At 70.6% G+C, this 111951-nt stretch carries 107 protein-coding genes and 8 pseudogenes (1 of these 115 only partly in view); 49 read left to right on the top strand and 66 right to left on the bottom strand.

Translation table 11 applies throughout. From position 1 onward, the window contains the following. Positions 1-716 carry the 5' portion of an EamA family transporter gene (locus tag NQU54_RS03385; protein WP_257629678.1) on the bottom strand. It extends 250 nt beyond the left edge of the window, so only the first 716 of its 966 coding nucleotides appear in the window; the start codon lies at positions 714-716; its stop codon lies off the left edge, out of view. An 83-nt stretch (positions 717-799) separates the two neighbouring features. Between NQU54_RS03385 and NQU54_RS03380 the strand changes: the two genes are divergently transcribed. After that, a complete protein-coding gene (locus NQU54_RS03380) occupies positions 800-1726 on the top strand; it encodes a LysR family transcriptional regulator (protein ID WP_257629677.1) in 927 nt (308 codons plus the stop codon). Between the two features lie 177 nt (positions 1727-1903). Further along, the gene (locus NQU54_RS03375; RefSeq protein ID WP_257629676.1) at positions 1904-2686 is read left to right on the top strand and encodes a DUF899 family protein; all 783 of its coding nucleotides are present in this window, start codon (positions 1904-1906) and stop codon (positions 2684-2686) included. Between the two features lie 199 nt (positions 2687-2885). Here the strand turns inward: NQU54_RS03375 and NQU54_RS03370 are convergent, their stop codons facing one another. Beyond that, complete coding sequence (locus NQU54_RS03370; RefSeq protein WP_257629675.1) at positions 2886-4148, bottom strand: outer membrane protein assembly factor BamB family protein; 1263 nt, start codon at positions 4146-4148, stop codon at positions 2886-2888. A gap of 251 nt (positions 4149-4399) precedes the next feature. Here NQU54_RS03370 and NQU54_RS03365 point away from each other — a divergent pair, with 251 nt between their 5' ends. Next, complete coding sequence (locus NQU54_RS03365) at positions 4400-5026, top strand: TetR/AcrR family transcriptional regulator (RefSeq protein ID WP_257629674.1); 627 nt, start codon at positions 4400-4402, stop codon at positions 5024-5026. Positions 5027-5137: 111 nt separating this feature from the next. Further along, a complete protein-coding gene (locus NQU54_RS03360) occupies positions 5138-5923 on the top strand; it encodes a VOC family protein (RefSeq protein WP_257629673.1) in 786 nt (261 codons plus the stop codon). Positions 5924-6078: 155 nt separating this feature from the next. Here the strand turns inward: NQU54_RS03360 and NQU54_RS03355 are convergent, their stop codons facing one another. From NQU54_RS03355 to NQU54_RS03345, 3 genes are read right to left on the bottom strand one after another with little or no spacing between them, the layout of a single operon-like run. After that, positions 6079-6597, bottom strand: a complete 519-nt coding sequence (locus tag NQU54_RS03355; RefSeq protein WP_079152933.1) for a copper chaperone PCu(A)C — start codon at positions 6595-6597, stop codon at positions 6079-6081. Then, positions 6578-8980 carry a heavy metal translocating P-type ATPase gene (locus tag NQU54_RS03350; protein ID WP_257629672.1) on the bottom strand — a complete coding sequence of 801 codons (2403 nt, stop codon included), beginning with the start codon at positions 8978-8980 and terminating at the stop codon, positions 6578-6580. Before NQU54_RS03350 ends, NQU54_RS03355 begins: the two co-directional genes overlap by 20 nt. Next, positions 8977-9267, bottom strand: a complete 291-nt coding sequence (locus NQU54_RS03345) for a hypothetical protein (protein WP_257629671.1) — start codon at positions 9265-9267, stop codon at positions 8977-8979. The genes NQU54_RS03350 and NQU54_RS03345 overlap by 4 nt, the downstream gene beginning before the upstream one ends. 429 nt (positions 9268-9696) lie before the next feature. Between NQU54_RS03345 and NQU54_RS03340 the strand changes: the two genes are divergently transcribed. Both NQU54_RS03340 and NQU54_RS03335 read left to right on the top strand, forming a co-directional pair. Beyond that, on the top strand, positions 9697-11187 hold the full coding sequence (locus tag NQU54_RS03340; RefSeq protein WP_257629670.1) for a PepSY-associated TM helix domain-containing protein: 1491 nt from the start codon (positions 9697-9699) through the stop codon (positions 11185-11187). A 93-nt stretch (positions 11188-11280) separates the two neighbouring features. After that, positions 11281-11952 carry a DUF5134 domain-containing protein gene (locus tag NQU54_RS03335; protein WP_257629669.1) on the top strand — a complete coding sequence of 224 codons (672 nt, stop codon included), beginning with the start codon at positions 11281-11283 and terminating at the stop codon, positions 11950-11952. A gap of 19 nt (positions 11953-11971) precedes the next feature. Here the strand turns inward: NQU54_RS03335 and NQU54_RS03330 are convergent, their stop codons facing one another. Further along, a complete protein-coding gene (locus NQU54_RS03330) occupies positions 11972-12388 on the bottom strand; it encodes an alpha/beta hydrolase fold domain-containing protein (protein WP_257629847.1) in 417 nt (138 codons plus the stop codon). 172 nt (positions 12389-12560) lie between these two features. Here NQU54_RS03330 and NQU54_RS03325 point away from each other — a divergent pair, with 172 nt between their 5' ends. From NQU54_RS03325 to NQU54_RS03315, 3 genes are read left to right on the top strand one after another with little or no spacing between them, the layout of a single operon-like run. Further along, complete coding sequence (locus NQU54_RS03325; RefSeq protein ID WP_257629668.1) at positions 12561-13001, top strand: alpha/beta hydrolase; 441 nt, start codon at positions 12561-12563, stop codon at positions 12999-13001. Between the two features lie 9 nt (positions 13002-13010). Continuing rightward, on the top strand, positions 13011-13217 hold the full coding sequence (locus tag NQU54_RS03320; protein WP_257629667.1) for an alpha/beta hydrolase fold domain-containing protein: 207 nt from the start codon (positions 13011-13013) through the stop codon (positions 13215-13217). A 4-nt stretch (positions 13218-13221) separates the two neighbouring features. Further along, on the top strand, positions 13222-13737 hold the full coding sequence (locus tag NQU54_RS03315; protein WP_257629666.1) for a type 1 glutamine amidotransferase family protein: 516 nt from the start codon (positions 13222-13224) through the stop codon (positions 13735-13737). Here NQU54_RS03315 and NQU54_RS03310 read toward each other — a convergent pair. The 4 genes from NQU54_RS03310 to NQU54_RS49065 all read right to left on the bottom strand — a co-directional run bounded on the left by NQU54_RS03310 (position 13649) and on the right by NQU54_RS49065 (position 16828). Then, a complete protein-coding gene (locus NQU54_RS03310; RefSeq protein WP_257629665.1) occupies positions 13649-15166 on the bottom strand; it encodes an alpha/beta hydrolase in 1518 nt (505 codons plus the stop codon). The genes NQU54_RS03315 and NQU54_RS03310 overlap by 89 nt on opposite strands. A 180-nt stretch (positions 15167-15346) precedes the next feature. Beyond that, entirely contained in the window at positions 15347-15574 is a 228-nt protein-coding gene (locus NQU54_RS03305) for a helix-turn-helix domain-containing protein (RefSeq protein ID WP_257629664.1), read from the bottom strand. Continuing rightward, positions 15571-15882, bottom strand: coding sequence for a hypothetical protein (locus NQU54_RS03300; protein ID WP_257629663.1), 312 nt, complete (start codon positions 15880-15882; stop codon positions 15571-15573). The genes NQU54_RS03305 and NQU54_RS03300 overlap by 4 nt, the downstream gene beginning before the upstream one ends. A 79-nt stretch (positions 15883-15961) precedes the next feature. After that, positions 15962-16828 (bottom strand): SDR family NAD(P)-dependent oxidoreductase, encoded by an 867-nt coding sequence (locus NQU54_RS49065; RefSeq protein ID WP_306278317.1) that lies wholly within the window; start codon positions 16826-16828, stop codon positions 15962-15964. On the opposite strand from NQU54_RS49065, the gene NQU54_RS03290 reads away from it, so the two are divergent. The 3 genes and pseudogenes from NQU54_RS03290 (at position 16715) to NQU54_RS03280 (ending at position 18274) form a co-directional block, all read left to right on the top strand. Continuing rightward, positions 16715-17155: a MarR family winged helix-turn-helix transcriptional regulator gene (locus NQU54_RS03290; protein WP_257629662.1), complete on the top strand. Its 441-nt coding sequence runs from the start codon at positions 16715-16717 to the stop codon at positions 17153-17155. The two genes, NQU54_RS49065 and NQU54_RS03290, sit on opposite strands and share 114 nt — an antisense overlap. An 87-nt stretch (positions 17156-17242) precedes the next feature. Then, positions 17243-17329 (top strand): annotated as a pseudogene (locus NQU54_RS03285) (integrase); the annotation flags it as partial. Positions 17330-17446: 117 nt separating this feature from the next. Continuing rightward, entirely contained in the window at positions 17447-18274 is an 828-nt protein-coding gene (locus tag NQU54_RS03280) for an alpha/beta hydrolase (RefSeq protein WP_257629846.1), read from the top strand. Positions 18275-18335: 61 nt separating this feature from the next. Here NQU54_RS03280 and NQU54_RS03275 read toward each other — a convergent pair whose 3' ends face one another. From NQU54_RS03275 to NQU54_RS03265, 3 genes are read right to left on the bottom strand one after another with little or no spacing between them, the layout of a single operon-like run. After that, positions 18336-19103 (bottom strand): SDR family oxidoreductase, encoded by a 768-nt coding sequence (locus NQU54_RS03275; protein WP_257629661.1) that lies wholly within the window; start codon positions 19101-19103, stop codon positions 18336-18338. Continuing rightward, positions 19019-19501, bottom strand: a complete 483-nt coding sequence (locus NQU54_RS03270; protein WP_257629660.1) for a hypothetical protein — start codon at positions 19499-19501, stop codon at positions 19019-19021. The genes NQU54_RS03275 and NQU54_RS03270 overlap by 85 nt, the downstream gene beginning before the upstream one ends. A gap of 10 nt (positions 19502-19511) precedes the next feature. Next, positions 19512-20063 (bottom strand): winged helix-turn-helix transcriptional regulator, encoded by a 552-nt coding sequence (locus tag NQU54_RS03265; protein WP_257629659.1) that lies wholly within the window; start codon positions 20061-20063, stop codon positions 19512-19514. Between the two features lie 44 nt (positions 20064-20107). Between NQU54_RS03265 and NQU54_RS03260 the strand changes: the two genes are divergently transcribed. Then, entirely contained in the window at positions 20108-20500 is a 393-nt protein-coding gene (locus NQU54_RS03260) for a Rossmann-fold NAD(P)-binding domain-containing protein (protein ID WP_257629658.1), read from the top strand. A gap of 74 nt (positions 20501-20574) precedes the next feature. On the opposite strand, the gene NQU54_RS03255 is transcribed toward NQU54_RS03260, so the two are convergent. Next, complete coding sequence (locus NQU54_RS03255) at positions 20575-21294, bottom strand: TetR/AcrR family transcriptional regulator (protein WP_257629657.1); 720 nt, start codon at positions 21292-21294, stop codon at positions 20575-20577. A 142-nt stretch (positions 21295-21436) separates the two neighbouring features. On the opposite strand from NQU54_RS03255, the gene NQU54_RS03250 reads away from it, so the two are divergent. Beyond that, positions 21437-22561, top strand: a complete 1125-nt coding sequence (locus tag NQU54_RS03250; protein WP_257629656.1) for an FAD-dependent oxidoreductase — start codon at positions 21437-21439, stop codon at positions 22559-22561. 31 nt (positions 22562-22592) lie between these two features. Here NQU54_RS03250 and NQU54_RS03245 read toward each other — a convergent pair whose 3' ends face one another. The 3 genes and pseudogenes from NQU54_RS03245 to NQU54_RS03235 form a co-directional block, all read right to left on the bottom strand. Then, a complete protein-coding gene (locus NQU54_RS03245) occupies positions 22593-23207 on the bottom strand; it encodes an MMPL family transporter (protein WP_257629655.1) in 615 nt (204 codons plus the stop codon). A gap of 248 nt (positions 23208-23455) precedes the next feature. Then, positions 23456-23863: pseudogene (locus tag NQU54_RS03240) on the bottom strand (MMPL family transporter); the annotation flags it as partial. A gap of 104 nt (positions 23864-23967) precedes the next feature. Further along, positions 23968-24243 (bottom strand): hypothetical protein, encoded by a 276-nt coding sequence (locus NQU54_RS03235; protein ID WP_257629654.1) that lies wholly within the window; start codon positions 24241-24243, stop codon positions 23968-23970. Positions 24244-24477: 234 nt separating this feature from the next. On the opposite strand from NQU54_RS03235, the gene NQU54_RS03230 reads away from it, so the two are divergent. Further along, positions 24478-25317: a class I SAM-dependent methyltransferase gene (locus tag NQU54_RS03230; protein ID WP_257629845.1), complete on the top strand. Its 840-nt coding sequence runs from the start codon at positions 24478-24480 to the stop codon at positions 25315-25317. Between the two features lie 124 nt (positions 25318-25441). On the opposite strand, the pseudogene NQU54_RS03225 reads toward NQU54_RS03230, so the two are convergent. Beyond that, a pseudogene (locus NQU54_RS03225) lies at positions 25442-26330 on the bottom strand (SDR family oxidoreductase). An 86-nt stretch (positions 26331-26416) separates the two neighbouring features. Then, entirely contained in the window at positions 26417-27154 is a 738-nt protein-coding gene (locus NQU54_RS03220) for an SDR family oxidoreductase (RefSeq protein ID WP_257629844.1), read from the bottom strand. A 537-nt stretch (positions 27155-27691) separates the two neighbouring features. Between NQU54_RS03220 and NQU54_RS03215 the strand changes: the two genes are divergently transcribed. Further along, positions 27692-28441: a TetR/AcrR family transcriptional regulator gene (locus NQU54_RS03215; protein WP_257629653.1), complete on the top strand. Its 750-nt coding sequence runs from the start codon at positions 27692-27694 to the stop codon at positions 28439-28441. A 137-nt stretch (positions 28442-28578) separates the two neighbouring features. On the opposite strand, the gene NQU54_RS03210 is transcribed toward NQU54_RS03215, so the two are convergent. Next, positions 28579-29028 carry a hypothetical protein gene (locus tag NQU54_RS03210; protein WP_257629652.1) on the bottom strand — a complete coding sequence of 150 codons (450 nt, stop codon included), beginning with the start codon at positions 29026-29028 and terminating at the stop codon, positions 28579-28581. A gap of 104 nt (positions 29029-29132) precedes the next feature. On the opposite strand from NQU54_RS03210, the gene NQU54_RS03205 reads away from it, so the two are divergent. Continuing rightward, on the top strand, positions 29133-29792 hold the full coding sequence (locus NQU54_RS03205) for a CGNR zinc finger domain-containing protein (RefSeq protein WP_257629651.1): 660 nt from the start codon (positions 29133-29135) through the stop codon (positions 29790-29792). A gap of 101 nt (positions 29793-29893) precedes the next feature. On the opposite strand, the gene NQU54_RS03200 is transcribed toward NQU54_RS03205, so the two are convergent. From NQU54_RS03200 to NQU54_RS03180, 5 genes and pseudogenes are all read right to left on the bottom strand, one after another. Further along, entirely contained in the window at positions 29894-30757 is an 864-nt protein-coding gene (locus tag NQU54_RS03200) for an aldo/keto reductase (RefSeq protein ID WP_257629650.1), read from the bottom strand. Positions 30758-30943: 186 nt separating this feature from the next. After that, complete coding sequence (locus NQU54_RS03195) at positions 30944-31360, bottom strand: LuxR C-terminal-related transcriptional regulator (RefSeq protein ID WP_257629649.1); 417 nt, start codon at positions 31358-31360, stop codon at positions 30944-30946. A 128-nt stretch (positions 31361-31488) separates the two neighbouring features. Beyond that, entirely contained in the window at positions 31489-31728 is a 240-nt protein-coding gene (locus NQU54_RS03190; RefSeq protein WP_069862846.1) for a twin-arginine translocase TatA/TatE family subunit, read from the bottom strand. Between the two features lie 135 nt (positions 31729-31863). After that, positions 31864-32193 (bottom strand): ArsR/SmtB family transcription factor, encoded by a 330-nt coding sequence (locus NQU54_RS03185; RefSeq protein WP_257629843.1) that lies wholly within the window; start codon positions 32191-32193, stop codon positions 31864-31866. Positions 32194-32307: 114 nt separating this feature from the next. Beyond that, positions 32308-32760, bottom strand: a pseudogene (locus tag NQU54_RS03180) (tellurite resistance TerB family protein); the annotation flags it as partial. Between the two features lie 567 nt (positions 32761-33327). Between NQU54_RS03180 and NQU54_RS03170 the strand changes: the two are divergent. The 3 genes from NQU54_RS03170 to NQU54_RS03160 all read left to right on the top strand — a co-directional run bounded on the left by NQU54_RS03170 (position 33328) and on the right by NQU54_RS03160 (position 35242). After that, positions 33328-33834, top strand: a complete 507-nt coding sequence (locus tag NQU54_RS03170) for an ATP/GTP-binding protein (RefSeq protein WP_308408465.1) — start codon at positions 33328-33330, stop codon at positions 33832-33834. 159 nt (positions 33835-33993) lie between these two features. After that, on the top strand, positions 33994-34920 hold the full coding sequence (locus tag NQU54_RS03165; protein WP_257629646.1) for an ion transporter: 927 nt from the start codon (positions 33994-33996) through the stop codon (positions 34918-34920). Further along, complete coding sequence (locus NQU54_RS03160) at positions 34874-35242, top strand: VOC family protein (RefSeq protein WP_257629645.1); 369 nt, start codon at positions 34874-34876, stop codon at positions 35240-35242. The genes NQU54_RS03165 and NQU54_RS03160 overlap by 47 nt, the downstream gene beginning before the upstream one ends. A gap of 18 nt (positions 35243-35260) precedes the next feature. On the opposite strand, the gene NQU54_RS03155 is transcribed toward NQU54_RS03160, so the two are convergent. From NQU54_RS03155 to NQU54_RS03140, 4 genes are all read right to left on the bottom strand, one after another. Next, positions 35261-35881, bottom strand: coding sequence for a nucleotidyltransferase domain-containing protein (locus NQU54_RS03155; RefSeq protein WP_257629644.1), 621 nt, complete (start codon positions 35879-35881; stop codon positions 35261-35263). A gap of 421 nt (positions 35882-36302) precedes the next feature. Then, entirely contained in the window at positions 36303-37730 is a 1428-nt protein-coding gene (locus tag NQU54_RS03150) for a purine-cytosine permease family protein (RefSeq protein ID WP_257629643.1), read from the bottom strand. 45 nt (positions 37731-37775) lie between these two features. After that, the gene (locus NQU54_RS03145) at positions 37776-39179 is read right to left on the bottom strand and encodes a C69 family dipeptidase (protein WP_257629642.1); all 1404 of its coding nucleotides are present in this window, start codon (positions 39177-39179) and stop codon (positions 37776-37778) included. Continuing rightward, positions 39176-40345 carry a glycerate kinase gene (locus tag NQU54_RS03140; protein WP_257629641.1) on the bottom strand — a complete coding sequence of 390 codons (1170 nt, stop codon included), beginning with the start codon at positions 40343-40345 and terminating at the stop codon, positions 39176-39178. Before NQU54_RS03140 ends, NQU54_RS03145 begins: the two co-directional genes overlap by 4 nt. A gap of 117 nt (positions 40346-40462) precedes the next feature. Here NQU54_RS03140 and NQU54_RS03135 point away from each other — a divergent pair, with 117 nt between their 5' ends. After that, the gene (locus NQU54_RS03135; RefSeq protein WP_257629640.1) at positions 40463-41113 is read left to right on the top strand and encodes a GntR family transcriptional regulator; all 651 of its coding nucleotides are present in this window, start codon (positions 40463-40465) and stop codon (positions 41111-41113) included. Between the two features lie 105 nt (positions 41114-41218). Here NQU54_RS03135 and NQU54_RS03130 read toward each other — a convergent pair whose 3' ends face one another. From NQU54_RS03130 to NQU54_RS03060, 15 genes are all read right to left on the bottom strand, one after another. Then, positions 41219-42295: an MSMEG_0565 family glycosyltransferase gene (locus NQU54_RS03130; RefSeq protein WP_257629639.1), complete on the bottom strand. Its 1077-nt coding sequence runs from the start codon at positions 42293-42295 to the stop codon at positions 41219-41221. Continuing rightward, positions 42292-43128 (bottom strand): carbon-nitrogen hydrolase family protein, encoded by an 837-nt coding sequence (locus tag NQU54_RS03125; RefSeq protein ID WP_069862864.1) that lies wholly within the window; start codon positions 43126-43128, stop codon positions 42292-42294. Before NQU54_RS03125 ends, NQU54_RS03130 begins: the two co-directional genes overlap by 4 nt. Next, positions 43125-43973, bottom strand: coding sequence for a carbon-nitrogen hydrolase family protein (locus NQU54_RS03120; RefSeq protein ID WP_257629638.1), 849 nt, complete (start codon positions 43971-43973; stop codon positions 43125-43127). The genes NQU54_RS03125 and NQU54_RS03120 overlap by 4 nt, the downstream gene beginning before the upstream one ends. After that, the gene (locus NQU54_RS03115; protein ID WP_257629637.1) at positions 43970-45403 is read right to left on the bottom strand and encodes an MSMEG_0567/sll0787 family protein; all 1434 of its coding nucleotides are present in this window, start codon (positions 45401-45403) and stop codon (positions 43970-43972) included. Before NQU54_RS03115 ends, NQU54_RS03120 begins: the two co-directional genes overlap by 4 nt. Position 45404: 1 nt before the next feature. Then, positions 45405-46496, bottom strand: a complete 1092-nt coding sequence (locus tag NQU54_RS03110; RefSeq protein ID WP_257629636.1) for an MSMEG_0568 family radical SAM protein — start codon at positions 46494-46496, stop codon at positions 45405-45407. An 11-nt stretch (positions 46497-46507) separates the two neighbouring features. After that, entirely contained in the window at positions 46508-47038 is a 531-nt protein-coding gene (locus tag NQU54_RS03105; RefSeq protein WP_167499651.1) for an MSMEG_0572/Sll0783 family nitrogen starvation response protein, read from the bottom strand. 41 nt (positions 47039-47079) lie between these two features. Beyond that, a complete protein-coding gene (locus tag NQU54_RS03100; RefSeq protein WP_257629635.1) occupies positions 47080-47895 on the bottom strand; it encodes an amidohydrolase family protein in 816 nt (271 codons plus the stop codon). Between the two features lie 10 nt (positions 47896-47905). After that, the gene (locus NQU54_RS03095) at positions 47906-49240 is read right to left on the bottom strand and encodes an MSMEG_0569 family flavin-dependent oxidoreductase (protein ID WP_257629634.1); all 1335 of its coding nucleotides are present in this window, start codon (positions 49238-49240) and stop codon (positions 47906-47908) included. Between the two features lie 218 nt (positions 49241-49458). Next, the gene (locus tag NQU54_RS03090) at positions 49459-50409 is read right to left on the bottom strand and encodes a hydroxymethylglutaryl-CoA lyase (protein WP_257629633.1); all 951 of its coding nucleotides are present in this window, start codon (positions 50407-50409) and stop codon (positions 49459-49461) included. Between the two features lie 115 nt (positions 50410-50524). Beyond that, a complete protein-coding gene (locus NQU54_RS03085) occupies positions 50525-51322 on the bottom strand; it encodes an enoyl-CoA hydratase/isomerase family protein (protein WP_093705102.1) in 798 nt (265 codons plus the stop codon). Position 51323: 1 nt separating this feature from the next. After that, complete coding sequence (locus NQU54_RS03080) at positions 51324-52586, bottom strand: CaiB/BaiF CoA transferase family protein (protein ID WP_197710473.1); 1263 nt, start codon at positions 52584-52586, stop codon at positions 51324-51326. A 36-nt stretch (positions 52587-52622) separates the two neighbouring features. After that, a complete protein-coding gene (locus NQU54_RS03075) occupies positions 52623-54779 on the bottom strand; it encodes a hydantoinase B/oxoprolinase family protein (protein WP_257629632.1) in 2157 nt (718 codons plus the stop codon). 28 nt (positions 54780-54807) lie between these two features. Beyond that, positions 54808-56868 carry a hydantoinase/oxoprolinase family protein gene (locus NQU54_RS03070; protein WP_257629631.1) on the bottom strand — a complete coding sequence of 687 codons (2061 nt, stop codon included), beginning with the start codon at positions 56866-56868 and terminating at the stop codon, positions 54808-54810. A 50-nt stretch (positions 56869-56918) separates the two neighbouring features. After that, positions 56919-58193, bottom strand: a complete 1275-nt coding sequence (locus NQU54_RS03065; protein WP_257629630.1) for a hydroxymethylglutaryl-CoA reductase, degradative — start codon at positions 58191-58193, stop codon at positions 56919-56921. A 121-nt stretch (positions 58194-58314) separates the two neighbouring features. Further along, positions 58315-58812, bottom strand: coding sequence for an ATP-binding protein (locus NQU54_RS03060; RefSeq protein ID WP_167499643.1), 498 nt, complete (start codon positions 58810-58812; stop codon positions 58315-58317). 248 nt (positions 58813-59060) lie between these two features. Here NQU54_RS03060 and NQU54_RS03055 point away from each other — a divergent pair, with 248 nt between their 5' ends. Further along, the gene (locus tag NQU54_RS03055) at positions 59061-61037 is read left to right on the top strand and encodes a helix-turn-helix domain-containing protein (RefSeq protein ID WP_257629629.1); all 1977 of its coding nucleotides are present in this window, start codon (positions 59061-59063) and stop codon (positions 61035-61037) included. Positions 61038-61072: 35 nt separating this feature from the next. On the opposite strand, the gene NQU54_RS03050 is transcribed toward NQU54_RS03055, so the two are convergent. The 10 genes from NQU54_RS03050 to NQU54_RS03005 all read right to left on the bottom strand — a co-directional run bounded on the left by NQU54_RS03050 (position 61073) and on the right by NQU54_RS03005 (position 75643). Further along, positions 61073-63349, bottom strand: a complete 2277-nt coding sequence (locus NQU54_RS03050; protein ID WP_257629628.1) for a glycoside hydrolase family 43 protein — start codon at positions 63347-63349, stop codon at positions 61073-61075. Between the two features lie 107 nt (positions 63350-63456). Continuing rightward, positions 63457-67113 carry an alpha-glucuronidase family glycosyl hydrolase gene (locus NQU54_RS03045; RefSeq protein ID WP_257629627.1) on the bottom strand — a complete coding sequence of 1219 codons (3657 nt, stop codon included), beginning with the start codon at positions 67111-67113 and terminating at the stop codon, positions 63457-63459. 63 nt (positions 67114-67176) lie between these two features. Further along, positions 67177-68973 (bottom strand): glycoside hydrolase family 2 TIM barrel-domain containing protein, encoded by a 1797-nt coding sequence (locus tag NQU54_RS03040; RefSeq protein WP_257629626.1) that lies wholly within the window; start codon positions 68971-68973, stop codon positions 67177-67179. A 58-nt stretch (positions 68974-69031) separates the two neighbouring features. Next, complete coding sequence (locus NQU54_RS03035; RefSeq protein ID WP_257629625.1) at positions 69032-69646, bottom strand: hypothetical protein; 615 nt, start codon at positions 69644-69646, stop codon at positions 69032-69034. An 8-nt stretch (positions 69647-69654) separates the two neighbouring features. Further along, positions 69655-70491, bottom strand: coding sequence for a carbohydrate ABC transporter permease (locus NQU54_RS03030; protein ID WP_257629624.1), 837 nt, complete (start codon positions 70489-70491; stop codon positions 69655-69657). Further along, positions 70488-71459 carry a carbohydrate ABC transporter permease gene (locus tag NQU54_RS03025; protein ID WP_257629623.1) on the bottom strand — a complete coding sequence of 324 codons (972 nt, stop codon included), beginning with the start codon at positions 71457-71459 and terminating at the stop codon, positions 70488-70490. The genes NQU54_RS03030 and NQU54_RS03025 overlap by 4 nt, the downstream gene beginning before the upstream one ends. After that, entirely contained in the window at positions 71456-72790 is a 1335-nt protein-coding gene (locus NQU54_RS03020) for an ABC transporter substrate-binding protein (protein ID WP_257629622.1), read from the bottom strand. Before NQU54_RS03020 ends, NQU54_RS03025 begins: the two co-directional genes overlap by 4 nt. Before the next feature lie 62 nt (positions 72791-72852). Further along, positions 72853-73581 (bottom strand): cupin domain-containing protein, encoded by a 729-nt coding sequence (locus tag NQU54_RS03015; RefSeq protein ID WP_257629621.1) that lies wholly within the window; start codon positions 73579-73581, stop codon positions 72853-72855. Beyond that, positions 73575-74498, bottom strand: coding sequence for a DUF6807 domain-containing protein (locus NQU54_RS03010; protein ID WP_257629620.1), 924 nt, complete (start codon positions 74496-74498; stop codon positions 73575-73577). The genes NQU54_RS03015 and NQU54_RS03010 overlap by 7 nt, the downstream gene beginning before the upstream one ends. Continuing rightward, on the bottom strand, positions 74495-75643 hold the full coding sequence (locus tag NQU54_RS03005; protein ID WP_257629619.1) for a Gfo/Idh/MocA family protein: 1149 nt from the start codon (positions 75641-75643) through the stop codon (positions 74495-74497). The genes NQU54_RS03010 and NQU54_RS03005 overlap by 4 nt, the downstream gene beginning before the upstream one ends. A 264-nt stretch (positions 75644-75907) precedes the next feature. Between NQU54_RS03005 and NQU54_RS03000 the strand changes: the two genes are divergently transcribed. Beyond that, positions 75908-76951 carry a LacI family DNA-binding transcriptional regulator gene (locus NQU54_RS03000; protein ID WP_257629618.1) on the top strand — a complete coding sequence of 348 codons (1044 nt, stop codon included), beginning with the start codon at positions 75908-75910 and terminating at the stop codon, positions 76949-76951. 51 nt (positions 76952-77002) lie between these two features. Here NQU54_RS03000 and NQU54_RS02995 read toward each other — a convergent pair whose 3' ends face one another. After that, positions 77003-77344: a hypothetical protein gene (locus NQU54_RS02995; RefSeq protein WP_257629617.1), complete on the bottom strand. Its 342-nt coding sequence runs from the start codon at positions 77342-77344 to the stop codon at positions 77003-77005. A 262-nt stretch (positions 77345-77606) separates the two neighbouring features. Then, a pseudogene (locus tag NQU54_RS02990) lies at positions 77607-78822 on the bottom strand (RNA-guided endonuclease InsQ/TnpB family protein). Here NQU54_RS02990 and NQU54_RS49935 point away from each other — a divergent pair. Further along, positions 78727-79155 carry a transposase gene (locus NQU54_RS49935; RefSeq protein ID WP_306278316.1) on the top strand — a complete coding sequence of 143 codons (429 nt, stop codon included), beginning with the start codon at positions 78727-78729 and terminating at the stop codon, positions 79153-79155. The pseudogene NQU54_RS02990 and the gene NQU54_RS49935 sit on opposite strands and share 96 nt — an antisense overlap. On the opposite strand, the gene NQU54_RS02980 is transcribed toward NQU54_RS49935, so the two are convergent. From NQU54_RS02980 to NQU54_RS02965, 4 genes and pseudogenes are all read right to left on the bottom strand, one after another. Beyond that, on the bottom strand, positions 79088-79489 hold the full coding sequence (locus NQU54_RS02980) for an alkaline phosphatase family protein (RefSeq protein WP_257629615.1): 402 nt from the start codon (positions 79487-79489) through the stop codon (positions 79088-79090). The genes NQU54_RS49935 and NQU54_RS02980 overlap by 68 nt on opposite strands. A 50-nt stretch (positions 79490-79539) precedes the next feature. After that, positions 79540-80019, bottom strand: a pseudogene (locus NQU54_RS49930) (MFS transporter); the annotation flags it as partial. Between the two features lie 86 nt (positions 80020-80105). Then, positions 80106-81116, bottom strand: coding sequence for a LacI family DNA-binding transcriptional regulator (locus NQU54_RS02970; RefSeq protein ID WP_257629613.1), 1011 nt, complete (start codon positions 81114-81116; stop codon positions 80106-80108). Between the two features lie 37 nt (positions 81117-81153). Next, positions 81154-82224 (bottom strand): LacI family DNA-binding transcriptional regulator, encoded by a 1071-nt coding sequence (locus NQU54_RS02965; RefSeq protein ID WP_257629612.1) that lies wholly within the window; start codon positions 82222-82224, stop codon positions 81154-81156. Positions 82225-82393: 169 nt separating this feature from the next. On the opposite strand from NQU54_RS02965, the gene NQU54_RS02960 reads away from it, so the two are divergent. Next, a complete protein-coding gene (locus tag NQU54_RS02960) occupies positions 82394-82837 on the top strand; it encodes a hypothetical protein (protein WP_257629611.1) in 444 nt (147 codons plus the stop codon). 101 nt (positions 82838-82938) lie between these two features. Then, entirely contained in the window at positions 82939-83871 is a 933-nt protein-coding gene (locus NQU54_RS02955; protein ID WP_257629610.1) for a DUF8832 domain-containing protein, read from the top strand. A gap of 48 nt (positions 83872-83919) precedes the next feature. Here the strand turns inward: NQU54_RS02955 and NQU54_RS02950 are convergent, their stop codons facing one another. Next, the gene (locus NQU54_RS02950; RefSeq protein WP_257629609.1) at positions 83920-84564 is read right to left on the bottom strand and encodes a DUF305 domain-containing protein; all 645 of its coding nucleotides are present in this window, start codon (positions 84562-84564) and stop codon (positions 83920-83922) included. A 166-nt stretch (positions 84565-84730) separates the two neighbouring features. Here NQU54_RS02950 and NQU54_RS02945 point away from each other — a divergent pair, with 166 nt between their 5' ends. From NQU54_RS02945 to NQU54_RS02900, 10 genes and pseudogenes are all read left to right on the top strand, one after another. Continuing rightward, positions 84731-85138, top strand: coding sequence for a hypothetical protein (locus NQU54_RS02945; protein ID WP_257629608.1), 408 nt, complete (start codon positions 84731-84733; stop codon positions 85136-85138). After that, on the top strand, positions 85135-85455 hold the full coding sequence (gene merT, locus NQU54_RS02940; RefSeq protein ID WP_257629607.1) for a mercuric ion transporter MerT: 321 nt from the start codon (positions 85135-85137) through the stop codon (positions 85453-85455). Before NQU54_RS02945 ends, merT begins: the two co-directional genes overlap by 4 nt. 139 nt (positions 85456-85594) lie before the next feature. Continuing rightward, positions 85595-86554 (top strand): arsenic resistance protein, encoded by a 960-nt coding sequence (locus NQU54_RS02935; RefSeq protein ID WP_257629842.1) that lies wholly within the window; start codon positions 85595-85597, stop codon positions 86552-86554. Between the two features lie 179 nt (positions 86555-86733). After that, positions 86734-87051, top strand: a pseudogene (locus NQU54_RS49925) (sugar ABC transporter ATP-binding protein); the annotation flags it as partial. 91 nt (positions 87052-87142) lie between these two features. Continuing rightward, positions 87143-87697, top strand: coding sequence for an ATP-binding cassette domain-containing protein (locus NQU54_RS02925; protein ID WP_257629605.1), 555 nt, complete (start codon positions 87143-87145; stop codon positions 87695-87697). Beyond that, positions 87694-88713, top strand: coding sequence for an ABC transporter permease (locus NQU54_RS02920; RefSeq protein WP_257629604.1), 1020 nt, complete (start codon positions 87694-87696; stop codon positions 88711-88713). Before NQU54_RS02925 ends, NQU54_RS02920 begins: the two co-directional genes overlap by 4 nt. A gap of 30 nt (positions 88714-88743) precedes the next feature. Beyond that, entirely contained in the window at positions 88744-89511 is a 768-nt protein-coding gene (locus tag NQU54_RS02915; RefSeq protein WP_306278315.1) for a substrate-binding domain-containing protein, read from the top strand. Between the two features lie 93 nt (positions 89512-89604). After that, complete coding sequence (tal, locus tag NQU54_RS02910) at positions 89605-90723, top strand: transaldolase (protein ID WP_257629603.1); 1119 nt, start codon at positions 89605-89607, stop codon at positions 90721-90723. Then, complete coding sequence (locus NQU54_RS02905) at positions 90716-92329, top strand: transketolase family protein (RefSeq protein WP_257629602.1); 1614 nt, start codon at positions 90716-90718, stop codon at positions 92327-92329. Before tal ends, NQU54_RS02905 begins: the two co-directional genes overlap by 8 nt. A gap of 273 nt (positions 92330-92602) precedes the next feature. Further along, positions 92603-93721, top strand: coding sequence for a M20/M25/M40 family metallo-hydrolase (locus NQU54_RS02900; RefSeq protein ID WP_257629601.1), 1119 nt, complete (start codon positions 92603-92605; stop codon positions 93719-93721). Between the two features lie 24 nt (positions 93722-93745). On the opposite strand, the gene NQU54_RS02895 is transcribed toward NQU54_RS02900, so the two are convergent. Beyond that, positions 93746-94474 (bottom strand): TetR/AcrR family transcriptional regulator, encoded by a 729-nt coding sequence (locus NQU54_RS02895; protein ID WP_257629600.1) that lies wholly within the window; start codon positions 94472-94474, stop codon positions 93746-93748. 173 nt (positions 94475-94647) lie between these two features. On the opposite strand from NQU54_RS02895, the gene NQU54_RS02890 reads away from it, so the two are divergent. Genes NQU54_RS02890 through NQU54_RS02865 form a run of 6 tightly spaced genes read left to right on the top strand, consistent with a single transcriptional unit; the run spans position 94648 to position 102141 of the window. After that, the gene (locus NQU54_RS02890) at positions 94648-96360 is read left to right on the top strand and encodes an ABC transporter substrate-binding protein (protein WP_257629599.1); all 1713 of its coding nucleotides are present in this window, start codon (positions 94648-94650) and stop codon (positions 96358-96360) included. A gap of 31 nt (positions 96361-96391) precedes the next feature. Further along, positions 96392-97360 carry an ABC transporter permease gene (locus NQU54_RS02885; protein ID WP_257629598.1) on the top strand — a complete coding sequence of 323 codons (969 nt, stop codon included), beginning with the start codon at positions 96392-96394 and terminating at the stop codon, positions 97358-97360. Then, entirely contained in the window at positions 97357-98268 is a 912-nt protein-coding gene (locus NQU54_RS02880) for an ABC transporter permease (RefSeq protein WP_232635993.1), read from the top strand. The genes NQU54_RS02885 and NQU54_RS02880 overlap by 4 nt, the downstream gene beginning before the upstream one ends. Next, positions 98268-99281: an ABC transporter ATP-binding protein gene (locus tag NQU54_RS02875; protein WP_257629597.1), complete on the top strand. Its 1014-nt coding sequence runs from the start codon at positions 98268-98270 to the stop codon at positions 99279-99281. Before NQU54_RS02880 ends, NQU54_RS02875 begins: the two co-directional genes overlap by 1 nt. Then, positions 99278-100291 carry an ABC transporter ATP-binding protein gene (locus tag NQU54_RS02870; RefSeq protein ID WP_257629596.1) on the top strand — a complete coding sequence of 338 codons (1014 nt, stop codon included), beginning with the start codon at positions 99278-99280 and terminating at the stop codon, positions 100289-100291. Before NQU54_RS02875 ends, NQU54_RS02870 begins: the two co-directional genes overlap by 4 nt. Further along, positions 100288-102141 (top strand): prolyl oligopeptidase family serine peptidase, encoded by a 1854-nt coding sequence (locus NQU54_RS02865; protein WP_257629595.1) that lies wholly within the window; start codon positions 100288-100290, stop codon positions 102139-102141. The genes NQU54_RS02870 and NQU54_RS02865 overlap by 4 nt, the downstream gene beginning before the upstream one ends. Before the next feature lie 12 nt (positions 102142-102153). On the opposite strand, the gene NQU54_RS02860 is transcribed toward NQU54_RS02865, so the two are convergent. Next, positions 102154-102516 (bottom strand): FCD domain-containing protein, encoded by a 363-nt coding sequence (locus NQU54_RS02860; RefSeq protein ID WP_257629594.1) that lies wholly within the window; start codon positions 102514-102516, stop codon positions 102154-102156. Here NQU54_RS02860 and NQU54_RS02855 point away from each other — a divergent pair. From NQU54_RS02855 to NQU54_RS02845, 3 genes are all read left to right on the top strand, one after another. Further along, complete coding sequence (locus NQU54_RS02855; RefSeq protein WP_308408462.1) at positions 102476-102868, top strand: enolase-like domain-containing protein; 393 nt, start codon at positions 102476-102478, stop codon at positions 102866-102868. The genes NQU54_RS02860 and NQU54_RS02855 overlap by 41 nt on opposite strands. Positions 102869-103031: 163 nt before the next feature. Next, positions 103032-103226 (top strand): hypothetical protein, encoded by a 195-nt coding sequence (locus NQU54_RS02850; protein WP_257629593.1) that lies wholly within the window; start codon positions 103032-103034, stop codon positions 103224-103226. Continuing rightward, positions 103208-103792: a cation:dicarboxylate symporter family transporter gene (locus tag NQU54_RS02845; protein WP_257629592.1), complete on the top strand. Its 585-nt coding sequence runs from the start codon at positions 103208-103210 to the stop codon at positions 103790-103792. The genes NQU54_RS02850 and NQU54_RS02845 overlap by 19 nt, the downstream gene beginning before the upstream one ends. A 112-nt stretch (positions 103793-103904) precedes the next feature. Here the strand turns inward: NQU54_RS02845 and NQU54_RS02840 are convergent. Next, a pseudogene (locus tag NQU54_RS02840) lies at positions 103905-105107 on the bottom strand (MMPL family transporter); the annotation flags it as partial. Between NQU54_RS02840 and NQU54_RS02835 the strand changes: the two are divergent. Further along, on the top strand, positions 105034-105366 hold the full coding sequence (locus NQU54_RS02835) for a hypothetical protein (RefSeq protein ID WP_257629591.1): 333 nt from the start codon (positions 105034-105036) through the stop codon (positions 105364-105366). The pseudogene NQU54_RS02840 and the gene NQU54_RS02835 overlap by 74 nt on opposite strands. 59 nt (positions 105367-105425) lie before the next feature. On the opposite strand, the gene NQU54_RS02830 is transcribed toward NQU54_RS02835, so the two are convergent. Together NQU54_RS02830 and NQU54_RS02825 are read right to left on the bottom strand one after the other, a co-directional pair. Then, positions 105426-106319 (bottom strand): NAD-dependent protein deacetylase, encoded by an 894-nt coding sequence (locus NQU54_RS02830; protein ID WP_079255887.1) that lies wholly within the window; start codon positions 106317-106319, stop codon positions 105426-105428. A 106-nt stretch (positions 106320-106425) separates the two neighbouring features. Beyond that, positions 106426-107133, bottom strand: coding sequence for a GntR family transcriptional regulator (locus tag NQU54_RS02825; RefSeq protein ID WP_079255886.1), 708 nt, complete (start codon positions 107131-107133; stop codon positions 106426-106428). 95 nt (positions 107134-107228) lie between these two features. Here NQU54_RS02825 and NQU54_RS02820 point away from each other — a divergent pair, with 95 nt between their 5' ends. The 3 genes from NQU54_RS02820 to NQU54_RS02810 form a co-directional block, all read left to right on the top strand. Beyond that, on the top strand, positions 107229-110615 hold the full coding sequence (locus tag NQU54_RS02820) for a molybdopterin-dependent oxidoreductase (RefSeq protein WP_257629590.1): 3387 nt from the start codon (positions 107229-107231) through the stop codon (positions 110613-110615). A 29-nt stretch (positions 110616-110644) separates the two neighbouring features. Beyond that, positions 110645-111610 carry a bifunctional Delta(1)-pyrroline-2-carboxylate/Delta(1)-piperideine-2-carboxylate reductase gene (gene lhpI, locus NQU54_RS02815; protein WP_257629589.1) on the top strand — a complete coding sequence of 322 codons (966 nt, stop codon included), beginning with the start codon at positions 110645-110647 and terminating at the stop codon, positions 111608-111610. Beyond that, a partial coding sequence (locus NQU54_RS02810) for a TIGR00366 family protein (RefSeq protein WP_257629588.1) occupies positions 111607-111951 on the top strand: 345 nt, incomplete at its 3' end. The genes lhpI and NQU54_RS02810, both read left to right, overlap by 4 nt.

The raw sequence follows: 111951 nt of genomic DNA, 5'->3' as shown, positions 1-111951 counted from the left end.
AACTCCAGCGCGAAGGGGATGACCGGATTGAGCACGGCGAGGCCGAGCACGATCAGGGCCGGCCGCCAGTGGACTTCCCCGAGCGTCGGGGCGGCCACCAGCATGGCGGCCACCGCCGCGACGGGTAGCGACACCGCCAGGCCGCTCAGGCCGGTGACCCGGTCGCCGACACGCTGCGTGAGCAGTATGTACGTCCCCCAGCAGCCGGCCGCGCCGAGGGCGTAGGCGACGCCGAGGAGATCGACGCCGCCGTGCCAGGGCTCGGTGAGCAGGACGACACCGGCCGCCGCGGCGGCGGTCCAGCGCAGGCGGCCCCGGCCCGGGCCGAAGAGGGACACCGCGAGCGGCCCGAGGAATTCCAGGGCACTGGCCGTGCCCAGCGGGATGCGGGAGATCGCGAGCGCGAAGAAGACCATCATCCCGGCCGTCGCCACGCCGAGGACGGCACAGGCGGCCAGATCGCGGCCGGCGAAGTCGCGACGGCGGGGCCGGACGAGGATGAGCAGCAACAGCCCCGCCCAGGTCACGCGCAGTCCCGCCGTGCCGAGGACACCGAGGTGGGCGAACATCGGGACGGCGAGAGCCGAACCGAGCTGCACGGTGGCCATGCCGGCGACCCCCATCGCCGTCCCGGTCCGGGCGGCATCGGACGTCGGGGCGGGGCCGGGGCCGGGGCCGGGCTCGGGGCTGAGGCCAGGGGCGGTGGTGCTGGTCATGGGGTGAGTAGATCGCGCGGCCAACGTTCGCGTCCACGTGCGGATCATGGACGTACCGTTCGGGATCGCTGAACAATGGCCTTATGGAGACACGGCGCCTGCGATTCCTGGTCGAGCTGGCCCGGCTCGGCTCGATGCGGGCGGTGGCCGACGCCCTGCACACGACCACGTCCACGGTCTCGCAGCAGATCGCGGTACTGGCCAAAGAGACGGGCGTCGCGTTGATCGAGCCGCACGGGCGGCTGGTCCGGCTCACGCCCGCCGGCCGACGGCTGGTCGAGCACGCGACCGGCATCCTGGCCGCGGTCGAGACCGCACAGCGCGACCTCGCACCCGGAGCCGAACCGAGCGGCACGCTACGCGTGGCCGGTTTCGCGACCGCGATCCGGGCCCATCTGCTCCCGATCATCACCCAGCTGGCCACCGAGCACCCGCGCCTGCATGTGCTGGTGCGCGAGCATGAGCCCGCCGAGGCCCTGGCGCAGCTGGCGGCCGACGAGGTGGACCTGGCCCTCGTCTACGACTACAACCTGGCCCCGGCGGGACCCGATGACTCCTTGACGGACCTGCCACTGTGGACGGAGACGTGGAGCCTGGGCGTCCCCGCCGACCATCCCGCCGCCCAGGCCGACACACGGACCGCCGATACGGTACCTGCCACGGCGGCGCGGACCGTCGCGCGGTTCCGGTCGGCGGACTGGATCGGCAACTCCCGCAACACCGCGGACGAGACGGTGATCCGCACGCTCGCCTCGATGGCCGGCTTCACACCGCGCATGACCCACCGCTCGGACAGCCTGGATCTCGTAGAGGACATGATCACGGCAGGGCTCGGCGTCGGACTGCTGCCGACCGCCCGGCCCACCGCGCCCGGGGTACAGCTGCTGCCGCTGATCGCCCCGGAGGTCTCGATGCGGGTCTTCGCGGTCGCCCGCCGGGGCCGCTCGGACTGGCCCCCACTCGCCGTCGTCACCGGCCTTCTCCAGCGGCGGGTGGAACAGGCGGTGTGAAGCGGCCCGCCGCCAGGGCGGCGGTGATGGCCGCGGCGGTGTACATCGGAGTGAGCAGGCGGGGATGGACTCCGCCCTCGAGCCGCGATGAGTTCCGGCCGGGTCGCGAGTCTGTAGGTGGTGACCGTCTTAGGACGTCGTACGACGCTGCCCGCACGAGACACCACGGAGGACACCATGACAACCACGCCGAACGACCCGACCACCGCGCTGCCCGGCCGCCCGCCCGTGGTCGACATGGCCACCTGGCAGGCCGCCCGTGACGAGCTGCTGGTCCGCGAGAAGGCCCACACCCGCGAGGGCGACGCCCTCGCCGCGGCCCGCCGCCGGCTGCCGATGGTGGAGTTCGACGGGACGGTCGAGGTCGTCGGGCCCGACGGCCCGGTCCCGTTCCTGGACCTGTTCCAGGGCCGCCACGAGCTCGTGGTCTACAAGCACATGTGGTACGACGGCGCGCCGCACCAGGGGCAGTGCGAGGGCTGCACCACCACGGCCTGGCACCTGGAGGACGCCTCCTACCTCAACGCCCGCGGCGTCTCGTACGCCGTCCTGACCACGGGCCGCTGGGACGAGGTGGCCTCCTACGTCGAGTTCATGGGCTACACCCAGCCCTGGTACTCGGTGCGCGACGTGGCCGGGCCGGTCGGCGCCCCCATGGGTTACCTCACCTGTTTCCTGCGCGACGGCGACCGTGTGTTCCTCACCTACTCCACGACGGGCCGTGGCAATGAGCGGGTCAACGGGTCCATGGGCCTGCTCGACATGACGCCCTACGGCCGTGGCGAGACGTGGGAGGACAACCCCGAGGGCTGGCCCGAGGGGCGCCACGCGTGCTGGTCCTGGCGCTCGGACGCGGACGGGAACGCCACCTGGGGGCCGACCAGCCGGCCCGTGCCGCAGTGGACCCGCCCCGGCGCGACCCCCGTGGAGACCCTCGGCCGGAACGGCCACCACCACTGACGCGCCTTCGTCGGCAGCGCCGGCAAAGGGTCTGGGCGCGCTGACGGCAGGCCGATCGTGGCGGCGCTCTGATCGTGGCGGCGCTCTGATCGTGACGGCATTCCGATCGTGGCGCGGAGGCATGACGCAGCGGGGGCCGAACGCACATCAGCCCCCGCCACGTCACAGATGCGCCGCGCCGCGACGCTCCGACGAACCGCTACGAGGCCGACGGTCCGGTCCAGTCGGCTGCCACATGGCCGATGCGCACTCGCTGCGGGTGGTCGCCGACCGACACGGACGCGGTCTTCTCGCCCGTCGCGAAGTCGATCGCGGTGACCCGGTCGGCACCGCTCTCGGAGACGACGCAGGAGGTGCCGTCGCCGCTCACCGTCGCCCAGTACGGTTTCGAAGTCGGCACCAGGGGGCCTTCCTGGAGCGATTCCCGGTCGACGACGGTCGCGTAGTCGTCCATCGTCCCGGCCACGCACAGCTTCCTGCCGTCGGGGCTCATCGACAGGCCGTGGTGGCGGGAGTCGTTGACCCAGGTGGTGCGGTCCTCGCTGGTGGCCGGGTTCTTCGGGAGGGTCTTCGCCCGGGTGATCTTGTCGTTGGCCACGTCGTACTCCAGGAACCCGTTGAAGAAGGAGACCTGGAAATAGAGCTTGGACTCGTCGGGGGTGAACGCGACGGGCCGGACGGCGTCGGACAGGTCCTTGCGGCCGAAGGCGTCCAGCCGTTCGCGCATGTCGATAACCTTGACCTGCCGATATGTACTCGTGTCGACCACGGTGATGTGCCGGTCGCCCTTCGTCCAGTCCATCGACGGATCGTCCAGGTCGGTGTTGACCTCGCCGATCGACATGTTCCAGAGGTACTTGCCGCCGTCGGTGAAGACGTTCTCATGGGGCTTGTCGCCGGCGGAGAACGAACCGAGCTGCTTTCCCGTCTCGATGTCGAGGATATGCACCGTGTTCGAGGTCGAAGCCGACACCGCGACGCGTTTGCCGTCGGGCGACACGGCCATGTGGTCAGCGCGGAAACCCGACACGGGGAAGCGCCAGTTGATTTTGCCCGTCGCGACGTCGATCGAGACCACGTCGGCGAAACTGGGCCGGGAGACGACGATGGCGGACCCGTCCGGGGTCGAGTACATGTCGTCCACGAACTGGTCGTGCCCTTCACCCGGCCCCAGCCGGATCCCCAGGAAGAAGGCGAGCTTGATGGGGTTGAGGTAGATCTCGGTGAGCCGCTGGTCCTTGTCCGGTATGACGTTGATCCGGCCGATCTTGGCCAAGTCACCACTGGACTTGATGACATCGGCGGTGCCGTCCCAGTTGTTGCCCACGAACATCACCTCCCGCAGACCGGCTGTCTTTGACTCCGCGGAGGCGCTCACCGCCGTGGAACCGGTGACGGCCAGTGCCACGGCGGCGGCGAGGGAGAGAACCATTCGGGTGGAGCCACGGTGCTCGGGCGGCATGGCCACTCCATTCGAGGTGGGGGTCTGTCATCGTCGGGGCGCCACCTACTGGAAAGTAATGAAGGCGGATACCGCTCACAAGAGTTGTGACGGCAAAAAATGACAGGCCCTCAACTTCGCTGACGCGGCGGGCTCCGCTCCGGCCTGTGGGCGACACCTTTGCCTCGGGCGGGGCCTCCGGGCTGGCACGCTCCAAGGGTGGAAGCCCGGGCCGGGCCGCGGTCGGGCGGCTGAGTGGTAAGAATAGGTACGTGTCGAAAGAGGTCCAGGTCAGCGCCCCGCGCACGCGCAACCGCTGGGGGGAGGGCGAGCGGCTGCGCGGGGAGATCCTCGCCGCGGCCAGCCGGTTGCTGTCCGAGCTCGACGGGGAGGACGGGCTGACCATCCGCGGTGTCGCCCGCGTCGCCGGTATCGCGCCGGCCAGCATCTACCAGCACTTCACCGATCGGGCCGCGCTCGTAGCGGGCCTCACCGAGCACGAGTTCGTCCGGCTGCGCGTCGCGATGGAGGCGGCCGGTGATCGCGTGGACTCCGGGGACGTGGTGGGCCGTGTACGGGCGATGCTCCACGCCTCCTGCCGGTTCGCGATGGACAACCCGGGGCACTACCGGCTGATGACGGCCAACGGGCCACCCGGAACCGCGCCCGGCGTCCGTCCGGCCGGGCCGCTGGTCGACGTGATCGACCTGCTCGTCGCCGGCTTCGCGCGCTGCGCCGCGGCGGGGGTCGCGCTCCGGGTGTCCCCTGAGCGGGCTGCCGTGATCGCGTTCGTCGGTGCGCACGGTCGCGTCGCCCTCTTCCAGGACTCCGCCAAGCACAACGATGCGGACTCCGTGATGTCGTTCGTCGACGAGTTCGTTTCGCTTGTTTTCGCCTGAAACGCGGCGTTTTCTCCTGCTTCATCACGGCTGTTCTCCTCTGCGATGGCGATTTTGATCAAGAGGGTGGACAAGTGTCCTCAAGATTCCTAACGTTTGTTCAGTAAGTTGGTGAACAATCGTTTGGTAACTTTCGGCTACGGCGTGCGCCAGTGTCTCGGCCAGGCGCTCGCGCGGGTCGAGCTGCGGGTGCCCCGTGACGTGGTGAACCCGGAAAGGATCGACATGTTTCATCTAGATCACCTCTGCCTGGGCGTGCGCGAGTTGGGCGACGGCGTCCGCCGGGTGCACGAGGAGACAGGACTCGCCCACTACGACGGTGGCGTCATCGCCGACGCCATCGCGAACACGATCTTCCCGCTCGGCGAGGACGCCTACCTGGAGGTCGAGGCGGTGACGGCCCCCGCAGCCGTGCGGGATGCGGGGGCCGCCTGGTTCGACCGGGCCGTCGCGGACGGCGACCGGTGGATGTTCTGGAGCCTGCGCGCCGACACCCTCGAGGAGCTGGCCGCGGTCGCGCAGCGCCTCGGTGGCGAAGTGGCGCGGCTTCCGGGGCGCGTCCAGCCCGATGGCACCCAGCGCATCATCACCACCGCGCCCGGCCCCGGCCGCGCGCTTGACACGTGCTGGCGCCGGGGGCTGCCGAACTGGTTCTACCGGGAGGACCCGGCCACCAACCCGGATCGTGGGGAGGTGGGGCGCGGTGAGCGCGGGACGGCCGTGACCCGGCTGGAGATCGGCGCTGACGCCGGGGAGCTGCGGGAGCACATCGGTGCCGAGACCTTCGGGCGGCTGCCGCTGGTGGTCGTGCCCGGCCGGCCGGGCGTGCGCGCGGTCACGGTGCGCACCGCGTCGGGGCGCGAGGTGACGCTGCGCAGGGACCCGGCCGACCTGTAGAGCCGTCGGGGACCAGGGCCGGCCGAACCAGGTCCTGATCCGGTCCAGGTGCCCGACGTCCCCGCGGATCGCGCCATCCGCCCAACCCTGCCCTCCAGTCGCCGTCCGGCAGCGTATGGCCCCCTTGGAGGGGCCTTCGCGGGCAGGCCGCGCTCTCAACGATCGGTGAGATGTGATCGCATCGCCTCGGCCCCGACCCGGCCGCGTACGGAGAACCACAGGTTGAAGGAGACTCTCTGTCCCGGCCGCAGCGTCGGGGGGTCGAGGAGGGCGACGTGGATGCCTTCCCGGGACATTCGCAGTGTGCTGTGTGCGCGCACGGTCACTGCTTTCGGCCGCCGGACGGTGCCCGGCCGTTTCCGGTCGGGCTCGCGCAGCATGGATACTCCCAACTCCGGGGAATCGGCGAAGATCAGGGTGTCGTCGGTGTCCCCGACGTTGCGGATCTCGAAGTAGGCTGCGGCCGTCTGCCCGGTGGACTGGACGATACGGCCGCCACTGACCCGGATCCTCGGTGTGGGCTCTCCCGCCGCTCCGGTCGCCGTGTAGCCCGTGAGCAGGGCCAACGCCAGTGCGCAGCCACCCACCGGTACCAGCGCCGCCCGTACTCCCCGGGCCGTCGTCCTCCTCAGGCGGCGTCGCGGTGTGGTGCGGTCATCGGTCGCTGAGGACATCGGACTTCCTTCCCGGGTGGCTGTGCTCGGTGGCCGCGGGGCGGTATGAGGAGAGGGGAGCGGGCGGGGTGGCGGTCCGCCGCCCGCCGGAGGTGTAGTACCGCAGCCGCAGGCTGTTGGTGACGACCAGGACCGAACTCGCGGACATGGCCGCGGCCGCGACCATGGGGTTGAGCCAGCCGGTCGCGGCCAGCGGAACGGTGACCACGTTGTAGCCGAAGGCCCAGACGAGATTGGCGCGGATGGTGCTCAGCGTGCGCCGGGTGAGCCGGATGGCGTCGACGACGGCCAGCATGTCGTTGCGCACGAGGGTGATGTCGGCCGCGCCGATCGCGGCGTCGGTGCCACCGCCCATCGCCATGCCCAGGTCGGCGGAGGCCAGCGCGGCGGCGTCGTTGACCCCGTCCCCGATGACCGTGACGCATCGGCCCTGCTCGCGCAGTGCGGTGACGATCCGTTCCTTGTCCTCCGGGGTCACTCCGGCGTGGACCGTGTCGATGCCCGCCCGTTCCGCCATCGCATGGGCGGGGGCGGCGCCGTCACCGGTCACCAGCACCGGCTCGATGCCCAGCGCGCGCACTTCGCGGACGGCCTCGCGACTGGTGGGCCGCAGGGTGTCGCCGACGGCGAGCAGTCCCGTGGGGCGGTCGTCGATCTCCACGATCACGGCGGTGTGCGCGGCGCGGTCGGCGGCCGCGCCCGCCCGGCGCAACGGCTCCGGCAAGGGCTCCGACGGCCGGGGGCGGCGTACCCGCACCTCACGGCCGTCCACGCGCCCGGACACGCCCTCACCGGCAACGGCCCGGAAGTCCGTCACCTCCGGCAGCCGCGCGACGCCGTCCTCCTCGTGGCGGGCAGCCGCGACCACCGCCCGGCCGATGGGGTGCTCGGAGCCCTGCTCCACGGCTGCGGCCAGCCGGAGCACCTCGCTCGCCTCCGGACCGCCCTCCGCCACGGTCGTGTCGGTCAGCGTCATGTGCCCCGTGGTGAGTGTGCCGGTCTTGTCGAAGACCACGGTGTCCACGCGGCGCAGCCGCTCCAGCGCCTCCGGGCCGCGGACGAGGACGCCGAGTTGCGCCCCTCGTCCGCTCGCCACCAGGAACGCGGTCGGTGTGGCGAGCCCCAGCGCACACGGGCAGGCCACCACGAGCACGGCCACGGCCGTGGTGACGGCGGTCTCACCCGCTGCGCCCGCGCCGAGCCAGAAGCTCAGCACCGTGCCGGCGATCGCCACGATCACCGGCACGAACACTCCCGCCACCGCGTCGGCCAGCCGCTGGATCCTGGCCTTGCCCGCCTGCGCCTCGGTCACCAGGCGGGTGATGCGGGCCAGTTGCGTATCGGCGCCGACCGCTGTGGCGCGCACGACGAGCAGCCCGCCGGAGTTGACGGCGCCGCCGACCACGGCGGTGCCGGGTGTCACCTCCACCGGCACGCTCTCGCCGGTGACCAGGGAGAGATCCAGCGCCGAGCCGCCCTCGACCACCACCCCGTCCGTGGCGACCTTCTCACCGGGGCGCACCATGAACTCCTGTCCCGTGGTGAGTTCGGCCACCGGGACGCGGCGGTTGCCGTCCTTCTCCCTCAACTCCACGTCATCCGCGCCGAGTTCGGCGAGTGCCCGCAGCGCCGAGCCGCTGCGGTGCCGGGCCCGCGCCTCCAAGTGGCGCCCGAGCAGGACGAACAGCGGTACGGCGACCGCCGCCTCCAGATAGATATGGGGCACACCGTCGTCGGCCGAGGGCAGCAGGCTGAACGGCATGCGCATCCCGGTCACGCCCGCGCCGCCCCAGAGCAGGGCGTACGCGGACCAGGCGAACGACGCGAGGACGCCGAGGGAGACCAGGGTGTCCATGGTGGCCGTGGCATGCCGCAGACCGCGCAACGCCCGTCGGTGGAAGGGCCAAGCGCCCCAGGTCGCGACCGGCGTGGCGAGGGAGAAGCAGGCGTGCTGCCACCGGTCGAACTGCCAGGCGGGGACCATCGAGATGACGATCACGGGCAGCGCCAGCACGGCTGTGACGACGAGCCGCTCGATGTCGACGACCTCATCGCGGCCGGGCCCGTCGTCAGCCCCGTCCCGGGGCGATCGGCTGTCGTCTTCTCCGGTGGCGGCGGGAGGCGCGGGGCGATCGGCGGTGTAGCCGGCTCGTTCGACGGTGGCGATCAGTTCGTCCACGTCCACGGTGACCGGGTGGGAGACCCGCGCCGTGCCGGTGGCGAGGTTCACGGTGGCGCTCACGCCCTCGACCCGGGCCAGTTTCTTCTCCACCCGCGCCACGCAGGCCGCACACGTCATCCCGCCGATCAGCAGGTCGGTGGTGCGGGCGGACACGCCGGACGAGGTTGTCGGATCGGACGTGGTGTCCGGACGTTTGCTCATCGCGCCCCTTCCCAGGCGCTGGGACCCTGCGGCCCCATGCCGTGCGGCCCCATGCCGTGCGTATCCATGCCTCCGGCCCCGCCGTCCTGCGGCACACTCCGATGGATACCGGGCGCCACCGGACCGGCCGCCCGCCCCACCGCGTAGGAGGCGGCCATCAACACCGCCAGGAGGACGAGAAACCCGGCCAGGGCGGGAGGCGGCAGCGCGCGCCGCGTCCGGGCGACGCGCGGCTCCGCTCCGTCGGGCGCCGGTCGCGGCGGCGAGGTGGTATCGGTCAATGGCATCTTCGGCACTCCCCTGTGCGGGCTTGGCGGAAACGGCCGGGGTTCGCTCACCTCTACGGGCCCGGGACGCCGGCCGCTCACCGTGCGGAGGCTCTGTCACACAAGGAGAAAAACGGCCCCGGCCGGGAACCGTCCGGGTGAGTCGGCCGACCTCTGAGCTGTGGGGGGTCTCTGTCCCGGCCCGGCGGAGAGCGGAAGGCCCGACTTGGCAGCGGCCGGGGCACACCTGTCCACCCGGCCAGGCGGAGCGGCCGGGTGCGGCGGAGGGCGAGCGGTCGCGTCTCCACCGCACCCGGGGAGCCTGTTGCCGGACGGGATGCTCTGTGGCGCACATCACACCACACATCTGAAACTTCTTCCCCCGGAGGCCCGACTACCGGACCGGTACGGCTCCGGCCGACCGGCATCGTCCCCGAGCCAGGAGTTCCCATGTCCGCCGAACCCGTCGCCGCCGACACCGAAGACGGACCACAGCGGCCTGGCGCGCCGCAGCCCGACGGCGCGCCCCGGACATCGGACTCGGCCGCGGGTCCTCGTGGCTGGTCGGTCCTGCGCCCGTTGGTCCTGCGACTGCATTTCTACGCGGGAGTCCTCGTAGCGCCGTTCCTGCTCGTCGCCGCCGTGACCGGACTCCTCTACGCGGGCTCCATCCAGGCCGAGAAGATCGTCTACGACCATGAGTTGCGGGTCCCGGTCGGCAAGGGCGAACTGCCCCTCTCTCAGCAGATCGCCGCCGCTCGCAAGGCCCACCCCGAGGGGGAGATCGGCGCGATCCGCCCCTCATCGGAGGCGGGCGCCACGACGCGCGTGCTGCTCTCCGGCGTCAAGGGTGTCGACCCCGAGCACAAGTTGGCCGTCTTCGTCGACCCGTACACGGGGAAGGTGCGCGGCGCGTTGGAGCAGTACGGCACCAGCGGCGCGCTGCCGCTGCGCACCTGGATCGACGACCTGCACCGCAATCTGCATCTCGGCGACAGCGGCCGCCTCTACAGCGAGCTCGCCGCCAGTTGGCTGTGGGTGATCACCGGTGGGGGTCTGGTGCTGTGGATCGCTCGCCGCCGCAAGGGCTCGGTGAGGCGGAGGCTCCGTGCGACGGCGTTGCCGGACCGGTCCGCCACGGGCCGCCGGCGGATGATGTCCTTTCACGGCTCGGTCGGGGTCTGGGCGGCGCTGGGGCTGTTCTTCCTGTCCGCGACCGGTCTGACCTGGTCCACGTACGCGGGTGCGAACGTCACCGACCTCCGCGCCTCCCTCGGCCAGGCCACTCCGGCCGTCAGCTCCGCCGTCGGCGGCGAACACGCCGGACACGGCTCCATGCGGGGCATGGACATGGGCGGGTCGAGCGGAAAGGGCGGCGAGTCCGCCGATGTCGGTGTCGACGCCGTGCTGAAGGCCGCGCGCGCCGAGGGACTGGGCAACCCGGTCGAGATCGTCCCGCCCACCGGGCCGGGCACCGCGTACACCGTCAGCCAGATCCAGCGCAGCTGGCCCGAAAAGCAGGACGCCGCCGCCGTTGACCCGGCGACCGGTCAGGTCACCGACGTGGTGCGGTTCGCCGATCATCCGCTGCTGGCCAAGCTCTCCCGCTGGGGCATCGACGCCCATATGGGGAGCCTGTTCGGGCTGCCCAACCAGATCGCCCTGGCCGCCCTCGCGCTCGCCCTGATCTTCCTGATCGTGTGGGGCTACCGGATGTGGTGGCGGCGCGGCCGGGCCGGTGCCTTCGGCCGCCCCATCCCGCGCGGCGCCTGGCGGCAGGTGCCGTCGTACGTTCTCGCGGTGTTGACCGTCGTCGTCGCGGTCCTCGGCTACTACCTGCCGCTCCTCGGCCTTCCCCTGATCGGCTTCCTGCTCATCGACCTCGCACTCGGCCGCCTGGCCGACCGGCGTGGGAAACGGTCTGAAACGGCTGGTGCGTGAGGTGAACACCGCTGTCCATACATGCATAACCACGCCCGAGGAACGGGCGACATCGCCGGATGTTCCTGAGTGCCGTTGCGCGGCGGTGGTCCGATGATTGCCGCGACGGGGCTGCGCTGGGTCCTGACCGTACTGTTCCTCGTGCCCGCCCTCTCCGCGGTGTGGCGCGCCGTCATACCCGAACGCGCCGGTGGCGGACCGGGCGCCGCAGGGAGAGTCGCACATCTGCTGCACGCGGTGATGGCCTTCGCCATGGTGGCGATGGTCTGGCCGTGGGGCATGGACCTTCCCGCACGGCCGCAGATCATCCTGTTCACGCTGGGCGGGGTGTGGTTCACCCTGGTGGCCCTGGCCCGCCCCGCTCCTCTCTCCCGGACGCGCGCGTTGTCGGATGCCCTCCCGCATGTGGCGATGATGGGCGCGATGGCCTGGATGGCCGCCGCGATGGTCTCTTCCTCCTCGATGCAGGGACACGGCGGCTCCGACGGCATGGACGACATGCCCGGGATGGACATGTCCGGCGGCTCCGGCACCGTGACCATGACCCTCACCGGAACCGGCACCAGGCTGACCGCAGGACTGCTGGCCGGGCTGCTCCTCCTGCTCGCGCTGAGGTGGCTGGCGCGGGGATTCGACGTCGCCCGGCTCGATGGCACCACCGGGTCGCGGCACCCCTCGGCAACGGCCGAGCGCGACGCGTTCGATCTCGGCTGCCACGGCGCGATGGCACTGGGGATGGCGGTGACGTTCGCACTGCTCCTGTGAACGACGGTCACGTCGAAGCTCACAGGGCGCCCAGTGCCCGTACGCGATTGTCGATCGCGCGGCGGCTGACGGCTGCTGCGGGATCGAAGGTGTCGAAGGCATGGGGTACGGCGGGGTACTGGATGAGCTCGACCGGTACCCCGGCGCGGCCGAGCCGTTGTGCGTAGGCGATGTTCTCATCGCGGAAAATGTCGAGCCGGCCTGTTTCGATGTAAGCGGGCGGAAGCGCGCCCAGGTTGTCGGCGCGGGCGGGGGCGGCATAGGCGGGGGTGTCAGGGCCGCCTGCCGCATCACCCAACAGACAGCGCCAGCCGGTGAGGTTGTCCTCCGCGCTCCAGGTTGCCGTGTCGGCGAGGTCGGGCCGGGCGACGACGGTCCGGTCGTCTGGTACAGGCGCAAGGGGATCGTGGCCCCGTCGCCGACCGTGGCCGAGCAGGGTATCACCGTGACGCCGGGAGGGGCGTCAAGCTCTGCGGCCTGAGCGGCTATTGCCGCGTCGCTTTGGCACTGGCTGGCGTGCCCCCTCCGCTAAGTTACAGCTTGACTGAAACGTCCTTTCAGTCAAGCTGCAACTCGATAAGAGGGGCCGCGTGGCCAGGGATATCTCAGTGCCGATAGGGGTGCGGGCACAGGAGGTGATGGTCCGGCTGCTGGGCCGTCTGCCGGATCGGGTGCGGTCGGCGCTGGCGGGACCGGAGATCATCGTGGATGGTGAAGCACTGGCCGTCGACGCCCGCTTGCTGATCCGCTCCCTCGGTGACAAGCAGTCGGCTCTGGTGGTCGAGGGCTCACCGGAGCTGTCCCGCGCGGCGCTGGAGCGCAACGCACCGATGCTCCGTGCCGGGCGGCGGCCGACGCAGGCGGTGACGGTGTCCGAGGTATGCCTGAAGGGCGGGCAGAACGCCCTGGGAGCAACCCTGTACGAACCCGCTTCCTGCCCCGGAACGTCGGGCGCGCTGGTGTTCTTCCACGGCGGAGGCTGGGTGATCGGCAGCCGCGCCGGATATGACCACGTGGGACGCTTTCTCGCCGAACACTCAGGCCGCTGAGTGCTGTCGGTGGACTACCGGCTCGCACCCGAGGACCCGTTTCCCGCCGCGGTGGACGATGCCCTGGCGGCATTCGACGACACCGTTTCGCGGGCTGAGGAATTCAGCATCGACCCGAACCGGATCGTGGTCGGTGCGCTCACGCGCTGCGCCGGATGCTGGGCTGACCGGTTTCCCGTTTACCTCCGGCGCCGTTTCACCGACCGCTCTTCCTGACCAGATGAGGACTTGTGTCCTGCATGTACAGATCGCGCTCTACGACGGCTTCGACCCCCTCGATGTCCTTGGCCCCTTCGAAGTCCTCCACTCCGCGGACGAGTTCTCCGGCGGAGGTGTGTCCACCGAGTTCGTCAGTGCCGAAGGCGCACGGGAAGTGGGCAGTGGATTCCCTTCGACCAAGCTCACCGCGACCTCCGCCGTGGACGTGAACAAGAAGAGCGTGATCGTCGTCCCCGGCGCCGCGGGAAGCCTCTCGCTGGATCCCGGCGTCGCCGGCGGCATCGGCTGGATTCTCGGCCAGGCCGGGTCCACGGATCTGCCGGGCCTGCTGCGCGAGGCACTGGCCCGCCCCGAGGTGACCGTTGCCACCGTCTGCGGGGGTTCCATCCTCCTCGCCCACGCCGGCCTGGCGGACGACCGACCGCTGGTCACCCACGAGCGAGGCCAGGACCTCGCCGGAACGAAGGCGGCACGGCGGGGCAACTGGTGCCCCGTGGTGGGACTGCCAGGTCGGTGAGGTAGCTGTCCACGACGCCCTCCATACATGGGCCGCTGGTGACGCTGCCGTGGCCGTGGCCCTCGTAGGTGAGGAGCACGCCGCTGCGGCCGAGCTGCCGGGCCACCGAGACCGCCCACGGGTAGCCGGTGGCGGGGTCGTGCAGCGCGTTGGACACCAGGATCGGCGGGGCACCGTGTGAGTCCAGGCGGTGCTGCGGGTTGCCGGTCGGCGCGCCCAGACACGCCGCTGCCATGTGGATCGGCAGCAGGTAAGGCAGGTCAGGCGCGGTCATGTTCATCATGGCGACGAGCGAGGCGTACTCCTGGTAGTCGCGCACTGGCAGGTGCCAGTCCGAGCAGAAGACCGGGGTGGCCGGAGGCAGCGGCGCTACCGAGGTGGGCGACGCGGGCAGCGGCTGGCTCGCGTCCATCCCCGCGATCGCCGTGGCCAGGCCCGCGTAGTCGGCCTCGTAGAACTTCCGGAACGCCATCTTGTTGACCAGGTCCGAAGACGACAGCGAGGTACCCGGCTTCGCCGGGTCCTCCAGCTCGCCGCGCCCGGCCCGGGCCAACAGGCCCTGCCAGACCGCGCGGACGTCGCGGCCGTGCAGCGCGCAGTCCGCGGCACCGTCGCACCACTTCACGAACTCATGGAATGAATCCTCTGCCGTGGCCGCTTCGGCCTTCAGGAAGTCACGGGTGGTCGGGACGCTGTGGTCCATGACGCTCTCCAGCACCATCGCGCGCACGCGGCGCGGGTAGGTCTCGGCGTACTGTGCCCCGAGCAGCGTGCCGTACGAGCTGCCGTGGAAGGTCAGTTTCCGCTCGCCGAGGGCGGCCCGGAGAGCGTCCAGGTCCCGGACCGTCTGGGCGGTGTCAAGGTGGTCGAACACCGGGCCGGTACGGGCCCGGCAGTCGGCACGGAGCCGCCTGTTGTACTCCTGGGTGGCGTCGAAGTCCGCCTGGCTCCTCAGCTCGGGTGACGGCCGCTCGGCAAGCAGATCGCCGGAGCAGGTCACCGGGTTGCTGCCGCCCACGCCGCGCGGGTCGAAGCTGACGATGTCGAACCTGCGGCGGACCTCGGGGCTGAACCGGCTGATACGGTCCACCACCATCCCCACACCCGAGTCACCCGGCCCGCCGGGGCCGAACACCATCGAGCCGACACGTGCGTTGGGATCGGTGGCCTTGCGGCGGGCCACAGCCAGGTCGAGTCTCGGCCCGTCCGGATGGGCCCAGTCGACCGGCACCGAAAGTATGGCGCACTCGGCTCCCGGCTTCTCCGGGTCGTCACACGGTGCCCACCTCAGGGCCCCGGTGGCAGACGGCGACGCGTGGACCGCAGGAGCGGCGGCGAGGCCGGTGATGACGGCCATGGCGGCTCCAACGGCTGTGGCCGTGCCCCGCGCGGCGATGCGCCGCAGTGCGGATCTGCCCCTTAACGGCATGGATCCTCCTCGTGAAACAACGGTTGTGTCAGGCATGCGGACCCGGCCGGGGCACCGTCGTCACGTTAGGCGCACTGCCGCTCAGGTGGGGCCCCTGTCAGGGGCTTTTCCGGGTCGGGTCGGGGACCGATCAGGGGCGATCGGGGCGCAGGGCGAAAACGGTCAGGGTCGGGCCAAACGTCAACGACCATGAGACGTCGGCTGCTCCGGCGGCGCCGGTCCGTCACCGCCGCGGGAGTACATGCCGCGGTATGCCGAAGGGGGCAGTCCGCACCTCTGGGTGAAGAGCGTGCGGAAGTTGGCCGCCGTGCCGAGACCGCTGAGACGGGCGATCGTCTCCATCGTCGCGTCGCTGCGTTCGAGCAACTGCTTGGCGTGGTCGAGCCGCGCCAGTTGGAGCCATTTCATCGGGGGAGCCCGGTCTCGGCGATGAAGCGGCGGATGAAGGTGCGCCCGGACAGGTACGCGTGGGCGGCGAGATCGCGGAGCAGGAGAGGTTCGGCCAGGTTCTTCAGCGCCCAGGTGCGGGTGTCGGCAAGGGATGTGCCGACGGCGGCGGGGAGATGATGCTCGATGAACTGTGCCTGTCCGCCGTCGCGGTGGGGTGCGGCAACCGTGTTGCGTGCGGCCTGGTTGGCGGTAGCCGCTCCGAAGTCCTCGCGGACCAGATGCAGACAGAGGTCGATTCCGGCGGAAGTGCCGGCGGAGGTGAGCACGGTGTCACCACGGACAGCGAGTAGAGGTCACCCAGGGACTGAAGGTCGCCGACTTCCGCCAACTGCGCCGGGACGTCGATTACGACGACGACGCGCTGTTCTTCGCGGCGGTGCTGCATGACCTCGGCCTGTCGGACCAGGGCGAGGCCCGGCCGGACCGTTTCGAGGTCGCCGGCGCCGACATGAGTTTCGTGTCCCGGTGGGGCGCGGCCTGAGGCTGAGTGATCGGCATGGAGGCCCCCGGTCGAGGGAATTCCTCGGCCGGGGGCCTCCGCGAGGTGGTGTGGCGGATGTGGGGCTCAGTTCCACGACGAGACGGGGACTCGTGGTGCCCGGTGACGGGTGCCAGGCACGGCCACATGTCAGGGGTGTAGGCGAGGTTGGCGAGCTTCGCGCGGCCGTACGCGTGCAGGCCGTAGTACCCGCCCTTCTGCTCGGCGGTGTCGATGCGGCCAGTGGGGATGCGGACCGAGCCGGAGGTGACGTTCACGACGCGGCTGGGAGCGCCGGCGCGCAGGGCGGGGAGCAGCAACTCCGTCAGCAGGTAGCGGCTGAGGTGGTTGAGGGCGAAGCTCGCCTCGATGCCGTCGGGCGTCACGCGCCGGTCGTCGAACATCGCTCCGACATTGTTGACCAGCACGCTCAGGGCACCGTCCGCGACCACGCGGTCGGCAAGATCCCGTACCTCCGACAGGGATGCGAGATCGGCGCTGATGAACCGGGCCGCCGTGGCGGGGCCGACGGCGTTGATGCGCGCGCCCGCTGGAACTGGAGATTGCCTGGATCTCCAGTTAAATTCAAACTGAAACCATCCGAGGAGGAACGAGGAGTCGTGACCGCCCAGCCCCCGCCCACCAGCACCGCCTTCCTGCTCGCCGCCCTGGGTCGGCGAGCACGCGAGGACGTCGAACGGGCGCTCAAGCCGACCGGTTACACGCTGCGCCATCTCTCGGCCCTCGGCCACCTGATGGGGGAACCGGGAATGTCCTACAGCGAACTGGGCCGCAGGGCAGGGATCACCGCACAGAGCGCCCAAGCCACCGTCCGACAACTGGAAGAGCGCGGCGCCGTCGAGCGCCGCACCGACCCCGGACGAGGCCGCACCGCGGAACTCCACGTCACGGCAACCGGCCAGGAACTCCTCCGGGCGGGGCGCGATGCCTACGCCGAAGTGGACGCCGCCCTGGAGCGCGCACTCGGGAAGCAACGGCGCCACGATCTCACCGGGCTTCTCCTGTCGGCGTTGTCCGGAGGGTCTTCAGGGAGGGACTGAGCCGGGCAATCACCCACGGAAACCGGGGCGGTCGGTGCTCGCGGCCATGCCGAAGTCGACACCGCCGATCCGCCCGGTCCGGTCCATGACGTCCTGGCCGCCGAACGCGGAGAACGCGCTCGCATCCGAAGCGAGAAAAGCATCCGCTGGGGTGGGCGCCAGCGGGCAAGGTAGTCGCCGGGAAGGCCAACCGCTCGTCATCGTGGCCTCATTGTGGCGACTTGAGCATCTCCACCGATCGATCTCTCGGCCGACCTCTACCTACCCGACGGCATCGGCGACGCGGCGCCGCTGCGCGCCGTGGTGCTCTCCACGCCCGGCAGCAGCGTGAAGGAGCAGATCGGCGCGAACTACGCATCCCGTCTCGCTGCGCGCGGCATCGCGGCGCTCGTCTTCGACCCCGCCCATCAAGGCCAGAGCGGTGGAGAGCCCCGCGATCTCGAGGACCCCTACCGCCGCGGCGAGGACATCTCCTACGCGATCGACGCGCTCAGCGCGATCCCCGGCATCGCCCCGGAACGCATCGGCGTCCTCGGCATCTGCGCCGGCGGAGGCTATGCGGTGCACACCGCCCGCACGGACCATCGCATCAAGGCGGTCGGCACGGTCGTCCCAGGCAACATGGGCACGTCGTTCCGCAGCTTCCAGCCGGATGGCGCGGTGGCCGCACTCGACACCATGGCCGACGCGCGCACCGAAGAGACCCGCTCCGGCGAGCTGACCCGCGTGAACTGGCTGCCCGACACCTTGGAGGAAGCCACAGCGGTCGGGCTGACCGATATCGACACGACCCAGGCGGTCACCTACTACCGCACCGAGCGGGGCAGGAACGAACACTCCACGAACCGCCGCCTCTCGCGCGGCGACTCACTGCTGCTGGGCTACGACGCGTATCACCTGGTGGACCAGCTCATGACCCAACCGCTACAGGTCATCCTCGCCGGACGCATCGGCAACACCGGCTCTTACGAGTCCGGCATGCAGCTGTGGAAGCTGGCGCCCAACCCGGTCGACCTCATGGTGATCGACGGCGCCGGGCACTACGAGATGTACGACGAGCCCGAGTATGTCGACGCGGCCGTCGACCGGCTCGTCAACTTTTACTTGAACAACCTGTAGATCATCCAGCCGATGAACCTATGCGGTCACGGCACTGGCGTGGCGGCAGCGTGCGGATCCCCTACCAGTCGAGCCTGACCGGCATGAACGGCTCGCTCTCGGGGGCCTCCTTGCGCGCCTTCAGGATGCGTTCGGCGGGGGCGCCCGCGGGCACCCGCAGTGGCGGCTCGGGCTGCTCGACCGTGTCGGTGACGGTGGCGGCCACCTCCTCGACGGTGACGACTTCGTCACGCAGCGTGCCGAGCTGCTGGTGGAGCGGGGTGTACGGATCGTTGTCCGTGAAGAACGCCGTGGCCTTCCCGGCACCGCTCGTGGACACGGCACCCGGCTGCACGATGCTCACCTTGATGCCGAAGTGGCCCGTCTCGATGGCCAGGGTCTCCGCGATCGCCTCCAGCGCCCATTTGCTGGCGCTGTACGGGCCGATGATCGGCAACACCAGCCGCCCTTGGATGCTGGAGACGAAGACCAGGCGGCCCGATCCTCGTTTCCGCATCGCGGGCAGCACTGCCTGCGTCACTCGCAGCGCGCCCAGGGTGTTGAGCTGGTAGAGGCGCTCGACCTCCGCCAGCGGGACGCTCTCCAGCGGTGCGCGCACTGTCGCGCCCGCGTTGCTGACCAGCACGTCGATGTCACCGGCGTCCTCGATGGCCTGGTCGACGCTGTCCTGGTCGGTGACGTCCAGGCGCAGGCGCTGGTCCACGGGGAGGTCGGCCAGGGTTTCCGGCCGGCGGGCCGTGGCGATCACCCGGTGGCCGCGGCGTGCCAGTTCGAGGGCGATGGCCCGGCCGATTCCTTGGGACGCGCCGGTGATGAGCACGGACGACATGGCGGTTCCTCCTCGATCGTGCGCTTCAGAAACGGTCCCGGCTGGGTCAGTTCCGCCAGGGTGAGCATCTCCGGAACGTCTGCCTCATGGAGACGGACGGCCTCCTCGTCCGGCGCGGTGGCGATCCCGCCGCCGGTGAACTGCAACAGCGGGATGCGCGCCTCGACCTGCCAGCCGTCCGGCGGCTCGGGCACGGGCCCGCTCAGTGTGACCCGCGCACCGGGGCCGGCCAGTGCCGCGAGGTTCGCCCAGTCGGCCGCGCCGGGGGAGTCCGGCAGTGCCATGAACGGTGACATGTCGGCGGTGTAGCGCAGTGCGTTGCCACGCCGCCGTGCGAGGTGGGCGTGCGGCCCGGAGAGCGCCGAGTGGATCGCGTTGTCCAACGGATGTGACGGCAAGGCGGTGTCCTCACTTGCTTTCGTCGGCGTGGGACGCACGCGCGGGCGTGAGTGGTTGGAGCAGCCGCCGCGGCCTGTTGAGCATCGCGGAGACGGCATCGGAATCGGCGTTCACCGGCTCGAACCCGGGGCCCGGCTCGATGCGGGTGTCCTCGACCGGAACGACCGAACCGCACTCCTGACAGCGCGCCTCGGAGTCGAGCAGGCCACCGTCAAGGTCATGGCGCAGCGTGCGCTTCACCCCGCCCGGTGAGTAGAACGCGTCGCCCCAGGCCATCAGAGCGCGCACGATCGGCCACAGCTCGACGCCCTTGTCGGTCAGCCGGTATGCGACCGTGCCGGCGCCGTCGTCGTCCCGGGCGAGCACACCCTCCCGTACGAGCAGCTTCAGCCGGTTGGTCAGCACGGCGCGGGGCAGCCCGAGCTGGGTGGCGAAGTCGCCGAACCGGCGGACCCCGAAGAACGCGTCCCGGACGATCAGCAGCGTCCACCGCTCTCCGACGGTCTCCAATGCTCGCGCCAGCGAGCAGTTGCGGTCCGTGTAGGTGCTGGGAAGGGTCATACGAAGGCCGGCACGCCCCGATCGCCTCGGCCGACCAGTCCCGCGTGATCGCCGCCCTGCTGCTCGACCCGGAGCCGCACGACCGCGCCGCCTACTCCCTGCACGGCCCGGCCGAGCTGAACCACCATGACATCGCCGACGTCATGGCCACGACGCTCGGCATCCCGGTGCACTACGAGCCGATCAGCGTCGAGGAGTTCGCCTCGGCCATGACCGAACGCGGGCTCCCCGCACATCTCATCCAGCACCTGAGCAATGTCGCGGTGGACTACCGGAACGGCGTCTTCGCGGGCACGAACGACAACGTCAAGAAGATCGGTCATCGCGCACCGATGTCCGTCGAACAGTTCGTCAGCGAGAACAGGGCCGAGTTCGACACCAGCGGCCCGAATTTCGTCCCCGCGGCAAACGCAACGGCCAGGAATCCGCGGGAATGACCACCTCGGTCACCGGCGCCAGAGGCGGGCACGGCTGACGCGAGGCGTACCCAGCGGCCTTCCATGGCCGGGAGTTACCGCTGGGTGAGGTTGTCCATGATCAGTCCGAGGGTGAACTCGAACCGGTCGTGTCCGGTGCCGGAGGTCAGCTCAGCGGCATAGCGGCGGGTCTGCGGAAACGTGTCGGCCGGCAGTGCGGTGAACCGGCGGATCAGCTCCTCGCTGCCAAGGATCCATTCCTGGTCCGGGTGTCTGCGCCGCTGCTGGACCAGTGACTGTTCCAAGGCGTAGGCGCTGACGTAGAGGGACAGGGCATCGAGCACCCAGGCGGCGCTCCGCGGTTCGATTCCGCCGGCGAGCACGATCGCCAAAAGCCCTTCCCTGACCCGCAGCGTGGCGAGATTGGTCGGGACCACGCCCAGCGCGGCACGGGAGACTCCGGGGTATTTCAGGTACTGGTCGCGGATCTGCGCGTACACGTGGAGGATCTGCTCGCGCCACGCGGCCGGGTCCGGTTCGGGCAGTACGACCTCGGAGCAGAGCCGGCCGACGAGCAGATCGTCGATGTCCTCTTTGCTGACGATGTGTGCGTACAGCGACGACGGCCCGGTGCCGAGTACCGCGGCGACTCGACGGATGGTCAGCGCGTCATAGCCCTCGGTGGCCACGACCTGAAGGGCGGCGTCGGTGATCCGGTCGACCGTGATGGGCTTCTTGCGTGGTGACGCCGCTGAGCGCTCCCCAGGGGGCTGGGCGTGACGAGCTGCTCGGCGTTGCCGGGGATCGGAGGGCATACCGATCACTATAGCTTGACACGATCTAAGTTCGCCAAGTAGAGCTTAGATCGTACAAGCAGAACTAAGTTCGTCCGCGCGGTTCGCGTACCCCTGCTCAGGCTTTGAGCAGGGTTCGGAAAATCAGTTCAGGAGGTGTGTGATGCGGGTTGCCATTGCCGGGGCCGGCCTGGGGGGTCTGTGCTTGGCACAGGCCCTGCGTGGCGCCGGGATCGAGGCCGACGTGTACGAGCGGGACCCGGCGATCACCGCACGATTCCAGGGGTACCGGCTCGTACTGGATCCGGTCGGATTCGAGGCGCTGCGTCGCTGTCTGCCACAGCGGTGGCACCCGCTGCTGGACGCGGTCGTCAGTGACGCCTACGTCGAGCGACTGGTCCTGGACGCCCAGCTGAACAAGATCGGCGAACTCGGCCCTGCCAGGAGCGGGATCGTGGTCGACCGGCATGTACTCCGGCACCTGCTGCTCACCGGACTCACCGTGCACACCGGGGCCGCGCTGACCGGTTACGACGTGTTGGACAACGGCAGGGTCGAGGCCCGGTTCGCGCACCGCGATCCGGCAACCGCCGATCTGCTCGTCGGGGCGGACGGGGTCGGCTCCGCGGTTCGCCAGGTGCTGACGCCGCGGACCACCCCGACTGACACCGGCGTTCGGTTCGTCATCGGCCGCACGCCGCTGACGGACCAGTTCGCCGGTCTGTCCCGGGCCTACGGAGGGAAGATCGTCGGGGACGGAGTGAGTCTGCTGCTCGGGGCGATGCGGTTCCCCATTCCGCCAAAGGAAGCGGCGGAGAAACTGGCGCCCGAAGTGACGCTCCCCGACATCCATGACTACGTGCGCTGGGCCATGGTCCTCCCGCCGAACGGCTCTCCCGGCACCTTGACGGCACAGGAGGCCGCGCTGTCCAGGATGAACGGTTGGCACCCGGACCTGCGGGCGCTCATCGAGCGGGCCGACCCGGACAACAGCACCCTGCTGTCCATCCGGGTGGTCGAGCCGGGTGAGCGCTGGGCGCCCGGTCCGGTCACACTGCTCGGTGACGCTGTCCACGCCACCTCTCCGACCGGCGGCAACGGTGCGAACACCGCCCTGCGCGATGCCGGCCTGCTGGGCCGCTGCCTCATGGAGGCCGCCCAGGGCCGTCAAGATCTTCTCGCCGCGGTCGACAGCTACGAGCGGCAGATGTTCCGGTACGGGGGCGAGGCCGTGCGCCACAGCCTCGCCGCGCTACCCGCCTTGACGGCAACAACAGGTATGACGTGACGTGAGATACCTCCCTGTTACGGGTTACGGGTTACGGCACGGGCACGCGCACGCTCTCGTCCGCCGACGCCGACGCCGACGCCGACGCCGACGCCGACGCCGACGCCGACGCCGGTGCCGACGCCGGTGCCGACGCCGCGGCCGGTGTGAGGCTGCCGTCGGCGAGTCGGCTCTCCAGGTGCTGACCCTCGATATCGGGGTCGGGGACGTGGCGGGCGAACCACCGGGGGTGGTACCAGATGCGGGATCCCACGATCGCCATCACCGCGTGTACCAGCGTGAGCCGTACGACGAAGGCGTCGAGGAAGACGCTCACCGCGAAGCTGAAGCCGATGGCCTTGATCGTCGGGTCCTTGGTGAACATGAAGGCCACGAAGATGAAGAACATGATCAGCGCGGCCGCGGTGACCACGCGGGCCGACAGGCCGGTGCCGCGCCGTACCGAACGGCGCGCGTCGCCGTTCTTGGTGTACTCCTCCTTGATCCGGGAGACCACGAACACCTCGTAGTCGCTGGACAGTCCGAAGATGATCGCGAGCATGATGATCGGCAGGAAGCTGATCGTCTCGGTCGGGGTGATGCCGAGGATGTGCCGGCCCCAGCCCCATTGGAAGATCGCGACCTGCGCGCCGAGCGCCGCGGCCATCGACAGCAGGAACCCCAGGATCGACTGGACAGTCCGAGCCGGATGTCCGCGGCCGGGATCGCGAGCACGCCGAGCAGCGCGACGCCGCCGATCAGCGCCAGGATCCGGTGGCGTACGACGAAGCGGGCCCAGCCGGCGCCCGCGGTGCTGTCGGGGTCGGCGGCCGAGCGGCGGGCGACTTTCGCCGAGCGTGCGCCGAGCAGCGGCAGCCGGGTGAACTTCGCGACCCGCGTCCCGGCGAAGCCCGGCACCGCGGGCAGCAGCGTCAGCGCGATCAGCAGCGAGACGGTGACGGACACGGCCGCGGCCAGGCCCATCACGGTCAGGAACGGAATGCCGACGACGGTCAGCCCGCACAGTGCGATGACCACGGTGAGCGCGGCGAAGACCACCGAACTGCCCGCGGTGCCGACGGCCAGCGGAACCGATTCCTCGGGCGTCAGCCCGTTGAGGAGGTTGGTGCGGTGCCGGGAGAGGATGAACAGGCCGTAGTCGATGCCGCAGGACAGGCCGAGCATCAGTGCCACGGTGGTCGGGGCCGAGGCGATGGTGAACACCGCGGCCACCGCGGTGATGCCCATCATGGTGGTGACCACGCCGATGATCGCGCTCAGGATGGGCATGCCCGCGGTGGCGAACGCGCCGAAGGTGATCATCAGGATGACGAACGCGATGACGAGGCCGACGAGTTCGGGCGTCTCGGAGATCGGTGACTGCCAGCCCGGGTAGACGCTGCCGTTGTACTCGACCTGTACGCAGGTCAGTCAAGAGCCCTGTACTCGGCTGATGGTTCGATCAGCTCGGGGTGCTCCACGGTGTATCGAGCGCCGTAGAGCGCCAGCATCGCCCAGTGCCAGGCTTCGTCGTGAAAGAGGAGGCCGCGATAGGGCTCATCGCTTGGCTCGTAGGGGTAACGCTCCACAGCGGCCTGCCAGGCTTGGTCCGGTGCCAGGCCGCCGTGCCGCCGCATCACCCACGCGTAGCAACGCCGCTCGCCTTGCAGATAGCCGACGTACTCCTCCTCGCTCCAGGTCATGTGGCCAATCTAGCCGCCGGCTTCATGCCGTTCGCTTCATGGGCCCCTCCAACAGATGAGTCCGCGGACGAGGGTTGCTCTTCACCTCATGGTGGTTTTAGTGGTCGTTGGCGGTCAGTTCGCGCATGACCGGCTGGCCGCGCCTGAAGCTGGCTCCATTCATCAGGCCCTTTGGACTCGATCATCTAGGCTGGCGCGGTGACTGATGAGCAGGAGCGGGTGCGGCCGTCGGGAGTGTGGGCCACGGCGGTGGGGGTGGCCAGAGTGCGGGCGCTGGAGACTGAGCGGGATGACGCGCTGTTCCGCGACCCACTGGCACAGGCATTCGCCGCCGCCGGCGGCCTGTGGCCCTCCTCGCCGCCGCTGCCCGACGACGAGGCCGCGCGACGCCGCCGGCTGGCCGTGTCGTTCTCCATCGTCATCAGGACGAAGTTCCTGGACGACCTGTTGCGGCGGGCCTCCGCGTCCGGGGTCCGGCAGGTCGTGCTGCTCGGCGCCGGCATGGACAGCCGGGCCTTCCGGATGGACTGGCCCGAGGGCACCCGGCTGTTCGAGGTCGACACCGCCGCCCCACTGGACTTCAAGGCTTCGGTGCTGCGCCGGGAGCGGGCCGTCGCGCGCTGCGAGCGGATCACCGTCGCGGTGGATCTGCGCGAGGACTGGCCAGGCGCGCTGGCCGCCGCGGGGCACGACCCGGCCGTGCCGACCGCGTGGATCGCCGAAGGACTGCTGATCTATCTGCCCGAGGACGCGGTGGAGTTACTGCTGGCCCGGCTCAGCTCGCAGTCGGCGGCAGGGAGTCGGCTGGGGCTGACGTTGGGCTCGCGCGGCGTGATCGAGCGCTTCGGCGTGGACGCCACGCCGGGATCGGCGGCGTCCATGTGGATCTCGGAGATGCCCGACGACCCGGTGGGCTGGCTGGCCGGGCACGGCTGGGAGGCCGACAGCCACACCCTGCGCGAGCGCGCCGCCGCCTACGGCCGCCCGATCAGCACCCCGCCGCAGCGCGAGGAGCGGCCCGGCGGACTGATCTCGGCGGTCCGCCGGCAGAGCGCCTCCCGGTTCCCCAGATGATCGATTCCCAGGGGGCCTGATGAGTGGAACGAGCTGCGGTTTTCCTCGGTCCGGACGGGCCGCCCGCCCTGCGGTCGTACGGGCTCCTGCGAGCGCATGACCTTCGCCGAGCGAGTACCCGGTCTCAGACCGTGAGGAGGTCGGCGAGACCGACGCGGGTGAGGAATTCGCTGCGGACGCGGTCCGCGACGTCGGAGACCTCCTCGGAGCCGTCGTCGGCCGGGTCGATGTGGACGCGGTAGGGGCGCCGGCCTGCGGGCAAGGCCACGATGCGGGCGATCTCGTCGGAGACCATCGAGGCGTCGGCATCGGCCGGGGCGAGGTCGGCGAGCTTCTTGGCGACCTGGTCGACCAGACCGGGGTACTTGGTCTCGTACGCGGCATCGACGTCCGTGTCCTCCGGCCTGCCGGAGTGGGCGAAGTGGTTGGTGCCGCTGGTGAACGACCCGGGCACCACGATCGAGGTCTCCACACCCCAACGGGCCAGCTCCGCGGCGTAGCTGACGGCGAGGGAGTCCATGCCCGCCTTCGCGGCGAAGTAGGGGCCCAGGTACGGCGGGGTCCCGCCCTTGACGCTGGAACTGGACACCCAGACGACCAGTTCCAGCGTCAAGGGCGGCGCGCAGATGGGGCAGGGCGGCGCGGTTGACGCGCTGGGTGGAGAGCACGTTCACGTTGTAGAGCTCGGCGAGTTGCTCGGGTGTGAACGCCTCGACGGGGCCGGTGACCATATGGCCCGCGTTGTGGATCAGGACATCGATCCGGCCGTGCTCGGCGATGACCTGGGCGACGGCGGTGTCGACGGACTGCTGGGAGTTCACGTCGAGCTCGATGGAGCGCAGATCGACGTCGTGCGCACGGCCGTAGTCGGCGGTGGCCCGGACCTGGCCGGCGTTGCGGGTCGTGGTCTGGCGCATACCTGCGTAGACGGTGTGACCCTGGTCGGCCAGGGCACGAGCGGTGAGGGCGCCGAAGCCGCTGGAGGCGCCGGTGATCAGGACGATGTTGCTCATGAGGGTCTCCTCAGGGTGATGGGGGCGCGGTTGCCGGGGGCGCGAGCGGAAGCCGTGGTCCGGGCCGGGCGGTGTCGCGCGGTGGCTCAGGCGATGCCGCCGTTGGCGAACAGGACCTGACCGTTGAGCCAGCGGGCGGGGCCGGCCAGGAACGCGACGGTCTCGGCGATGTCCTCGGGGGTGCCCAGGCGCTCCAGCGGGGCGGCCTTGGCCAGGTTGTCGATCGCCGCCTGGTCCTTGCCGTCCAGGAACAGCGGGGTGGCCGTCGGGCCGGGGGCGACCGCGTTGACGGTGATGTCCCTGCCCCGCAGCTCCCGGGCGAGGATCATCGTCATGCCCGCGACCGCGGCCTTGCTGGCCACGTAGGCGCCGTAGGCAGGGAACTGGAAGCGGGTGACGGAGGTGGTGAAGTTGATCAGCGCGCCACCGCCGCGGAGCCGACGCGCTGCCTGCTGGGACACGACGAAGGCGCCTCGGATGTTGGTGCGGTGCATCCGGTCCAGGTCGTCGAGGTCGAGGGTGGCGATGGGGGAGAGCAGCATGATGCCGGCGGTGTTGACGACCACGTCGATGCCGCCGAATTCGCTCTCGACGGCGTCGAAGGCGGTGGTCATCTGGGTCTCGTCGGCGATGTCGCCGACGACGAGCATGGACTTGGCGCCCAGCGCGGCGACGGCGTTGGCGGTTTCCTGGGCCCGGGTCCGGTTGCCTGCGTAGTGGACGGCGACCGCGTAGCCCTCGCGGGCAAGGCGCTCGCAGACGGCGCGGCCGATGCCGCCGGAGCCGCCGGTGACCAGTGCGACGCGGTTCTTGGTGTCAGTCATGACAGATGCTCTTTTCGAAGTGGAGGGGAAAGTGGAGGGGAGGGATGGGGTGCAGGTTTCGCGTTTGGGGTGGTCGGCGGTCAGGCACGCTGGAACATCGGCGTTCAGGCGGCGCGGTGACGCGCGGATGATGTCACCGGCCACGATCTGAGGATCGGCGGAGACGCCGTTCACCATGAGGCGCTCGGTGTTCTCGCCCATGGGGACGAGGTACGGGGCGATCTTGTCGTGGGCGGCGGCGGTGCGCGCGGTGTCGCCGGTGAAGGCGCCGTCGCCGCTCCGGACGGGTTCTTCGGACGGTACGTCCAGCTCGCCGAGGCTCAGGGATCCGGCGGCGGTCTTGGTGGCGTCCCGCGGAGCGTGGACCTGTGCCGCGTTACGGCTCTCGGGGCCGCGCGTCGAGGTCATGGCACGCCTCCAGGAGTGGACGGGGTTCTGTGGGGACGTGTATGCCGAGGTGAATCACATCGATGCTCACCGGCTTGATGCATCGACGCTAACACATCGATGCTCACTGTCAACTGTTATCGTTGATGCATGACAGAGGCTGAAGTGATCGCCCAGCCGCGTGAGCGGATCCTGCGAGCGGCCGCCGAGTTGCTCACCCAAGGAGGCAGAGAGGCGGTGTCCACGCGCGCTGTGAGCGCCGCCGCCGGGGTGCAGGCGCAGACGATCTACCGCCACTTCGGTGATATGCGAGGGCTCCTCGACGCCGTCGCGAGGCGCGGCTACGCCGACTACCTCGCGGCCAAGCAGGCTCACATCGGTGCGGGCGACCCGGTGGAACAGGTGCGGGACGGCTGGGATCTCCACATCGCCTTCGCCCTCGCGAACCCCGCCGTCTATCGCCTTCTGTACGCCGACCCCCGGCCCGATGCGGAGTCCCCTCTGGCCGGGGAGGCGCACAAGGTACTGCTGGGGCTGGTGGAGGGCATCGCGAAGGCCGGCCGGCTGCGTACGAGCGTCGAGTCCGCGGCGGCGATGGTCCACTCATCCGGTGTCGGTGTGGCGCTCACCCTCATCGCCGCACAGGCCGCGGGGCAGCTGTCCCACTACGAGGGCTTGGCCGACAGCGTCCGCGACGCCGTGCTCGGCTCCGTCCTGGTGCGGCCGCAGAAGAGTCAGGAGGCCGACGACCTGGCGAACAAGGCGGCTGTCCACGCCATCGCGCTCAAAGCCCTGCTCGGCGACGGCGTGCGGCACCTCACCCCCGGTGAACGCGCTCTGCTGGGCGAATTGCTGGATCGGATCGCCGACGATGGCGCCGCGGCTGAGGCGACGGACTGACCATCCCCCCGGTTGGGCCGTGGAGCGGAGGGTGCGAGAGCGGCGACCGGTGCGGGGGTTGTCCGTCCGGCGGTGCGGTGTCGTGCACGGGGCCGGATCCGACACCAGAACCTAGTAACCGGGCGCGCCGCCGGTGGTCATGAGGACGTGTCCGGGCCGAGCAGGTCCCGGGTCAGCTCCGGGCTGATGAAGTACTTGGCGTAGGGCGTGTTCGCGAAGTGGTCGGCCATCAGCCTCGACCACGGCAGGACCGACCGCAGCGGCCGGTGGTTGATGACGACGTGCTGGGCCCGGCCCGCGTCGTTGTAGCGCACCACCGCGATGCTGCCGATCGGCTCGCCGTGTACCCGCGAGGTGTAGTCCTCGACGAAGCCGTGCTCGCCGTATTCGCCGACGTAGTTGAACTCCTGGTAGTCGTACAGGGTGCGGGCGTAGCCGAGTATCGCGCGCACGGCCTCCGCACCCTCGACGATCCCGTTCAGGACCGAGGCTTCCATGGTGGCGTCCTCCGCCAGATCGTCCAGCCATGCCGGACGGTAGTCCCGCCTGTGCAGATCCGCGTTCCCGCTGCCGAGGTATGGGCTCATGGTCCGTCCTTCAGGGTCCGCTCCAGGGTTGTGACAGAAGTGTAAGCCGTTTGCCTATGTCGATCCAGGGCTCGGTCGGGCTGCCCGCGAGGTAGTGTCCAGGCATGGAGGAACTCGCGACAGACCGGCTGCGCCTACCTGCCGGCCGTGCGCCGGGCGGGCTGTGCCTCGTCCAGGAGCTGGTCAACACCTCGACCCGGCTGGAGGCGGAGTCGGACCGGGTGGCGGATCTGCTCACCAACGGGCAGGACGCGAACCGCTGGCTGGCCGCGGCCCTGGGGCAATGGGCGGACGCCGCCGGGCAGCGGGCTCCCGCACTCCAGCTCACCGAGGCGGATCTCGGGCCCCTGCGCCGGCTGCGCGAAGCGATGCGCGATCTCGTCGGAGCGCGGAGCGGTCCCCGCCCGTCGCAGCTCAGCGGTACGAGCGTCGCCCTTCGCATCGACGCGGAAGGTCACGTCGTCTACGGCACCACGGCCGGCGGCTGGCGCGCCGTCGCCGCCCTCGTCACCGCCGAGATCCTGCTCGCCCAGCACGCCGGAACCTGGCAGCGCTTCAAGACCTGCCCGTACCCCGTGTGCGGGATCGCCTTCTACGACGAGTCGCGCAACAACAGCCGTGTCTGGCACGACGTCCGCACCTGCGGCAATCGCACCAACCTCGCCGCCGCGCGGGGCCGCCGCCGTATGTCCGAAGCCGGGGATGCGGTGGACCGGTCCCAGCCGGCCGCGGACCGGTCCCGGTCGGCCACCTCACCGGCCTGAACGAGCGGCCTTGTGGTGCGGTGGCCGGCCGGTCCGGTCCGCTTCCCCTGACCGGCCGCCGCGCGCGGGGCGCCCGGGACGGCGTCCCTCGGTCGCGGGCGTCAGCGCTGGGGCGGGGTCACGCCGTAGGACCAGTTGTGGCCCAGTTCGCTCTCGCGCTCTCCGCTGACGGGGAGGGCGTCGAGGCGGGCGATCTCCTCCTCGGTGAGGGCCACCTCCGCCGCGCCGCTGTTCTCCTCCAGGCGCGAGAGGTGCAGTGTGCCGGGGATCGGCACGACATCGTCGGCCTTGGCCAGCAGCCAGGCGAGGGCGACCTGTCCGGCCGCGGCGTCATGTGCCCGGGCGATCTCCCGCACCGTGTCGACGGCGGCCAGGTTGGCGTCGAAGGCTTCCTGGGAGAAGCGGGGCATGTTCCGGCGATAGTCGTCGGCCGGCAGATCGTCCAGCGAAGTGATCGTGCCGGTGAGCATGCCCCGGCCGAGCGGGCTGTACGGAACGACCCCGATCCCCGGTTCGCGGCAGAGCGGGAAGACCTCCCGCTCGATGTCGCGGGACCACAGCGACCACTCGGTCTGCACCGCGCTGATGGGGTGGACGGCGTGGGCACGGCGGATGGTGTCGGGGGCCGCCTCGCTGAGGCCGAGGTGGCGCACCTTGCCCTCCTTGACCAGTTCGGCCATGGCGCCGACCGTCTCCTCGATGGGTACGTCGGGATCGACCCGGTGCTGGTAGTACAGGTCGACGTGGTCGGTGCCCAGCCTGGTGAGGGAGCGCTCGATGCGCTCGCGGATGTACTCCGGACGTCCATTGATGACCGGCGGGCCGTCGGCGGTCAGCGGGCGCACGACGCCGAACTTGGTGGCGACGACCACCTTGTCGCGGCGTCCGGTGAGGGCCTTGCCGATGGCGTCTTCGCTGTCGCCGTAGATGTTGGCGGCCTGCTCAACCGCCTGCTGCTCGGTCACACCGCGCTCAACAGCCCCGACACCGAGCGCCTGATCCCCTATCTGCACGCCGCCCTCGACGCCGTGGCGAAGGCGCCGGAGGAGGAGCCCGGCGGGGCCGACGGGGCGTGACGGCGACAGTCGGACGGGCGGCCCGCTCGCCGGTTCCAGGGGGTTGCCCAGGGTGAGGGATTCCGCTCGGCAGGCTCAGGGGTAGAGACCGGCCCGGAAGGTGAACGAGACGAGCTGCGCTCGATCACGTGCGCCGACCTTCGTCATGGCCCGCACCGCATGCGTCTTCACGGTGAACGGCGATACGGACATCTGGGCCGCGATCTCGTCGTTGCCGAGACCGCTCGCAACGAGAACGACCACGTCCCGTTCCCTGGGGGTCAGAGCGTCGAAGCGCCGCAGCAGTTCCTGGTCGATCACCGGGGGCGGACTGTCGGTCATGTGGCCGATGAGCGCGGCCGTCGCGGCGGCCGACAGCGCACCGCCACCGCCGACGACCTCATTGATTCCGGCGACCAGTTCAGCGGGGCTCACGGTCTTGCTCAGGAAACCGTTGGCGCCCGCGCGAAGGGCGGCGAGAACGATGTCGTCCTGGTCGAAAGTGGTCAGCACGATCACCCGCATCTTTTCGGGTGGGTGCCAAAGCCTCTCCGCGTGAAGACCGGGTTCCCCGCGCCGGTGGCGGCTCCTCGTGGGAGCTGCCACCGGTCCGTGTCCGCCGAGAGGCGACGGGTGGGGCGTCAGCCCTGATTGCCTTCCGCTCCCGGAGCCTTGTGCGTGACATCGCCCGGAGCGGCCTTGATGACGCGCGGAGCGCTCGTGCCGTCCGCCGGGGGGCTGTCGGCCTTCATGGCCTTGGCCTCGCTCTTGAAGATGCGGGCCGCCTTGCCCGCGGAGCGGGTGAGGTCGGGGAGCTTCTTGGCGCCGATCAGGACGATGACGACGATGAGGAGGAGGGCAAGCTCGCTGAGGCCCAACATCGGTGAGTGTCTCCTCCAGTAGATTGTGGGCGCGGAGAGGGCGCCTCGAATGACGAGAGCAATCTACATAAGTGTAGAAGCGCGGGCCAGGGGGCCATGGGCCGTCGGCCGAGGAAGGCGTGAACTCGGCGGGTTCTAGCCGTGGGTTGGGCGGGTGTCCTGCGGTTCGGGGGAGGCGAGGAGGTAGGAATGGAGCTGCCCGAGCAGTTCGGTGATGCCCTCCCTGTCGGCGTGGTAGCGGACCAGCTTGCCGGTGCGCGTCGACTGGAGCAACCCGCCGCGTCGGAGAACCGCGAGGTGCTCGGAGGTGGTTGACAGGCCCAGCCCGGCCCGCTCGGCGACCTCTCCCACCGTCAGCCGCTCCCCGTCGGTGAAGTGCGAGAAGAGCCTCTGACGAGTCCCGCTTGCCAGCGCCTTGAGGAAGACCTGAAGATCGTCGCCGGGTATGGCCGCCTCGGGCTGCACGCCTTGTTCCGCTTGTTCCGCGCCCGAGTCCGCTCGCGGGGACGCCCGGTCGTCGGTCACCCGTGGGACTTCGTCCAGAGCCCGGTGGTGGCGTGGGGCGCGGAGATCCCGGTGGAGGTCGAACTCGCCCGGAGGGATCTCCAGGGCCGAGCAGGCTTCGCGGACGACGGTCCGCTCGCTCTCGTCGAAATGGCCGTCGGCACAGCCGATGACGATGCCGATCTGGATCACGGCCCGGGCCTCGGCGGGTTTCCTCCTGGCCTTGCCGATCTCCCGCAGGGCGCCGGCCTTGCCGATGGTGAAGTCCGCGGTCAGGGTGTCGAGGTGCTCCTCGAAGCGGCGGTGCAGATCGTCCGGGGGGAAGTTCTGGAGTACGTCGTTGGTGGTGATGAGCCGTGTGACGCGTTGGCGCTCGGATGGGTCGATCATCCCGTCCGCCGCCGCCACCAGGGCGCACATCGCCATGCTGGCGTCCCGGAACGCTCCGCTTCGCAACTCGTGTTTTTTCGCTGTGAGCTGGGCCTGCATTGTCTGGACCGAGTCCTTGAGGCGGTCCCACAGCGCCATCTGCATCTCCTTGTCGCCACTACCCATCACACGTCGTGAGAACGAAATCTACATGTTTGTAGATGGGTGTCGCGAATGACGCCCTGCCGTCATGTCCTTGAGCGGAAGGCCGCGCTGTCGCGATCCGGCCGGACGGCCCGGTGAAGGCTGATGGCTTCAATTGATCGGTTGCCATCTCCTCGCATTTCTACAGTGTTGTAGATTCGATCTGTCCGACACTCGACGAACGCGCGATCCGCCAAGGTTACGTGTCGGAACCGGAGGGGATCGCCGAGGAGCACGGCGTCAACGAGTAAATCCCTCCGGCCGTTGATGTGATGGTGGCGGTGTTGGCCGCTGACCGCGGGATCAGAGGAAGCCGTGAGCACGATCGACGAGGCGGGCGCGGCGGACACGTTCTTACGACCACACCACGGGCGATGCCGATGCCGATGCCGATGCCGATGCCTTCGGCCGAAGGGCCTGGTCGACCTGCGTGGGCACACCGACCCTCCCGCGGTCCTGGTCTACCCGGCCGACGCCGTGGTGGTCGTCTCCGGCCTGCCCGGAAGCGGGAAGAGCACCTTGATGGAGCGCTGGTCGAGGGCCGCGCCCGCCATCGATCCGAGGGCGGTCCACCTCGCGTGTGAGGCGCTCATGCCCGATTGGCTGCCGTACGGGGTGTACCGGCCCTGGGCTCGGCTCAGACACTTCCAATGGCTGCGGCGGCAGATGCGCCGTATGTCCCCGCTGCTGGTGCACGACTGTGGCAGCCGCCCCTGGCTGCGCTGGTGGCTGGCCCGGGCCGCCGGACGGCAACGGCGTGAGGTGCATGTGGTGCTCCTGGACGTGGGGGCGGACGAGGCGCTGGCGGGGCAAAGGGCGCGGGGCCGGTGCGCCCGGCCACGTGTTTTCGCCCGGCATCAGCGGGGCCTCGACCGCCTGTTGGCCGCGGTGCCCGCGCCCGACGCGGCATGTCCGGGCACCGCGGTGCGGCCGGTCCCCACACCCCTGGCGGAGGCGGCTTCGATCGTGCTGCTCGACCGGGTGTCGCGGCAGCATGTGGCAGCGGCGAGGTTCGACCGGTGGTCATAGGCGTGGCACTCGTGCAAGCGGGTTCGAGCCGGGTTTCTGCTCGATGCTGTGCTGCGCATGGCGGCAACGGTGCCTCGCGGCAGTGAACGGGGCCGTCGCCCACCTCGGCGGATTAAGATCAACATCGAGCAGTGGCAGCACAGAGTTGAGGACAGTGAGATGGCGGACCGGACCGTCGCACCCAAGGTGCACGCCCTCGTGGAGGGCTCCCGCCGTGTCGTCGACTCGGACTGGTTCGGCATGGCGGTCTTCGGCGTCATCATGGCCAACGCCGCCGTTCTCGGAGTCGAGACGTACAGCGGTGCGGTGGACCGCTGGCACACCGAGCTGAAGATGCTGGAACACGCTTTCCTGGCGGTCTTCACCGCCGAAATCCTGTTACGGGCCGCGGCTCACGCCGACCGGCCCCGGGACTTCCTCCGCGACCCCTGGAACCTTTTCGACATCGCCGTAGTGGCACTCGCGTTCCTCCCCATCGCGCGCGAGAACGCGACCGTGCTGCGGCTGCTGAGGCTGGCCCGGGTGCTGCGTGCCGCGCGGTTCCTGCCACAGGTGCGGATCGTGATCTCGGCGATCGGCAAGAGCCTTCCGGGGATGCTGAGCTTCGTCCTGGTGGGCACGCTGCTGCTCTACGTCTACGCCATGGTCGGCTGGGTGTTCTTCGCCGACGACGACCCCGAGCACTACGGCTCGATCGGCCGGGCCGTTCTCACCCTCTTCCTCCTCATCACCCTGGACGGACTCGGCGACGCGGTGCGCGCGGGGCTGGAGATCTCCCGCTGGACCATCGTCTACTTCGGTTCGTTCGTGCTCTTCGGCTCGTTCGTGCTGGTCAATCTGCTCATCGGAGTCGTCATCAACTCCCTTGAGGAAGCACGCCAGATGGAGACCGCCACGGATCATCGTCCTTCGTCCCTGGAGCCCACGGGCCCCGGCGAGGAGATACTGCGCGACCGCATCGAGACTGCCCGCCGGGCCCTCCAAGAGCTCGAGACCGCTCTCGATGCGCAGACAGTCCACCGTTCGGCCCGGAGGCGCTATGCACCCGCACATGAAGTTGACCGCGATCACGCTGGACTGCCCTGACCCCCTCGTTCTGGCGGCGTTCTACCAGCAGGCCACCGGCCTGGAGCCGCACCCGGAATCAGATGCCGACTTCGCCGGTCTCAGCCGTGACGGTGGAATCGTCATCGGCTTTCAACGGGTCGACGACTACCGGCCTCCGCGGTGGCCCGAGCGGACCGTGCCCCAGCAGTTCCACCTCGACTTCGCGGTCGAAGACCTGGACGCGGCCGAGACCCGCCTGCTGGAGCTGGGCGCGGGCAAGCCGGAGCACCAGCCGGGCGGGGACGGATGGCGGGTCCTCACGGATCCGGCCGGGCATCCCTTCTGCCTGGTCAGAAGCTGATCGCTGCCGCTCAGTCCGCTAGTCGGCGGATGCTCGCAATCGCATGGTCCAGGGGTGCGATCCATACGTCTTGGTGACCGCGTCCATGAGCCACCGCCGCTGCCGATCCGTGAGCGACGGCAGCACCGCGTCGAAGTCCTCCTCATCCTTGGCGCGGGGTGACTCGGCCTTGTAGTAGAGCTGTATTTCCGGGACGAGAAAGGGAATACCGTCAGCGGAAATCATCCCGAGCGTGCTGAGCGGCCTGCGCACTCGGGAATCGCGCCGTGACACCCACGCCTGACCGCGGGACTCATCGAGCATGACCTGGATGCGCCAGGGGTCATCGGGGCCCGGTCGGCACCAGATGTCGTGAACTCCGGCAGGCAGGACCTCTTCCGGCGCCCACGGACGCAAGCTCCCCGGCGGATCAGCACACCACCACTGCCAGCCTGCCAGAACCTGCTGGACCATGAGCTGGTCGCGGCGCAGCAGGAGGACGTCAACGTCACCATGGCTTCGGATCCGACGGCCCACCGCGAGTTCGATCGCCAGCCCGCCGGCCACCCACCAAGGTGCTTCCACACCGGAGAACCTCGCGGCGACTTCGGTCACGGAGGAGGGATCCCACCTGCCGAAGGGAGCTCGGGCGTGTGTCATGCCGCTTATTCTCCCCGCCCGAGCATTACCGGTCGGACGCGCTGTGGTTCACAGGGAAGTCAGGACGAAACGGGGGACGCTGCCGCTGCTGGTGGAGCCGCGGCGAGGGTGAGCCCTGCCACCGTGCCGACAGCGCTCATCAAGGCCGCCATACGCTTGCGTCTTTGCATCGAAGCCCCCAAAGCTGTTGAACCGAGCATGACGTCGCCATGAATATCGGATCTCGTGGGCTTCCTCCGCGACTTTTGCCTGTTTGGTGCATTCTCTGCACATGTGGACGCATGGCGTCCCAAACCCTCATATCGATGCCTACGATCCGGCGCGGATGTTCCTCAACCGCCGCATACGCGAGCGAGCCCCGGACCGGTGGTCCGGGGCTCGCGGTTGGCGCACCCATCTCCTACAGGTCGAGCTCCGGGTGTCAGTTCCCCGAAGTCGCTGTGGACGGAACGCGGTCGGTGGTGGCGTGGGCCGGTGTGTAGAAGCGTCCATTCGTCACCTTGGTGAGGATGACGTGGATGATGGGCCCGAGGAACATCGAGATGAAGGACGCGTACGCCACCGGGTAGACCTCGAGGATGCCGAGGGCGCCGACGAACACCGCGAGGCCGAGGGAGAGCAGGCCGCAGGGGTTCCACTCCCGCACTTCGTGCTCGTGGAATTCGATGTCCTCGGCTCGGCCCAGCTTGAGCCAGCGTCGGCAGATGAAGTAGTCGGCGAGGATGATGAGCACCCAGGTGTTGGTGAGGACACCGGTGACGGCCAGGAATGTGCCGAGGTGGTTGATGACGTTCGTGGCGTAGAAGATGACGCCGAACAGCCACACTCCGAACATCCACCAGGGGCGTCCGGGACGGAACCCCGCGACGACGTCGAAGCCGCTGGACAAGGTGATGGAACCGCCGTACAGGTTCATGACGTTGATGCGGATCTGGGTGATGACGACGAAGACGACGCCGAGCAGCCCCATGAGGTGGACGAAGACGAATCCGGGGTCCTGTGCCTTCTCCTCGCCGAAGGAGCCGACGAGGGACGCGCCCAGCATGGCGCCGAGGAAGATGATGACGAACATGGGGATGAGCTCGAGCAGCATGATGGTCGCCGTGCCGCGGTAGCGGATCTTGGTGCTGGCGAAGCGCCCGTAGTCGGTGGCCATCAGACCCTGGAAGATCATCTGCCCGTTGGCGAAGCTCATCGCGGTCCACAGGGCGGCTCCGCCGCCGGTCGCGGTGGAGTTCCACTGGCTGAGGCCGGCGACATCGTGGTGGGAGCCGAGGGAGATCAGCGCCCAGGCAAGCAGCCCCACGAAGATCGGGAAGCCCCACTTCTGGAGCGTCGACATGGCGTACATGCCGCGCCAGACGAAGCCGATCGTGACCAGACCGATGAGGGCGAAGATCCCGATACCGGCGAGGGAGTCGATGGGGATGTGGAAGTAGTAGGCGATCGCGTGGGAGACGATCGTTCCCTCGAAGAGGAAGTAGTAGACGAAGTTGACCGCGTAGATGAACGAGGTCAGCGCGGCTCCGCGGCTTCCGAAGCCGAGCCCGCGGGATATCAGGCTCTGGGAGAGGCCCTCGCGGCTGGCCATCCGCATGGTCAGGGAGCCGATGAGGATGGCGCCGATGAAGAAGTAGCCGATGGGCAGCAGCATCGTCGGCCAGCCCACGAGGAAGGTCTGCTGGGCGCCGAAGGAGAAGAAGAACATGGCGGTGGCGTTGCCCAGCAGCACGAGGCTGATGGCGGGGATCGGCCAGCGCTTGTTGTCGGGCACGCGCTCGACGGCGAAGCTCTCGATCTGATCGTCGATGGAGGCTTCGGGGCCGCGGAAGGACTCTCTGATGGACATGGGTGGTTCTCCAAGTGGTGCGGGCGGTGTTTCCACGGAACCTGGTCAGACGGTCGGTGCGGCCCAGCGGCTGTCGAGGGCGATGGCGGGATCGGCGCCGAACTCATGGGCGAGCCCGGTGGCTGTGGCGCGGGCTTCATCCAGACACGTACGGACGAACGCGGTCCGGGCGCCCGGGCCGTCGGCGGGGGAGGGGAGCGTCCGTTCCCACCGTGCTTCGAGGTCGTCGAAGGAGGTGCGCAGACGTGCGGCACGGGCGGTGAAGTTCCGTGCCCGGGGATCCTTCGCGGCGTCGAGCAGGTGTTGCCACTGCCACCAGACCGCGAGCGGGTCGTGCGCGGGCCGGCGGTGGTCGCGGGGATCCCAGGAGGACTCGGGGGCGGGCCGGGTGAGCCCGTCGGGCAGGCTCTCGATGTCCAGCGGGACGGGAAGGTAGACACCCGTGCAGGGGGTGACGGGGCACCACCAGAGGATGAGCGGACCGGGGTCGTCGTGCAGTTCGACGATCAGTGAGGCCGCGGTGTTGCCCCAGGTGAAGCCGGACGGGTGCTCATGCATGCAGAGCGTGTGGAAGTCCGGGCGCGCGGCGTCGAAGGACGGGCCGCCGAGGAAGGTGTCCTCCAGATGGTCGCGCAGGACGCGCTTCATGGTGTGCAGGCCGATGCCCGCGGCCGCCTCGTCGGTGAGGAGCTGATGGGAGCGGCGGCGTCGGATGTGTGACACCTGGAGCGGCGTGCCCGGGTCGGTGAAGGCGTCCGCCACGTCCAGCGGCCGCCCGGAGGGCCAGCCCGTCCGTGTCGCCGCGTCACACAGGCCGGAACTGGTGAGATCGGCGTCCGCACGGATGGACAGCTCGTTACTGAGCGACGCGACACCGCTGGTGATGCGGCGGGCCGCCCAGTCGCGTCCGATCGTCTCCAGCACCCAGGCTTCCCGCGGATCGGCGATGACGAAGGCGTTGTCGTAGGAGCCTTCGGCGTGGGGCGTGCCGACCATGGCCGAACCCCACTGGCCGTGGCGCTCCAGCAGATCCGTGATCACGTCCAGCGCCTCACGCGCGGTGCTGCCGCGTTCCAGCCCGAGGCGGACGAGTTCCATGCCGAGGATGCCCGGCTGCTGCGAGTCGCCTGTCTTCTCCCTCGCCACGGCGTCCGCCCAGACACGGCTGAAGACGGCCTCGTTGCCGATGGCGACGCGGTGCTCGTTCACGCCCATCTCGTATCCCCAGCACCAGAACGGGCTGGAACCGATGTGTGCGTAGGCGGGCGCGTCCTCGATGGTGAGGTAGGCGAGGCGCAGGGGACCGCCCGCGGGCCGGGCCGGGCGCCGGCGCAGCGGCTGGGCCTCACCGGCGGGGCGGTCGCTGTTCTTGCCGAAGAGAACCGCTCGGCCGCGGGTGGAGTCGGGGAGCGCGACGATGGTGTCGCAGCTCCAGGGGCGAGTCGTCACGTGCGGGCTCCGTTCCGGTGGGCGGTCCTTGCACCCAGGTGGGTTTGGACGAGGGCGCGAGTGGCCTGCCCCACGAGGCGGCAGGTCAGCTCGGGGTCGTTGGCGCAGGCGGGATCGATGCGGTCGAGCGCGACGGTGTCCACGAACAGCGCCCGGTCCTCCGCCGTGGCGGGCAGGCGGTCGCTTCCCACGATCGCGACGGTCTTCACCCCGAACGTCCGGGCGAGCCGGGCGATGCTCACGGGAGCCTTGCCCCGCAGACTCTGCACATCGAGGCGGCCCTCGCCGGTGATGACGAGGTCCGCTCCGCGGATCTCCTCCGCCGCCCCCAGCAGATCGAGGAACACATCCGAGCCGGAACGCAGCTGTCCGCCGAGCAGGAGACCGGCCCATGCGAGGCCGCCCGCGGCCCCGGAGCCCGGCCGCCGGGCCGCCCCCCGGCTGGTGAAGGCGTTCTCCAGAATGCCCGCCGCATGCGCCAGTCCGGCGGAGAGCCGGCGGATCATGTCGTCATCCGCGCCCTTCTGGCGCGCGAACATCTCGGCCGAGCCGTCGGACCCCACCATGGGCGTGTCGACATCACACGCCAGCACCAGCCGGGCGTTCCGCAGGCCGGGATGGAGACCCGCGGTACGGACGGTCGCGAGCTCGATCAGCGCGGCACCGCCCGGGGCCAGCCGGTTGTCCTGTGCGTCACACAGCTCGGCGCCGAGCGCGCACAGCAGACCGGTGCCACCGTCGGTGGCGGCACTGCCACCGAGCGCGAGGGTGATCTCCTCGACCCCGTCGTCCAGGAGGGCGGCGACGATCCGGCCGACGCCGTACGTCGTGGCCGTGGCCGCCTCGGAGGGGCTGGGGCGCCGTGCGCCGAGGCCGCAGACGGACGCCACCTCGACGATTGCCCGGCCGCCGAGCCTGGCGACGGGCGCCTCCACGGGCGCGCCCCAGGCGTCGGACGCCGGCACGGTGACGGTGCTCCAGCCCGCGGACACCGCGGCGGCCACGCTGCCGTCGCCGCCGTCGGCGACGGGCAGCCGCGACACGGCCGCGGCGGGGGTCTGCTCCGCGATCGCTGCCGCCATGACATCGACGAGACGCTGCGCCGACACGGTTCCTTTGAACTTATCCGGGGCGAGGACGACGCGCCGGACGGCGTCTACCTGCATAGAGACGCTCCTCCCGAAAATTGTTCGTCAAGTTATCTCACCCGTTTGTCGGATTGTCTAGCACCCAGCGGATACTCTGTGCACCCCCGGACTTCACCCACGACGCGAAGGACCCACATGTCGATCCAGCTCGTAACCCAGTCCGTCGGCGACGCCCTCGTGACGTCGCTGCGGGAACGGATCCTCGCGGACGAGATCACCGCCGGCACGGCGGTGACGGAGGCATCGGTCGCCACGGAGTACAAGGTCGCGCGGCAGACCGCGAAGGCCGCCATCGAACGGCTGGTCGGCGAGGGCCTGCTGGAACGCACCGCGCACCGCAGCGCCCGCGTCCCGATGCTCGATGAGGCGCGCGTGCGGGACCTGTACTTCGCCCGTGGCGTGATAGAAGTGCGGGCCTACGAACTGCTGGCCGGCAGGCGGCTGCTGACGCCCGAAGCCCTGACGGCCCATGAGGCGTTCCGGGAGTGCTCGACGAACTCGGACGTGGCGGCCCTGGTGCAGGCGGATGTCGCGTTTCACCGTGCGCTGATCGACAGTCTGGAGAGCGACCGCCTCTCCCGCGCACACAGCGTGATCATCAATGAAATACGGCTCTGCCTGGCCCAAGTGCAGAACGCGCACCTCCTCGCCCCCGCGGAGATCGCCGAAGAGCACCAGACGATCATCGCGGCCATCCGAGACGGCGACGTTCCCGGAGCCGGCCAAGTGGGTCTGGAACACCTCGAGCACGCTGAGCGGAACTTGCTGGCACACCTGCGCGGGTGACCTCCTCCTCCGGAGGGGCCCCTGGCCGGGCCACGAGACGGCAGCGGACTCGCGCACCGCGCCCGGACCCGTGGTTTCGGACTGCCGCCGATGTCCCCGTCCCGCTCAGCCGAGCGTGCGATAGAAGGCCAGGTGCCGCTCGGCGGCCGCCTGCCAGGTGTGACGGGCGGCGAGCTCGCGGCCCCTTGCCCTGCGGGCCGGATCGTCGGCCGTGAGCGCCGCGCCGAGTTCGGTGGCCAGACCGTCGGGGGTGTGCGCGAATCGGGCGGTGTCGCCGTACACCTCGCGCAGGACGGGCAGATCGCGCACGACCAGCGGGACGCCCGCGGCGAGCGCCTCCATGGCGGCGAGCCCGAAGCCCTCCTTGACGGAGGGGAAGGCGAACGCGCCGGCGGCGGCGACCAGCGACGGCAGTTCCTCCTCCGCCACCTGCCCCAGCACGACCGGCTCGACGCCGAGCTCGGCGGCCCGGGTCTCCCAACGGGCCCGGTAGTCGCGGTAGTCGAACAGTGTCTCGCCGCCCGCGACCACCAGTCGCACCTCGGGACGGGCGGCGCGCAGCGCGGCGTACGCCTCCAGCAGGTCCAGCGACCCCTTGCGGGGTTCGATGCCGCCAACGGTGAGGACATAGCGGCCGAGCCGGGAGCGCCAGGCGGCGCGGGCATCCGGGTCGGTGGTGGCGAAACGCTCGTTCGCCACCCCGTTGGGGATCACAGCCGGGGACAGTCCCCAGCCCCGCGCCAGTTCCCCGGCCACCGACCGCGAGACGCAGATGTGCGCGTACGGTTCCACGATGGCCCGCTCGTGGCAGGCGGCCAGTTCGGGCGTGGTGAAGTGGTCGATGTGGTGGACGGTGCGCACGCAGTGCCCGACGGCGTTGGCGCTGATGCAGTCCTGGGCGTGGACGATGTCGTACGGCGCCGGGTCGAAGGCGTCGCGGAGGGTGGCGATGGAGCGCAGGACGCGCTCGCCGACGGTCTCGCTCCGCGGGCCGTCCGGGAACGGCACGATCCGCAGCCGTACCGCCGGGTCCACGGGCCGGAAGAAGCCCGCGTCGCCGCCCCGGCCCAGCGTCCACACCGTGACGTCCTGGTCCGCGGCCGCGAGGGCCTCGGCGAGCGCGAGGGTGTGGACCACCCCGCCGCGCGGCTTGGTGGAGTAACTCAGCAGGGCGATCTTCACGACGAGGTCTCCCGGTAGGCGGAGGGGCGCAGTTCGCCGAGGTGGTGCAGAGTGCGGCGGGCCCGGTCGACTTCGGCGGAGACGTCGACCTCGGCGACCGCGAGTCCGGCCTTGGCCCAGGTGCGGGCGAGGATGTCGCCGCCGGGGCCGACCACCTTGGCCTGGCCGAGGAAGCGCATGCCGCCCAGGGCACCGGTCTGGTTGGAGGAGGCGAGGACCACCTGGTTCTCCGCGGCGCGGGCCTGGTCGTACAGGTCGAAGAGCCTGGCCTGGCGGTCCTGGGCCATGCGCGGGGCACGGTTGGTGATGCTGGTGGGCCAGGCGGACAGGCAGGCGAGGATCTCGGCGCCGTCCAGGGCCAGGGAGCGGGCCGACTCCGGGAACGTCTTGTCGTAGTCGATGAGCATGCCGATCCGGCCGACCGGGGTGTCGAAGGCGTCGAAACGGTCGCCGGGGGCGTAGGCGGCGGCCTCGCCGGCCGGCAGGTGGACCTTGCGGTGGCGGCCGAGGACACCGTCGCCGCTGACACAGACGGCCGCGTTGTAGCGCTCGGTGCCGCCGTCCTCGCGGTAGCCGACGCACACCACCATCTCGGCGGCCAGCCGGGCCACTTCGAGGATGAGCGGGTCGTCGGGCTCGAGCGCCGGGGGCAGCACGTCGGGGTCGGGATGGCGCAGGTCGGCGAGGTAGCCGCCGAGCGCCGCGTCGGGCAGCACGAGCAGTCCCGCACCGGACCCGCGGGCGTCGTCGATGACCTTGGCGATACGGGCCAGGTCGAACTCCAGGTCGCGGCCGAAGTGGGCGGCCGCGGCCGCGATCCTGACGGTGCTCATACGGTCGCCGCCGCCGCGGGTGTGTAGGCGTCCTGGCGCCGGTCGCGCAGATGCCCCATGGACCTGCGGGCGGTCCGCAGGGCCTGTGCGACATCGAGTTCGGCGACGGCCATCCCGGCCGGGACTCCCGTGTCCGCGAGGATCTCGCCGCCGGGGTCGACGACCTTGGCGCTGCCGACGAAGCGCAGCGACCCGAAGGTGCCCGTCTGGTTGGCGGAGAGCCATACGATCTGGTTCTCCAGGGCGCGGGCCCGGTCGAACAGGTCGAAGCGGCGCTTCCAGCGGTCTTTCGCCAGATCGGCGGCGGCCTGGGTGCGGGCGCCTGGCCAGGCGGACACACACACCCCGATCTCGGCGCCGTCCAGCGCCAGCGCGCGGGCGGACTCGGGGAACGCCTTGTCGTAACAGATCATCATGCCGATCCGGCCGACGGGGGTGTCGAAGGCGTGGAAGCGGTCCCCGGAGGCGTAGCTGGCGTCCTCGCCGAGCGGCTGGTGGACCTTGCGGTGGTTGCCCAGGATGTCGCCGCCGGTGACGCAGACCGCGCTGTTGTAGCGCCGTCCGTCCGTGCCCGCCTCGCAGTAGCCCGCCACGACCGTCATCTCCCCCGCCAGGGCGGCCAGCCGGCGGATCTCGGGGCCGTCGGGGGCGAGGGCGGGCGGGCCCTCGTCGGGTTCGGCGCCGTCGAGGCTGAGCAGATAGCCGCCCAGGCAGGCTTCCGGCAGGGCGAGCAGCCGTACGCCGTCGGCGCGCGCCTCCTCGATCAGCCGTTCCACGGTGGCGAAGGCGCCCTCCAGGTCGCGGCCGAACTCGGCGGCGACGGCGGCCATGCGCAAGGCGGTCATGCGGGTCCCATCCCGGTCACCGTGGATGTGACCGCTTCGGTGATGTCTCCGTCGGGCCAGCGCAGCCCGACGCCTTCTCCTGCGCTCAGCTCCCCGCACACGGCCCCCTCGGCGGGCCCGGCCGCGAGCGGTGGCGCGCCGGGCGCGTCGGCGGTGAGCATCGCGAAGCCGGGGAAGCAGGTGAGCCAGTCGCCCATGGCCGCCTCCCGCGGCCGGGGGACGGCTGCCACGTCCAGCACGGCCCGGCAGCCGCTCGCCTCCGCGAGCATGCCGAGGGTGCCCGCGACGCCGGCCATCGACACGTCCTTGGCCGCGGCGGGCCGGGCGGCCGCCACCGCGCCGGTCATCGTGCGCAGTTCGTCCGCACGGCGGTGACTGGTGGAGTCCCACTGGCGGCCCCGGTACCCCGGGCGCCAGGTGCCGCCGAGGTCCGCGGTCAGCCGTACGGCGTGACCGGGGCGCCCGCCACCGCCCGGCACCGGATGCCGGGTTCGGCCCAGCGCGGTGACGGACAGGGCCGCCGGAACGCCGAGCTGGGTGTGCCCGCCCAGGACGGGGACGCCGTACGCCTGCGCGGCCCGGCTCAGCCCGGTCAGGACGCGGGCCGCGTGCGCGGCGTCCGGGGCGCCGAGCGCGTCGAGCAGCCCGACGGGTGCGGCTCCCATGGCGGCCAGGTCGTTGACGTTGACCAGGACGGCGCACCAGCCCGCCCAGTCCGGGGCGCGTTCGACCATGGACGGCACGATCGCGTCGCATGCGGCGACCACGTCGGTGCCCGGGACGGGCGCGCCGTCGTCGCCGATGAAACCGGGCGAGGCGGTGGCGAGCGGGTCGAGCAGCGGGCCGAGGGCCGCCTTGGCGGCGGACGCCTGCGCCGCGATCCGTCCGATCGGCCACCGCATCAGCACATGCGGCGAGCCCGCGGCGGTGACGTCGCGCACGCGCCGCCAGCCGAGCCGCCGGAACAGCACCTCGTTGCGCGTCTGGACGGTGGCGTCGAACCGGAGCGCGCCTTCCGCCTCGGCGCGGGCGCAGGCCGCCCGGACCAGCGCCGCGCCGACGCCGGCCGAGCCGCGGACGGCCGGGGCGACGACCAGGCGACCGCCCTGCCACCAGCCGATGTCGGGGCCGTCGGTGGCCGGGCCGAGCCGCACTCCGCCGACGACCGTGCCGTCCCGGCCGCGGGCGATGAGCACGAGCGTGCGCGGGTCGGTGTCACGGTCGTCGAGGTCATGCCCGCGGAACAGCCCCTGCTCGTACACGAAGGCGTCCCGGCGCAGGCGCCGGTAGGCGCTCAGATCGGCCGGCCCATCGGCCTCCGCGATACGGAACGCGGGCTGCCGGGCGAGGGTGCTGCGGTCGCCGAGCAGGGCCAGGATGTCGGGGGCCCGGCCGGAGACGGGTGCGGTGTCGGATCCGTCGAGGTACATCTCAGCCGCCCGCCGACTCGAGCACGCCGCACGCCCCGCAGGCCGCGCAGCCGGCCCTCTGGTCGGCGCCCTTCATCCCGGCCGCGCGCAGCTTGGCCGCGACACCCTCGGTGACGTAGGCCAGTTGCTCCGCGCTCGGCGCGGGGACGCCGTCGCGGGCCGCGAGGGTGCCGCGCATGGGCCGGAAGGGCACGACGAAGGGGTATACGCCCCTCTCGATCAGCCTCCCGGCGCCCTCGATGAGTTCGTCGGGGTCCTCACCCAGCCCGACCAGCAGATAGGTGGAGACGCGGTTCGGGCCGAAGACGCGTACGGCCTCGTCCCACGCCCGCTCGTAGTCGGCCGTCGGGACGGTGGACTTGCCGGGCATCCAGCGCCGGCGCACCTCGTCGTCGAGCGACTCGATGTGGATGCCGATCGCGGTGGCTCCCGCGTCGCGCAGGGCACGGATCCAGGCGAGGTCACCGGGCGGCTCGCACTGCACCTGGACGGGCAGGCCGGGGACGGCGTCCAGCACCGCCCGCACCGAGCGTACGAGGGTGCGGGCGCCGCGGTCCTGGCCGGTGGTGGTACCGGTGGTCATGACCATCTGCTTGATGCCGTCCAGCCGCACGGCGGCCTCGGCGACCTCGGCGAGCTGGGCCGGGGTCTTGGCGGCCACCGTGGCGCCGGAGCGGAGGGACTCCTCGATGGTGCAGAAGCGGCAGCGGTCGGCCTCGGCGTAGCGTACGCAGGTCTGCACCACGGTGGTGGCGAGGACATCGGCGCCGTGCAGACGGGCGATGTGCTCGTAGGGGACGCCGTCGGCGGTGCTCAGGTCGTAGAACCGCGGCCGTCGTACGGCGGTCAGGGTCAGGCCGGTGTCCTCGTCGCCGAGCCACACCCTGCCGTCGCGGACCCGGTAGGGGCTGTCCGGGTTGGTGGGGAGCGCGGCGTTGGCACCGTCGACGAGGACGTGTCCGTCGTCGCTCGGGCCCGCGCCGTCCGGCCGCCGCACGGGGGCGTCCAACGCGACTCCTCGCAGGGCGAGTTCGGCGCGGGTCATGATCCGCACGTCCACCGCCGTACCTGTCGTTCCGGTGCCAACGCTCACGTCGTGCCCCCTTACAGCTGGTAGGTGGAGTTGATGATGGCGCCCTTGCGCGCGTAGTGGATCAGTGCGTCCTGGACGTCGAGCGGATGGGTGGGGATGACACCCTCGATCAGGTCCTCCTCGCGGGCGCCGTGCAGCGACAGGCCGAAGCGGCAGCAGTACGCCTTGCCGCCCTCGGCGATGAACGTCTTGAGCTGGTTGTTGATGTTGTGCTCACCGGGGAAGGCGGAGTTGCCGGTGGTCGGGAAGCCGCGCGTGGCCAGGCAGTTGAGGGATCCGGGACCGTAGAAGTAGATGGCGGTCTCGAAGCCCTTGCGCAGGGCGCGGGTGGCCTGGAGGACGGCGACGAAGGACACCGACGACTCATGCGCGATGCCATGGACGAGGGTGAAGTAGCTCTCGCCGTTCTCGGCCCGGTAGTCGGGGAAGACCTTGGTGGAACCGTAGATGCTGGAGCCCTCGGGCAGCGAGGGGTGCGGGATCTCGTGGAGTGACTTCTGCTCGACGTCGGTGAGTTCGGCGGTCGCCGGGGTCTCGGACACGCGTGTCTCCTTGGTGTGACGCATCAGATGGGTCGGGTCGGTCAGTCGTAGAGCGCGGCGAACGTGTCGCGGAAGACGAGTTCGCCGAGGGCGCCGCCGCCGGTCGCCGCGGCCATACGGGCGTACTCGCCCGCGAAGTCGCCCCACGGCTGGTCGCTGGCGAAGAGCACCCGGTCGTGGCCGATGCCGCGGCGCTCGATCTCCTGGGCGAGCCAGCGGGGCGTGAAGCCGATGGCCCAGGAGAGGTCGGTGTAGACGCGCTTGCCGACGGTGATCCAGTCGAAGAACCGGGAGCCGGCGAGCTTGATGTGGCCGCTCATCCCGCCGCCGAAGTGGACGAGGTGGACGGGCACGTGGTCGGCGTACCGGTCGACGAGATGGCCGACCTCGTCGATGTCGGAGGCGGCGCCCGGGGAGGTGTGCACATGGACCACCAGTGAGTGCCGGGCGGCCTCGGCGAAGATGCGGTCCAGCAGCGGCCGGCAGGCCGGGTCGGTGGGGCGGCCGCCCAGCAGGAAGCTCAGCTTCAGGGCCTTCACGCCCCTCTCCCTCGCCAGTTTCAGCGCCCGGGTGGTCCTGGCCTCGTCCTCGGGGCGGGGCGAGACCCACAATCCGGCTCTGATCCGGTCGTCGCTCTGCGCGGCCTCGACGGCCAGTTCGTTGAAGGAGAACGCGACGGCGGGATCGGGGACCCCGTAGTTGGGGATGACCAGGGCGCGCTCGGTGCCTTCCGCGTCCAGGTCGGCGATCAGCTGACCGACCGTGGCGCGGGCGGTGGTGTCGGGGCTGACGGGCGGGCCGCCGTAGAAGGGGTGGGCGGGCAGGACACCGATGTGGCGGTGCGCGTCGAAGACCATGGCGGTGCTTTCAGCCGACGGGGAGTGCGGAGGCGAGTTCGAGCGGCGCGCCGGTGAGGGTGGAGCAGACGTCGGCCGTGCGGCGGGCGGCGTCGATATGGCCGGCCAGGAACTCGGCGTCCCGGCCCACCGCCTCGAAGCGCCCCGAACCCCATGAGTGCTGCCAGGGCAGGCCCAGGAAGTGCAGGCCGGGAGCGCTGGTGGCGCCGCGCCAGTGCATCGGATAGCCGCGCCCGTCGAAGACGGGTGCCTCGATCCACCGGTGATCGCGACGGAAGCCGGTCGACCAGACGACGGAGGTGATACCGGCCGCCGCCAGGTCCAGGCGGCCCGGCTGCCCGGAGGGTTCCCACACCGGTACGTACCGGGGCTCGACGGGAGCCGGGACGCCCCTCGCCTCGATGTACGCGTCGATGGCGTCCTTGATGCCCTCGGCCACCGCGTCCGCGTGGTCCAGGTTCACCTTCAGGTCGTCGGCGAACTCCAGGGTGGTGCCGCGGATCGTGGTGAGCCGCCCGTACAGCCGCATGCCGTCGCGGGCGAAGGCCCGCAGATCGATGTCGCGGCCCCCGTCGCGGCCGGTGACGTAGTGGTTGACGCGCATACGGACCGCGTCGGCTTCGTCGAATTCGTCGATGGTCCTGGTGTAGTGGCCCATGTCGTCCAGCCAGGCCACACAGTCGCGGCCCCGGTAGAACCGGGCCACGCGCGGTGCGCTGCCCACCGCGAGATGGACCTGCCGGCCGGCGAGGTGCAGGTCCTCGGCGATCTGGCAACCGGACTGGCCGGTGCCGACCACCAGAACGCCGCCTTCGGGGAGCTGGGCCGGATCGCGGTAGTGCGAGGAGTGGATCTGGTGGATGCCGTCGGGCAGTCGCTCGGCCATCCGGGGCACGGATGGCGCGTGGTACGGGCCGGTGGCGACCACCACCTGGTCCGCGGTGCAGTCCCCGTCGGACGTGGTCAGCTCGAACACCCCGCTCGCGGCCCGGCGCAGCCGGGTGACGGTCACCCCCTCCACCAGCGGTGGCCGGAAGAAGGCCACGTAGTCCTCCAGGTACCGCACGATCTCGTCGCGGACCATGAAGCCGTCGGGGTCGTCCCCCCGGTAGGGGAAACCGGGCAGTTTGCACTGCCAGTTGGGGGTGACCAGGCAGAAGCTGTCCCAGCGGCGCTCGCGCCACTCGTGTCCCACCCGGTTCGCCTCGATCACGATGTGCTCGACACCGCGCCGGCGCAGGCAGTAGCTCATCGACAGGCCGGCCTGTCCGCCGCCGACCACCGCGACCGGGAAGTGGGCTCCACGGACGTGGGTTCCACGAACGTGGAAATAGCTCTCAGGCATGAAGTCCTCCAGGCGAGGCGCCGAGGTGCTGACACCTCACCGCTGCTTGTGGGGACCACTTCAGCCAGGGGCCATTGCCGAACCGAGTCATCCGGAATAAAGCGGAGTTACAGACTCCTCACCACCTGCGACAGCGTGCGTACGCTGTGTTGCCTCATAGGCAAAGCGAAACCCATCGGGCCGCCCGGCCGGAAGTCGGCGTGAGCGCCGGGTGGGTGTCAGGCGAGGGCGGTGACGACGCGGGAGGGGCTCGGGCGGCCGAGGTGATGGGCCATCCACCGGCTGGTGGCCGCCAGCGCGTTCAGATCGACCCCGGTGTGGATGCCGAGTCCGCGCAACATCCACACCAGGTCCTCCGTGGCGAGGTTGCCGGTGGCGCTGCGGGCGTAGGGGCAGCCTCCGATGCCACCGGCCGAGCTGTCGAACTCGGTGACGCCCGCCGTCAGCGCGGCATGCACATTGGCGAGGGCCTGGCCGTAGGTGTCGTGGAAGTGGAGGGCGGTCCGCTCCAGGGGGATGCCCGCTCCCCGTACGGTGTCGAGGAGTTCCAGGACATGGCCGGGGGTGCCGGTACCGATGGTGTCTCCCAGCGACAGGGACGTGCAGCCCATATCGAGGAGCCCGCGGGCGACCGAGGCGACCTTGCGGGGCTCCACATCGCCCTCCCAGGGGTCGCCGAAGCACATCGACACATAGCCGCGTACCGGAAGGCCCGCGGCGCGGGCCCGGCGTACGACGGGTTCGAACATCGCCAGCACCCCAGCCATGTCCCGGGCCAGGTTGTTCTTCGCGAAGGACTCCGTGGCGCTGGCGAAGACGGCGATCTCCCGGGCACCGGCGGCCAGGGCCCGCTCCAGACCCCGTTCGTTGGGCACGAGCACCGGGAGGCGGATGCCATCGAGGGGTCCCACGGCGGTGAGTACCTCGTGCGCGTCGTCGAGTTGGGGTATCCACCGGGGGGAGACGAAGCTGGTGACCTCGATGGTGGTCAGACCCGCCTCGACGAGCCGCCGGACGAACTCGGCCTTGACGGCGGTGGGGACGCGTACGGCTTCGGCCTGGAGGCCGTCGCGGGGGCCGACCTCGTAGATGCGGACCTGTTCGGGCATGCCCCGCTGGGGAACGATGCGGGGCAGTGCGTCGGTGGACGAGGTGGTCTCGGATGTCATGGCGTCCCCGTCAGGCGGTGGGAAGGGCGAAGGGGGGCGGCCACGCGGAACGTCGCGGGCGGCGACGAGCGACGGCGGACCGGCGGTCGGCCTGCGACGTTCCTGCGTGGAGCCATCATGCGGGGGGCTTGTTCACGTTCCGGCGGGAGGGGAAGTCGGGCGGACGGCGTTCGGCGAACGCGGCCAGTCCCTCATGCGCGTCCGGGGAGGTGAACGCCCGCTGCCCGTACAGCGCCTCACTGTGGAACGCCTGGTCCTGCGGGAGGTCCCCGAGACGCAGCACCGACTCCTTGATCGTCTCCAGGGCGGTGCCGCTGCGGGCGGTGAGCCGGTGAGCCCGGTCCATCGCCGCCTCGAGCAACCGGTCGGCCGGCACCACGGCGTTGAGCAGGCCGTACCGCAGTGCGGTGGCCGCGGTGATCCGGTCGCCGAGCAGCATCAGCTCCATGGCCCAGACGTAGGGGATCTGCCGGGTCAGCCGGGTCAGGGTGCCGCCGGCCGGGACGACTCCGACACCGCTTTCGGGGAGCCCGAACTCGGCCGTGTCGGCGGCGATCCGCAGGTCCGTGGAGAGCATGATCTCGAACCCGCCGCCGAGACAGAGCCCGTTGACCGCCGCGATGACCGGCTTGAACAAGGTGGTGTGCTTCTGGTGGGCACCGTCCCACCAGGAGATGTCGAACCGCCCCTCGGCGAGCGCGGGGATCGATTCGGTGAGATCGGCGCCGACGCAGAAGGCACGGTGCCCCGCGCCCGTGAGGACCGCGACGCCGATCGACTCATCGTCGCGGACCTCGTCGAAGGCCGCTCCCAGCTCCTCGTACATCGCCAGGGTCAGTGAGTTCAGCTTCTCCGGCCGGTCGAACCGGATGAGCGCGACCGGTCCGTCACGGTCGAGGGTGATACCGCTCATCTCAGACCACCCCCGCCTCGCGCAGGGCGCGGATGCGTTCCTCGGAGAGGTCCGCGAAGGCGCGCAGCAACTGGTCGGTGTGCTCGCCGACCTGGGGAGCGAGCCCCCGGGGCCGGGCCGGGGTGACATCGAGTTTGACCGGTGAGCCGACCATGCGCAGTGGACCGAATTCCGGGTACTCGACGTCGACGACCATGTCCCGGGCCTGGATCTGGGGATCCGCGATGACCTCCCCGATGTCCTTGATCGCGCTCAGCGGCACGAGGTCACCGGCGAGTTCCTCCAGTTCGAGCTTGGCGCGATCGGCGAACCACCTGTGCAGCAGCGGCCGCACCCGGCGCTCGTAGACCTCCGGGGTGAACCGCTTGGCCATCGTGTCGATCTCCGGGTCGGCCGCCAGCTCGGGTTCGCCGAACATCTCGCACGTCAACCGCCAGAACTTGTCGGTGTAGCCGCCGAAGAAGACGAAGCCGTCCTTGCACGGGTAGAGCTCATAGGGTTTGACGAACGGATGCTCATTGCCGAGGGGAGCCGGCACCTTGCCCTCGACGGTGTGCGAGACGACCGCGTTCTCGGTCAGGCTGAGCACCGAGTCCTGCTGGGAGATGTCCACCAGCTGCCCCTCACCGGTGCGCTCGGCATGCCGCAGCGCGGCGAGTGTGCCGATCACGGCGTAGAGCGTGGCCGACAGGTCGCCGATGATGGTGCCGACCCGGACCGGCGGGCGGTCCGGGAAGCCGTTCATCGACCACAGACCGCCCGTGGCCTGCGCGCTGTTGTCGTACGCGGGCTTGCGCCGGTACGGGCCGGTCTGGCCGTAGCCGGAGATCGCGGTGTAGACCAGCCGCGGATTGACCTTCCGCAGCTCGTCGTAGCCGACGCCCAGCTTGTCCATGGTCCCGCCACGGAAGTTCTCGACCAGGACGTCCGCGCGACCGGCGAGCGTGCGCAGCAGTTCCTTGCCCTCGGGCCGGGACAGGTCCAGGGTCATGCCGAGCTTGTTCCGGTTGTACTGGGCGAAGAACGCGCTGAACGCCTCGCCCCCGGGCGACGTCAGCAGCGGGGGGAACTCGCGCGCATAGTCCGGGTCCTTCGGATTCTCGATCTTGATGACCGTCGCTCCGAGGTCCGCGAGCATCATCGAGCAGAACGGCCCGGCGACCACCCGTGTGATGTCGAGGACCACGACCCCGCGCAGCGCCCCGCGTGCGGGACCGCCCGGCAGGACGGCACCGAGGTCGAACCCGGCGTTGAACTCCGTCACGCGACCACACCTCCTTTTTCGAATACCGCTGTGGAATCAGCCGGCCGTGGCGGCTTCGACCCGGATGCGCGCGTCGAGCAGGGTGCCGCAGCGCGGGCTGTAGAACTCCTCGAGGAGCACCCGCTGTCCGTGGCCCCGGGGGCGTACCCGGACGCCGTACTCGCCCAGCCGGTCGGCGGCCACCCGCGTGGTGACGATGGCGTCCTGCCGCCAGTCGTCCTCGGTGCTGATCAGGGCACCGCTGGCCGGGCAGTACCAGCCGTCCGCGGCACGGCGGGGCGCGGACGCCCCGGCGGCGGCGTCGGCGGTGACCGCCGCGGTCGGCTCCCCGCCGATCCGGGCGGCGCGCATCGCCTCGCGTGTGCGCGCCGTCGCGGCGGCGTCCACGGCACCGTCGGCGAGCACCACCCCGTAGACGGCGGACGCCGTGTGGTCGGTGATGTACGCGTCCCGGACGTCCTCGGCGACGCGCCGCGGGTCACGCAGGAGGGGGTCTCCGTACCCGCCGCCACCGGCGATCCACTGCACGAAGACATCGCCGGCCGAGACCTGAACCGAGGACTGGTTGATGGCCAGCGGGTCCCGTGTGTCGCAGGCGAGGCTGTCGTCGGTGGGCACGGTGCCCGCGGCGAGCAGCCCCGCGATATTGGACCGGCGCAGGATCTCGTGTCCGCTGCCCCCGCCGGGAAGCCCGCCGCCGTATCCGTCGGCGACCACCTGGGCGCTGGGGGCGAACACGGTCTGCATGGCGGAGGGCGCACCGTGCAGGGTCCAGGCGAACTCCAGCCCCAGACCGCCGCGGTGGGCCCCGTGCCCGGCGCTGGCGATGTTGAGCCGCTTCCACAGGTAGAGGACGGGATAGAGCATCTCGTTCATCTCGACGTCCGGGAGCATGTTGTTGACCTGCGTCATCATCCCGGCGCAGTCCAGACCGTCGGTGTCCGGCTGGGCTCCGGCCCCCATGCCGCCGCCGTCCATGTTGAACAGCACGAAGTACTCGCCGTCGTCCGAGGTGCCGGCCGAGATGCCGCCGGTCCAGGAGTCGGCCCACACACCCTGGGTGCGGCCGCGGACGGTCTCGTCCGCGCTGCCCCGGCAGGCGTCGTTCATCAGCTTGGTGACCAGCCGGCTGACGCGGGCGCCGGTCGTCAGGTGTCCGTTGCTGATCGGCGCCGGGGGAGTGGGGTTGACGATGGAGCCCGGCTCGGCGATGACCTCGAAGGCGGTCATGACGCCCTCGTTGAACGGCACGTCCCAGGCGAGGATGGGCACGACGGCCGTGGCGACGCTGCCGACGAGGGCTCCATAGCTACAGTTGACGAAGCCGTCGGTCTGCTCGCTGGATCCGGTGAAGTCGAACGTGATCTGCTCACCCCGCTTGGTCATGGCGCAGGCGACGCGGTACAGCTCATCGGCATGGCCGTTGTGCTCGGTCCACTCCTCGGCCGTGTACGTTCCGTCGGGGATCTTCGCGACACGGTCGCGGACCACCTGCTCGGCCAGCTCGAAGCTGAGCCGGGTGTACTCGCGGAAGTCGTCGAGCCCGAACTCCCCGATCGTGGCGAGAAGCCGCTGGATCCCGGTGTTGTTGCTGGCCACCAGGGAGCGCACATCGTTCCAGAACAGCGCGGGCACCCGGACGTTGTTCAGCAGGATGCGCCGCACCCATTCGACGGGCTCGCCCTTTTCGAAGATCTTCACTCCCGGCGGGAGCCGGAGCGCCTCGCTGTAGCAGTCATAGGCCCCGGGGGCGAAGCCGCCCGGTGTCATACCGCCGACGTCGACGAGATGGGCCTGGGACTGCGCCCACCCGATCAGCTCGTCACCGTGGAAGATCGGCGAGATCACATTGGTGTCCGGCGGGTGGCTCGCACCGGCGGTGTGCGGATCGTTGCAGATGAAGGCGTCGCCGGGGGCGAGCGGCTCACCGGCGATCTCCCGGACCAGATTCTGCACGGCGACGCTGCCGGAGCCGATGTGGAACTGGACGTAGTCGGAGTAGGCGTAGATGCGGCCGGTGGGGTCGAACAGCGCGGTGTTGAAGTCGCCGGCCTCGGTGATCACCGGCGAGCCGGACGAGCGGATCATCGCGATGCCCATCTCCTCGACGATGGAGTCCAGACGCATGCGGATGACCTCGAGCGTGACGGGGTCGAACCCGGCGGGAAGCCGGCCGGTGGCGGATTCGGTCATGTGGGTCTCCTGGATCGGGCCGTGGCGTTCAGACGGACGGCTGGAGCCGGATGAGGAAGTGGCCGGCGCCGGTCAGCTCCACCGTGGCTCCGGTGGGCACATAGACGGTGGTGTCGGGCTCCTCCAGCAGGCACGGGCCCTTCGCCCGCGCCAGCGCGGCGAAGCCCCGGTGCACCTCCACCTCGGTCCGGGCCCCGGTCGCCGGTTCGAGGATGGTGCGGCGCAGCAGTGTGTGGCTCTCCCCGTCGGCTTCCACGATCTGCCGGACCTGCTGCACATCGCTGCGGCCGACCGCGCGCACCCGGGAGTTGACCAGCAGGATGTCGGTCTCGGTCCAGGCCGTCCCGGCCCCGAACTCGGTCTCGTAGTCGGCGATGAACCGTGCGCGCAGTTCGTCCTTGTCCGCCTCGGTGAAGGTCCCGCCCTTCAGCCGCGTGGTGACCTCGAAGATCTGGCCGACGAACTTCATGTCGGCCTCGCGGTACAGCTCCCGCCGGTCCTCGGGGATGCCCTCGGCGTCGAACCACGCCCGCGCGCGCCGCTCCAGGGCCTGGAACTCGCGGTCCAGGTCGGCGGCCGGCTGCCGCATCGTCCAGGGGCTGGTCCGCACGGCGGAGAAGACGGAATCGGCGTGCATGAGCCCGTAGGCCGAGAACACCGCGGCGTTGCGGGGGATGACGAGTTCGCTCACCCCGATCTCGGCGGCGATGCTCGCGGCGAACAGGCCGCAGGCGCCGCCGAAACCGACGAGGGTGAACTCCCGCGGGTCATGGCCGCGGTTGACGGTGATCTTGCGCAGCGCGTTCGCCATCTGGGAGGTGGCCAGCCGGTACACCCCCTCGGCCGCGGCGTCCTCGGTCAGTCCGAGGGGCTCCGCGACATGGGCGCGCAGCGCCTCGCGCGCCAGGTTCTCGTACAGCTCGACGGTCCCGCCGAGGTAGTAGCCGGGGTTGATCAGGCCGAGCACGAGCGCGGCGTCGGTGACCGCGGGGCGGGTTCCGCCCTTGCCGTAGCAGGCGGGCCCGGGGGTGGAGCCCGTGCTGTGCGGGCCGACCCGGAGCAGCCCACGGCCGTCCACCCAGGCGGCGCTGCCGCCGCCGGCGCCGATCGTCTCGATGTCGACGACGGTCAGACTCGTCGGCAGACCGCCGATCTCGGCGCGTGGGAGCAGCCGGAACTCATCATCCATGATCGCGGCGGCATCCAGGCTGGTGCCGCCCATGTCGGCGGTCAGCACCCGGCGCCTGCCCAGCTGCTGCCCGAGCAGACGGGCACCGGTGACGCCGCCGACCGGCCCGGAGTTGAACATGGAGATCGGCGCCTTGCTGGTCTCCTCGACCGACAGGAACCCGCCGTGGACCTGCATGATCTGCACACGAGCACGCAGGCCGCGGGCGCGCAGCTCCTCGGCGAGGTGGTCGAAGTGCGAGGCGACGAGCGGTTTGACCGCGGCGTCGAGCGCTGTGGTGACCATGCGCTCGTACTCACGGTAGACCGGTGTCAGGCTGCTGGAGAGGGTGAACGGGACGTCCGGGTGGTGCTCCCGCAGATACCGGCCGATGGCCTGCTCATGGGCGGGGTTGCGGAAGGACCACAGCAGACATACGGCGATGGCCTCCGCGCCCGTGGCGAGCGCGGTGTCCACCGCGGCGGCGATGGTCTCCTGCCGCAGCGGCACCAGGACCTCGCCGTGGGCGTCGACGCGTTCGGCGACCTCGATGACGCGGCCGCGTTCGACGATGCCGGGCGGTGGCAGCATCTTGTGCGGGTCGCGCTCATCGGTCCGCGCCGACCGGGCGATCCGCATCGTGTCGCGGAACCCCTGCGTCGTGAGGAGCGCCACCGTGGCGTACTTCTGCTCGTCGACCGCGTTGGTGACAATCGTGTTGCCGAGCACGAACCGGTCGACGGCCGGGTAGAACTCCTCCTCGGACATGCCCGCGCGCTCCTGGAGCACGGCCAGCGCCCCCAGGATGCCGGTGGTGACGTCCTTCGTGGAGAACGCCTTCCCGCGGACCGCGCGGCCGTCGAGGACCGCGACCGCGTCGGTGAATGTGCCACCGACGTCGATACCAACCTGTAGTGCCATGTCTCAGCGTCTCCCTTGGCTCGGATGCGTGCAGGCGGTGAGGCGAGGCATCAGCCCTCGCCGCGCAGCTCGGCGAGGACCTTCTCGGCATGGTCGGCGCGCACGGCCCGGTCGGTGACCAGCCGGGCGACCACGAGCGGCAGTTCGTCGGGGGTGGCGCCGGCGGTGACGGCGACGTTGCGGGCGTGCAGCGACATATGGCCGCGCTGGATGCCCTCGGTCGCCAGGGCCCGGACCGCGGCGAGATTCTGCGCCAGGCCGACGGCGGTGATGACTTCGCCCAGCTCGCGGGCCGTGGTGACGCCGAGCAGGGCCACGGCGGCCTGTGCGACCGGGTGCACCTTGGTGGCCCCGCCGACCAGGCCGACCGCCATCGGCAGCTCCAGCGCGCCGACCAGGTTGCCGTCGGAGTCCTTCTCGAAGTGCGACAGGGACGTGTACCCACGGTACCGGCCGATCGCATGCGAGTGGGCGCCGGCTTCGACGGCGCGGGTGTCATTGCCGGTGGCCAGCACGACCGCGATGACGCCGTTCATGATCCCCTTGTTGTGGGTGGCGGCGCGGTACGGGTCCGCCTCGGCCAGGGCGGCGGCGTGCACGATGTCGTCGACCACCTCAGGCCCTCCGAGCGCCTCGGCGTCGAACACGGCACGCGCCCGGCACAGCCGCAGGTCCGCCTTGTTGCTGAGGATCCGCAGCAGCGTGCGTCCCCGGGCGATCTCCCCGACCCGTCCGGCGATCGCCTCGGCCATGGTGTTGACGGCGTTGGCGCCCATCGCGTCGCGTACGTCCACGATCAGGTGCAGCACCACATAGGTGCCTGCGGGGGCGTCGACCAGATGCACATCCACGTCCCGGACGCCGCCGCCGAACCGGAGGAGCTGTGGGTCCTGTGCGTCGGCCAGCGCGATGAGCTCCTCGCGCGCCTCGAGCAGCCGTAGCCGGGCGGTGTGCGGATCGGCGACATCGAGGACCTGGATCTGCGCCCGCATGAGCGGTTCCGTGGTCGAGGTGGTGAATCCGCCGGTGACGCGGGCGATACGGGCGGCGTTGCTGGCCGCGGCGATCACCGATGGCTCCTCGGTGGCCATGGGGATCAGATAGTCGCGGCCGTTGACGGTGAAATTGGTGGCCACGCCCAGCGGGACACCGAGGACACCTATGGCGTTCTCGACCATGTGGTCGGCCTGCTCGAGGGTGAGGCCGCGCTCGGGGTCGAGCACCTCCAGACTCTCCGGCTCGACCGCGGCACCGCGCGCGATCCGGGCGCGGCGCTCACTGATCGACAGGTCCTTCACGCCGGAAAGCCTGCTGTTGACTGCCATGGATCCTCCTGCTTTCGGTGACGAGCTCAAGGGGAGAGGGGCCCGGCGGCGCGGGCGGGCGGCGGCATGGCTGCCGGGGGCTTGACGGTCAGGGCGCCGCCGGGCGCCGCGACCGCCCGTTTCACCCGATCGGCGCCCGGCGACCGGGCAGGTCCCACGGATGTCGGGCGGGAAGCGGAATCAGCAGCTCGGCGCGGACGGCGGTGCCCTGCGGGTCCCGCTGAATCCGGCATGTCGTGGCGTAGGCGTGGACCAGGCCAAGACCCCGCCCGTCCACCATCTGGTCGGGGGGTCCGGTGCCGGGGCACCGTTCCCGCCATGTGCCGGCGTCCCTGACTTCGACGGAGGCCATCGAGCCGTCGACCGTCAGCAACAGGCTCACCTCGGCGCTTCCGCTGTGCAGCACGCTGTTGGTGACCAACTCCGTGGCGATCACGCGCAGTGCGTCGATGGTCTCCTCGGGTGCCCCCCACCGTGTCGCCACATCGCGGGTGAAGGCCCGCAGGGCGGGAACCGCCCGGGGCTCCACGCCCATGGAGCACATGGCGGACCGCTGCCGGGGCGCGGCCGCGCCGTTCCGGCGGCGGTGGGTGGGCTGGAGCAGCTGTTCATCGATCATGGTCATGTCCTGCGGTGAAGAGTCCGTCGTCACGCCGGAGAGTCGCACTGCGGTCGAGGGGGAGCCGGGCCCTGCGGTACGGCCCTGTGAACAGCAGATGTTCATTGGATGACGCCGCTGTCACACCTCAGACTGTAGATACGCCCGGTCAGAGCGACCATGTAACATGACTACACGGTGCGAAGTTTTTAATGGGTGATTCACACAGGGCTGGACCAGGGTGGACAGGGCTGGACAGGGTGGTGGACATGGGAGCACCCCGGGACACCGAACGGGCGGCACCACACACCGACGTCCCGGTGACCGCTGTCCTGGCCCTTCTCGATCTCGCCGCGAAGGGCGCCCGGGACGAGCCCGACGCCGTGACCGACCTGTTGGTCACCGAGCATCTCGACACCGCCACGGCCACCCAGGTGGGCCGCCGGGTTCGCGAGCTCCAGGGCGCGATGGCCCGGTCGCACCGGCGCGGACAGGAACTGGCCGCGCTGTTCTCCAGCGCACGGGAGCTCGCCGAACTGCACGACGTGGATCTGCTGATCACCCGGCTGGTGCAGCGGGCCCACGACCTGGCCGGCACCGATATCACCTATCTGTCCGAGTTCGACGAGACCACCCGTGAGCTGAGGGTCCGCTCCACCGCGGGGGCGGTCGCCCCGTCCTTCCAGAGGCTGCGGGTGCCGCCGCACATCGGTCTGGCCAGCAAGATCGTCGAGACCCGCGCTCCGCAGTGGACCTCACGCTACGAACAGCTGCGCGACGTGCCCCATGACGACAGCATCGACAACGCCGTCCGTGCCGAGGGCCTCGTGTCCATCGTGGGCGTTCCGCTGATCGCCGGCGGCCGGGTCCTGGGAGTGCTGTTCGCCGCCAATCGCACCGAGCACGCCTTCTCCCCGGAAGAGGTCTCGCTGTTGTCGGCCTTCGCCGACAATGTCGCCGTCGTATTGCAATCGGCCCGTCTGCTCACCCAGGCCCGGGACGCGGCGGCCGAGACACAGCGTGCCTATGACGCGCTGGCCGACCACGTCGAGGCGATGGAACGCGCCGGCCGGGTGCACGAGGAGCTGACCGCCGCGGTGCTGCGCGGAGGCGGCGCCGCGGATGTCGCGCGCACTCTGGGAGCGGCACTGGAGCGGCCCGTGGTCATCCTCGACGAGACCTACGCCGTGCTCGCCGCGTCCGACGACCGGAGCACCCCCTCGGTGATCGACCCGCCCGCCGTCCGGTTGGCGATCACCGACAGCCTGCGCTCCGGACGCTGCACTCCGCTGAGCCCGCCGACCGGGGAGTTCCACACGGCCGTCGCCGTGCTCGCCGGGGAGATGATGCTCGGCGGCCTGCTCATCGGTGACGGCGCGGTCGAACTCGGCGCGGTGGAGCAGCGGACCATCGAACGCGCCGCACAGATCACCGCGCTCCTCACCCTCAAACAGGACGCGGTCCTCCACGCCGAGGACCATGTGCGCGGTGAGCTTCTCGGCGACCTCGTCAGTCTCGACGCCCGGCGCCGCGCGAGCCTCCCCGCCCGGCTGCGCGCCCGCAGACTGCGCCCGGACGACCTGCGCACCGTCGTCATCGCCGTGGTGGCGCCCGAACAGCGCCGTGCCGCGCTGCGGGCCACCCAGACAGTGGCCGCGCCGTCCGGCCTGGCGGGCGAGGTGGACGGTGTCGTCACGCTCGTCGTACCGGAGAGCGATCCGCAACGCGCGGCGACCACCGTCCGTGACCGCCTGTGTGCCGCGATGGGGGCCGGTGAGGTGCTGACCGTGGCCGCGCCCCCCGCGGAGAGCCTGGACGAACTGAGCGCCCGTTTCACCACGGCCCGGGATTGCGGCCGGGTGCTGACCGCCCTCGGCATCGAGGCGGCCGCGGTCGCGGCCGACGCCTACCTGCCGTACACCACGCTGTTCGCCCACGACCCCACCAGCGTGCGGCAGTTCATCGACCGCACCATCGGCCCCGTCCGGCGCTGGGACGCCGAACGGGGGACCGAGCTGCTCGCCACCCTCCACCGCTTCGTGGACTGCAATGCCAGCCCCGCCCGCACCGCGCGGCTGATGGGCGTGCACAGCAACACCGTGCTCCAGCGGCTCGACAGGATCACCCAACTGCTCGGCAGCACCTGGCGGGACTCGGAGTCGTTCTTCCGCATCTCGGTGGCGGTGCGCCTGCACACCCTGTCGGAAACCCTTCAGGGCTCCTCACATCCGCTCCGGCGCGCCTGACAGGGGCCCGTCCCGGCGAGTGGAGCGGAGCGGCGTCAGGAGTAGAAGCGCACGTAGTCGAAGCGTGCGGTCACGCCCTCACCGGCCAGGGAGACGAGGCCGATGCGCGGGTCGGAGCCGGCGGGCAGATGCCAGACCCCACCCCAGATGTAGTGCTTCCCGTCCCGGCTCGTGGCCGGCTGGAATGTGTGCTCGCCGGTCTTCGGATCGACGGTGTGGCGCAGCCGCAGCCACATGGTGTCGGCCGACGGGCCCAGCTGCATCTCCGGCCAGCTGTCACGGTCCCGGCCGATCCACAGGAAAGCCTGCCGTGACGGGCCGGTCCGGGTCGGGGCCAGATGGATCGAGTCCCCCGGGCTCTGGAAGGCGATCAGCCCGGCCTGGCTGCGCCCGTCGGGGGCGTCGGTGATCGGGAAGCGCAGCTTGGTCTCGACCGTGTAGGTGCCGGCCGGAGCGTCACGAAGCAGCGCCGATGCCATGGTGCCCTTGCCGGAGAAGTCGGCATCCTGTGTGGGCCACACATACTGGCCCTCGGCGACCTTCCCGTCGGCGGGGCCGAACCACGTCCAGCCGTCCAGCCGGTCGTCGTCGAAGTCCTCGTCGTACTCCGGCAGCCGGGTTCCGATGTGGGGGTCCGGCTGTTTGACGGTCACCGGCGTGTAGAGCCGGGTCACGCCGACGTTGTCCACCTCGCCGGCGCCGCGGGTCGAGGCGACACCGCCACGGCGCCAGTCCTCGGGCACGTCCACCTTCAGCTCGGCGAGCGGCATGTCGAGCATGGCCGAGCTGACCTGTACGCGCGCCGCGCCGTCGCGGATCTCGGCCGTGAGCGAGTGCCAGGTCCGCGGATCGGCGTCGGTGTGCAGACGGGCGGTCCGCTTCCGCACCACCTTCCGGTCCCGGGTGACCTCGACGGAGAGTGTGCCATTGGAATCCAGCCAGGCCACGGCGTGGTCGGACGGACCCGAGGACGCCAGTACCAGGCCGACCCTGCCGTCGTCGTCGCGCAGCCGGATGTCGGCCTCGATCCTCACATCGCCGTCCGGGGCCCGCCGCGGCAGCAGCAGCTGCGGGACCGCGGTCCGGGACCGGCCACGGGCATAGCGTCCCGAGTCGGGATCCGAACCCGTGGCCCAGGCCCCGCGCCCGGCGGTGTCGAAGCGGCCGAGACCGTCGTCGAAGGTGCTGCCCGCGTCCCAGGTGCCCGTCTGTGCGGTCTGCCGGTCCTCGCTGGTCCAGGCGCCCGCGCGCACCGTCGGCCAGCCGTCGATCCAGTCGAGCCGGTCCATCATGGTCGGCCGTCCGCCCCAGTTGGGATCGCTCTCGTGGCGGTCGAATCCGTTGGTGAGGATCCAGTCCTGGCCCGACTTGTCGACCACGTTCGCCGAATGGCCGGTCGCGACCCACTTGTTGCCGTTCGGGGCGTTGACGATCGTGCCGCCCGGGTGCAGATCGGCCAGGCCGACGCCCTCGGCGTCCTTGAACGGGCCCATCGGGTTCCTGGCCCGCCCGACGAACACCGGATAGGCGCCCTCGTCCCGGGCGCAGCAGCCCAGGCCGGAGTAGAAGAGGTAGTACCAGCCGTCACGCTTCACCGCGTACGCGGCCTCGCCGCGCCGGGCGCCGACCACCTGCGCCGGATCGCCGACCGGCGCGGTGCCCTCCTCGTTCAGGCGCACCGCCTGGATTCCGCCGTCGCGGAACGAGCCGTAGTAGAGGTACTTCCGGCCGTCGGAGTCGACGAACACCGACGGATCGATCTGATTGACCGTCGTCCCGTACGGCAGCACGGGGCGGCCGATGTCCTTCCAGGGACCCGCCGGATGGTCCGACGTGGCCAGCGCGATGGTGTTCTTGTCGCCGCCGGCGACCGAGTAGTAGAGGTAGTACTTGCCGTTGATGTAGCGGATGTCGGGCGCCCAGTAGTAGGTGCTCGCGAAGTCGCGCCACTCCGGGTGGTTGTCGGGCCCGAAGACATCACCCACGTAGGTCCAGTTGACGAGGTCGGCCGAGCGGGTGATCGGCATGAAGTGCTGCGATTCCCAGGGACCTCCCTGGTTGTCCCGGCGCATGCTGGTCTGGGTCGCATAGGCGTACCAGTAGCCGTCCTTGGCGCGGATGATCGACGGGTCGGAGAAGGCGTCCGCCACGTTGTCCATCACGGGGTTCTGGAACGTCCCGGGCGGATCGGCGGGATCGGCCGCGGCCGGTCCCGGATGCGCACTGCCGAGGCCGAGGACCATGAGCAGGGCGAGGAGGACGGCGCCGGGTCTGCCCCGGACCGCGGGGAATCGTGCTGATGTCGAAGCCATGTCGGGAGCTCTCCTTTGTGGATACCGGATATGCCGGAGCTGTCGGAGATGCCGGGTCGCGGACCGCGCCCGGAGGAACGGACGGGTGTACGGCGCGGGGGGTGGGCTCAGACGACGACGAGGGCCGCGATGCGCCAGAGGCCGTTCAGCTTCGAGCCGGTGATCTCCAGGTCGGCGGTGCGTCCGCCGGCTCCACCGTCGAGGTCGAAGGAGAACCAGACGAAGGCGCGGCTCGGCAGGCTGTCGTCGCCGGAGCGGCCGAGGACCGTGCCGTCCTCGGAGATGGTGGTGATGCCCGAATCGGTGAGGGAGTCGCCGGTCAGCACCCACACCGTGTGCCTGCCGGCCGGCACCGGGACGCGCAGGACGATGGGCTCGCCCCGCTGCATCACGATGTCACGGCGCAGATCGTCGGCGTTGCCCCGGTCACGGGTGTTCGGCCGGTCGCCGACCCAGCCGAAGCCGCGGTCGGCGGTGTAGACGTCCTCGGGCGACAGCCTGGTGTACCCGGTCAGCAGCGGGCTGGACGGCGGGCCGGCGTCGAACGCCGCGGCCGCGTCATCGGGGTGCGGCGTGGTGACCACGGACACCGACCGGCCGCGCTCGATCTCCTCGCCGCCGCTGGTGAGCCGGATCCCGACGGTGGCGAACCCCGGAGTGGACACCGGGGTCGCGGTGACGGTCAGCTCTCGCTCGGCTCCGGCGCGGACCGTCACGGTCCGTTCGGTGCCGGACCAGCCGTCGGGGGTGACGAGGCGGGCGGTGACATCGCGGTCCTCGGTGCCGGTGTTGCGCACCAGCACCGTGACCGGGTTGGCCCGGCCCGCCCACCACACCGGATCCGCCACCGCCCGCATGACGACCAGGGACGGCACCGGGGCGCCGGGGTCCGTGACGGCGAACGCGGACAGCCGCCAGGGGCCGCCCACCCCCGTGAACGTGATGTCCGTGGTGCGGCCGGTGGCACCGCCGTCGAGGGGGAGCTCCAGCCAGGTGAAGGTTCCGCCGGGCTGCTTCGGACTGGTGGCGACCGTGGCGCCGTCCACCGCGACCCGGGTCGGCGAGGCCGTGGCACCGGTGTCACCGACCAGCGCGTACCCGGTGTGCCTGCCCGCCGGCACGGCCACGCGCAGCACCCGGGACGAGTTGTGCCAGAGGTGGTCGCGCAACAGGGGCTCGCCACCGCGGTCCCTGGCCGACGGGGCGGCGCCGACCCAGCCGTGGCCGGCCGACGCCGACCAGGCCGACTCGGGGGTCAGGGCGTCGTAGCCGGGCATCGAAGTCCCGTTCCGCGGCCCGGCGTTGAGCGCCACGTGGCATCGGCTGCCATCGGGCGCCACGACCAGGGACGGTGGCCGGCCGTCGAGCCGGGTGAGCTTCGGCGCCACGTCCAGGTCCAGGGCGGCGACGGTGCCCGGCAACGGGGGTGTGACCGGCAGTTCGAACTCGGCGATCGCGGCCCCGGCCGCGGACCGTTCGGCGGGTTCGGTGCGCCAGTCCGCCGACGGTGGCCGCAGTACGACCGTCAGGTCGCGGTTCCGCGCCGAGGCGTTGGTGACGGTGACCGGCAGGAGGTTCGGACGGCCGCCGAGCAGCACCCGTGAACCGTTCAGCGCCGCTTGCAGCCATTCCCGCCGCGCGTCGACGACGCGGCTCTTGTCGAAGAAGAAACCGACCACCGTGTCACGCCAGAACGTCGCGTGTTCCCGCTGGGCCTCGAAGCCCGCCGTGACGGCGGCATGGCGCCGCGGGTCGAGCTTCCCGGACAGTGCGCTCCACCCGGCGAGGAACCGGTCGATGTGGTCGACCCCGGTGAAGTGCGTATCGTAGATGTGCTGGATGACCGTCTTGCCCGACCGCAGTCGATGGTCGTACGGCACCCAGTGCATGAACAGCAGCAGCTCGTCGGGGCAGGTCGCCGTGGACTCGTAGTGCACCCGCCACGGCCGTGGGTAGAGCCCGGTGAAGCCGCTGCCGGTCGCCTCGGTGCGGTCGAAGCCGGTGCCCTCGGTCGTGGAGTGGTGTGACTGGAAGAGGGTGCCCAGCGGGTTCGGGTCGAGATGGTCGCCACCGGGGTCGGTGAGATAGCCCATTCCCAGCGGGGAGGTGTAGTCCTCGTACGTCCGGCGCGAGTGCGTCAGGATGTCGGCCACCACCTCGGTGACCGCCTCGTCGGTGCCGAAGGTCAGCCCGGCCCACTCCGCGGCCAGATCCCGGGGGTCGGCGTCCGGATTCCAGCACATCCTGCCGAAGGCGTAGGTGTTCGCCGCGCCCAGCAGATAGCCGGTCCAGTTGCGGGCGTTGCCGAAGTTGCTGACCCCGGCGATGCCCGCCCGCGGCGCACGGCCGTCGCCGTCCGCGAGGATGTCGGCGACGGTCGGTCCGGTGCCGGGCCCCCGCGTCGGGAAGGTCAGCACCTCCCGCCACAGCGGGGCCAGATAGGTGGTGTGGAGCGTGTGGCCGGTGTACTCCTGGGTGAGCTGGAGTTCCAGCATCTGGTTGGTGTGGCGCATCGCGCCGAACAGGGGGTGTACGGGCTCGCGGATCTGGAAGTCGATCGGTCCGTACTTGGTCTGGAGGATGACGTTGTCGTCGAACTCGCCGTCCAGCGGGGCGAACACCCGGTACTGGTACTCCGCCCAGTCGCTGAAATCCTCGTGGACGAAGCTGCGCCAGACGATCTGCCCGTTGTGCGGTGCGACCGTGCGGGCCAGCATGTTCGCGCCCTCGGCATGGGTGCGTCCGTAGTCGAGCGGGCCGGGCTGCCCCTCCGAGTTCGCCTTCACCAGGAACCCGCCGAACCCGGGCAGGCTGTTGAAGATTTCGGCGCTCTTGTCCCGCCACCACTGCTGGACCCGTCGATCGGCGGGATCGGCTGTCGTGATCGGATCGGTGTCGTGCGCGGTCAGGATCATCGGGCTGGCGTAGTTGACGGACAGCCAGGTGGAGATGGACCATGACTGGAGAAGCGCGGCCAGGGGTCTGAGTCTGGTCAGCATCTCGCCGGTGATGAAGTCGGCCCCGGCGTTCACATTGTTGAGCACCGAGGCGTTGATGCCGATCGATGCCATGGACCGCGCGTAGTCGACGAGCCGGTCGGAGATGTCCGGCAGCTTGTCCCACTCGAAGAGCGACGCGCCCGCGTAGCCACGCTCGATCGACCCGTCGACGTTGTCCCAGTGATTCATCATGCGCAGCGCGGTGCGCGGCTTCTCCGAGACGGACAGCTTGTGCAGTGGCCGCTCGAGCTGGAGCAGACGGATGAGATGGAAGACCCCGGCCAGCACGCCGCGAGCACCGCGGGCCCCGATGACCAGGCGCCGCCTGCCCGGCGGGCCGGTCATCTCGATCACGAACCCCTGCGCACCGATCCGGGCCAGCCGGTCGGGGCTCAGCTGGGAGCGCACGACCGGCGACTCGTCCACCGTGCCGATGACGACCGAGGCCCGGTCGGCGGGAACCCGGGCCGGTGCGCTGCCGGTGAGGCCCCGGGCGGCCCGCCGCAGTTCCAGCTCGGCGCTGGCCATGACCGGGCCCTCGCCCTGGCGCGCCAAACCGGCCAGGGCCTTCCGGTACTCGGCGAGCCGCCGGGCATCGGTGAGGGGGCGGTAGCGCAGCCAGAGATCGTAGCCGTCCTCATCGGAGGCGCCTGCCGATTGGGCGAAGCCGGCCGCCGTGCCCCACGGGCTCAGTACGGTGGCGAAGGCGAGGGCGGACGCCTGGAGCACTCGGCGACGACTGTACTCGTACTCGGATCGCGCCATTGCGGTTTCTCCTCTGCGGAAGAACGAAGGGAATTGCTCCGAGCCCTCGCACGGCGAGACACGCTATGCGCGGGGGCGGGTGAGAATGTCGCGCAGTTCGGCCAGGGGGATCTTCGGTTGGCGGTCCGGTGTGAGCAGGCCGTTGGTCTCTTGTTCCGTGTCGGTGAACTGGGTGTAGCAGTAGCCCGCGAGCCCGGAGTCCACCGCGGCGGTCACCAGGTCGGCGAGGCGTTTCGCGAAGTCCTCCTTCGTGGCCACGGTGTCGTAGCCGAACCACTCGGCGCCTTCGGCCGGTTCGAAGGTCGCGCCGCCGAACTCGCTGAGGACGACGGGCTGCCCCTGGTGGCGGACGCCGTCCAGGGTCAGCCGTTTGGCGCCGGGCCACTGCTCGGCGAGCTCGCCCTGCCGCAGCGAGGCGTGGCCGTAGCGCTCGCGCAGTACGTTCGCGTGCTGGGTGTAGTCGTGGACGCCCCAGATGTCGGCGGCGGAGATCTCCCAGCCGTCGTTGGAGACGGCGGGGCGGGACGGGTCCAGGGCCTTGGTGAGGTGGTACAGGGCGTCCATGAAGTGGCGCTGCGCGGGGACGAGCGCCGGGTTCGGCACGGACCAGGACTCGTTGATCGGGACCCAGGCGACGATCGAGGGGTGGCTGAGGTCGCGGGAGACGGCTTCGGTCCACTCGGCGACCACGCGCTCGACGGTCCGCGCGCCGAACGCGTACGCCGATGGCATCTCCTCCCACAGCAGCAGCCCGAGCCGGTCGGCCCAGTACAGGAAGCGCGGGTCCTCGACCTTCTGGTGGATACGCAGCCCGTTGAGGCCGATCTCCTTCGCCAGTTCGACGTCGCGGCGCAATTCCTCGGCCGAGGCCGACAGGTGCGATGCGGGCCAGTAGCCCTGCTGGAGCGCGAACCGGAGGAAGTACGGCTTGTGGTTGAGGAGGAAGACGCCGTCGTCCCAGCCGATGTCGCGCAGGCCGAGATAGGACGTCGCACGGTCCACCGGTGTGTCCTCGGCCGCGTCGCGCAGCTCCACCACCGCGTCGACGAGTTGTGGCCGCTCCGGACGCCAGAGCAGGTCGTCGAGGTCCTGCCCGTGCCGCAGGGCGGGCACCGCGACGTCGAACTCCGTCTCCTGGCCCTCGATCAGCGTCCGCTGCTCGGCGAGCACCCGCTCGCCCCGCGTGAGGCGGACCGTCACGGTGAGCGGGCGCTGCGGCCAGTGGCCGAGCCGCAGCCGGCAGCGGACGCGGGCGTGGGCGACCTCGGGGGTCCAGCGCAGAAGCGCGATGTGCTCGGCCGGGACCTCTTCCAGCCACACCGGCTGCCAGATCCCGGAGGTGCGGTGGTACCAGATGACATGCGGATCCCGGCGCCAGTCCTGCTTGCCGCGGGGCTGTGTGGCATCGAGCGGCTGGTCCTCGGCGCGGACGACGAGGATCTGCTCGCCGTCCCGGTCGACGGCGTCGGTCAGATCGCAGGTGAAGCCGGTGTGCCCGCCCTCGTGCCGTCCCACCAGGCGGCCGTTCAGCCAGACCTCGGCCCGGTGGTCGACCGCACCGAAGTGCAGCAGGAGCCGCCGCCCGGCGGTTGGCCGGGCCACGTCGATCGTGCGCCGGTACCAGAGCACGGGGTGGAAGGCGGTGTCCGCCACGCCCGAGGCCGCGGACTCGGGCGGATAGGGCACGGTGACGGTGCCGGTGAACGGTGCGGAGGTCGCCGGGTCCATCCAGCGGTCGGCGCGGCCGCGGTCCTCGTCGTCGTGGGCGAACCGCCAGGAACCGCCGAGGTCGCGCCAGTCGGGGTCGCGGATCAGCTGCGGCCTCGGATGGCCTGCGGCGTCCAGGTGCGGGAGGGGCATGCGTGAACTCCGGTGGTGTGATGCGTGGGTGGGGGATGGGGAGGTGCAGCGCCGCGGTTCAGTTCTCCTGGGCGTCCGCGGGGGAGCGGAGGTCCACGACCGTGGCGGCGAACGCCAGCGGGCCCGGCAGCAGCGGGATCAGCAGCGGAATCGACCAGGCCAGGAGCCCGCTGAGGAGCACGGCACCGGCGAGCAGGAGACTGCCGCGCGGGTTCGCGGCCGAGCGGAGCAGCGCCTCGCGTGCGGACAGGGCGTGCGGCGCCTCCAGCGCGGCCGCCCGCAGCGCCACGACCGTGGCGCCCAGGATGAGCAGCGCGAGGGCGGGCGCCATGACGGCCGCTCCGGGCAGCGCGGCGCGCATCAGCGCGGCATCGATCAGGACGACCACCACGAGCAGCGGTGGCACCAGGCCGAGGGCCGCCGACCGCGCGGACAGGTGGGCACGGAGGTGATCGACGTACGTACCGGCCCTGACCTGGACGCCGTTGCCCGCGGCCCGCCGGAGCGTCGCGGACGCGGCGGCGAACGCGGCCGGGGCCGTGACGACCGGCAGACAGGCGAGGCTGGTGAGCAGGCCGATGAGCAGCATATCGGCGAAGAGGGTGAAGCCGGAGCCGAAGACCTCTCCGGGTTCCCGGCGCTCGCGCGGGGGCGCGATGGGTGCGTGGGCCATGGTGTGCCTCACCCCTTCAGTCCGGACGTGGCCATGCCCTGCACCAGGTAGCGCTGGAAGACGAAGAAGAACAGCACGATCGGCAGCACCGAGATCACCGACATGGCGAACATGGGCCCGTACGCGGAGGTGCTGGCCTGGTCGACGAAACTGCTCAGGGCGAGGGTGATGGTGTACTTCTCCGGCGCGAAGAGATAGATCATCTGCGTGAAGAAGTCGTTCCACGTCCAGATGAACGTGAAGATGGCCGTGGTGATCAGCGCGGGCCGGGCCAGCGGCAGCGTGATGGACCAGTACGTACGGAAGGGACCGCAGCCGTCGATCCGCGCGGACTCCTCCAGCTCGCGCGGCAGACCGCGCATGAACTGGACGATGAGGAAGACGAAGAACGCCTCGGTGGCCAGGAACTTCGGCAGGATCAGCGGCCAGAAACTGTCCACCAGGCCAAGGCGGTTGAAGATGATGTACTGCGGGATCAGCACGACGTGGTGCGGCAGCATCAGCGTCGCCACCATGAAGGCGAACATCACCTTGCTCATGCGGAAGCGCAGCCGGGCGAAGGCGTAGGCGGCCAGCGAGCAGGACAGGACGTTGCCGAGGACGGCGCCCCCCGCGATCAGCAGGGTGTTGCCGAGCAGATGCGTGACGGTGACGCCCGAGACCCCGTCCAGGGCGGTCGTGTAGTTCGACCACTCCAGGTGGCTGGGCCACAGATCGAGGCTCGTCATCACCTCGTCGGCCGGCTTCAGCGAGGTGGCCAGCAGCCAGACCAGCGGATACAGCAGGACGAGCAGCGCGACGGCCGAGATCGTGTGCGGCAGCCACCGCTTCGTGGCGATGTTCATCGGCCCTCCTCGTCCGCGTAGAAGACCCAGGACCGGGAGGTCCGGAACAGGATCAGGGTGATCGCGCCGATGGCGATCAGCAGCAGCCAGGCCATCGCCGCCGCGTATCCCATATGCGAGGCCGTGAAGCCGCGCTCGTACAGGTACAGCGTGTAGAACATCGTGGAGTCGGCCGGGCCGCCGTCACCGCCGCTGATGGCGAAGGCCGGGGTGAAGACCTGGAAGGAGTTGATGACCTCCAGGACCAGGTTGAAGAAGACGACCGGGGACAGCATCGGCACGGTGATGGACACGAACTGCCGCCAGCGGCCCGCGCCGTCGAGTGCCGCGGCCTCGTAGAGGTCGGGCGAGATCTGCTGGAGGCCCGCCAGGAAGATCACCATGGGCGCGCCGAACTGCCACACCGTCAGCAGGACGATCCCGTACACCGCGAGATGGGGGTTGCCGACCCAGCCGCCGGTGTGGATGCCGACCGAGTCCAGGACGTTGGCAACGGTGCCGCCGTCGTTGAACAGCGCCTTCCACACCAGGGCGATGGACATGCTCGCGCCGAGCAGGGACGGCGCGTAGAACGCGGAGCGGTAGAAGCCCCGGCCCCGGCTGAGGTTCTTCAGCAGCATCGCCACACCGAGGGCGAGGCCCAGCTTCAGCGGGACGGCCACGACGACGTACAGCATCGTGGTGCCGACCGACCGCCAGTAGCGGGGGTCCTCGGTCAGCATCTCCTTGTAGTTGCGCAGCCCCACCCAGTGCGGCGGGTCGAACAGGTTGTAGTCCGTGAACGACAGGTACAGGGACACGACCATCGGCACGAGGGTCAGCACGACCGCGCCGATCATCCACGGGGAGAGGAACACATAGGCGGGCCACTGCCGTTCACGGACCTGGCGCCGCTTGCTCTTCCGCGGGCTCGGCCGCGTCGTGCGGGCGGCGCGTTCGGGCGCACTCGTCGTCGAGACCGTGCTCATGACTCCAGCTCCCGGTTCGCCTCGTCGATGAGTTCACGTGCCGCCTGCCGCGGTGTGGCCATGCCGTACATCACACGCTGGTAGCCCCGTTTGAACGCCGTCTGGATCGCGAGGTCGCCGGGCGGCGGTGCGGTCGGCGGGGCGTCCAGGCCGTACTTCTCCATCGTCTGCGAGTATTCGTAGATCTCCCGCTCCGGTCCCTCGAGCGTCTTGGCGACCCGGGCGGCGATCTTGCGGTTCGGCGGGGTGGACCGGGAGAAGCCGAGCATGTCGCCGGCCCGTGGGTCGTTCAGGAGGAAGTCGATCAACTGGGCCGCCTCCTTGGGGTGCTCGGTGTTCGCGCCGATGCCGAGGAGCATGGTCGGTTTGAAATACGTGCCCTGCCTGCCGCCGGTGGTGGGCACGGGCGCGAAGTGGATGTCCTCGCCGAGCAGGCCCGTGTACCCGGGGAACGGCGCGTCCCAGGTGAAGTCGGCGGCCGCGAGACGGCGGCCGATGGGGCTGGTCTCGGTGCTCTTGGCCTGCGCGGTGTCCTTGGCCTGAGCGATGGCTCCCGCCCTGCGGAGCCGGTCGCGGAACGACCAGAAGGCGGTCAGATCGTCCTCGGTGAAGCCGAGTTTCGTCTGGTTCGCGTAGAGGTTCTTGCCGCGGCTGCGCAGCCAGGTCTCGAAGACGTCCTCGTTGTCGCCGCCGTCGTTGGAACCCGTGTAGGGGCGTCCGTCGGGGGACTTCAGCCCCAGGGCGGCGATCTTCTCGTTGGCCTTCGCCCAGTCCTGCCAGGTCCAGCTGGGCCGGGGCGTGGCGATACCGGCCTTCTTGTAGACGGCGGAGTCGTAGGCGTATCCGGTGATGCCACGCCCCATGGGCAGGGCGAACTGCCTGCCCTGGTAGGTGCCGGTGCGCAGGAAGTCCTTGTCCATGTCGGAGGTGCGGACCGTCCGCTCCTCGATGACACCGTCCAGCGGCATGATCGCCTTGCCGCTCGCGTACTGGGAGATCTGCCGGTAGTCGAGCTGGACCACGTCGGGCACCCCACCGCCGGCCGCCTGGGTGGCCAGCTTCTGGAGATACGAGCCGAAGTCGCCGTTGGACGTGCGCACGGTGACACCGGGGTGTTCCTTCTCGAAGAGGCGGACCGCCTTCTCGGTGCGCGCGGCACGGTCGTCGTTGCCCCACCAGGAGAACCGGAGGGTGATGCCGGACGTGTCGCCGCTCGCGGCGGAGCACGCGGAGAGCGTGCCGGTCAGGGCGGTGCTGAGGCCGACGGCGGCAACGGCCAGGACGGCCCGGCGGCTCGGGCGTGGGAGCCGGCCGTTCGGAGGCTCGGGCATGGGGGCCTTCCAGGGGAGGAGAGGGTGTGCAGGGGAGTGCTGCGCAAGGCAGTCGGAGGGATTCAGATCCCCGGATAGACGTCCAGGCGGCCGCACATGCCGAAGCGTCCGCGTGCGGTGGGCCCGGTCGCGCCGACCCGGGCCTCGGTCAGATGCCGCTCGTCCTTGTCGCGCAGGGCGGCGAGGTGGGCCGCGGTCGCCGACGTGGCGGCCCGCGCGCCGTCGCGCCAGCGCCGCTCCCAGGCGTCCACCAGGGGGCGTACGAGATCGGCGGCGGCCCGCTGGAACTCGGCCAGCGGTTTCGGGTCCCCGCTCTCGGTGGCGTCGCGCAGCTCCAGGAACCGGCGCGTCGCCAGATCGCGGCGGGCGCGGGCGACCGCCGCCTGCTCGGCCTCGGGGACATCGGAGGGGATCCGGATCGCGTCCGCGTAGGTCTCGGCGTCGGTGAGCAGGTCGGGCGGCAGCGTGAGCACGGCGTCGCCCGCCTCGGGCAGGCCGCTGTTCTGCATGACGACGGTGATCTCCAGGCCGCCCTCGTTGACGAGGCGGTGGATCGTGCCGGGCGTGAACCAGGCCACGGTGCCCGGCTCCAGGGGAGTCTCCTGGTAGCCGGAGGTGGTCAGGGTCTGCACGGCGCCCCGGCCCGCCGTCACCACGTACCCCTCACCGCATGTGAGGTGCAGATGCGGGGTGCCGCCGCCGGGCCTGCCGTCGACGGTGGGCCAGTCGTAGACCCGCAGCCGGGACACGCCGACGGCCGCGGGGAAGCCGTCGTAGGTCGCGCTCACCATGTGTGCCGGTCCAGGTGGGCGGTGACCTGCTCGCGGTCCCAGGCGCCGTCGGCGATGGTCACGCGGTAGCCACGGGAGAGGGTGTCGCCGGGGTCGAGGACGAGCTCCTCGTGGAACGCCCAGGACGGCGCGACCGCGGCGAACGGGTCGCTGCGCACGAACCAGTGCGCCGGGTGCGTCCCCTTCTCGCCCGCGTGGTCGTTGGCCGGGGCGTGCTCGAAGACGACCGTGGCGTGGCCGTCGCGCCCGTCGTGTTCACCGACGTACGCCAGCCAGGGCGCCTGGCTGCCCATGAGGTCGCCGCCGTCCGCCTCGGCGGTGAAGACGTGGCCGTCGCGGAAGGCGCGCGGGCCCCGCCAGAACAGGCCGGTGTATCCGGCGGCCGGGCGGCCGTGGGTGGTGGGGCTGCCGAAACGCAGCGGTTCGGTACGGCGGTTGGTGACCGCCGAGGTCCATGTCAACGACCAGCTGCCGGCCCGCGGATCGACATCGCTCACCTCGATGCGGCGCTCCTCCTCGGCCCACAGCTCACCGTCGTACGGATGCCAGGTCAGCCGCTCGGCGATCACGGCCCGGCCGTCCGCGGCGGCGACCTCCTCGAAGGCGACGTGTGCCATCGAGCCGATCCGCTCCGGCAGCGCGACATACCCCTCGCCGTGGACATAGGTGTTCCCGCCCCACAGGTTCTGGCCCGACAGATGGGAGGCCGTCAGCTGGAGCCCCTTGTGCCAGCGGTGGTCGTTGGGCCGGTAGTCGGTGACGAGACCGCCGGAGAGGGTCCGGACCGGGTGGAGATACGGCTTGGGGGCCTCCCACGCGGCTTCGGGGCGGTACACATAGGCGAACAGTTCGGTGCCGGTCGCCTCGTGGGCCACGGTGATGCGGTCGCCGTGGGCGTGGGTCAGTGCGAGCGTCATACGTGGGCCTCTTCCTTGCGGGCGGTGTCCGGCGCCCAGCCCTGGGCGCCGCCGTGCAGCTCGGTGTAGTAGGGGTCGCCGGGGCCGATCTCCCCCGCGCGGACCGGGGCGTCGGTGAACGCGGACTTGTACAGGGCGGTGATGAACTCGAGCGTCTGCCGGCCGCCCGCGCCGCTGGTCGCGTGGCGGCGGCCCGCCCTGATGTCGGCCACCAGGGCGCGGAGCTGGGCCAGGTGCGAGCTGGGCTCGTCCGTGCCGAAGTCGCGCCAGGCGGCCACGGTCTCCTCGGGGACACCGGGGGCCGGGGCGATGCGCCAGTCCGCGTTGCGGTAGCCGTAGAGGTGGGTCAGTTCGATCGTGGCGAGCTCGCAGTCGATACGGATCCGGCTCACCTCGTCGGGGCTCAGCACGCTGTTGACCACGGTGGCCACGGCGCCGCTCGCGAACCGCACCTGCGCCGTCGACACGTCCTCGGTCTCCACGTCGTGCACGAGCCGCGCCGCCATCCCCCGCACCTCGCTCCAGGGCCCCATCAGGTCCAGGAGCAGATCCGTCTGGTGGATGCCGTGCCCCATGGCGGGCCCGCCGCCCTCGGTCGCCCACCGCCCGCGCCACGGAACGGAGTAGTAGGCGGCGTCCCGGTACCAGGTGGTCTGGCAGTGGGCGACGAGCGGGCGGCCGAACGCCCCGTCCCGCAGCAGCCGCCGCACATGGCGCGCGCCGGAGCCGAACCGGTGCTGGAAGACGATGGAGGCGTACGGTCCCGCGTCCCCGGGCTTCTCGGCGGTCTCGATGGCGTCGAAGTCGGCGAGGGAGGGGCACGGCGGCTTCTCGCACCACACCCAGGCGCCAGCCTCGAGCGCGGTCACCGCCTGGTCGCGGTGCACGGCGGGCGGTGTGCACAACACCACGAGATCGGGGCGCAGTTCTGCCAGGGTCGCGTCGAGGTCCGTCGAGGCGTGCGGGATCCCGGCACCGGCCGCGAACGCGCGCACCGCGTCCATGTCGACATCGACGGCGCCGACGAGCTCCACCTCGCCCGCGTCGGCGAGCGTCCGCAGCGCCGGCAGGTGGCTGGAGCGCGCGATGCCCCCGGTGCCGACCACGGCTGTGCGCAGTGGGGTGGTGGAGCGGTGCGAAGACATGCGGACCCTCTCATGAGATATGCGGTGAGCTTCGGCGCCGTGGGCACGGGCGGGCAGCCCGGACCCGTCCGACGGACAGCAGTCGGCTGCCCGCGTGACGCCCTCGGTAGCAACCGCTTGCTATCGATTGGTTCCAACGTTGTAACCGCGATATCTCGCCACGGTCAACCCCTCGTCCGGAACGGGATTCCGAGCCACCCCGGCGCTGACAGTCCGCCGCAGTCCATGCATAATGCGGAGAAACACAGGTGAGGAGGTTGGCCAGTGGCCGCGGTGACACTCAAGGACGTGGCGGAGCGGGCGGGGGTTTCGGTCAAGACCGTGTCCAACGTTGTACGCAATGCTCCCCGCGTATCCGAGGCCACGCGGAAGCGCGTACTGGAGGCCGTGCACGAGCTCGGCTACCGGCCCAACCCGTCGGCCCGCCGCCTGCGCACCGGGCACAGCGGTCTGATCGGCCTCGCCGTCCCGGATCTGGCCACGCCGTACTTCGCCGAACTCGCCCAGCACGTACGGGCCGAGGCCGCGCACCTGGGACTGACCGTCCTGATCGAGGAGACGATGGGCGACGCGACCGAGGAACTGCGCCTGGCGACCGGCGTCGGCGCGTCCCTGCTGGACGGTGTGATCCTGTCGCCCCTGGGCGTCTCGCCCGATGAACTCGCCGCCGTGGCCAACGAGTTCCCGCTGGTCCTGCTCGGGGAGCGCAGCTACGAGCGCGACCAGGTGGGGGCCGACCACGTCCTGATCGACAACGTTGCGGCGGCCCGCGATGCCACCGCGCACCTGGCCGGCCTCGGCCGTACGTGGATCGCCGCCATCGGTGTGGACCAGCAGGCGTCGGCGACCAGCCGTCAGCGCCTGGAGGGCTTCCAACTCGCCCTGCACGAGGCCGGGGTGACCTACGACCCCCGGCTCGCGCCCGCCATCAAGGAGTTCGACCGGCGCAACGGCCTGCTGGCGATGCGCGCCCTGGCCGCCCTGCCGGCCCGCGTACGCCCCGACGCGGTCTTCTGCTTCAGCGATCTGCTGGCGGTCGGGGCCCAGCGCGCCCTGTTCGAGGCGGGGCTGACCATCCCGGACGATGTCGCCGTGGCGAGCATCGACGGCTCGGACGAGGCGCTCTACAGCACGCCGTCCCTCACATCCGTGGTCCCCGACAAGACCGCCATCGCCTCGCTGGCCGTGAAGTGCCTGGCGGCCCGCATCCGCTCGGCCGAGCCCCTGCCGTTCGAGGTGCACACGGCTCCGCATTGGCTGCACGCCCGGGAGTCCACGAACGGCGGGCGCCAACAGCTCTTTGGCTGATCCGGGCCGAGGCACCGCCGGGCGAAGGACGGTCCCTCGGCGCACGGGCGCTCAGCCGCTCCTGGTGACGGTCACATGCCGCCAGCTCGCGGTCCCGGCCTGGTCACGTACCCCGACCGCGCCCCGGGTGAAGGAACAGTCCGGATCCTTGTATGTGAAGCCGACCGGTGTGGCGGTGGAGCCCGAGGGCCTGCCGGTCACCGTGAGGGAGCAGCCCACGGCCTTCACCGTCAGGTGGTACCACGTCCCGGTGGCCAGGCCGCCGGGGATGGCCGTCTGCGCCAGCTCTCGCCAAGCGCCGTTCTGCTTGCCGAGGACGATCCGGCGCGATGACACACCGACGTAGTATCCGTCGAGCGCGTCGGTCCCCTTGCCCAGGTCGGACGCCCGCACGACGAATCCGGCCTGCGCCCCGCCGTCGATGCGTACGTCGCCCGCCAGGCGGTAGTCGGTCCACCCGGTGGAGCCCGCGATCGACTTGTTCCCGCCGGTGCCACCGCAGGTCTCGGACAGGACACCGCCCGACGTCGCCCAGCAGCCCCCGTAGTCGACCCGCCGGACCTCCCCTTCGCGAAGGCGTCGGCGTACGGCAGAACACCGCTGTTGGCCACCGCCGTCCAGGAGCAGATGCGGGCTTTGACTTCCGCTCCCCGGCCTAAAGGCCGGGGATTCCTACCACGGTCGGCTGACCGTCTCGGTGGGTTCCTGCTTCACCGCGCTGGGCCGGTACGAGTACCGGTCTTACCTGCGCTCGACAGGCTGACACCGCCAGTCCGGCGGCCTTGGCGACGTTGACCGCCGCGTTGATGTCACGGTCGAGGACGGCTCCGCAGGCCCCGCATTCCCACACTCGGATGTGCAGAGGCTTGGGGCCGTCCTTGACACCGCACCGCGAGCAGACCTGGGAGGTCGGCTCGAACCGTCCGATACGGTGGAAGCCACGGCCGAACTTCACGGCCTTGTACTCCAGCATCGCCACGAACGCGGACCATCCGGCGTCATGCACGGACTTGGCCAGGCGTGTACGGGCGAGCCCCTTCACCGCCAGGTCCTCCACCGCGACCGCTTGGTTATCGCGGATCAGCCGGGTGGAGAGCTGGTGGTGGAACTCACGTCGCGCGTCTGCCACCTGCGCGTGAGCGCGGGCGACCTTGATGCGGGCCTTGTCCCGGTTGTTCGAGCCCTTCGCCTTGCGGCTGAGGGCCTGCTGTGCGCGCCAGCTTCTTCTCGGCCCGGCGCAGGAAGCGAGGAGCGTCGATCTTCGTGCCGTCGGACAAGACCGCGAAATGCCCCAGCCCCAGGTCAATGCCGACGACCCTGTCGCTCTCGGCCGAGGTGACGGGCTCGGTGGCCACAACGAAGCTCGCGAAGTACCTTCCGGCCGCGTCCTTGATCACGGTCACCGTGGAAGGGACCGAGGGAAGGCTGCGGGACCACTTCACCCGGACGTCCCCGATCTTCGGCAAGGACAGGTCCCCGCAGGCGGTGATCTTCCATCGGGCGTTCGCGGTGAAACGCACGGCCTGCCGGTTGTCCTTGCGGGACTTGAACCGGGGCGCGCCCATGCGCGGGCGCTTGCCCTTCAGCCCGTCGAAGAAGTTCCGGTACGCGGCGTCCAGGTCCCGCAGGGACTGCTGGAGCACGACAGCGGACACCTCGCCGAGCCACGCGCGCTCATCGGTGAGCTTGGCCTGGGTGATCAGCAGCTTGGACAGATCCCCGGTTTTCGGGAACGCCTCGCCTGCGGCGCGGGCGGTCTCACGGGCGCGGAGCGCATGGTTGTAGACCACCCGCGCACACCCGAACGCCCTGGCCAGCGCCGCGCGCTGAGGACCGTTCGGGTACAGGCGGAAGCTGTACCTCAACTGCATGCCGATCACCCTAATACGGTTGGTTATGGCTGGATATCAGAACATCTGTACTGGTCGGCACTGCGCTTTCGCCCTTCACGCGCACGTGATTTTTGCGACGAAGTACCGGCACAAGGTCTTCAAGGACACTCACCTGAGCGCATGGAGGAGATCAGGCGGGCCGTCTGCGCCGACTTCGCATGCGAGCCAATCGAGTTCAACGGCGAGAACAACCACGTCCACCTGCTCGTTCCGGTTCTCCCGGCGCGCGGGTGCCGTCGCTGTCTCATGCGGATTGTCCCTTTCCCTCGGAATGCCGGTAGGGGGCCAGATGGTTGCGGGGGTCCCGCTTGAGCCGGTAGCCGCCGGGGACCGTGGGCAGCGGGTCCTCGGCCCGCATCTGCCACACCGCCAGCAGGGACAGCAGCCTGACGCGTTCGTCGGCGGCCGCCGGGTCCGACCAGCGGTCCACCAGTTCCAGCGGGTCCTCACGCAGGTTGTACAGGCGGAAGTCCCCGACGATGTCGGCGTACAGGGTCCAGTCCCCGCTGCGGACCTTGCGGCGGCGCCCGCTCTGCGTGGCCGCGTTGAGCTCATCCCAGCGGGGCTCGCCGTCCGGGCCGTCGAAGATGAGTCCGGGCATCTGGTCGGCCACGTCCTCGGGGCCGTAGGGGAGAGCCAGGTGCACAGCAGCACCAGCCCGCTGCTGAAGATGCCGCCCACCGGATTGCCGAGCTGCGGGATGGCACCGAAGAAGCCGCGCCGCTCCTTCGGCACCGACTCGATCGTGGCGAGCGCGGCGCCGGCGTACTCACCGCCGAGGCCGATGCCCTGCAACACCCGCAGGAACAGCAGGATGACCGGGGCGGCCGCGCCGATCGTGGCGTAACCGGGCAGCAAGCCGATCACGAACGTCGGGATGCCCATGAGCAGCATCGTGAGGATCAGGAGCTTCTTGCGGCCGACCCGGTCGCCGAAGTGCCCGAAGACCAGGCCGCCGATGGGCCGGGCGAAGAACCCGACGGCGGTGGTCGTGAGGGCCAGCAGGGAGCCGATCGCGCTGCTCTGCGTCGGGAAGAAGACGTGGCCGAAGACGAGTGCCGCGGTGGTTCCGTAGAGCCCGAAGTCGAACCATTCGAAGGTCGAGCCGAGGAAGCTGGCGAGCACGGTGCGACGCGCGGCGGGGGTGATCCGGGGCGGCGGGTCCGGCCTTGGCATACAGCGGCTCCACTGAGGATTTCAACGGTTACGGTAACCGTTGCATTGCGTGGACGTTAGGGCCGCGCGACGTTCTCCGTCAATGACTAGGCGTAAGAAAATGTTGACTCGCGTTCGATTATGGTGAGCGGCACCTCGACATGGCTCCGCGGGCGTGCGCCCTCCCGTACCCGCGCCGTGAGCAGGTCGAGGGCGCGCCGGGCCATTGTGCGGACATCCGCCTGAACGGTCGTCAGACTGGGCCAGGAGTACTCCGCGTCCTCGTCGTTGCCGAACGCGACGACCTGGACCCGCCCCGGTACGTCCCGGCCCGCCTCACGCAGCGCGTGCAACGCCCCGTGCGCGAGCGGCTCTTCGAGCGCGAGCACCGCGTCGAACGGCGTTTCCCCGCCCGGAAGTGGAGTCAGCAGTCGAGCGATCGCCGCATACCCGTCGTCCCGGAAGGACCGCGGCGTCTCCACGACGAGAGACGGGTCGAACTTCCGCCCCGCCGCCGTCAGCGCGTGCCGGTATCCGTCGGTGCGCACGGCGGCCGCGCTGTCGCCGCCCGCCTTCCGCTCACCGCCCAGCAGTACGACGCGCGAGGCGCCACGGCCGAGGAGCAGCCGCACGGCGGCCTCGGCCGCGACGGTGTCCTGCGACGCGACGCTGTCGAAGGGGCTCTCCACCCGGCGCGATCCGAGCAGCACCGTGGGGCCGGGGGAGGGCGGATCCTTCAGGTCCCGCGCGGTGAGCGCGGTCGGCATCAGCAGCACACCGTCCGAGAGGCCCCCGCGGTTGCGCAGCACCTCCAGCTCCCGCTCGCGGTCGCCCCCGGTGGGCTCCATCACGACGCTGATGCCCTCGGCCTCCGCGAGATCGAAGACCGCGGCGGCGAGGGGCGCGCAGTAGCCGTACCCCAGGCCCGGCAGGGCGAGCGCCACCGTATCCGTCGTCCTCGAATTGAGGCCGCGGGCCAGGGGGTTGGGACGGTAGCCGAGCTTCTCGACCGCGGCGCGCACGGCTCGGACGGTCGCCTCGTTCACCTGCCCGGTGGCATTGACGACGTTGGACACGGTCTTGACGGACACACCGACGGCGGCGGCCACGTCGCGCATGCGCACCACCGCCGGCCGGCCGCGGGGGGACTCCGGCTCATTCACGGGCAACGGCGCTCGACTCCCGTTCGACAAGGCGGAATCCGACCGTGTGGTGGCGCGGTTCGGGGAGCACCGCGCCGGTCGCCCGGGCCTGTGCGCGGTCCGCCAGGAGCGCGACGGCGCGGTGCGCCATCTCCTCCCGCCCGGGGTCGACGGTGCTGAGGGTGGGGGCGCAGTACGCGGCCTGCGCGACGTTGCCGAACCCGACCACGGCGATGTCCTCCGGCACGGTACGCCCCGCGTCCCGCAGGCCGCGGAGCGCGCCCAGGGCGAGCGCGTCGCCGAGCGCGAACACGGCGTCCGTCTCGGGCGCCCGCTCCACGAGTGTCCGCGCCGCATGGGCGCCCGCCGCGAACGTGACGGTCTCCGTACTGACCACCCGCCGCCGGCTCACCGGCAGCCCGGCATCGCGCAGCCCGGCGACATACCCCTGATAGCGCTCGTCGCGCTCCGCGGGCAGCACCTCGCCGGGGGCCAGGGCGGCGATACGGCGCCGCCCGCCCGAGACCAGATGGGCCACGACCGTGCGCGCCGCCTCGAACAGGTCCGTGTCGAAGGAGTCGACGCGGCCCGCGGTGAACGACGCCGTGGCCACGATCAGCGGCTTCGTCACCGTCAACGCCCGCATGTCCTCCTGGCCGAGCGCGACGGGGACCAGCAGGATCCCGTCCACATGCCGCAGATACGGGTCGTCGCAGACACCGCGCTCGCGCCGCACATCGCCATGTGTCTGGGTGATGCGCACGGACATCCCGTGCTTCTGGGCCTCGCGCAGCACGGCGTCGGCGAATTCACGGAAGTACGGGACGGTGAGACTGGGCAGGACGAGCCCCATCACATGGGAGCGTCCCGAACGCAGGCGCCGCGCGGCCAGGTTGGGGCGGTACCCGAGCTCGTCGATCGCGCCCTGCACCCGCCGCCGGGTCTCCTCCCGGACGTTCCCGCGGCCGCGGACCACGCTCGACACCGTGCTCGCCGAGACACCGGCGAGGGCGGCCACATCGCGCAAGGTCGCGGAACCGCGCGTCGCGGAGTCCGCATCCGCGTCAGACAGCCGTCCGCGCACAGCTCACCAAACCCCTTCCACCACGACGTGAGTCTAGCCCCGGCGAATGAAGATCAACAGCTGGACCACAAGGGCCTGGCCTCGCTTCCAGGTATACGGGGAGGGGGTATAGTCGAGGGGTGGTTGCCGGCCCTGTGGCCCGAGGGCGGCCGGTGAGGGAGAGGCTGTGATGGACACCGTGTACGCGCGCGGGCGGGCTGTCGCCCGGTTGTCGGCCGTGTGCGCGGTGCTGTTGGGCCTGTTCCTCATGCACGGTGCTCCCGCCACGGCGGCCAGTGGCTGTCACGGCACGATGCCCGTGTCCGCCCCCGTGGAGCACGCCGGGCAGACCGCCGGCGGCCACCATGGGGACACGGCGATGGCCGCCGCCGGTTCCGTGGCGCCGCATGCCGCGCCGCAAGAGGTCTCCGCTGAGCGCGGTGCCCAGTGTGTGGCGACCCCGACGCGTGACCGGCTGCCGCTGCCGGTGTGGGCCCTGGTGGCCATGGCCGTCGTGGTGTTCTCCGTGGGGTGGCCGACCGGGCGAGGTCGGGCGGCCGGGGAGGCCGGTCGGCGCGGCCCGCCCGGCGGTGGGCGGGAGCTGCTGCTGAGGGTGTGCGTCGCGCGGAGGTGACAGGACCTCGCCCGAGCCCGGATGGTGCGGGCTTCGGGCCATGTGTCCTGATCACCCGTGCGCCGCCCGTGCGGTGCGCACACCCCTGAAAGTGACATGTGATGTCGTTCGCTTCTCGTTTCACCTCACGCCGTCGTGCCCTGGCCGCGGCGGGTACGGCCGTCGTCCTCGCGGCGACGCCGGCGGCCTGCGGATCGTCGAAGGACTCCGGCCCGTCCATGTCCGGCATGGACCACGGCTCCAAGCCCTCCGCCTCGGCCTCCGCGGCCGGTGCGGACCGTGACCACGGTTCCATGCCGGGTATGGACCACGGCGGCATGGGCGACGGCCTGGCCGACGTCAAGGACGGCTACGAGCTGACCTCCACCACCACAGCGCTCCCGGCCGGCAAGAAGGCCGCGTACAGGTTCCGGATCACCGGCCCGGACGGCAAGCCGGTCACCCGCTTCGCCGTCGACCAGACGAAGCGGATGCACTTCTACGCCATCCGCTCGGACCTGACCGGCTTCCAGCACCTGCACCCCACCATGGGCGACGACGGCACCTGGACCGCCGACCTCGCGGCCCTGAAGCCGGGGAAGTGGCGTATGTACGCCTCCTTCATCCCGGACAACGGCCCCGGCAAGGGCGAGGACCTCGTCCTCAGCCGCACCGTCACCGCCCCCGGCGACGCGCGGCGGACCCCGCTGCCCGCCGCGGCCACCAGCGCCGACGCAGACGGCTACACGGTCACGGTCAAGGGCGATCTCACGGCCGGTACGACCCACCCGATGACCGTCGGCGTCAGCAAAGGCGGCAAGCCGGTCACCGACCTCCAGCCCTACCTGGAGACCTACGCCCATCTGACGGCCTTCCACGAGGGCGACCAGGCGTTCGCCCATCTCCACCCGCGGACCGAGGTGAAGGGCGACACGGGCGGACCGGACCTGGCCTTCCGGGCCATGCTGCCCAAGTCCGGCAACTGGCGGCTGTTCCTCCAGTTCCGGACCGGCGGCACGCTGCACACCGCCGCGCTCACCCTGCGCGTCGGCTGACACACATTCCGCTGGGGGCGGCAACGCGGTGCCGCCCCCAGCGGACATTCACCGTGTCGTCGCGGTGGGCGAGCCGGTGCCCGGCATGGTGCGCATCTGGGCGATCTCGGCGGTCTGGGTGGTGACGATGGTGGCGGCCAACTTCTTGGCCGGGCCGTAGGCGCCGTGCCGTTGTTCGGACTTGGCCATGTCGATGGCGCCCTGATGGTGCTTGATCATCATGGTGAGGAACATGGTGTCGAAGGCGCTGCCGGAGGCGCCCTTCAACCGGTTCATCTGGTGGTCGCTCATCATGCCGGGCATCGCCGAGGCGTTATGGCCCACGCCTTCCATGCCACGGGGCACCTGCTCGCCCCAGGCTTTCAGCCAGGTGGTCATGGTCCGGATCTCCGGCTGCTGCTCCTTACGGACCTTCCGGGCGAAGGCTTTGACCTTGGGGGAGGAGGCCCGTTCCCCGGCCAGATCGGCCATGGCGATGGCCTGGCGGTGATGCGGGATCATCCGCTGGGCGAAGGTGACGTCGGCCCGGTTGTGCCGTCCGGCGGGCGCGGAGCGCGGGGCGGATGTGGTGGGGGTGGACGTCGGTGCGCCGGCAGCGCTGCTGCCGGCGCCGCAGGCGGCCAGGACGAGTGCCGTGACCACGGCGGCGGCTGCCACGACGGCGCGGCGGGCCACGGAGCGGGCGGTGTTCAAGGGACGGGCTCCTGGAGGGCGCGGCGGGGAAAGGGGAGTGATCTACCTCTACGCGCCCCATGGGGGACTGCCGATGGCGCCGCGCCGCACGACAGGGTTCTTCACCCTGGTCTGCCCGGGGTCACCTGGCGGGTGGCCGGTGGTCGGCGCGGGCAGGATCCGGGGCTTGACCTTTGGACCGGACTGCGGCTGCACCATCACCGCGGCCCCCGGGCCGGTTCCGGTGCGGCTGTCACGGACGCGTCCCGCGCCCGAGCCGGGCCTCGAAGCCTGGCGTCGGGCGCCGGTGGCCTGCACGCTGGGCGGCACCGAGCTGGGCGAGCGCACCGAGCGGTGGCGCACCCTGGTCGGCAGGGCCGAGCGGCGCGAGCCGATCCCGGACGGGCTGCGGCTGGTCTTCTCCTCCGGTGCCGGGCTCGCGGCCGAGGTCGCGGCCCTCGCGGCGGCGGAACAGAGCTGCTGTGCGTTCTTCGACTTCACCCTGCGCCTGGCCCCCGACGCCCTCCAGCTCGATGTCCGCGCGCCTGAGGGCGCCGCCGAGATGCTGGCCGACCTGTTCGGAGTGACCGCATGACCGCCTCCTCCTCTCCTGGCCCGTCTCGTGACCGGGGTCTCCTCGGCGTCGGCGCGGCCGCGGTCGCCGCCTGTGCGGTGTGCTGTGCGGGCCCGCTCCTCGCCGTCCTCGGCGGCGTTGGCCTGGCCTCCGCGGTCGGGGCGCTGTGGATGCCCGGCCTCGCGGCGCTGGTCGCGGTCTCCGGCCTCGGCGTGCTCATGGTTCGTCGACGGCGCCGGAGGGCTGTCTGCCGCACGGCCCCGGCCCGCACCGATCTGGGCATGCCCACCGTCGGTCCGAGCCCGGAGCGGTCCGAGGTCGCGAAGACCGGGCGCTGAGCCACTGTGCGCCAGGGCGGGACGGATCCTGTTCCGGCGGTCTGTGAGGATGGGACGGGGCCGTCGCAGGGCAGCCCTCGACGGGTACGAAGGAGCAGTTGGGGTGTCGCAGCGGGGACCGCAGGGCCTGGTCGAGCGGATGGAACACCACCAGGTCGCGATCTACCTGGCGGCGATGGCCGCGGGAGTCCTGCTCGGCTGGGCCGCCCCCGCGGCCGGTCCGGGCCTGGAACACGCGATCAGCCCGGTGCTCGGCGCGCTGCTGTTCGTCACCTTCCTCCAGGTCCCGGCGGGCGAGCTGGTCCGCTCGCTGCGCGACGGCCGGTTCCTGTCCGCCGCGCTCGCGGTGAACTTCGTGGCGGTACCGCTCGTGGTCGCCGCGATGTTCGTGTTCCTGCCCGCGGACCAGGCCGTACGGCTCGGGGTCCTGCTGGTGCTGCTGTGCCCGTGCGTGGACTACGTGATCGTCTTCTCCGGCCTGGCCGGGGGTTCCAGCCGCCGTCTGCTGGCCGCCACCCCGCTGCTGCTCGTGGCGCAGATGGCGCTGCTGCCGGTGTTCCTGTATCTGTTCATGGGCCCGGAACTGGCCGACATCGTCGAGGCCGGGCCGTTCCTCGAAGCGTTCCTGACCCTCATCGTCATTCCGCTGGCCCTGGCGTGGGCCCTACAGACGTGGGCCGCGCGCCACCCGGCCGGACAGAGGGTCTCCGAGGCGGCGACCACCACGATGGTGCCGCTGATGGCCGCCACTTTGCTGGTCGTGGTCGCCTCCCAGGTGCCCAAGCTGGACGGCAACCTCGGGGATGTCGCGGCGGTCGTCCCGTTCTACGCCGTCTTCCTGGTCGCCATGGCGTTCATCGGCAAGGCCGTGGCCCGTCTCTTCCGCCTGGCCGCCCCGGCCGGCCGCGCGATCGTCTTCACCGGCGCCACCCGCAACTCCCTCGTCGTCCTGCCGCTCGCCCTCGCCCTGCCCGACGACCTGGCTGTCGCCGCCGTCGTCGTGGTCACCCAGACCCTGGTCGAGGTGATCGGCATGGTCGGCTACGTCCGCCTGGTCCCCCGGCTCGTCCCCGAAGAGCGCCCCGCCACCGTTGGCTGACTCGACCGGGGTCGCGGCACCTCGGCAGCCGGCGGTGACGCCAGATCGTCGAGATCACCAAGAGCACATCCTGGGGCGCGTCGGTGGTGTTGCTGGACGAGCCGACCTCGGCCATCTCGGGACACGAGGTGGAGCGGTTGTACGGCGTGGTCGACAAGCTCCGTGAGCGCGGCGTCGCCATGCTCTACACCACCCACAAGATGGAGGAGATCCGGGCGATCGCCGACCGGGTGGTGGTCCTGCGGGACGGCGCGCTCGTCGAGGACCGCCCCCGCGCCGACATCACGGACGACGAGATCGTCCACGCGATGATCGGTCGTGAACTCGACGACATGTTCCCGGAGTTGCCCGCCCCCGGCGACGAAGTGGCCCTGCACGTCAGCGGTCTGCGCGTGGCGGGCTGTCCGGAGCCGGTGGACCTCCAGGTCCGGGCCGGCGAGATCGTCGGCCTCGCCGGTCTGGTCGGTGCCGGACGCACCGAGCTCCTCGAGGCGTTGTTCGGCGCGCGCCCCAGCACCGCCGGTGAGATCACGGTGTCCGGTACCGCGGTACGGCGTCACAACCCGGCGTCCTCGATCGGGCGCGGGCATGGCCCTCGTCCCCGAGGACCGCAAGGGGGCGGGGCTGGTCCTCGGGATGAGTGTGCTCAACAACGCCACGCTCCCGCGACTGCCCGACTTCAGCCTCGGCGGCTGGTTGCGGGGCGGGGCGCGCACGGCCGCCGTGGACCGGGCGATGACATCGGTCCATCTGCGCGGCAAGGGCCTGCGCCAGCAGGTCGGCACCCTGTCCGGGGGCAACCAGCAAAAGGTCGTCCTCGCCCGATGGCTGACCGGACACGTCAAGGTACTGCTGCTCGACGAGCCGACCCGCGGTGTCGACGTCGGCGCGCGCAGCGAGATCTACCGCATCGTCACCGACCTCGCCGCCTCCGGCATGGCGGTGGTCATGGCGTCCTCGGACATGGCCGAGATCCTCGGACTCGCACACCGCGTACATGTGATCCGCGACGGCGCCGTCGCGGGCAGCCTGGACCGCGCGGAACTGTCCTCCGACGACGCCCAGGGCCGCATCTTCCGGCTCGCCGCCGGACTCGACGGCACCACCATCCCCCTTCCCCACCCCCAGGACGACGTCTCATGATCACGCAACAGTCCCCACCCACGGAATCGCCCCACGCGACCGGCGCGGCCGTGGCCCCACCGCGCCGGCTCGACGCGGCGCGGCTGCGGGAGTTCGCGCTCAGCCACGCGATGGTCATCGTGATGCTGCTGGTCGTCATGTACTTCAGCTATCGAAGTGCTCGTTTCGGCACATTGGACAACTTCCAGACGATCACCATCGCCGCGGCACCCTTCGCGCTCATCGCGGTCGGCCAGACCCTCGTCATCCTCACCGGCGGCATCGACCTGTCGGTGGGCAGCGTGATCGCCGTCAGCGCCATGGCCTCGGCCTCCACCGTCGCGGGACATCCCGAGCGGCTGTGGACGGCCCTGCTGGTCGGCCTGGTCACCGGCCTGGCGGCCGGCTCGATCAACGGAGCGCTGGTCGCCTGGCTCGACGTACCGCCGTTCGTGGCGACGCTGGGCATGCTGACCGCGGCCTCGGGCATGGCCTACGTCATCGGCGACGGGGCACCGATCAACGGCCTGCCCGCGAACTTCAACCAGATCGCCGGCACCCGGGTCCTCGGGCTTCAGCTGCCTGTGGTCGTGATGATCGTCGGAATCGTCGTACTCGCCGTGGTCATGCGCTACACCGCGTACGGCATGCGGGTCTACGCGGTCGGCGGCAACCGGGTCGCCGCCGAACTCGCCGGCATCAAGACGCACCGGGTGCTGTTCAGCGTCTACGCCATCAGCGGCCTGCTGGCCGGCCTGTCCGGCGTCATGCTGGCGTCACGTGTGCTGTCCGGCCCGCCCACGCTGGGCTCGGGATACGAGCTGGACGCGATCGCCGCGGTCGTCATCGGCGGCGCGAGCCTCATGGGCGGACGCGGCACGGTCTGGGGAACCGTGCTCGGTCTCTTCCTCATGCAGACGCTCAACAACGGCCTCGACATCCTCGTCGTGCCCGCCTACTGGCAGAAGGTCATCAAGGGCGTGCTCGTGGTCGCCGCCGTCACGGTCGACGTATGGGCCAACAGCCGACGCCGCTGACACTTCCGCTCCTTCAGAAAGGTATTTCTCATGAACAGAAGGACCCTGCGGTTGGCGGGAACCGCCGCATCCGCCATGGCCCTGGTGACCACGGCGGCGTGCGGGGCCGGTGACACGAGCGCCGACAAGCTCCGTGTCGGCGTCACCGTCTATGACATGTCATCCTTCATCACCCAGGGCAAGGAGGGCATGGAGTCCTACGCCAAGGCCCACAACATCGAACTGGTCGGCAAGGGCAACATAGCCGTCCTGCAAGGCCCCCTCGGGTCCTCTCCCGAGCTGGACCGCACACGTGGTATCAACAACGTGCTCAAGAAGTACCCCGGCATCAAGGTGCTCGCCAAGGACACCGCCAACTGGAAGCGCGACCAGGCCGTCGACAAGGCCAAGAACTGGATGTCCAGCTTCGGCGGAAAACTGGACGGGATCGTCTCCGAGAACGACGACATGGGCCTCGGCGCCGTGCAGGCGCTGAAGGAGGGCAACGGAAAGAAGATACCGGTGGTCGGTATCGACGGGATCGAGGACGGACTGCGTGCGGTCCGCAGCGGTGACTTCATCGGTTCCTCGCTCCAGCACGGCCGGGTCGAACTCGCGGAAGGTCTCGCGGTGGCCCAGCGCGTCACCGGGAAGAAGCCGGTCCGCAAGCGGTACTCGTACATCATGCCGCCGATCACCCAGGCCAACGTCGCCACCTACCTCGAGCACGTGGTGACCGGCAAGGACGACTTCCTGAAGCGGCTTCCCGCACTCGTCGACGCCAACCTGCGAAGCGGCGACCTGGCCAACGAGAAATAGGCCGCACGACGGGGGAGACCCGGAGCCGGTCTCCCCCCAGCACCTCCCGGTCTCCGCCCCGGGCAGGCCAACACCCCTTTCACTGGAGCACCCTTGAACGACACACTGCGCCGGCTCAACGACGCGGGGACCGCCGTCTGGCTGGACGACCTCGGCCGCGACCGCCTCGACTCCGGTGAGCTGGCACGGCAGGTACGCGACGGCCTGATCACCGGCGTCACCACCAACCCCACGATCTTCCACCGGGCCATCACGCACAGCGGCGCCTACGACGGCCGGCTGGCCGGCCTCGCCCGGCTCGGCACCGCCCCCGCCGACGCACTGCGCCTGCTCACCTGCGCCGATGTACGACGCGCCGCGGACGTCCTGCGTCCGGTCCACGACGCCTCCGCGGGGATCGACGGCATGGTCTCCATCGAGGTCGCTCCCGGCCTCGCGCATGACACCGCGGGCACACTGGCCGAGGCCCGGCTGCTGCACTGGCTGGTCGATCGCCCCAACGTCCTGATCAAGATCCCGGCCACGGACGCGGGCCTGTCCGCCGCGGCCGGCTGTCTCGCCGAGGGCATCGGCGTCAACGTCACCCTGATCTTCGGACTCGCCCGCTACCGGCAGGTGACGCAGGCGCATCTGGACGGACTGGAGCGCGCCGCGCGGGCGGGCCTGGACGTCTCCCGGATCGCCTCCGTCGCCTCGTTCTTCGTCTCCCGTGTCGACGCCGCCGTCGACGCCCGCCTCGACAAGAGGGGCACCGCGCTGGCCCGCGCACTGCGCGGCCGTGCCGCGATCGCCAACGCACGGCTGGCCTACGAACTCCACGAGCAGGTCCGCTCCGGGCCGCGCTGGCAGGCTCTCGCCGCCCTCGGCGCCCGGCCGCAGCGCCCGCTGTGGGCCTCGACGGGAGTGAAGGACCCCGCGTACGACGACACCCGCTACGTCGTCGAACTCGCCGCGCCCGACACCGTCAACACCATGCCCGCCGCCACCCTCAGCGCCGTCATCGACCACGGCGAGCCGCGCGGCGACACCGTGCGCGGCCGGTACGAGGAGGCCCGCGGCACCCTGGAGGAGCTCGGCGCCCTGGGCATCGACCTCGACACGATCACGGAGGAACTGGAGACCGACGGCGTCGCCCGCTTCCAGGACTCCTGGCAACAGCTGACCGCCGGCATAAGCGCCGCGCTCGGAGCCGAGGGGAACCCCCATGCCTGAACCGCACACCGACGGCCACGCCCTCGACGACCTGTGCGTCACCACTCTGCGCACCCTGGCCATCGACGCGGTACAGGCCGCGAACTCCGGCCACCCGGGTGCCCCGATGGCACTGGCCCCCACCGCCCACACCCTGTGGCACCGCTTCCTGCGCTATGACCCCGCCGACCCCCTGTGGCCCAACCGCGACCGCTTCGTCCTCTCCGGCGGCCACGGCTCGGCGCTGCTGTACGCGCTGCTGCATCTGGCCCGGGTCACGGAGGTCACCGCCGACGGAAAGGTGTCCGAGCGCCCGGCCGTCACGCTCGAAGACCTGCGGGGTTTCCGGCAGTTGGACGGCTATGGCGCCCCCACCAAGGCGGGCACGCCGGCGGCCCACGGCGAGCCGCTCGGCAAGGACGAAGCCGCCGGTGCCAAGCGGTTCTACGGCTGGCCCGAGGACTCCCGCTTCCTGGTACCCGACGCCGCGTACGCGCACATGGCGGCGGGCGTCGCCAAGCGTGGACAGGCACTGCGCCATGCCTGGGACGGGCAACTGGAGGAGTACGCGGAGCGCTATCCGGAGCTCGCGGCGGAACTGCGCCTGATGCGGCGCGGGGAGCTTCCCGCCGACTGGCAGCGCGACATTCCGGCCTTTCCCACCGGCCCCGAGGGCCTGGCCACCCGCGACTCCTCGGGGCAGGTGCTCAACGCGGTGGCCCGCAAGGTGCCATGGCTGCTGGGCGGCTCGGCGGATCTCGCGCCGTCGACCAGGACGAGGCTGACCTTCGACGGCGCCGGGGACGTCGCCGCGGACCATCCGCGGGGACGCAACCTCCACTTCGGCGTCCGGGAGTTCGCCGCCGCCGCGGTCACGAGCGGGCTCGCCCTGTCGGGGCTGCGCGCCTACTGGTCGACATTCCTCGTCTTCTCCGACTTCGCCCGCGGGGCGCTGCGGCTCTCCGCCCTGATGAAGCTGCCGGTCGTGCACGTCTTCACCCACGATTCCATCGCGGTGGGCGAAGACGGGCCCACCCACCAGCCGATCGAGCACCTCGCCTCGCTGCGCGCGATGCCCGGCCTGGACGTCTTCCGCCCCTGCGACGCCAACGAGGTGGCCGAGACCTGGCGCGTCGTGGCGCGGGGAACACGCCCGGCCGCCCTGGCCCTCACCCGCCAATCCCTGCCCACCCTTGACCGCACGAGGTACGGCCCGGCGTCCGGCCTGGCCCGGGGCGGCTACGTGCTCGCCGACCCGGCCGACGGCGAGCCCCCGGAGGTGCTGCTGATCGCCACCGGAAGCGAGGTGCACCTCGCCCTCGAGGCGTTCCACAAGCTGGCCGCCGACGGCGTCCGCGCCCGCGTGGTGAGCCTGCCGTGCTGGGAGCTGTTCGAACGCCAGTCAGCCGCGTACCGGAACGCGGTGCTGCCTCCGTCGGTCACCGCACGCGTCGCCGTGGAACTGGGATCCCCCTTCGGCTGGGAGCGCTACGTCGGCCGGGACGGCGCCGTTGTCGGCCTCCGTTCCTTCGGGGAATCCGCTCCGATGGACGTTCTGCTCACCGAATTCGGCATCACCGCCGAAGCGGTCACCGAGGCCGCCCGATCCCAACTGGCCGCCGACTGACGGCCATCGTCCGGCGCCCCGGACCTCCGGCGGCGGACAGGTTCATGTCCCGATAAAGGGGGTTTGTGATGATGGCAGAGCGTACGGTTCCGCCTCGTCGGAAGCCGTTGAAGGGTTTTTGATCAGGCCGGGTCCGGGCGGTGAGCTGGGGCGCCCTGCCCCGCGGAAGATAGCAATGCATATTGACTATCTTCTAGACTAGGAGCATGGTGATGCCCCGGAACCCCGGCGGCCCGCGGCCGACGGGACAGTCATCGACCAGAAGGAGCCCCCTTGTCCGTCAGCTCCGGCTCCACGGCCCCCGAGCGTTTCACCCGGCGGCTGGGGCAACTGGTGGGTATCGAGACGCCGTCGGGGTGGGCCCGAGGGCTGAACGACGCCTACGACCTGCTCGAAGCCTGGGCGGGGGACTCCCTGGGCCGGCCCGAACGGGTCGTCTCCGATGGGGTGCCACATCTGCACTGGCGCGGTACGGATCCCGCCGTGCCGAAAAGCAGCCGGGTTCTGCTGCTCGGGCACGCCGACACAGTGTGGCCACGGGGCACCCTGGCGGAGAACCCGTTCAAGGTGGAGGGAACACGGGCGACCGGTCCCGGCGTCTTCGACATGAAGGCGGGCCTCGTCCTCGCCTTCGAGGCACTCGGGCTGGCCGGGGATGTCTCCCATGTGAGCATGGTCGTGTCCGGGGACGAGGAACGGGGATCGACCACGTCCCGCGCTCTGGTCGAGGAGGCCGCGGCGGCGTGCGGGGCGGTCCTGGTGCTGGAACCCAGCGAGGGCGGCGCGCTCAAGACCGCGCGCAAGGGCGTGGCGCTGTACCGGCTCGGCGTCAGCGGCCGGGCCGCGCACGCCGGGCTCGAACCGCACAAGGGCGTCAACGCGCTGGTCGAACTGGCCCACCAGGTGCTCACGATCAGCGATCTCGCCGACCGTGACAGAGGAACCACCGTCACTCCCACCGTCGGCGGCGCCGGCACCACCACCAACACCGTTCCGGAGCAGGCGTTCGTGGATGTCGACGTGCGGGCCTGGGAGCATGCCGAACTGGTACGGGTGGAACGGGCGCTGCGGGCGCTGCGCCCGCGGGAGCCCGGCGCCGAACTCGCCTTCCGGGGCGGCGTCAACCGCGGTCCGCTGGAACGGGCGATGTCCGTCGGCCTGCTGGGCTCCGCCCGCGCGGTCGCCGAACGGCTGGGACTCACCCCGGTCACCGAGACCAGTGTCGGCGGCGGCTCGGACGGCAACATCACCGCCAGTCTGGGCGTGCCCACGCTGGACGGCCTCGGCCCGGACGGCGGAGGCGCGCACGCCCGCCACGAGTGGGTGGAGCTGACCTCCGTCAGGGACCGTACGTCCCTGATCGCCGGCCTCCTCGCCGATCGCGCGCCCTGACCTTGCGCGGCCCCACCGATCCGGTTACCCCGCCGCCTTCTCCCGCACCCGTGCCTCCACCGAGTCCAGCAGCATGTCGAGCGCGTGGTCGAAGACCGTGGGGTCACCGATCGCGGCCAGCGGCGCCGTCAGGGCGGCGATACGCGGGTAGGTGTCCGCCGGAAGTCGGCGGTACTCCAGTTCCCAGGCCAGGGTGTCCCGGTCCCGGGTCTCGGGGTCGAGCGCCTGGAGCCCGGCCTCCATGGCGGACAGCGAGCGGATCACGTTCCCGAGGACACGTACGTACATCACCGCCTCCTCATCGTCCAGCCCGGCCCGGTGCAGGCAGTCGAGGGCGAACTCCACATTGGCGAACTCGGTCGGCCGGCGAGTCGTGCGCGCCGCCATCTGCCAGGCGAACACGGGATAGCGCAGATAGTGCTCGTGGATGTACCGGGCCTGGGTCCGCAGGTCGTCGCGCCAGGAGTCGGTGGCCCGCAGCTGTCCGCCGTAGGAACGCGCCCGGAGGTCGTCGATGAGCTCCAGGATCAGCTCGTCCTTGTCGCGGAAGTGCCGGTAGAGCGAGGTCGGATGGGCGTTGAGCTCCTTCGCCAGGGCTTGGAAGGTGAATGCCTCCAGACCGTCCCGGGAGGCGACCTTCTCTGCCGCGTCCAGGATCACCCGCCGGCTGAGCGTGTCCCGTGCCAGCCGCCGCCGGCCCCCGGCCCCGCCCGCCGCAGCTCCCTTGCTGTCGCCCGCGCGCGCACCACTCATGATCTTCCTTTCCCTCGGCTTCCGGGACGCCGTCGCGACCCTATCGCTCGCTACGAAACGTTATTCACACACATAGGCAATGCGAACGCATAGTTACTAGCCTATCTCCATTGCTAAGTCTTGTGCCGCTCCTTACGATGAGCCAACGGCTTCGCCACGGAAGGTTTCCAGCCATGCCTCAACTACTCACAGCGACCGTTCCGGGCCGGTTCCCGGCCAGACTCCCGGCAGCCGGCGCACTCCTCACCGCCCTGGCGCTGACCGCCACGGCATGCACCTCGGGGACCGCCTCCCCTCAGTCGGAAACCAGCACGAACCTCCCGGTCAGGGAGGGTGGCAGCCTGGTCATCGGAGCCGAGCAGGAGCCCGACTGCGCCGACTGGATCGGCACCTGCGGCGCCTCGATCTGGGGTACCTACCTGATGCAGACCGAGACCATCCCGCAGGTCTTCGATGTCCGTCTCAAGGGCAAGAACTGGACACCGGTCCCGTCAAACCTGATGGCGTCGGAGCCGATGACGAAAGTGGTCGGGAAACAACAGCGGATCACCTACCGGCTCAACCCGAAGGCCGTCTGGTCCGACGGGAAGCCGATCACCTCCGCGGACCTGAAGTACACCGCCCTCCAAGTCCGCGACGGCAAGGCGATCTTCGACAAGAGCGGCTACGACCGCATCACCTCGATCGACACCCCCGACAGCACCACCGCCGTCGTCACGCTCAAGTCCCCCTACGGCAACTGGAAACAGCTCTTCAGTGCCGGCTACGGCGTACTCCCCTCCCACCTCCTCCGGGGCAAGGACCGCAACGCCGTCATGAAGGACGGCTACACCTTCAGCGGCGGCCCCTGGAAGATCGCGTCCTGGAAGGAGGGGGTCTCCCTCACCCTCGTCCCCAACGACCGCTACTGGGGCCCCAAACCACACCTGGACAAGGTCACCTTCCAGTTCGCCTCGGACACCTCGGCGGCCACCCAGGCATTCGCCAGCGGGCAGTTCGACGCCCTTTACCCCACCCCGCAGCTGACCACGGCGGACCAGATCAAGAGGCTGGGAAGCGCGGCCCGCATGCAGGTGCAGGCGCAGACCGGCAACCTCCAGGCGCTGTGGCTCAACAACGCGAAGTTCCCCTTCGACTCGGCCGCCGTACGCAAGGCATTCGCCTACTCGGTCGACCGCGAGGCCATCGTCAAGCGCCTGTTCGGCTCGTACGGCGTCACCACTCCCGCGCAGAGCTTCCAGTCACCGCTGGTCTCCCGCTACGCGTCCACCGACTTCTCCGGCTACAAGCCCGACCCCGCCAAGGCGGAACGGCTCATGAAGGCGGACGGATGGGCCAAGAACGCGAGCGGGTTCTGGGCCAAGAACGGCAAGGTGGCCGCGTTCACCGTCACATCCCTCGCCGGCAACCAGAGCCGTGAACTGACCGAGCAGATCCTCCAGTCCCAGCTCGCCAAGGCCGGGTTCAAGGTGACGATCAAGAACTCCACGCCCGCGAACATCTTCGGCAAGCTGGCCCCCGCCGGTGACTTCCAGCTGGGGCTGTGGAACATCACCGACTCCTTCCCCAACCCGACGCTGTCCGCCACCTTCAGCAGCACGGCCATCCCGAGCGCCGCCAACAACCAGTCGGGCATCAACTTCATGCGCATCCGCGTCCCGGGCCTGGACCCGGTCCTGGAGCGAGTCGACACCGAACTGGACGACACCGCCCGGATCAAGGAGTCGCACAGGGCGGAGAAGCTCATAGCCGACGACGTCCCCTCGCTCCCGCTCTCCGCCGTCCCGAACATCCTCGTCACCGGCAAGCGGGTCGGCGGACCGCTCTCCATCAACCCGGTGGAAGGCCCTTGGTGGAACCTCGAGGAATGGGGCCAGGCGAAGTGACACCGGTCCGCTCACCGCGCGGGGGCCGACCATGATGAGGTACGTCCTGCGCCGCCTGCTCGCCTCCGTTCCCGTGGTCTGCGTCGCCTCGTTCATCCTCTTCTGGGCGGTGCGGGCGACCTTCGACCCGCTGGCGAAACTGCGTCAGTCGGTCGATCCCGAGGCCCTGCGCCGTGAGACGCTCCGCCTCGGGCTCGACCGAAGCCTGCCCGAGCAGTACCTGCTGTGGGTCAAGGGCTTCGTGCGGGGCGACTGGGGCACCAGCACCCGGACCGGCGGAGCCGTGCTGCCCATGGTCGGCGACGCCCTCGGGACCACGTTGCAGCTGATCCTGTGGGGCGTGGCCCTCGCCGTCGTCCTGGCACTGGCGATCGGGCTGTACTCGGCGGCGCGCCAGTACTCCGCGGGCGACCACGTCCTGACCGGCCTGTCCTATCTGGGCGTCGCCATGCCGGCGTTCTGGTTCGGCCTGGTGCTCATCCAGGTGCTCGCCGTATGGCCCAAGCAGCAGTTCGGGCTGGCGGATCCGCCGCTGTACTTCGTGGGGCTCCACTCCGTGGGACACAGCGGACTCGACCTGGACTATCTGCGCCATCTGGCGCTGCCCGTGGTCACACTCACCGTCGGCCTCGTCGCCTCCTGGTCCCGGTTCGGCCGCGCCACCCTCCTGGAGGCGCTCTCCAGCGACTACGTGCGGACCGCACGGGCCAAGGGTGTCCCACGCCGGCGCATCCTGCTGCGCCACGCCCTGCGCAACGCGCTCGCGCCGTTCGTCACCGTGGTCGCGATGGATGCCGCCGCGCTGGTCGGCGGGCTCGTGGTGACCGAGCAGATCTACTCGATCCCCGGCATGGGCAAGCTGTTCCTCGCCTCCCTGGAGACCGGCGACGTCTTCGTCCTGCTGCCCTGGATGTTCGTCGTGGCCATCGCCGTCATCCTCTTCAACCTGCTGGCCGACCTGTCCTACGCCCTCCTCGATCCCCGGGTGGTCCTGCGATGACCCAGCCCACCGCCCTTCCCACGCCGCCGCCCCCCGTCTCCGGACCGCCCGCCGCGCCCGGCGACCCGCGGACCTCCCGCGTCCTCCTGTCCCGCTTCCTGCGCCACCGGCTCGCGGTGGCCTCGCTGATCGTGCTGGTCCTGCTGGCGGTCTGCTGTTTCGGCGCCACCTGGATCGCGCCCAGCCCGCGCAACGCGCAGAACCTCCTGGACGCCTCCCAGCCGCCGTCCGGCACCCACTGGCTGGGCACGGACTCCCTCGGCCGCGACTACCTCAGCGAGATGCTCTACGCCGGCCAGCTCTCGCTGGCGATCGGACTGGGCGTCGCCCTGCTGGCCACCCTGGTGGGGACGGCGGCCGGCGCGGTGGCCGGGTATCTCGGCGGCTGGGCCGACGAGGTGATCATGCGCGGGGCCGACCTCTTCCTGATCGTGCCCCCGGTCGCCGTGCTGGCGGTGTCCCTCCAGGGCCTCGGTCCCTCGCCCGTGACCATCGTCGTGGTGCTCAGCAGTCTGGGCTGGACCCTCATCGCCCGTGTCGTACGGGCCCGGGTGATCCAGCTGCGCCACCAGGAGTTCGTGGAGGCGGCCCGGGTCATCGGCGCCTCCGGCCCCAGGATCGTCGTACGGCATCTGCTGCCCAATCTGACGGGCCTGATCGTGGTCAACGTGTCCCTGTCGGTGGCCATGGCGATCATCCTCGAATCCACCGTCAGCTTCCTCGGCTACGGCATCCAGCCGCCCCGGTCGAGCTGGGGCAACATGCTCACCCAGGCGGCCGGGCTGATCGGCACCTCGCAGTCCTATCTCCTGTACGTCCCCGGCCTGGCGATCCTCATCACCGTGCTCGCCGTGAACTTCCTCGGCGACGGGCTGCGTGACGCGCTCGACCCCCAAGGCAGGCAGTGATGAAGCCCTTCACCGAAGTGACCGGCGAGGCGACGGCTCCGTTGCTGTCGGTCCGCGACCTGTGCGTCACCTATCGCACCGACGCCGGGCCCGTGGTCGCCCTCGACCGGCTCTCGTTCGACCTGAGGGCCGGGGAAACCCTGAGCATCGTCGGCGAGTCGGGCTCCGGGAAGAGCGCCGCCTCCCTGGCGGTGATGGGACTGCTGCCGCGCAACGCCGTGGCAGCGGGCTCGGTGCGGTTCCGCGGCCAGGAGCTGCTGGGCCTGTCCGACCGGGAGATGCGGACCGTGCGCGGCCGGCGCATCGCCATGGTCTTCCAGGACGCGCTGGCCGCGCTGAACCCGATGATGACCGTGGGCGCCCAGCTCGCCGAGGCGGTGAGCGTGCACGACCCGGACATCTCCCGCGCCGCCCTGCGGGAACGGGCCGTCGAACTGCTCGACGTGGTCGGCATCTCCGACCCCCGGACCCGAGCCGGCCAGTACCCGCACGAGCTGTCGGGCGGCATGCGCCAGCGTGTCATGATCGCCACCGGCATCGCCAACGAACCGGATGTCCTGATCGCCGACGAGCCGACCACCGCGCTCGACGTGACCGTCCAGGCCCAGGTCCTCGACGTCCTGGGGCGTGTCCAGGACCGTACGAAGTCCGCCATCCTGCTGATCACCCACGACCTGGGCGTGGTGGCCGGCCTCGCCGACCGGGTCCTCGTCCTGTACTGCGGGCGCAAGATGGAGGAGGCCCCCGTGGAGCCCCTCTTCTACCGGTCGGCCCACCCCTACACGCGCGGCCTGCTCGCCGCGCTGCCGAGGATCGACCGCGGCACCCGGCGCCTCGCGCAGATCGCCGGCCAGCCGCCTTCCCCCACCGAGCGGCCCCCGGGCTGCCCCTTCCAGAACCGCTGCCCGCACGCCGAGGACCGGTGCGCCGAGAGCCCCCTGCCGGTCACGGTCGGCGAGGGGCACACCGCGGTCTGTCTGCGGGCGTCCGAGATCGCGAGCGTGACGCCATGACCGCACCGGCACTGACCGTCGAGGGGCTGGTGGCCGAGTACACCACCGGCCGGCGCGGCCGACGCGCGCAGACCGTACGGGCCGTCTCGGGGGTGGATCTCGTCATCCCGCGCGGCACCACCCTGGGCCTGGTCGGCGAGACCGGCTGCGGCAAGAGCACCCTGGGCCGCTGCCTGGTCCGGCTGACCGACCCGGCCGCCGGACGCATCAGGCTGTTCGACACGGACGTGACGGCGGCCGGCCGACGGGAGCTGGCGGCCGTACGCCGTCGTATCCAGTTCGTGTTCCAGGACCCGTACGCCTCCCTCAACCCGCGGCTCACCGTGCACGCGGCGCTTCTCGAACCGCTGAAGATCCACGGTCTGCACCGGGGCCGGGAGAACGACAGGGTGAGCGAACTGCTGGAACTGGTCGGCTTGGACCCCGGGCACGCCCACCGCCATCCGCACCAGTTCTCCGGCGGCCAGCGGCAGCGCATCGGCATCGCCCGCGCGCTCGCGGTCGAACCGGAGGTGCTGGTCCTCGACGAACCGGTCAGCGCCCTCGACGTCAGTGTCCAGGCCGGGGTGATCAACCTGCTGGAGGACCTCCAGGAGGAGCTGGGACTCACCTACCTGTTCGTCGCGCACGATCTGTCGGTGGTGCGGCAGATCAGCGACGAGGTCGCCGTCATGTACCTCGGGCAGATCGTCGAACAGGGGCCCGTGGACACGCTGTTCACCCAGCCCCGCCATCCCTACACCCAGGCCCTGCTGTCGGCCGTGCCCATCCCCGATCCACGCGTCCAGCGGGCGCGCCGGCGGATCGTCCTGGACGGCGATCTGCCCAGTCCGCTGGCTCCGCCGTCCGGCTGCCGTTTCCGCACCCGGTGCTGGAAGGCGCGGGACCTGTGTGCCGAGACCGCGCCCGCCCTCGCCGAGCAGGGCGACGGTCATCTCGCCGCCTGCCACTTTCCCGCTGCCCCGCCCCCGGCGATACCGGGCGAACCCAAGGAGGTCACCGCACCATGACCAGGAACTGGCATCGGTTCTTCACCGCCGAACGGGCCCTCGCGGTCCGGCGCGGGCGCGGACCGGGCGACAGGTCGCTGATCGTCGTGGAGAGCGACGAAGGTCCCCGGCTGACGCTGTGGGACGCCGAGCACGGCACGGTCCGGCCGCTGAGCGAGGTGACCTCGGGCGACCTCGCGCAGGCGGTGCTCACCTCCGACGGCGGGCACGTGCTCAGCCTGCACGACGACAACGGGTCCGAGGTCGGCCATGTGCACACGACACGCCTCGACGACGGCGTCAGCCATGATCTGACGCCGGACCTGCCGCCCTACACCCTGCGCGGGATGGATGTGGCGGGACGGGTCGACCGCGCCGTGATCACCTGCGCCGCCGAGGACGGTTTCAGCCTGTGGCTGCTCAGCACGGACGGCTCCGCCGGCCCCGAGCTGTTGCTGCGGTCGGGCAACGAGGCGTGGAACGGCCTGATCTCGGCCGACGCCCGCCTCGCCTGCGTCGACACCACCGACCACAACCCAGGGGTCCGCAGGTTCGCGGTCACCGTCGTCGACACCGTCACGGGCGCGGTACTCGCCTGCCTGAGCGACGGGCCCGAGGGGCCCGTGCGCGGCGTGCGGTTCTCCCCCGTCCCGGGCGACGACCGGGTACTGGTCGCCACCGAACGCACCGGGTTCGCCCGTCCCTGCGTCTGGCATCCCACGCGCGGCACCCGCGTCGACATCGAAGCATCACATCTGCGGGGCGACCTGGTCCCGCTCGACTGGTCCGAGGACGCCACCCGCGTCCTGGCCGTGCACGTGGACGGCGGGATCCACCGGGTCATGGAGGCCGATCTGGAGTCGGGCGAACTCCGGCCGCTCGACCATCCGCCGGGGGCGTACTTCGAGCCGGACGTGGCGGACACCCACTGCCACCTATGGGCCTCGCACTACGGTCCCGGACACACCGTGCGCCTGCTGCACCAGCGTTTCGACTCCCCCCTGCGCGTCCTGAACGGCGACGGCCCGGAGAACCTTCCCGGCCCCGAGGTCTTCCCGCGGCAGGACCTGGACGGCGTCCGGTGCCGGTCGACCGCGGTCCGCTCGGCCGACGGGACGTCCCTCCAGCTGTGGTGGGCCCGGCCGCGCGGCGTCGAGGGGCCCGTCCCCCTCGTCCTGCATCTGCACGGCGGCCCCAACCTGGTGACGGTCGACCGCTACGACCCCGCGGCCCAGGCATGGCTGGACAACGGCGTGGCGTACGCCTCGCTGAACTACCGCGGTTCGGTCACCTTCGGGCGGCGCTTCCGCGAGGGGTTCATGCCGCACATCGGCGACCGGGAGCTGGAGGACATCGAGGCGGCGGTCCGGTGGCTGGTCGCCGAGGGCGTCGCCGATCCCGGCAAGGTCTTCATCACGGGTGCCTCGTACGGCGGTTTCCTCTCGCTGCTGGCCGTGGGACGCCTGCCCGGACTGTTCGCCGGGGCGCTGGCGCACGTACCGATGGCGGACTGGCTGGCGGGGTACGAGGACATGAACCCGGCGCTGCGCGCGGCCTGTTCGTCGTTCTTCGGCGCGCGGCCCCAGGACGACGTGGAGCGCTTCGTGCGCGCGTCGCCCATCACGTACGTGGCCGATGTGGTGGCCCCGGTGTGGATCAACCAGGGCACGCACGACACCCGCACCGCGCCGGATCAGGTGCGCGGCTATGTGGAGGCGCTGCGCGCGGCCGGTGGGAAGGTGGTCGTCGACTGGTACAGCGGCGGCCACGAAACCAGCGGGCGGGCCAAGGCGCTGAGCGAGCAGAACACGATGCTCGGCCTGGTCCGCGCCGCCCTGCGCCAACAACCGTGGGATCAGGCCCTGTTGTGAGACCCCGCTGATCTACGTCGTGCGTGCGCCCTCGCGGTCCTCGAGGGCGCTGATCGCGGTGGCGGTGAGGCTGTGGGCGATGTGGTCGCGCATCAGCTGGGCGGCTTCGGCCGCCCGGCCGTCGACGATGAGGGAGACGAGCCGGTGGTGCTCCTGGAGGTCCCGGGTGCGGGGTTCGTCGCCGGGCGGGAGTTCGAGGCCGAGGCGCCGGTAGCGGTCGGACTTGTCCCACAGGTCGTCCAGGAGCCGGATGAGGACATCGTTGTGCGAGGCCCGGTAGAGCGCCTGGTGGAAGGCGCGGTGCGCGGTGAGTGCCTCGTCTCCCCACTGGCGCGTGACCGGGAGCAGTCTGTTCCTGTTCTCGCTCCAGGACACCCGCAACCTGATCCGCTACGGCGGGCTGCGCCCCGACCGCGACACCATCCAGGTCGACCCCGCGCTCAGCTACGGCCTGGTGGAGTACCTGCGCATCCAGGACATGCTCCACCGGCACGGCTGGTCCTCGCGGCGCTGCGTCCCGCACGGCGGACACCAGTTCTCCCTGCACATCGCGGCCGCCCTCAAGCTGGGCGGCAACGAGTCCTACCCGGGCGAGTTCCAGCCCACCGGCGGCTTCGCCGATGACGCCGCCGTCGAGAAGAGCCGGGTCGGACTGACCGACATCCCCGGTATCGGCTTCGAGGGCAAGGCCGCCTTCTACAAGGTGCTGCACGACCTGCACCACTGACCGGCACCGCGGCAGGCGGGCTCATCACAGCGGCGGGCCTCCCGCCGCGGGCGCGGCCACATCCACGCGCCACGCATGTCACCGGGGACGCGGACCGCGTCGCGTCCCCGGCACCCCCACGGGACAGGGCTACACACGATCGTCGTGCAAGGGAGCACCAACGATGACATCCACCACCACCGGCCGCCCGCGGCGGTCACGGCTGAACCGTCTGATCGGTGAGCTGTGGTTCCAGGTCGTGCTGGCAGCGGTCCTCGGAATCGCCGTCGGCCTCGCCGCTCCCGGGCTCGGCGAGGAACTCACACCGCTCAACGACTGGTGGTCGTGCTCGGGGCCATCATGCGCGCCTGCCACCTGAGTCTGTTCGCCCTCATGCGCTTCCTCAAGGCCGAACTGCTCGTCGCCCTGAGCACCTGCTCCAGCGAAGCCGTTCTGCCCCAGCTCGTGAGCAAGCTGGAGACCCTCGGCATCGGGCGCCCCGTGGTCGGCATCGTCATCCCCTCCGGGTTCTCCTTCAACCTGGACGGCTCCGCCGTCTACCTCACGATGGCCTCCATGTTCCTGGCCCAGGCCGTGGGCATCGACCTGTCCTGGCAACAGCAGCTCGTGATGGTCGGCGTCATGATGCTCACCAGCAAAGGCACCGCGGGAATCGCCGGTGGCGCGTTCATCGTGCTCGCCAGCACCGTCACCGCGGTCGGCCACATCCCGCTGGCCGCCCTCTCCCTGATCGTCGGCATCGACCGCATCCTCAACGAGGGGCGCGTCTTCATCAACGTCCTCGGCAACGCCGTCGCCACCATCGTGATCGGCAAGTGGGAGAACGACTTCGACGCCGACCGGGCCCGCTCCGTACTCCACCCCGGCAAGACGCCGCCCCCGCCGGCGGCCGTCGACACCACCAAGGTCGGCGCCGGCAACTGACCTGCCCGCCTCGGCCTCGACGTCACCCACTTCCCGAACGAGCCCCGGTTACGCCGCTCATGTCCGCGACGAAGGGCCCTCACCGTGTCCGGGGGGAAGACGGAGCACGCGGTCACGGGTGTGGAACGGCCTCCTGCTCGGACGGTGTGTCCGGGGCTTGTGGTGCGGCGGTTCGCGGGGTGAGTGTTTCGCCTTCCACGTCTACCCGGGGCAGCGTTTTGGCCAGCCATCGCGGCAGCCACCAGGCTCGCTTGCCCAGCAGGGCGAGAACTGCCGGCACAAAGGCCATACGGACGATGAAGGCGTCGAAGAAGACGGCGCCGGCCAGGCCGAAGCCGACCATCTTGACCATGTTTTCGCCGCCCGTCATGAAGGCGCCGAACACCGAGATCATGATGAGTGCCGCGGCGCCCACGATGCGTGCGCTGTGCCGGAAGCCGGTGGCAATGGACTGGCCTGGTTCTTCGCCATGGAGGTGGGCCTCACGGATGCGGGAGACGAGGAAGACCTGGTAGTCCATGGCGAGGCCGAAGATGATGCCGACCAGGAAGAGCGGCATGATGCTGATGATCGGGCCGGTTTCATCGACGCCGAACGCGCCCGCGCCGTGTCCCTGCTGGAAGACAACGACAATCACACCGAGGGCCGCGCCCACCGACAGCAGGAAGCCGAGGGCGGCCTTGAGCGGGACCAGGATCGACCGGAAGACGAGCATCAGCAGAAGGAGCGCCAGGCTGACGATGACGGCGAGGTAGGGCACGAGGGCGCCCCGCATCTTCTGGGCGACATCGATGTTCAGCGCGGTGGTGCCGGTGACCTCGAAGTCGGCGCCGGTGGCGGACTCGATCGCGGGCCGCTGGCCGCGGATGGAATGAACCAGGTCCTGTGTCTGCTGGCTGGTGGGCGCGGTGGCGGGCACGGCGGACAGGATGGCGGCGTCCCCCGCCTGGTTGAACCGTGCCGGGGAGACGGAGACGACTCCCTCGGTGTGGGCGATCTTGGCGGAGACGGCCTTGACGGCGGCCTTCGGGTCGTCGGCGTTCTTGGTGTCGACGACCACGGTCAGCGGGCCGTTGAAGCCCGGTCCGAAGCCGTCGGCGAGCGCGTCGTAGGCGCGGCGTTCGGTGGTGCTGGGGGATTTGGCCTCGTCGCCCGGCATTCCCAGCCGCAGATCCAGCGATGGGATCGCGATCGCCCCCAGACCGACTACGGACAGCACGAGCACCGGGACGGGCTTGCGTATGACGAAGTGCGCCCAGCGCACCGCCAAGGGTGCCTTGGCGCCGCTCTTCGACGCCGCCTCCTTCGCCGAGCCGCTGCCTTGGCCGGCGGCCTCTCAGGACAGGGTCCGCGACCGCTACCTGGCGGCCTTCAAACGCGCACTGCCCGGCATCTCGGCGCAAGAGCTGGGGTTCCGGCTGCGGGGACTTCTCGCGGTGACAGCCGTGGACCGCATCGACATCGACACCCAGCGCCACTCGACCGGCGACTTCCCGGCGCAAGACGATGCGGTCCGGCGCTTTGCGATCACATTCCTCGCGGCAGCGATGAGCGCGCCACCGACTCGAACCTGAGCGTGTTCCCTATCGCGCACGGTCACCGGCTGGGCGGCAAAGCCGAGCCGCCGGCCGCGTCACGCCGGTGCCGACCCGGGGATGCCCAGTTGGCCGGCCACGGCGGTGAGGGCCGTGCCCAGCGGGAGCGCGACCCGGGTGACGGCGTGCCGGTCGCCCCGGGTCGGGTCGAGGTTGACGATCAGCACCGGCTTCCCGGCCTGGGCCGCCTGGCGGACGAACCGGAGCCCGGACATCACTGTCAGTGAGGAGCCCAGGACCAGCAGCGAGGCCGCCTCACGGACCAGCGTGCGGCAGTGCTCGACGCGCCGGGGCGGAACGGCTTCGCCGAAGAACACCACGTCCGGTTTGAGGACGCCGCCGCAGACCGTACAGGGCACCACGCGGAAGTCCCCGACCTGTTCATCGGTGAGGTCGGCGTCCCCGTCCGGGTTGATTCCGGCGGCCACCGGTGCGAAGCCCGCATTGGCCTCCTCCAGCCGCCGGGCGAGTTCGCGGCGGTGGCTGAAGGCGCCGCAGGAAAGGCAGACGACCCGGTCCAGGCTTCCGTGGAGTTCCACGACGCCCTCGCTGCCCGCGGCCTGGTGCAGGCCGTCGACGTTCTGGGTGATCACACCCGAGAGCAGTCCATGCCGCGCGAACGTGGCCACGGCCCGGTGCCCGGAGTTGGGACGGGCGCGGCCGAAGGTGCGCCAGCCGAGGTGGCTGCGGGCCCAGTACCGGCGCCGGGCCTGGGCGTCGGCCGTGAAGTCCTGGTAGGTCATCGGGGTATGCCGGTTCAGGCTCCCGCCCACGCCCCGGTAGTCGGGGATGCCGGACTCCGTGGAGATGCCCGCTCCGCTGAGCACCAGCACACCCCCGGTGCTCAGCGCATCGGCGACCGGTTCCAGGTCCGTGCTGCCCGGCGGCAGGTCCTCGGTGGGGGTCCAGCTCAAAGTGGGGCGCATGCGCATGTCACCAGAGTACGGAACAGGCTGCCACCACCCGCTTCCGCCGTCGACAGCGCCGTTGAACGGGTCGCGACTCCAGCCGTGAAGCCGGTGCGGCAGCGGGCAGCTCTCACGGCCGGCGTTCGCGAGCGGGGGAGACGCTGTCGGGCCGCGCCCAGTCGGAGCGGACATGCAGCAGGTGGTGGCGGATCAGATCCTCCAGGCCGTTCATGTCGTTGCGGGCGATGGCCTCGAGTATGTGATGGTGCTCATGGGCGGAACTGTCGAGAGCCCCCCGTTCCGCGAGTGCTTCGAGGCCGTACAGCCGGGTCTGGTCCCGCAGCGCGGCGACAGCGGCCACCAGGCGCCGGTTGCCGCACAGTTGGAGCAGGTCGAGGTGGAAGCGCCGGTCCGCTTCGAGGAAGCCGACGACATCACCTTCCCGAGCCGTTTTCTCGATCTCGTCCACGATGGCCGTCAGGCGTGTGAGGTCCTCGGGCCGAGCGTTCGCGGCCGCTTGCAGCGTGCCGGGCACCTCCAGGAGCAACCGCATGGTGTAGACCTCGTCGAGATCGTGCTCGCTCATGGGGATCACTCGGTAGCCGCGGTTGCGGACGGGCTCCATCAGGCCCTCGTTCACCAGTGTCAGCATGGCTTCCCGGACCGGACTGCTGGAGACGCCCAGCCTGGTCGCCAGGGCCGCGGCCGAATAGATGTCTCCCGGTCGGATCTCCCCGGATACCAATGCCTGCCGGACCAGGGCAAGGACCTGCTCGCGAAGGTTCGTGCGGTGAAGCGGACCGGCCAGCGCGTCGGGTGCCATCGGTTCTCCGCTCATGTCACTTCATCTCTTCTTGACTTGGCTCCCACTTGGATGCATCTTAACGTCTTACCGGCGACCGGTGGCCGGTAACCGGTTACTCAGGAGTAATGATGACTGAGAAGCACGGGTACTGCACTCTGTGCCGCTCTCGATGTGGTGCCGTCTACACCATCGAGGCAGGCGCTCTGCGGGGAGCGCGGCCCGACCCCGAGCATCCGACGGGCGCGGCGATGTGCCCGAAAGGACGGGCGGCACCAGAGATCGTGCACAGCCCGGACCGTCTGACCCAGCCGCTTCGGCGGACCACTCCCAAGTCCGATCCGGACCCCGGATGGGAGCCCATCGGCTGGGAGGAGGCACTGAGCGAGACCGCCGAGAAACTGGGACGGATCAAGGCGCAGGACGGCGCGGAAGCCGTGGCCTTCGCCGTGACGTCGCCCAGCGCCACCGCGCTGTCGGACTCCATCGACTGGATCGAGCGGTTCATCCGCCTCTTCGGCAGCCCCAACACCTGTTACTCCACTGAAGTCTGCAACTGGCACAAGGACTGGGCCCACGCCTTCACCTTCGGAAGTTCGCTGCCGACCGCGGACTACGCCGCGACCGACCTCGCCGTGCTCTGGGGTCACAACCCCGCCAAGACATGGCTGGCTCAGTCGGCGGCCCTCGCACAAGCCCGAGCCGGCGGAGCCCGCCTGGCCGTCATCGACCCCCGCCGCTCGACCAGCGCCCTGGAAGCGGACCACTGGCTCCGTGTCCGCCCCGGTACGGACGCGGCCCTCGCCCTGGGCGTCGCCCGGCTCGTGCAGGAACGTCACGGCTATGACGAGGAATTCGTTCGGGCCTGGACCAACGCGCCCCTGCTCGTGCGCCGTGACACAGGACACTTTCTGCGTGCCCAGGAGATCGATCCGGACCTCGACGGCTACGTCGTCTGGGACACCGCCGACGACACCTGGCGGCCGTACGACACCCTCCGCGCCGCGCGGAACCCCGGCCACTTCGCCCTGCACGGCACCCATCGAGTGCGCATACGCACCGGCACGGTCGACTGCGAGCCCGCCTTCGAGCGGTACTTCGAGGCATGCCGGCCATGGACCGTGGAGGAAACCGCCCGCACCACCGGCATCGCACCAGCGGAGCTGACCGCCTTCGCCGACGCACTCATCCGGGCACGGTCCGTGTCCTACCACGCGTGGACCGGCGTCGGGCAACAGGCCAACGCCACCCAGACCGAGCGGGCCATCGCCACGCTGTACGCGCTGACCGGCAGCTATGACGCGCCCGGAGGCAACGTCATATGGCCGCGGCACGCCCTGAACCCGGCCACCGACCTGACCCAGCTCCCACACGACCAGCGGGCCAAGGCCCTCGGCATGGCGGAACACCCGCTCGGCCCTCCTGCCCAGGGCTGGATCAGCGGCCGGGATCTGTGCCGCGCGATCCTGTCGCGGGATCCCTACCCGGTACGAGCCCTGGTCGGATTCGGCAGCAACCTGGTGCTCTCACAACCGGATCCGCGACGCACCGCCGACGCTCTGCGCAACCTCGACTTCTACGTACACCTCGACCTCTTCCCCAACCCCACCTCCCAGTTCGCCGACATCGTGCTTCCGGTCAACAGCCCCTGGGAACACGAGGCGATCAAGGCGGGATTCGAGATCAGCCGGCGGGCCCAGGAACACGTCCAGCTCCGGCCGCGCATGGTGGAGCCGGTGGGCCAGTCCCGCTCCGACACCGAAGTCGTCTTCGACCTCGCGCAGCGTCTGGGCATGGGCGCCGACTTCTTCGACGGCGACGTCACGGACGGCTGGAATCATCAACTGGGGCCCCTGGGGCTGACCGTCGAAGAGCTCCGCCGCCATCCTGGCGGCCTGCGGATCCCCCTTGAAACGGTCTACCGCAAGTACGCCCGGAGTACGGAGGACGGCCAGGTCACCGGGTTCGCCACCCCGACCCGACGGGTCGAGCTGTACTCGGAACGGCTCGCGCTGCACGGCTACTCCGCCGTCCCCATCCACGCCGCGCCCGGTACCGGACCCGACTCCCGCTACCCGTTCTCGCTGACCTGCGCGAAGAACGGCTACTTCTGTCACAGCCAGCACCGCGGGTTGTCCTCTCTGCGCAAGCGCAGCCCGGAACCCATCGTCGACATCAGCCGGGCACTGGCACAGCGGCGCGGCATCGGCGATGGCCAGTGGGTGGCGCTGTCCACGCGCAGGGGGACGATCCGCATGCGCGCACGGATCGACCACGATCTGCACGATGACGTCGTATGCGCCGAATACGGCTGGTGGCAGCAGGCCGCGGACCTGGCACTACCGAGTTTCGATCCCTACGACGAGGCCGGCAGCAACTACAACCTCCTGATCGGCGACGACATACGCGACCCGATCAGTGGGTCGGTGCCGATGAGGTCCAGCAGCTGCGACATCCGGCCCATCGCGACGTCCCATTGGGAGGGAACCAAGGAGTTCACCATCGTCTCCGCCGTACCGGAAGGAGCCGATGTCCTGGCCCTGAGCATGGAACCCGCCGACGGTTCGGAGCTGCCCGATTTCCGGCCGGGCCAGCACATCACCCTCGGCTTCCCCACCACCGGCCCCGCGGGCGCGGAACGATCAGCGGCACGCTGCTACTCCCTGACCGGCCCCGCGCAGGACAAGGACCGCACCTCATACAGCATCGCCGTACGCCGTGTCCCGGACGGACAGGTCTCCGGCCAGGTACACGCGACCGCGCGTGCGGGGAAGCGCGTGCAACTGACGGCGCCGGCCGGACTCTTCGCCATCCCGCCCGACATCGACCGGCCGGTCGTGCTCCTCGCCTCCGGAATCGGGATCACACCGTTCATCGGCTACCTCGAGACACTGGCCCGCAGCGGCGGCAGCGTCCCCGAGGTCGTACTGCACTACGGCAGCCGGAATTCCACCTCACACGCCTTCCGGGACCGCACGAGCGAACTACGGGACGTCGTACCCCGGCTGCGCGTCCACACCCACTACAGCCGACCGGAACCCCACGACGTCCTCGGGCGCGACTACGACCACGTCGGGCGTGTCAGCGCCGCCGACGTCGATGCCCGGCTCATCGAGCGCCGCGCCCGGTTCTACCTCTGCGGACCGGAGGACATGCTCTCCGACATCACCAGCGGCCTTGTCGACCGAGGCGTGCCGCGCTTCGACATCTTCGCCGAAAAGTTCCACGCCGCCCCACAGCGCGTCGACATCCCCGACAGCGCACAGGCCACCGTCCGCTTCACCCGCGCCAACCGCGAGGTCACCTGGCGCAAAGAAGACGGCACTCTGCTGCAACTGGCGGAGAAGGAAGGGATCCGCCTGCCCAGCGGCTGCCGCCTGGGCCAGTGCGAAAGCTGTGCCATCACCGTCCTGGACGGGCACGTCGCGCATCTGGTCACCCGCCCGGAGGACCTGGCCGACGACCAGTGCCTGACCTGCCAGGCCATGCCCGTGACCGACGTCACTCTCGACGCCTGACCGCTTGACCACCTGATCGAAAGACGACGATGCTGAATATCGACGCCCAACAGACCATCAAAGCACTGCCGTTCCACGACCTCGTCCCCGCGCTCCGGCAAGGCTTCGTTCACGGTGCCAACACTCCTGCCCGCCACCACCACACCGTCGACGCCGACACCGACGCCACCCTCCTGCTCATGCCCGCCTGGTCCCATGGCGAGTTCCTGGGTGTCAAACTCGTCAACGTCTTTCCCGCCAACGCCCTCGAAGGCAGGGCGGCCCTGTCCTCCGCGTTCGTCCTGGCAAGCGCCGCCACCGGGGAGCACCTGGCCATCATCGACGGCAATGAACTGACCCGGCGCCGCACCGTGGCGACCTCCGCTCTGGCCGCCACCTACCTCGCACGGCCCGAGAGCACCACCCACCTGGTGGTCGGAGCGGGGCATGTGGGCAGCCTCGTCGCCGAGGCGTACCGCAGCGTCTTCGACATCCGGACGGTGCTCGTCCACAACCGGTCCGCCGGCCACGCCCATCGCCTGGCCGACACCCTGAAGCAACAGGGGCTTGACGCCCGTGCCGTCACCGACCTGGCCTCCGCGGCCGCCGAAGCCGACATCATCAGCTGTGCCACCCTCGCCACCGAGCCCATCATCCAGGGCGACTGGCTGCGACCGGGCACCCACCTCGACCTCATCGGCAGCTTCCGCCCCACCATGCGAGAGGCCGACGACCAGTGCATACGCCGCGGCGCCCTCTTCATCGACACACCACAGGCCCTGCGCGAATCCGGTGATCTGACCCAGCCCATCGACGCCGGCCTCCTCACCCCGGACGACATCGCCGGCACCCTGCCCGACCTGTGCGCCGGCACCATCCCCGGCCGCCGCACCCAGGAAGAGATCACCGTCTTCAAATCGGTCGGCAGCGCACTCGCCGACCTCACCGCCGCCTCGGCGGTCTACCGCTCACACGGCCCGTCCCCCCGGGCCCACACACGCCAGGAGCCATCATGATCGAGCAGAGGCCCGAAGGGGGCGACGACTCCGCACCTCAGCGACCGCCACGCGATGGATTCCTCGCCCGCGCCGCTACCCGAAGCGCGGCCGTGGCCGAGCGGTGGTTCCCCAACACCCTCGTCTTCGCGCTCCTGACCGTGGCCGTCGTGGCCATCGCCGCAATGGGCATCGGATCGGGCCCGGCGAAGGTCGCCTCTGTCTTCGGCAACGGCTTCTGGGACCTGATCCCCTTCACCATGCAGATGGCCATGGTCGCCATCGGCGGTTTTTTTGGGGGCACCCCCCCCCCCCTCCCGCGGGGCATCACCCCCCCCGCCCCGATCCCCCCCCCCCAGCGG

The sequence above is a fragment of the Streptomyces malaysiensis subsp. samsunensis genome, from assembly GCF_024519315.1.
Lineage (GTDB): Bacteria > Actinomycetota > Actinomycetes > Streptomycetales > Streptomycetaceae > Streptomyces > Streptomyces malaysiensis.
This window is presented reverse-complemented; position numbering and strand designations above follow the sequence as displayed.

Bases quoted from the DNA above. Each gene is read 5' to 3' on its own strand.
- NQU54_RS03380 (WP_257629677.1), top strand. From the start codon at position 800: ATGGAGACACGGCGCCTGCGATTCCTGGTCGAGCTGGCCCGGCTCGGC.
- NQU54_RS03375 (WP_257629676.1), top strand. From the start codon at position 1,904: ATGACAACCACGCCGAACGACCCGACCACCGCGCTGCCCGGCCGCCCG.
- NQU54_RS03370 (WP_257629675.1), bottom strand. From the start codon at position 4,148: ATGCCGCCCGAGCACCGTGGCTCCACCCGAATGGTTCTCTCCCTCGCC.
- NQU54_RS03355 (WP_079152933.1), bottom strand. From the start codon at position 6,597: ATGTCCTCAGCGACCGATGACCGCACCACACCGCGACGCCGCCTGAGG.
- NQU54_RS03350 (WP_257629672.1), bottom strand. From the start codon at position 8,980: ATGAGCAAACGTCCGGACACCACGTCCGATCCGACAACCTCGTCCGGC.
- NQU54_RS03345 (WP_257629671.1), bottom strand. From the start codon at position 9,267: ATGCCATTGACCGATACCACCTCGCCGCCGCGACCGGCGCCCGACGGA.
- NQU54_RS03340 (WP_257629670.1), top strand. From the start codon at position 9,697: ATGTCCGCCGAACCCGTCGCCGCCGACACCGAAGACGGACCACAGCGG.
- NQU54_RS03335 (WP_257629669.1), top strand. From the start codon at position 11,281: ATGATTGCCGCGACGGGGCTGCGCTGGGTCCTGACCGTACTGTTCCTC.
- NQU54_RS03315 (WP_257629666.1), top strand. From the start codon at position 13,222: ATGAGGACTTGTGTCCTGCATGTACAGATCGCGCTCTACGACGGCTTC.
- NQU54_RS03310 (WP_257629665.1), bottom strand. From the start codon at position 15,166: ATGCCGTTAAGGGGCAGATCCGCACTGCGGCGCATCGCCGCGCGGGGC.
- NQU54_RS03305 (WP_257629664.1), bottom strand. From the start codon at position 15,574: ATGAAATGGCTCCAACTGGCGCGGCTCGACCACGCCAAGCAGTTGCTC.
- NQU54_RS49065 (WP_306278317.1), bottom strand. From the start codon at position 16,828: ATGGCGCAGCGTGTAACCGGTCGGCTTGAGCGCCCGTTCGACGTCCTC.
- NQU54_RS03275 (WP_257629661.1), bottom strand. From the start codon at position 19,103: ATGTCGTCCGTGCTCATCACCGGCGCGTCCCAAGGAATCGGCCGGGCC.
- NQU54_RS03265 (WP_257629659.1), bottom strand. From the start codon at position 20,063: ATGACCCTTCCCAGCACCTACACGGACCGCAACTGCTCGCTGGCGCGA.
- NQU54_RS03255 (WP_257629657.1), bottom strand. From the start codon at position 21,294: ATGCCCTCCGATCCCCGGCAACGCCGAGCAGCTCGTCACGCCCAGCCC.
- NQU54_RS03250 (WP_257629656.1), top strand. From the start codon at position 21,437: ATGCGGGTTGCCATTGCCGGGGCCGGCCTGGGGGGTCTGTGCTTGGCA.
- NQU54_RS03245 (WP_257629655.1), bottom strand. From the start codon at position 23,207: ATGGCCGCGGCGCTCGGCGCGCAGGTCGCGATCTTCCAATGGGGCTGG.
- NQU54_RS03235 (WP_257629654.1), bottom strand. From the start codon at position 24,243: ATGACCTGGAGCGAGGAGGAGTACGTCGGCTATCTGCAAGGCGAGCGG.
- NQU54_RS03220 (WP_257629844.1), bottom strand. From the start codon at position 27,154: ATGACTGACACCAAGAACCGCGTCGCACTGGTCACCGGCGGCTCCGGC.
- NQU54_RS03215 (WP_257629653.1), top strand. From the start codon at position 27,692: ATGACAGAGGCTGAAGTGATCGCCCAGCCGCGTGAGCGGATCCTGCGA.
- NQU54_RS03210 (WP_257629652.1), bottom strand. From the start codon at position 29,028: ATGAGCCCATACCTCGGCAGCGGGAACGCGGATCTGCACAGGCGGGAC.
- NQU54_RS03205 (WP_257629651.1), top strand. From the start codon at position 29,133: ATGGAGGAACTCGCGACAGACCGGCTGCGCCTACCTGCCGGCCGTGCG.
- NQU54_RS03190 (WP_069862846.1), bottom strand. From the start codon at position 31,728: ATGTTGGGCCTCAGCGAGCTTGCCCTCCTCCTCATCGTCGTCATCGTC.
- NQU54_RS03170 (WP_308408465.1), top strand. From the start codon at position 33,328: ATGGAGCGCTGGTCGAGGGCCGCGCCCGCCATCGATCCGAGGGCGGTC.
- NQU54_RS03165 (WP_257629646.1), top strand. From the start codon at position 33,994: ATGGCGGACCGGACCGTCGCACCCAAGGTGCACGCCCTCGTGGAGGGC.
- NQU54_RS03160 (WP_257629645.1), top strand. From the start codon at position 34,874: ATGCACCCGCACATGAAGTTGACCGCGATCACGCTGGACTGCCCTGAC.
- NQU54_RS03155 (WP_257629644.1), bottom strand. From the start codon at position 35,881: ATGACACACGCCCGAGCTCCCTTCGGCAGGTGGGATCCCTCCTCCGTG.
- NQU54_RS03150 (WP_257629643.1), bottom strand. From the start codon at position 37,730: ATGTCCATCAGAGAGTCCTTCCGCGGCCCCGAAGCCTCCATCGACGAT.
- NQU54_RS03140 (WP_257629641.1), bottom strand. From the start codon at position 40,345: ATGCAGGTAGACGCCGTCCGGCGCGTCGTCCTCGCCCCGGATAAGTTC.
- NQU54_RS03135 (WP_257629640.1), top strand. From the start codon at position 40,463: ATGTCGATCCAGCTCGTAACCCAGTCCGTCGGCGACGCCCTCGTGACG.
- NQU54_RS03125 (WP_069862864.1), bottom strand. From the start codon at position 43,128: ATGAGCACCGTCAGGATCGCGGCCGCGGCCGCCCACTTCGGCCGCGAC.
- NQU54_RS03120 (WP_257629638.1), bottom strand. From the start codon at position 43,973: ATGACCGCCTTGCGCATGGCCGCCGTCGCCGCCGAGTTCGGCCGCGAC.
- NQU54_RS03115 (WP_257629637.1), bottom strand. From the start codon at position 45,403: ATGTACCTCGACGGATCCGACACCGCACCCGTCTCCGGCCGGGCCCCC.
- NQU54_RS03100 (WP_257629635.1), bottom strand. From the start codon at position 47,895: ATGGTCTTCGACGCGCACCGCCACATCGGTGTCCTGCCCGCCCACCCC.
- NQU54_RS03095 (WP_257629634.1), bottom strand. From the start codon at position 49,240: ATGCCTGAGAGCTATTTCCACGTTCGTGGAACCCACGTCCGTGGAGCC.
- NQU54_RS03090 (WP_257629633.1), bottom strand. From the start codon at position 50,409: ATGACATCCGAGACCACCTCGTCCACCGACGCACTGCCCCGCATCGTT.
- NQU54_RS03085 (WP_093705102.1), bottom strand. From the start codon at position 51,322: ATGAGCGGTATCACCCTCGACCGTGACGGACCGGTCGCGCTCATCCGG.
- NQU54_RS03075 (WP_257629632.1), bottom strand. From the start codon at position 54,779: ATGACCGAATCCGCCACCGGCCGGCTTCCCGCCGGGTTCGACCCCGTC.
- NQU54_RS03070 (WP_257629631.1), bottom strand. From the start codon at position 56,868: ATGGCACTACAGGTTGGTATCGACGTCGGTGGCACATTCACCGACGCG.
- NQU54_RS03065 (WP_257629630.1), bottom strand. From the start codon at position 58,193: ATGGCAGTCAACAGCAGGCTTTCCGGCGTGAAGGACCTGTCGATCAGT.
- NQU54_RS03060 (WP_167499643.1), bottom strand. From the start codon at position 58,812: ATGATCGATGAACAGCTGCTCCAGCCCACCCACCGCCGCCGGAACGGC.
- NQU54_RS03055 (WP_257629629.1), top strand. From the start codon at position 59,061: ATGGGAGCACCCCGGGACACCGAACGGGCGGCACCACACACCGACGTC.
- NQU54_RS03050 (WP_257629628.1), bottom strand. From the start codon at position 63,349: ATGGCTTCGACATCAGCACGATTCCCCGCGGTCCGGGGCAGACCCGGC.
- NQU54_RS03045 (WP_257629627.1), bottom strand. From the start codon at position 67,113: ATGGCGCGATCCGAGTACGAGTACAGTCGTCGCCGAGTGCTCCAGGCG.
- NQU54_RS03040 (WP_257629626.1), bottom strand. From the start codon at position 68,973: ATGCCCCTCCCGCACCTGGACGCCGCAGGCCATCCGAGGCCGCAGCTG.
- NQU54_RS03035 (WP_257629625.1), bottom strand. From the start codon at position 69,646: ATGGCCCACGCACCCATCGCGCCCCCGCGCGAGCGCCGGGAACCCGGA.
- NQU54_RS03030 (WP_257629624.1), bottom strand. From the start codon at position 70,491: ATGAACATCGCCACGAAGCGGTGGCTGCCGCACACGATCTCGGCCGTC.
- NQU54_RS03025 (WP_257629623.1), bottom strand. From the start codon at position 71,459: ATGAGCACGGTCTCGACGACGAGTGCGCCCGAACGCGCCGCCCGCACG.
- NQU54_RS03020 (WP_257629622.1), bottom strand. From the start codon at position 72,790: ATGCCCGAGCCTCCGAACGGCCGGCTCCCACGCCCGAGCCGCCGGGCC.
- NQU54_RS03015 (WP_257629621.1), bottom strand. From the start codon at position 73,581: ATGGTGAGCGCGACCTACGACGGCTTCCCCGCGGCCGTCGGCGTGTCC.
- NQU54_RS03010 (WP_257629620.1), bottom strand. From the start codon at position 74,498: ATGACGCTCGCACTGACCCACGCCCACGGCGACCGCATCACCGTGGCC.
- NQU54_RS03005 (WP_257629619.1), bottom strand. From the start codon at position 75,643: ATGTCTTCGCACCGCTCCACCACCCCACTGCGCACAGCCGTGGTCGGC.
- NQU54_RS49935 (WP_306278316.1), top strand. From the start codon at position 78,727: ATGGTTGTAGACCACCCGCGCACACCCGAACGCCCTGGCCAGCGCCGC.
- NQU54_RS02970 (WP_257629613.1), bottom strand. From the start codon at position 81,116: ATGCGCGACGTGGCCGCCGCCGTCGGTGTGTCCGTCAAGACCGTGTCC.
- NQU54_RS02960 (WP_257629611.1), top strand. From the start codon at position 82,394: ATGGACACCGTGTACGCGCGCGGGCGGGCTGTCGCCCGGTTGTCGGCC.
- NQU54_RS02955 (WP_257629610.1), top strand. From the start codon at position 82,939: ATGTCGTTCGCTTCTCGTTTCACCTCACGCCGTCGTGCCCTGGCCGCG.
- merT (WP_257629607.1), top strand. From the start codon at position 85,135: ATGACCGCCTCCTCCTCTCCTGGCCCGTCTCGTGACCGGGGTCTCCTC.
- NQU54_RS02935 (WP_257629842.1), top strand. From the start codon at position 85,595: ATGGAACACCACCAGGTCGCGATCTACCTGGCGGCGATGGCCGCGGGA.
- NQU54_RS02925 (WP_257629605.1), top strand. From the start codon at position 87,143: ATGGCCCTCGTCCCCGAGGACCGCAAGGGGGCGGGGCTGGTCCTCGGG.
- NQU54_RS02920 (WP_257629604.1), top strand. From the start codon at position 87,694: ATGATCACGCAACAGTCCCCACCCACGGAATCGCCCCACGCGACCGGC.
- NQU54_RS02915 (WP_306278315.1), top strand. From the start codon at position 88,744: ATGAACAGAAGGACCCTGCGGTTGGCGGGAACCGCCGCATCCGCCATG.
- NQU54_RS02905 (WP_257629602.1), top strand. From the start codon at position 90,716: ATGCCTGAACCGCACACCGACGGCCACGCCCTCGACGACCTGTGCGTC.
- NQU54_RS02895 (WP_257629600.1), bottom strand. From the start codon at position 94,474: ATGAGTGGTGCGCGCGCGGGCGACAGCAAGGGAGCTGCGGCGGGCGGG.
- NQU54_RS02890 (WP_257629599.1), top strand. From the start codon at position 94,648: ATGCCTCAACTACTCACAGCGACCGTTCCGGGCCGGTTCCCGGCCAGA.
- NQU54_RS02885 (WP_257629598.1), top strand. From the start codon at position 96,392: ATGATGAGGTACGTCCTGCGCCGCCTGCTCGCCTCCGTTCCCGTGGTC.
- NQU54_RS02880 (WP_232635993.1), top strand. From the start codon at position 97,357: ATGACCCAGCCCACCGCCCTTCCCACGCCGCCGCCCCCCGTCTCCGGA.
- NQU54_RS02875 (WP_257629597.1), top strand. From the start codon at position 98,268: ATGAAGCCCTTCACCGAAGTGACCGGCGAGGCGACGGCTCCGTTGCTG.
- NQU54_RS02870 (WP_257629596.1), top strand. From the start codon at position 99,278: ATGACCGCACCGGCACTGACCGTCGAGGGGCTGGTGGCCGAGTACACC.
- NQU54_RS02865 (WP_257629595.1), top strand. From the start codon at position 100,288: ATGACCAGGAACTGGCATCGGTTCTTCACCGCCGAACGGGCCCTCGCG.
- NQU54_RS02850 (WP_257629593.1), top strand. From the start codon at position 103,032: ATGACATCCACCACCACCGGCCGCCCGCGGCGGTCACGGCTGAACCGT.
- NQU54_RS02845 (WP_257629592.1), top strand. From the start codon at position 103,208: ATGCGCGCCTGCCACCTGAGTCTGTTCGCCCTCATGCGCTTCCTCAAG.
- NQU54_RS02835 (WP_257629591.1), top strand. From the start codon at position 105,034: ATGACGAAGTGCGCCCAGCGCACCGCCAAGGGTGCCTTGGCGCCGCTC.
- NQU54_RS02830 (WP_079255887.1), bottom strand. From the start codon at position 106,319: ATGCGCATGCGCCCCACTTTGAGCTGGACCCCCACCGAGGACCTGCCG.
- NQU54_RS02825 (WP_079255886.1), bottom strand. From the start codon at position 107,133: ATGAGCGGAGAACCGATGGCACCCGACGCGCTGGCCGGTCCGCTTCAC.
- NQU54_RS02820 (WP_257629590.1), top strand. From the start codon at position 107,229: ATGACTGAGAAGCACGGGTACTGCACTCTGTGCCGCTCTCGATGTGGT.
- lhpI (WP_257629589.1), top strand. From the start codon at position 110,645: ATGCTGAATATCGACGCCCAACAGACCATCAAAGCACTGCCGTTCCAC.